The sequence below is a fragment of the Spongiimicrobium sp. 3-5 genome (assembly GCF_046557915.1).
Taxonomy (GTDB): Bacteria; Bacteroidota; Bacteroidia; order Flavobacteriales; family Flavobacteriaceae; genus JBHEBG01.
The window spans coordinates 288,358-403,700 of record NZ_JBHEBG010000001.1; the positions used below are offsets into that span (position 1 = coordinate 288,358).

Genomic DNA, 115,343 nt, shown 5'->3' on the forward strand with positions numbered 1-115,343 from the left:
TGCAAGGTTTTGGCACTAGGTTTAGCTCCGACGAGATTATGAACGGAAAGGCACTGACCGAAGAAAAACAAAAATGGTTGGATGAAGAAGAGGTAAAGGTAAAGGCCTTGAGAGATCAAATCAATACTAGTATAAGTAAGGCCGAAAAACTTTTGGCACAGGATAAACAAAGTAAATAGGCTACCACCTCCGTGTTAAAGGCCTGTTCAAAACCAACCTCTTTGATGCCTTAAGGCTTGGTATTTTCTTTCCAGCGCAATGTTTCCATTATTCTTCGGATATCTCTCTGAAGATAAACCGCGGCCGGATAAATGGAATCATAATTTGGTTTGGCATAAAAATAAAGCGACCCGGTAACAAAATGGCTGATGCTATCGGTGAGGTAGAATTGAGATTGAGAAGCTGCATTGCCAGTAACCTCATAAAGCATACCGTATACTTTATCTTCCTCATTTACAAAAGGCTGTTCTAAAATACCATCGGCCTTTACCGCATGTTCGTAAGACAACCTTTGGGCATCGGATAATAATTTTTCCAGGTTGTTATTTACAGTTTTATACGTAATAAAAATAGACCCGTTCATCATTGGGTAATCTAAAGTAAGGGATTGACCGTTCTTGGATTTTAAACTAGACAATTGGTTCCGGACAAACCTGTAGTCTTCCATCTCCAACGGGCCTTCTTTAGGGTGCTCATATTCCAATCGTAATTGTGCTTTGGGCTTGGGCAAAGTTTCTTCCTTGCAACTCAATACTATCATGGTAAACGTAAGTACACTAAGAATAACTTTATTACGCATTGGGAAGAGTAACTTTTATCTGTTTTAGTCGTTTTTTATCCAGGCTTTCCACTATAAATCGGTAATCTTTAAATTCTACCTGTTCTCCCCTTTTAGGAAAACTACCGGCAATTTCCAAAACAAATCCGGCTATAGTCTCTGATTCTCCTTTGTTTTCCTCAAAATCTTCTTCATCTTCAATTTTGACCACGCGATAGAAATCTTTTAAGGCCGTTTTTCCATCAAAAACGTAGTTCTGATCATCCAGTTTGGAAAATATTAGATCTTCGTCATCAAACTCATCGCTGATATCACCTACTATTTCCTCTATGATATCCTCTAGGGTAACGATGCCCGAAGTACCCCCATACTCATCAACAACCACGGCAAGATGGTTCTTCTTTTCTTGAAATTCCAAGAGGAGATCATCCAATTTTTTATTCTCAGGGACAAAGTAGGGCTCCCGTATAAGCTTTGTCCAGGTAAACGTTTTCCTATCAATGTAAGGCAACAGATCCTTTACATAAAGTACTCCTAGCACATTGTCCTTATTATCGGAAAAAACAGGTATGCGCGAATATCCATTCCGTTTTATTTCTTCCAATACTTCAGGAAATTTCATTTCCTCGGACAGCGCAAAAATATCTATCCTCGGGCGCATTACTTGCTTGGTATCCGTATTACCAAACGATACAATACCCTCCAAGATTTTTTGCTCTTCCTTAGTAGTGTCTCCTTCAGAGGTCAATTCCAAGGCCTGGGATAAATGATCTACACTAAGATTGGATTTTTGTTTCCCCAATTTATCATATAGAAAAAGAGTGCCAGAACGCATGGGAGAACTCAATGGTGTAAAAATAAAATCCAATGCTTTAAGGGGGTAGGCCATAAAATGCGCAAAGCTTATTCTGTTTCTGTTTGCATATATCTTTGGTAAGATCTCCCCAAACATTAGGATCAAAAAAGTAGCAACAATTACTTCCAACAAAAAACGTACAGAAACAATCTCTAAAAACACATAATTGATATTGGTGAATACGGTATCCCCAATGGCACTGAAAAGTAGCACTATACCAATGTTAATTGCGTTGTTGGCAATTAATATTGTGGCAAGGAGTTTTTTCGGTTTGCTGAGCAAATCACCTACAATCTTCCCTTTGGATGTCTTTTCTTCTTCAATTTGATTGACATCCGTAGGCGAGAGACCAAAAAAAGCCACTTCTGCCCCAGAGATAAGGGCAGAACACCCAAGTAGTACAAGCATTATGGCAACCTTCAAAGCAAAGGTACTATCAACAGCCATTAAACTTGGAATTAAACTAAGGCGTTCAGGATCCAATAGTTAGAATTTAATTTAGGTTTGTTTAGAATGGCAAATCATCATCCTGTCCGGGTTCCTCTGCTGCCGGGGCAGCCTCCTTTGGTACGTTGCTAGCGGTTGTGGGTGTATTCTGCTGAGCCGCTGGTGCACTTGTTTGGGCATTGGCCATACTTTCTTTTTTGGTGGAAAGAAAAGTAAATTCTTGCACATGTACTTCGGTGGTATAACGGGTATTGCCGTCTTCCCCTTGCCATTGCCTGTTTTTCAAACGTCCTTCCACGTAAATCTTATCCCCTTTACTTAGGTATTTTTCGCAAATTTCAGCGGCTTTGTTTCTAACTACTATATTGTGCCAATCCGTATTGCTAACCTTTTCCCCTGTTTGCTTATTGGTATAGGTTTCGTTGGTGGCCAATGGAAAGCGTGCTATACAGTTACCTCCTTCAAAATAGTGTATTTTAACCTCATCACCCAGATGCCCTATCAGCATCACTTTGTTCAATGTACCGCTCATATCTTTAATATTACATCAAAAGTACTAAATTTTAAATGTATTTATAAAATCTGCTATTAAAACAGGTACTGGATATTTGTTGATTTCCTTCAAAGCGACCCCAGCTTCAAAAACCGTGTTGGTTTTAACGATCCAAAACTTAGTATAAAGATGTTGATGAGATAATTTATGAACAATTTGTTCATCTTTATATTGATAGACCAGCGGCTTGTCAGTGAGTTTAAGTGTGTTTTTTAGATTGGCTTCCACTTCTTCCAGACCAATCTCGGTATCGGATTCCATAAGTGGAAATTCGAAAAGGTTTTCCCAGATACCCTTTCCCTTTCTTTGGATCATCAAGGTGGTTGGGGCAGTGTTCGGTTCCGTACTGATTGGCACCAAGTAATTGAAAAAGCGCTTTTTTACCTTGGTCTTACCAAGTTTAATAGGAAGTTCTTGTATACGGCCTTGTTGTAATGCCTTGCAACTATCACTTAAAGGACAATCTCCACATTTGGGTTTCTTTGGGGTACATTGTATGGCCCCAAATTCCATGATTCCCTGATTGTAATCGCGGATATGTTCTTCATTCATAACCTCCCTGGCCAAGGATTTAAAATATTTGATCCCTTTACCGCTGTTAATAGGTAGGGATACCTCAAAATATCTTGCCAACACCCTATAGACATTACCATCTACCACGGGATGAGGTTCGTTAAAACAAATAGAGGCAATAGCACTTGCGGTATAGTCCCCTATCCCTTTTAGCTTAATAAGCTCGCTATAATTATTTGGAAATTGACCTTCGTATTGATCTACAACTGTCTTGGCAGTAGCATGTAAATTTCTTGCTCTGGAATAATATCCAAGTCCTTGCCATAGCTTTAAAACTTTTTCCTCCCTGGCCTGGGCCAAGTGGTTTACCGTAGGAAAGTTTTCTACAAACCGCAAATAGTAAGGAATGCCTTGGGCCACCCTAGTCTGCTGCAACATTATTTCCGAAAGCCAAATCTTGTAGGGGTCTTTGGTTCCCCGCCATGGTAAATTTCTTTTGTTTTCGGAATACCAAAGAAGAATTTTTTTAGAAAAGGACATCACAGGTATACAAAAGACCAAAAGTAGTAGTTTATATACTTAAAATTAGTTCTTTAGATAGAAAGATTGAATTAAATTTATATATTTGCAAGCCAAAAAAACAAACTGAAAATATATATTTTAAAATGACGAAAGCAGATATTGTAACGAGAATTTCGGAAAAATTAGGAATTGAAAAAGGAGATGTACAAGCCACTGTTGAATCCTTTATGGAGGAAGTAAAGTCCTCATTGGAAAACGGAGATAACGTTTATTTAAGGGGCTTTGGTAGCTTCATTATTAAAACCAGAGCGGAGAAAACGGGAAGAAATATCTCGAAAAACACTACAATAAAAATACCTGCACACAACATTCCGGCATTTAAACCCGCCAAAGTTTTTGTAGAAGGCGTAAAAAGCAACGTACAAGTAAAGTAAAAATATTAATATATAAAGTAAAGTTTTATGCCGAGTGGTAAAAAAAGAAAAAGACATAAGGTAGCTACCCACAAAAGAAAGAAAAGACGGAGAGCTAACCGACACAAGAAAAAGTAGTTTTAAAACTACTTTTTCATTTTAAACGTTCATTGACATAGAAATTCCAAAAAAGGATTTCGACGGGTTTATACAACCTGTTATACATATTGTTTAATCAGTTCGTGCCAGTATTGGCTACGAACTTAAATTGATTCAGGTGAATAAAGAATTAATCGTAAGATCTAGTTCCGATGCCGTCGATTTTGCCTTACTTAAAGATGGAAAACTTATAGAATTACATAAGGAAGAAGACAATAATGACTTCTCCGTAGGCGATATTTTAATTGCCAAAGTACGGAAACCAGTTACCGGTCTTAACGCGGCCTTTGTAAACGTAGGTTATGAGAAAGATGCTTTTCTGCATTATCATGATCTTGGTCCGCAACTGTCCTCAATGTTAAAATTCATAAAAAGAGTCAGTACAGGAAAATTAAAGGATTATTCCTTAAAAGACTTCCCATTTGAAAAAGATATTGATAAGCATGGTAGCATAAATGATGTTATCAAAGCCAATCAATCTTTATTAGTGCAAATTGTTAAAGAACCCATATCCACAAAGGGGCCCCGAATTAGTTCGGAGCTTTCCATAGCCGGGCGTTATCTGGTAATGGTACCTTTTTCCGATCGCGTTTCAGTTTCTCAAAAAATTGAGAGCAAAGAAGAAAAAGACCGGTTAAAAAGACTTGTAAAGAGTATAAAACCTAAAGGATTTGGTGTTATCATAAGAACAGTTGCCGAAGGCAAAAAAGTAGCAGAGCTGGACAAAGATTTAGAAAACTTACTGGACAAGTGGTCCGTAATGTGTAAAAAATTGTATAAAGCGCCGCATCCATCCAAAGTTTTGGTGGAGCTCAATAGAGCCTCCTCCATTTTAAGAGATGTTTTTAATGATACTTTTACCGGTATCCATGTAGATGACGCAACGCTTTTTAACCAGATAAAAGATTATGTGCAAGAAATTGCACCAGCTAAAGAATCGATTGTAAAATTGTATAATTCTTCGGTCCCAATTTTTGAAAAGTTCGGGATCGAAAGGCAAATTAAAACTTCTTTTGGCCGTACGGCTTCCATGAGCAAGGGAGCGTACCTTATTATTGAACATACCGAGGCGTTGCATGTAGTAGATGTAAACAGCGGTAACCGTTCTAACAAGGCCAAGAATCAGGAAGACACAGCCTTGGAAGTAAATTTATTGGCTGCCTCCGAAATCGCAAGACAATTACGTTTGCGCGATATGGGAGGTATTATCGTCATTGATTTTATTGACATGGGCAGGGCCGAACACAGAAGAAAACTGTTTGATCATCTTAGAAACGAGATGAAAGAAGATAGGGCCAAGCACAAAATTCTGCCTCCAAGCAAATTTGGACTTATACAAATTACAAGACAAAGGGTAAGACCGGAGATGAATATCAAAACAACAGAGGAAAATCCTACTGGCAATGGCCAAGAGGTAGAAGCCCCAATTGTTCTGGTAGACAAGATCAATTCAGATCTTGAAAAATTATTAAAAGGTCCGGCAGCCGACAATGGCATAATTCTAAACATACATCCGTTCATTGCGGCATACCTTACAAAAGGTTTTCCATCCATGCGTTCCAAATGGTTTTTGGAACACAAAAAATGGGTGAAAATACAACCAAGGGATGCGTATACGTATCTAGAGTACCGTTTTAAGAACAAAGACGGAAAAACAATTTATTAAGAAATTAAAGCGACTTCGGCAACGGGGTCGCTTTTTTGTTTTATTACCTTTGATCAATGCAAGGGACCACTTCTTATACACTTACCGAAGCGCAAAAAAAAATGGAGCGATACTGTTCTTACCAAGATCGTTGCCATATGGAAGTATTGACCAGGTTACGCCAAATGGGTATGATTCCTGAAGCCATCGCCCATATAGTGAACCATCTTATCCAAGAAAACTATTTAAACGAAGAGCGCTTTTCCAAAAGCTTTGCCAGAGGGAAATTCAAAATTAAAAAATGGGGTAAAATTAGGATTACCGCGGAATTGAAAAAGCGCAATATCTCCAGGTTTAATATTACAATTGGATTGAGCGAAATTGATGAAGCGGATTATCTCGATACCTTGGACGCCATTGCTAAAAAAAGATTGGCCAGCTTGTCTAAAATAGATGAACAGCTCAAAAGAAGAAAATTGGCCGATTATCTATTCTACCGAGGCTGGGAAAGTCACCTCGTATATGAAAAAATAGCGGAACTATTTCCTAGTTAAAGATGGCCTTATGGGTTCTACTTATGGCCTGTTCATTTTTCCAGTCGATCCATCGCTGACCTTTTAAAGAGCGCATAAGACTATCAAAATGCCGCATCACAAAAACATTGTAAAGGGCTTTCCCCAGATTTATGGGATTGCGGGCTATTGCCCTTAGACTCATTGCAAAACCAGGGGACATGTACTTCATGTGGTGCCAATAGCCTTCGGGTATATATAATACCTGCCCATGTTCTAAGTGAGTTTTATAACCATTAACCTTTTTTAAGGCAGGCCACTTTTCAAAATCTGGGTTGGAAAAATCAATACTTTCATGGGTAATTAAGGCATGGGGTACTTTGTACAAGTACCTATTTTCGGATTGTGAAAAAAGAATACATTCCTTTTTTCCATCAAACTGAAAATGAAAAATGTTGGCCAAATCAATGTCATAATGCATAAACGTATACGAATCCGTACCTCCAAAAAACAGCATTGGCAGCCCTTTCATCAATCTAAGGCCAAAATCCGGATAACTGAAATCTTCCTGTAACTGGGGTATTTCTTTAAGTATATTCCACAGAAAAATACGGTATTTGGTAGGCTCTGTTTTTAAAAGGTCTATATAATCTGCCATTTTCATTTTGGCATGCGGTTGGTTAAACCCGTCTTTGTGATCTACATGTCTATCATCATATAGAGGTACGGTAATGTTACCTGCAACATTACGAATGTAATCTAGGTTCCATTTGTTGTAGGCGGGCCAATCTTCAATAAAATTTTCAATTACCACAGGCTTTTGAGGTCTAAAATAGTTCTTAAGGAACTCCTCTTTGCCAATGGTTTTAACCCTAGGAATATCTTTTAAATTCAAGCTAAATCGGTTTACTTAGACCTCAAATTTAAAAAAAACCTGATAAAAACTAGCTCTAAAATTTATATAGGGAAAATACTACTTCGTAAGTTTTGCTTGTTGTTTGGCCTGCTCATTGCGATCTATGGTATGCCCAGGTCTGCTCCATTTGGGCTTTTCTCCCAATGCTTTATATTGGGATTCGTCTGCTTCTACTGTTTTTGGTTGAGCCTCCTTTACAAAGGGTTTTTGTGGAGACAACCCTAATAACTTAAACATTTCCATGTCTTCATTAACATCGGGATTGGGAGTTGTCAATAATTTATCCCCGGCAAAAATAGAATTGGCCCCGGCAAAGAAGCACATGGCCTGCCCTTCTCTGCTCATTTCCGTGCGTCCGGCTGATAATCTTACTTGGGTCTTCGGCATCACAATACGGGTAGTAGCTACCATACGTATCATTTCCCAGATAGAAACGGGTTTAATATCTTCCATGGGTGTACCGGTAACGGCAACCAAAGCGTTTATAGGTACGGATTCTGGTTGGGGGTCCAAGGTAGAAAGCGCTACCAACATCCCCGCACGATCCTCCTCTTTCTCGCCCATACCGATAATCCCACCACTACAAACCGTAACATTGCTTTTACGAACGTTGTCTATAGTATCCAAACGGTCTTTAAAGGCCCTTGTAGAAATTACATCTTTATAGTAGTCCTCAGAGGTGTCTAAATTATGATTATACGCATATAGTCCGGCTTCTGCCAAACGTTTCGCTTGGTTTTCTGTAAGCATCCCCAATGTACAGCATACTTCCATATCCAATTTATTGATGGTTCGTACCATTTCAAGCACTTGGTCAAATTCCTCCCCATCTTTTACATTCCGCCATGCTGCACCCATACATACCCTAGAGCTACCAGAGGCCTTTGCTCTAAGTGCCTGGGCCTTAACGTGGGATACTGTCATTAGATCATTTCCTTCAATATCCGTATGGTATCTGGCCGCTTGTGGGCAATATCCGCAGTCTTCTGGGCACCCGCCTGTTTTTATGGACAATAAGGTAGACACCTGTACTGTATTTGGATCGTGATGCAACCTGTGAATGGTAGCCGCATCATAAAGTAGTTCCATTAGGGGCCTGTTATATATATCGAGAATTTCTTGTTTGGTCCAGTCGTGTCTTGCTGTGCTCATCAGAATGGGTTATTTCAGGGTCAAAAGTAGCTTATTTAAATCTCAAATCCCAATAAAGAAAACTTCAAGTTTTCAATAAGATCCGAGTAAAATTGGCATATAAATCTCAATCGGGCCTTTTTAATAGTATGCTTACGGCATTACCACCAAAACCCACCGCATTCACCATCACCTTATTTATTTTTTTTGGAGTATTCGTATATTCAATAAAAGGAACAGGTATAAAGCGTTGCTGTTGTAACATTAATATCGCCATTTCAACGCTGAACATTCCCGAAGCTCCAAAGGTATGGCCTATCTTCCATTTGTTGGTGGTTAAGGCAGGGGCTTGGGCACCAAAGATCTTTTTTATAGCTTCCATTTCTGACATATCGCCTTTAATGGTCCCAGGTGCATGCATTACAATGACATCTACCTCATTTGGTTCAGTGCTACCAAGTGCCATTTTCATGGAACGTTGAAAGCATTGTGCATCGGTAGAAATAGAAATGCTATGTTCCAATGGCTCTGTTGCATAGCCACTACCCGCTATTATAGCCATTGCATTTTTTTTAGTACCCTGTTCCAAACAAGCTATAGCGGCTCCTTCTCCCAAAACCATGGTATTTTCCTTTTTTTCCAAATCCATGGCCCTGCAAGGGTATTCTCCTTGTTCTCTGGAGTATATTTTTAAGGCCTGCATTTGGGCAATGGTAAAAGGGGTCAATGAGGCTTCGCTTCCACCCACCAAAAATTTATCTGCCATACCACTATTTATCCATGCTACTCCATTGAGTAGGGCGTGCAGCGCTGTAGAGCAGGTAATGGAATGCGATATTTCCGGGCCTTTGGTCTGCAAATCATGGGCCACCCACGACGCTATGTTTCCAAGGGTTGTTGTTGGGGAAGCCAAGGTATGGGTGGTTTGCTTGGCCAAAAACTCTTTGTGGTACTTCTCAAATAGCAGGGTAGCTCCCCTAGAGGAACCAATGTTTATTCCAAAATTGTCTTTTGCCTGCCATTCAGCACTGGCCACGGCTTTCCTAGATGCCAACATAGCGTAAAGCACGGTATGGTCTAATTGGCGATATTTAGGTTCCGAGCTTCTAAGTAAATCTATTTCTGTTTTTGCAGTTTTGGCAAGTACTGAAATCCATATCTCACCGTTTTCTATATCCATTTTACTAAAATGGTGCTTTGGATCACAATAGTTCTCCCAGGTATCGTTTAATGTTGATCCTAGAGGGGAAATAGAGGAAATTGATGTTATGGAAATGGGTAAATTCAAAATAAAATACCTTTAAACGATTTCGAGAGAGGCATAAATGCTATTATAAATCTTTTGCAATTGGTCCTCAGAAATTATATAAGGGGCTAAGATATAAATTGTATTCCCTAAAGGGCGTAAAAACACCCCGTCATTCATAAAATGTTGAAAAAGTTTATCCCTTAGGTTTCCATACCGCTCCATTTTAACATTAAGATCTAACGCATAAATTATCCCCAACTGCCTTGTAGCTGCCACTTTGGGGTGGCCCTTGATCTGGCTGTCGAACGCTTGATGAGACTCTATGATTTTGTTTATACTTTCTTGTATTGTGTTTGATTGCAGTAATTCTATCCCTGCTAAGGCAGCAGCACAGGCCAAAGGGTTTGCCGTATATGTGTGGCCATGAAACAGGCCTTTGGAAATTTCATCACTATAGAAAGCTTCATAGATGTGCTGCGTACAACTTGTTATTGCCATAGGTATTAGACCCGCTGTAAGTGCTTTTGAAAAACACATAATGTCCGGTTTGGTAGGTATATGGTCCGATGCAAATAACTTTCCGGTTTTGCCAAAACCTGTCATAACCTCATCGGCTATAGTAAGTACCCCATCTTTCCTTAGTCTTTTTAAAATCTTATCCAAGCTTTGCGCATCGTACATTTTCATGGCGGCCGCTCCTTGTACCAAAGGTTCGTAAATAAAACCTGCAATATTGTTTTCTGATAGTATGTCCTCTAAATCTATAAGTAGTTGATCGATGTTATCTTTGGTAGGTACAGGAATACGTTTCACATCAATAAAAAAATCTTCAAACGGCCCGTTGTATACCGAAAGGCCAGAAACGGACATTGCCCCAAAAGTATCTCCATGAAAGCCATCCTCAAATGCCAAAAGCACATTTCGCTTTTCGCCCTTGTTAAAATGAAACTGCAGCGCCATCTTAATTCCAATTTCCGTGGCGGTTGATCCATTATCCGAGAAAAATAATTTTTTCTGATTCTCCGGTATTATTCTTATCAGCGCTTCGGACAGGTCCACAGCCGGTTCATGGGTAAATCCGCTGAAAACTATCTGATCTAGCTTTTGCATTTGTTCTTGGACCCTATCCAATATAAATGCGTTGCAATGCCCATAAACACTGGTGTACCAAGAAGAAATACCGTCAATGTATTCCTTGCCATGTTCATCATAGAGCACCGCCCCCTTAGCCCTCACTATGCCCAACATTTCCGGATGTAACTTGTGTTGGGTTAAGGGGTGCCATAGATATTGTTTATCCCTTTCGGAAAGATTTTTCAATGCGTTTGAATTTAAAAAACAAGGTTTTTATCTATCTTGCAAAGATGGGGATTAATCCCCAAAAACAGAACCTCACCAATGCTTAAAAAGCTAACCGACCACCTTACCCCTAAATATGGGGTACTAAGAAGCAGTACCATTCTTACAATACTTTTTTTGGTGGCTTTTCTTCTTCGGTTTCCTTTTTTCTTTCGCGATTATATTGATCGGGACGAAAGTACTTTTATTCTTATGGGGCAATCTTGGATAGATGGCCATTTACCTTATACAGAACTTTGGGATCTTAAACCCCCAATTGTCTTTCTTTTTTTTGCCGGTATCATTTATACTTTCGGGAAGAGTTTTTTTGCCATAAGGCTTGTTGGCACTTTAATAGTAGCCATTACCGCTTTTTTTACCTACAAGGTTGGCGAGCAGGTTGGTTCAAAAAAGATTGGATTTTGGGCAGGTATTTGTTGTGTTATGCTCCTTAGTATGTTCGGTAGTTTACAAGGGGTAATGTCCGAGCACATCTGTATGGTTTTCTTTATGCCCGGATTATACTTGATCTTAAAACACGGATCCTGGTATTGGTATTTATTGGCAGGTATCTTAATGGGATTGTCCTTAATGACCAAACTAAACATGGCATACCCCGTACTCTTTTTGGGTCTTTTTATTATTTATATCTGGTACATGAAAAGAACCTTGCCCAAGGGTATTCTAAATTTCCTCTTATATGGAACCGGAGTCTTATTGGTCATTGCACTAACCATTATCCCATACTATTTAAATGACCAAACGTCCTTATGGTGGAAATCTGTTATCCTCGCCCCAATAGAATATACGGGGGCCCGTAGATATTCCGTTTTAGGCCTAGCACCAATTTGCATACTGCTTATAGGCGCTTTCCTTTTTGCATGGAAAAAAAAGTTGTTGGATTTTGGCAATATTGATATTCAACTCCTTACCGCGACTGCCATAGAAGTTGTTTTTTCTTTTTTAAAAGGAGGTAGGGTCAATGGTCATTACCTAATACAACTGTTTCCTGTCTTAATTGTGTTGGTAGTTCTTGCCGTTTCTAGGTCAGCATTTTTTAAACGGATAAATTATAGGCCGTATATTATGATTGTACTACTGCTGCTTCCTATGGAAAGTTATTTAGAGTTTGGGGCCATTGCAAAGAACAAGATTCAGAAAGGTCGTTTTTATAATGGTGAAGGAATAGATGTTCCTTTATATATAGCCGAAAATAGGATCGACACAAAAAATATACTTTTCCTGGAATACCATATTGGGTATTGGCTTTTAGACAAATTGCCCCCCACTAAAGCTGCTACACATCCAAGCAACATATTTAGGGACGAACTATTTCCTTTCTACAATAATCCAAGAAATACCGGTATGGAAGAACTTAGGTTTATTATGGAAGTTATAAAACCCAAAACTGTAGTGGTGCGAAAAAACAAACGAGTATTCGATAAAAAGGTTGAAGAGGGCAATGCGTACATTGACAGTTATCTAGAGCAACACTATAAATTGCATGCAACCGTAGGTCGTGCTGAAGTTCTACAACGTTTAGAGTGATTGCAAAGCAGACCTAAATTGATTTGCATACTTTTTAATGACCGATTTATCAAATAACTTTTCTTCATTGATTCTTCCAATAACTGGAACAGCAGTTTTATGAACAATGATCTGTTCTGTAGTAGGATGCTCGTCCCCACTAAAAATTAAGGATACATCATACCCTTTCTGCTGTAACCAATTAATGGTCAGTAAGGAATGGTTGATACTTCCAAGATAATGACGTGAAACTACTACTACCTTATAATTGGGCATTATTAAGTCCAAGATTGTATCATCATCGTTAAGTGGTACCAACAATCCACCTGCCCCTTCTATTACCAAATGATTCTCCGTTTCTGGCTCGGTAACGGTGTTGACATCAATATAAATCCCATCAATATCTGCAGCGGCATGCGGGCTCATTGGCGTCTTCAATGCGTAGCTATTGCCATGTACAACGGTTCTTTCGTTAGAAATTAAATTGGTAATCTTATGGCTATCGGAGTTGTCTAAATCCCCGGCCTGTATAGGTTTCCAATAATCCGCCGTTAAAGCTTCCACAATAATGGCGGAAGCAATCGTTTTTCCTACTTCAGTAGATATTCCTGTAACAAAAATTCTTTGCATTGCGGTTAAGGTCTGGTGATCATATTACATTTTAGGCACTTGTATTTGCGCTTTTCAAAAAACGGAAAAAGTTTATAAAATATCCCCTTACGATCATAATACACTTCTGATTGCTGCGCTTTGCAATTAGGACAAACTATGGGGTTTCCATCATCATCAATGGCATAGCTCCTCACTTCATTATACACCTTTAGGGCCTTTTCTTTATCTATCGTATAAACCTGCAATTTTACTCCTCCAATGGCACTACTTATCAGCGGGTCTGAATTTAGGGTGTTCTCGTCCCTAAGAAATACCGGTATCCCTTCGGATTCCAATTTGCCTTTAATAATCTGTACATCCGCTACAAATTCAAAAGTGGCAAGGGTATAAAATTCTTGCTTCATTTTTTTTTGTTAAAATTAGCCAATAATTGCACAACCTCTTTAATTTCTTTCTCAGTGTTGTAACTATGTAGGCAAAATCGTAGTCGTTCTTCTCCTATTGGTACCGTTGGAGATAAAATTGGTCTTACATCAAAACCATTTCCCTGTATTCTTAGGGCAACGGCCTTTGTTTTTTCATTTCCCGATAGTATACAGCATTGGATAGCTGAATTACTCCCAACAAAAAGTTCTTGGAGATTATGAAATTGAAGTTGTTGATTGAAAATAGCGATATTCTCGTGAAGTTTCTGTTTACTATCTATTCCCTCCTTTGTTTGCAGATATTCATAGGCCGCTATAATGGAAGCCACGGAATGCGGCGGCATTGCCGTAGTATATATTAAGCTTCGGGCAAAATTTACCAGATAGCTTTTTAATGGCTTACATCCAAGAACAGCTGCGCCATGAACTCCCAAGGCCTTTCCAAAAGTAACAATGCTTGCAAACACTCGGCGATGCAACCCCAATTGTTGAAGCATGCCCGACCCATTTGCACCGAAAACCCCAACCGAGTGCGCCTCGTCTACCACTAAATTATGATTGTTCTCTTCACAAAATTCTACAAAAGAAAGTAACTCCGGACTGTCCCCATCCATGGAAAAGACAGCTTCCGTTACAACATAAATCTCCATACTGTCATCAGGAAGTTGGGTTGTACCCAGAGACGAAATTTTGGCCTTTAAATCTGCTAAATCATTATGCTTAAATTTATACTTTTTGGCATTGCCCATATTTAGGCCGTCTCGGATGCTGGCATGTATGTATTCATCGTAGAAAACCACATCGCCCCTTTGGGGTATGGCCGAAAAAAAGCCGAGGTTGGCATCATAGCCAGAATTAAACACCAAAGCTGCCTCTGTTTTATGAAAACTGCACAAGCTGGTTTCCAACGCTTCATATACCGCATGATTCCCAGAAAGAAGTCGGGAACCCGTTGCCCCGTTCCTTAAAATTTGTCTCTGCGCAAGCCATTGGCCGGCACGGTCCAAAATTTCGTTGTTCTTGGCAAAGCCCAAATAATCGTTAGACGAGAAATCTACCAACCCTTGCTCTTTTTGCAAGGTTCTGAGCGCATTTTTAGCCTCCCTATCCGTTAGTTTTGCCTTAAGTTTTTTTGGTAATTTGCGCATATCACAAATGTAACATATCCTATTTTAAATAGTATATTCGTTAGTGGAAACCCTTTGATTATGAAAAATTATATTTCGCTTTCAGTGGCACTGATAATAGCGTTAAACCTAATGTCACAGACCAACACCTATGAGATTTCCTTTGGGAATGCCGTGCATCATGAGGCCGAGGTACAAGGTGTATTCCCTGAACTAACGGTAGATACGGTTTCTTTTAGAATGAGCCGTACTTCTCCGGGGCGTTATGCCTTGCACGAGTTTGCTAAAAACGTTTATAATTTTACCGCAACGGATAGTAAAGGAAAAACTTTAGAGGTGTTACGCCCAGATCCGTATCAGTGGCAGGTGGTTGGACACGATGAAACTATAAAAATAAGCTACACCCTATTTGCCAATAGAGGTGATGGTACTTATTCCCAAGTAGATGAAACCCATGCCCATCTAAACATTCCGGCCACCTTCATGTTCTCTCCGGAAACAAGCGCACGCCCTATCCATGTTACTTTTAATGTTCGGGAAGATCTTAATTGGAAAGTGGCGACACAGCTAAAACAGGTATCTGGAAACACCTACATGGCCCCAAACCTTCAGTATTTTATGGATAGCCCCACGGAAATAAGCGATTATGGTTTTCGTGAGTTTAAGGTAGACTCCGAAGGCAATACCCAGACCGTACAATTGGTACTTCATCATAATGGAACGGAAGAGGAATTAGATACCTATTTTGATAAGGTTAAGAAAGTGGTCTTGCAACAAAAAGAGGTTTTTGGAGTATTGCCCAATTTTGATTATAACAGATATACCTTCTTAGCATGCTATGTCCCCAACGCCTCTGGTGATGGTATGGAACACAGAAATTCTACTGTGCTTACCAGTACAAGAAGCCTAGGCAATGGAGGCATGGAAAACAATATAGGCACGGTCTCCCATGAGTTCTTCCATGCATGGAACGTGGAACGCATACGCCCGGCATCTCTAGAACCTTTTGACTTTACTTCTACCAATATGAGCGGGGAATTATGGTTTGCCGAAGGTTTCACTAGCTACTATACCAACCTAATTCTTTGCAGAGCAGGTATAATTACCGCGGATAACTATATAGAAGGGCTCGCCGGTAATTTTAATTACGTTTGGAATTCGCCCGGAAGGCAATTTTTTAATCCTATTGAAATGAGTTACCAAGCACCGTTTGTAGATGCCGCAACATCCGTAGATCCTGTAAATAGGGATAATACTTTTATCTCTTATTATTCTTATGGCAGTGTTTTGGGGCTTGCCTTGGATCTGTCCTTAAGGCAACAAAACTTAAATCTTGATGATTACATGAAGTTGCTTTGGCAACGCTACGGAGAAAAAGAAATACCGTACACTATAAAAAATTTACAGGAAGTACTGGTGCAATATGCAGGCAAGGAGTTTGGAAATGCCTTTTTTGAGCGGTACATCCACGATAGTGAAATGCCAGATTATAAGTCCTTGTTTGCTTCGGTAGGAGTAGTTTTGAGCACTGCCGACAATGCCCCTTATTTTGGGGCCAACGTACGAATAAGTGAGGGTGGTACTATAGAAATACTAAGAAGTACGAGAATTGGGAGCCCTGCTTACCAAGCAGGTTTGGACAAGGGCGACAGCATTATGAGTATCAATGATACCCTTTTTAAGGAGGGGCAGTCGTTTGGAGGTATAATAAATCAGTACAAGATTGGAGACACGCTGTCCGTTAAGTACAAGCGTTATGGGGTTGAAAAGACCACCACTGTTATTCTGGGTGCTAACCCAAACTATACTATTCGTCTTATGGAGAAAGAGGAAGGTTCTCCCAGCATACAGGCCTTGGAAAAGCGGAAAATCTGGTTAAAATTGAAATAAATGCAGCTTACCTATGGCATAGCACAGACTACGGAAGAACTAGCGGGTATTCTCTCACTACAAAAAAAGAATCTTAGGGCTGTGGTATCTAATGAGGATCGTGAAAAAGAAGGATTTTTAACGGTTTCTCACAACTTGCAAATTTTAACGGAAATGAATAATAGTTGTCCGCATGTTATTGCCAAACATGCAAACCAAGTTGTGGGGTATACCCTTTGTATGCATCCTAAATTTGGCGATAAGATCCCAGTGTTACGACCCATGTTTCGGGAAATTGAAGCCTTAGACAAGAAAGTGGAAAAGTATATTGTTATGGGCCAAGTATGTATTGATAAAGATTATAGAGGTTTGGGAGTTTTCAGAAAATTATATGAAACCATGAGACAACAGGTTTCCTCAAGTTTTACAACTATTATTACCGAGGTGGATGCCACCAACACCCGTTCCTTGAATGCTCATTATGCCGTGGGCTTTAGTCTTTTAACCACACATAGATCCCATGGACAAGATTGGCATTTAGTAGCGCTTCCTACTACTTAAAATATAATTTGAAAAAGCATTTCACAATCAAAACATTTTTTCGTACTTCGTGGAAATTTGAAAATTATGACTTTATTCGTGGATATGGACGAGGTAATGGCAGATACGTACGGGGCACATATTGAACGCTATAACCAAGACTATAATGAGGTACTTACCGTTGAGGCCTGCTTGGGCGGGGAAGTTTGGCAGCGAGTGCCCGAAGACCGTCAGCATAGCGTACGGAAACATGCTTGGACCGAAGGGTTCTTTCGCACCTTAAAACCAATTAAGGACAGTAAAAGTGTTTTGAAGGCGCTCACGGAAAAATATGAGGTCTATATTGCCTCGGCGGCCATGCAGTTCCCCAATTCACTGATAGAGAAATCCGACTGGTTGGATGAACATTTTGGTTTTATCCCGTGGGAAAGACGTATCCTTTGCGGAGACAAACACATTCTTAAAGGTGATATCCTAATTGATGATCGAAGTTTTAACCTTCAACACTTTACGGGAAGGTCCATTATGTTTACCTCGCCCCACAATGTTAATACCAACGGTTTTGAACGTGCCAACAATTGGCAAGAAGTGGCAGATTTATTGCTTTAAATGTTTTCAAAATAGAGTGTTTAAAGTGTAAGTCTAAACCCAAATACGGGAAGTTCTCCTTGTACAAAATCTAGGTCTTCCGATCTTTGAAACCCAAGTCTTTCGTACATTTTCCAGGCGGTTTGCATTACTTCGGTAGTGTGGATCACCACTTGTGATTGCTTAAATGATCTGGCTTTTGCAATACATTCCAAAGTTAGTAGTTTACCTATCCCCTTGCCTCTCGCCATTGGGTCCACAGCCAATAACCTAAAGCCCGAAACATTTTTTTCTTTAGTGGCCGTACCACCAGAGCCATAATATCTCATATCACCAAAATAGACCACCCCACCGCTTATTTTTCCATTTGGAGAAACTGCTACCAATAATTCTGTTTTGGGTTTTTTTGTAAACGCACCTATATTGGCAAGCATCTCAAAATATTGAGGCTGTTCATTTTGTTTTGGAAAACCTTTAAGTTCCGAATACACCTTCACCATAAGTCTTCCCAACGCTTCAAACTCACTTGTCCGTGCATTTCTTACCACATATTCTTGCTTTTCCATGATCTCTTCTTAGGTAAATTTTCTCTGATATCGTTCTACAAAACTTATATCCTTTAAGTCCTTTTCCAAGCCGTTCAATTTGTATAGCATATCTAAGTCCACAAATTCCTTAATTATTAATTGAATATTGTTCCACTCTTTTTCAAACTTTGGCAACTCTTTAAGTGCTTTATCGGATAGTTGAATAAGTTGCTTTCTTGCATCTTGGGTATCCGTAATGCTGGTTAAATACCCCGCCTCTTTCATCTTATTGACAATTTTTATAACCCCAGGGTGCGAAAACTGCAGCTGTTCCGCAATAGCGGTGACGGTAAGCTTCCGTTCTTGTTTCAACAGCAAAAACACAAGGTGCCAATTGGGTTCAATTCCTATATCAATGTTCTTATAGTGCTCTATGGCACTGTACATTAAAGTATCGCTAATTCTCTTTATCCGGGCCGTAAAACCAATGAAGCCCAAACCGTTTAAAAAATCATTTTCCATTTTATACGTAACTAGTTACGTAAATATACATTTTTTTGTGTAACCAGTTACATTACTTGTCCTTTTTATATTGGATTCAAAAAAAATTAGATAAGCATGCGGTTAATCGCATAAAAAGCCAAAACCAAAATTGTAGTTAACCATCCAAAAATAGCCAAGGTATGGTGCATAACGACTTCATGTCCCGAGCCAATTATGATAGACCGTATTACCTTCATATAATCATACCATTTAAGGCTGGGAGACCATCTTAGGTGGTTAATGTAGTAAACCGGAAAAATGAGCATGGCAAACACAATCATTAAAAGCCATAGAAGCCCCAATAAGGTGAGACCGCCAAATGTTATCACTACAAACTTGCTATGCAGTGTTGGAAATCTTAACGGCTTTCCTTTTGTACTGATAGCGTTGGCCGCCTTAACGTAGATGGCCGTAGCAGTAAAGGCCAAGGTCTGCGCATCTTGCAACCATGGTGGGATGGACCATGAAAATCGTTCAAAAATCCAATGTACGGGAACATTCAATATATTGAATATGGGCCTCACAAGTTCTCGGTAGTAGTTGACAAAATCAGCAAAACTTAAGGCGAGGGGCACATGGTACCCACGTTGGATTAGACTAATTATGGAAGATGCCGTTACAAGTACCCCTAAAAATCTCCAAATACTGCTTATATGCGGTCTCATACTACAATTCTAAACTTTGCTCCATCCATTTAATAAATATATGTTTTGAGGTAATTGTATTGGCTAAATATAAGCAATCCTAAAAAGCTGGTTGATATTCAATCGCAGTTTCTTAAAACATGGAACAAAGTACAACGGGTACTTGTTACAAATCAAAAAAGCCATACAGGAGTATGGCTTTAGGTTCTTTTATGTAAAATTATTTTAATCCGCTAAAACAATGACTTTGTTATCTTTCATTTCAACGGTGCCACTGTTAATGGCCAAAACGGTCTTCCCTTTTGCATCTTGGGAAAATTTATTCTGATAATCTTCGTGTATGTCCACTTCTCCTTCAATCTTCACATCCCCAACCTGCAACAAAGAAACAATGGGTGCGTGATTGGCCAACATCTGGAATTCTCCATCAACACCTGGCACGGTAACCGAAGTAACTTCTCCGGCAAAAAGTGTTGCCTCTGGTGATACAATTTCTAAGTACATATTTTCAATCTTAACAAAACAACCCTAATACTTCATTAGAAAGCCATTTCTAATTAATTATACTTCGGCCAACATTTTTTCACCGGCTTCTATAGCTTCTTCAATGGTTCCTTTAAGGTTAAAGGCAGATTCTGGCAAACGATCCAATTCTCCATCCATAATCATGTTGAACCCTTTTATGGTATCCTTAATATCTACCAAAACCCCAGGTATACCAGTAAATTGTTCTGCTACGTGGAAAGGCTGTGAAAGGAAACGTTGTACACGTCTTGCCCTACCTACGGCAAGTTTATCTTCTTCGGATAGTTCCTCCATCCCAAGAATGGCAATAATATCTTGTAGTTCTTTATAGCGTTGCAATAACTCTTTAACACGTTGTGCACAGTCGTAATGTTCGTCTCCTAAAATATCTGCGGTAAGAATTCTTGAGGTAGAATCCAATGGATCCACAGCTGGGTAAATCCCTAATTCCGCAATTTTACGAGATAATACGGTTGTTGCGTCCAAGTGGGCAAATGTAGTTGCCGGAGCCGGATCCGTTAAATCATCAGCAGGTACATAAACTGCCTGTACCGATGTAATGGATCCTCTTTTGGTTGAGGTAATACGTTCTTGCATCACACCCATTTCCGTTGCTAAGGTTGGTTGGTAACCCACGGCCGAGGGCATCCTTCCCAAAAGGGCCGAAACCTCTGATCCTGCTTGTGTAAAACGGAATATATTATCCACAAAGAACAATACATCCTTACCTTGTCCTTCTCCTGCTCCATCACGGAAGTATTCGGCTATTGTTAGTCCAGAAAGTGCAACACGTGCTCTTGCTCCTGGAGGTTCGTTCATTTGTCCGAAAACGAAGGTTGCTTTGGACTCTTTCATTGCCTTTTTGTCTACTTTGGACAAATCCCATCCACCTTCTTCCATGGAATGTAAAAAGTCGTCACCATATTTGATGATCCCAGACTCTAACATCTCTCTCAGCAAATCGTTTCCTTCACGTGTACGTTCCCCAACACCTGCAAAAACTGACAGTCCTCCATGTCCTTTCGCAATGTTATTAATCAGTTCTTGTATCAAAACCGTTTTCCCAACACCGGCACCTCCAAAAAGACCGATCTTACCTCCTTTTGCATAGGGTTCAATCAAATCAATCACCTTGATACCTGTAAAAAGCACTTCTGTAGATGTGGAAAGGTCTTCAAATTTAGGAGCTTCACGGTGAATTGGAAGGCCTTCATTACCTGCTTTTGGTAAATTTCCCAATCCATCAATGGCATCTCCAATCACATTAAACAAACGTCCGTAAACATCATCTCCTACCGGCATTTGAATAGCGCTCCCGGTTGCACGTACTTCAATCCCCCTGCTCATTCCATCCGTGGAATCCATAGAAATGGTTCTAACGGTGTTTTCACCTACATGTGATTGCACTTCCAACACCAAAATGGAACCATCCTCTTTGACAATCTCCAAAGAATCGTAGATTTTGGGAAGGTCTGCTTCCGATTGAAATTCAACATCGATTACCGGGCCGATAATTTGAGAAACTTTGCCTGTAACTTTAGCCATTGATCGTATATTTTTTAAGGATTATAGCGTTTTTAAGAATCAACCGTTGGAATATATGCGCTAACGGTCGTTTTTCCGGCTGCAAAGATATGTTTTTACATTTTAAATAGAAATTGTTTTTTTCTTTTTTTTCCAATAAAAAAGGCGCCTCGTTCGGCGCCCATTTTATCATAAAATTCTTTGGTTGTTAAGGATTTATGGTCCAAGATACATAGTATATAGATCCTATAAGTCCGGTACCAATGGCAGTGAAGTACTCATCCCCCAGTAGGTTGGAACCTCCTACTTTGAAGACCGACTTAATACTAGGTACCGTGTAGTTAATCTGTGCATCTAGCACGGTATAGGCAGGAATATCCCCATCTTGAAAAGTGGCTTGCCAGAAATAAGAATCGCTCCATCTATAATTTACGTTGAACCCAAAATTTTCGAAGAGAGCCGTGTTACCAAAAGATGCTTTTACCTTATGTTTTGGTGTATTAAAAAGAGTTCTGAAATCTGGAAACGCTGCCTGATTAAAATCCAAATCCGTAAAGGTGTAGTTAACCCCCAGGTCAAAATTGCCCAAAACTTTAGTGTCTACGCCAATGCTACCACCGTAAGACTCTATATCTGCTTCAGAATTGGTATAAGTTTGATAGGCCTGACGATCCCCGTTCTGCAAAGCTAATAAGGAAAGGGAATTGTCCCCTGCAGTACCGTACAACGGTACCAATACCGTGGTATTGGAAATAAAATTCTTGTACTTGTTATAATACCCGCTTAAATCTATGGTTACCTTCCCAAATTGGGCCCTATAACCAGCTTCGTAAGCCGTAATTTCCTCAGGTTTAATGACATCGGTATTTGCCACTGTAGGATTACCGGCCAACACGGAGCTTAAGGAATATGCATTTTCGTATGCTGCCCTCCCTACAATGGAAACTGAAGTTTGCCCGGTAGCTGTAGCTCCATCACTGCTTAATTCGAAGGTTCTAACATCCCTATCCAAATTATCGGGTGCCGAGCCAACCAATACTGCTCTTCCGGTATTTAACCCTATGAACAAGTCTTGTGTGGTAGGGTTTCTAAATCCTTGTTGCACGGAAACCCTGAAGTTTTGATTTCTATTCTCCCCTGCCGTATATGCAAAGGATATCCTAGGTGATAGAAAGCCATCAAAAAACTCGTTCTTGTCGTAACGAACAGATCCGGTAAATTTTAGACGTTCGTCCAATAGTTTCTTTTGGACTTGTAGATAAGCCCCATATTCGTTATAGGTAATAGGGCCGTCAGTATCGGTAAATATCGTTCCACTAGAGTTTAACTCATATTCTCTAAAAGAACCTCCAATCTGGATATCCGCAAAGTCTTTTGTAATATGACTAAAATTATAATTGGCATCTACATGACGTAATTTGGTGTTATCTATAAATTTAGAACCGGTAGACAAATCGCCATCAGCGGTAATTCTGTTAAAGGCAGCTTCAAATTCTGGTGTGCCAGGTAAAAACCTGCCTGTATCGGCTGCTTGCCGGGCTGTGGCATGTGCTGCGGTAGAAGCTGCTTCGCGAGACAACCCGCTTTGAAATCCTCCTAGAAATGTGGGTATATATGCTTGGGCATATTCCGTAAACCATTGCGTATTGGATTTCCAAGCATTATTTATATTTATCCCTGTAAATCTTGTATCGTAAGAATCCCCAGATCCCTCGCTGGTTATATAACCTCTCAGAAAAAAGTTGTCGTTCCTAATTTCCAACTTATGCTGTTGTAAAATAAAATTCTTAATGGAATACCTATTTGCGCCTTGGTAAATTGTATTTCCCCTTCCTACTCTACCATTATATATAATTTCAAAATCGTCAGCAAAAGGTCTGTAATGTACGGAGTAATCTGTTTTTATACTCTCGGCTTCGTAATTGGCCAAGTCCCTTTCTTCATAACCCGTTCTAGATACTTGCGCACTGCCCACGGTACCTGTTGGGAATCCGGCTGCCGAGTCAAAATTAAGCAGGGTAGAAACCTCATCACCATATACGTTTAATCCGTTGTAGTTAGGGTCCGCCCTTGTTGCTCCCGGATTGTTAAAATCCTCAAAATTATTGGCATGCCAGTCCTCTCCTCTAAGAATTGATAAATTGGCCTTCACTGCCAATTTATCGCTAAAAGCATGAGAAACCCTAACACCAAAATCATAATAATTATTATCCCCAGCAGCTTCCTGGGAAGTAATACCTACTTTTCCATACGCACTTATTCCTTGAAAATCAAAGGGGTTCTTACTGGTCATGAATAAGATTCCATTAAAGGCACCCGCTCCATACAATGCAGAAGAAGCACCTGGCAATATTTCTACGCTTTGTACTTCCAGTTCTGACATTCCCACAAGATTTCCCAACACAAAATTGAGTCCTGGTGCAGAGTTGTCCATACCGTCTACCAGTTGTAAAAATCGATTGTTGGCAAAATCGGCAAAACCTCTTGTATTTATAGACTGAAAGGTTAAACTGTTTGTATTTACATCTACTCCTTTAAGGTTTTCCAAGCCTCCATAAAAAGAAGGGGCAGTGGTGTTCCTTATTTTCTTAAGGCCGAAACGCTCCACAGAAACCGGTGATTCAAATATCCGTTCCGGAGTACGGGATGCGGAGACCACAATCTCGTCTAAAAGCGTCTGTGCTTCTGAAATGGTAATGGACAAGGTTTGATTATTGGAAGTAACGCTTTCCGTAGCATCCGAATATCCCAGACTGGTAATTCGTAATTCAAAAGGGGGTGTTTCAGAAGTTTGAAGACTAAAGTTCCCGTCAAAATCTGTCACGGTGCCTACGGCCTTTCCTACAATCACTACATTGGCACCCGGAACCGGTGAACTATTCTGATCTACTACCTTTCCTGTCACCGTGGTTTGCGAATACACGGCAGCACCGAACATTAGAAAGCCAAATAATAATAGTGTTCTCATCTTAAATTTGAGTTTGAATTAGTTTGTCGGACAAGTTACATTTTTTTTTATTTCAACAATGCCAAAAAGAAAAAAATTATGCATGCATAGTATTATTTTGATAAAAAATACCTGTTCCCGCTGTGTTTTTCCTAAAAATACGAAAAAAGCCATGAAATTATTCATGGCTCTTATATATTTCAATTGAAGAAATTTCTTACTACTCCACAGTAACCGATTTTGCCAAATTCCGAGGTTGATCTACATTACATCCTCTCATTACGGCAATATGGTACGATAATAGCTGAAGCGGTATCGTAGTCAATAAGGGTGTAAGGCTTTCCATGGTCTCTGGAACCTCTATCACATGATCGGCCAAATCCTTCACGGTTTCGTCACCTTCGGTAACTATGGCGATAATTTTCCCTTTTCTCGATTTTATTTCCTGAATATTGCTTACAACCTTCTCATAATGGCCTTTTTTTGTAGCGATGACAAATACAGGCATTTGGTCATCTATTAGGGCTATTGGGCCGTGTTTCATTTCTGCGGCCGGATAACCTTCCGCATGTATATAGCTGATCTCCTTTAATTTTAAGGCACCTTCCAAAGCTACCGGAAAGTTATAGCCCCGCCCCAAGTACAAACAATTGGTAGCATCTTTATAAACATCGGAAATATATTCTACCAAGGCATTGGACTGCAATGCTTTTTCTACTTTTTTGGGAATGTTTTCCAATTCTGTCAAAAATTCATGGTACTTGGATTCTGAAAAAACTCCTTTTTCCTTGGCCAACTTTAAAGCCAACAAAGTAAGTACCGTAATTTGCGTGGTAAAGGCCTTGGTGGAAGCTACCCCAATTTCTGGGCCAGCATGGGTATAGGCTCCTGCATTTGTCTCACGGGCAATGGAAGAACCTACTACATTACAAACCCCAAAAACAAAAGCTCCTTTTTCCTTAGCAAGTTTTATGGCTGCCAAGGTATCTGCGGTTTCTCCAGATTGCGATATGGCTATCAATACATCTTTATCGGTAACTACCGGGTTTCTATATCTAAATTCCGAGGCGTATTCTACCTCAACAGGTATTCTGGCTAAATCCTCAAAAATATACTCGGCTACCAATCCGGCATGCCAAGACGTTCCGCAGGCAACAATAATGATTCTGTTGGCGTTAAGGAATTTTTCTAGATTTTGGTCAATTCCGGCCATTTTAATCAGTCCCTGATCCGCTAGTAACCTACCTCTATAGGTATCCAAAATAGCCCTGGGTTGTTCATAGATTTCTTTGAGCATAAAATGATCGTACCCCCCCTTTTCAATTTCTTCCAGGTTTAGCTGTAACTCCAATATATTGGGATATGCAATGGCATCGTCCTTAATTTTTCTGAGTTTTATTTCCTTGCCCAACCTTACTATGGCCATTTCCTCATCTTCCAAATAAACGGCATTGTTGGTAAATTCTATAAAGGGCGAAGCATCGGAGGCTATGAAATATTCATTTTCCCCAATTCCTATAGCCAAAGGGCTACCTAATTTTGCAACTACAATTTCATCGGGTTTTTGTTTGTCAAAGACAACGATGGCATAGGCCCCTATAACTTGGTTAAGTGCAATTTGAACTGCCTTTCCAAGTTTTACTCCTTCGGTTTTCTTAATTTCTTCGATTAGGTTTACCAGTACCTCCGTATCTGTATCCGATTCAAAGGCATACCCCCTTTTCGTTAACTCTTTTTTTATGGATTCGTAATTTTCGATAATTCCATTATGGATTATCACCAAATCTCCAGAATTGGAATAGTGTGGGTGAGAATTTATATCGTTTGGGACTCCATGGGTGGCCCATCTGGTATGGCCCATTCCCAAGGTTCCATTGGTAGATAAACTTTCCTTCACTTTATTCCGTAAATCCTCAACCTTTCCTTTGGTTTTAGATAAATTGATCTGGTTTCCATCATACAGGGCTACGCCAGCGCTATCATAACCTCGGTATTCTAAGCGCTGTAATCCTTTTATAATGATTGGGAAAGCCTCTCTATGACCTATGTAACCTACTATTCCACACATTGTCTAAGTTGTTTTTATTGGGGGGAGATTCTGTTTTGATGCAAATTTAAGGGTTGTAGACAAAAAAACATCAAGTTACGGGTATATTACAAGAATTTCCTTTGAGTGGCATTTAAAAAGGCATACTAGTTGGTCTCTGTATAGAATATTTCCAACTTCAACTTCATATCCTCATCCTCCGGACCTGGATTGCTACCAATAAGAACTGTGCCTAAAGGTGTTAGGGTAGAAGCTACGGGTATTTCTCTTTCATTATCCCCGTCGTTGTCCCCATCATCTATTAATAAGGCATTCTGCGCTTGTACAAGTCTAATATCTGGGGTAATAGTTAATCCTAGAGTGGCGTTTGTGGAATCTCTTATAATAATATTGTTGATGTGTTCCGTAATCCGGACCGTGTACTTAATTCCTTTGTCATCTTCCGATTCTTCTAAAATACCATCATAATTTAAGAACAATCCCAAAGGGGACTCCGATTCCGAATTTTCGGTAAGTAAGTTGTATAATATCCCGTTTGTTTCTGCATTATAGAGGTATAACCTTGGAGGTTCAATAATGCCCCCTGCGGCATCCAGGGCCGTTCTATCCACATAGAATACAAGATTGGCTTCATTTATTATCCAATTGTTGGCCTTAATTTCGTTAATGGTCTCCTCACCGTTAAGTTCATCAAATAGTTTTATTTCGGTGAAAATGCCCGCACCTCCCTTGAGGTAAATCCGAGAAGCATCTTGCCCATTGTCCAAACTTGCAGCTATCTCTGCCGGGTAGGCATCATTCGTAAATGAATTTACAGCATTCCCTGTAACGGCTCCTGTTTGGGGGTTCCGTGTGATAAGGTTTAACTCAAACGTTTTTTCGAGCTTCACTACTTCATCATCCGATGTATCGTCCGTGGTACCATTGATATCCAAACTATTGTGCTCGTATACTATGCCAATGGAAACATTGGTATTGGCCAAATCCAGGGCTATCATTAAATCGTCGGATTCCATGGTAATTCGCAATCCTCTTATAAATTCTACAAAATTGGAGAAGCTCAGCAATTCCGATGAACCTTCTTTATCCAAAATATTTTCTTGAAAGAATGCCGGATCTAAAGGAACCCTAATCCCTGGATCCAAAAAACGGGAAGTTTCCGATTCGTCCACATCATCAGTATCTGGGTCATCGTCATTTGGCAACTCTATCTGCAAATCGCTTATGGTTACGGGCCCTTCGAACAAAACATCAGAGACAAAAGCCGAAAAGTCTTGCGAAGAATAATACTCTTGCGCCTCCTGAAAATTGGTGTCCGGATCCAATTCCCTTAGAAAAAAGGTAGACCTTTCAACTTTTAGTTGAAAGGGTAACTCACGATTTCCGTAAATACTATCGAGAACCAATCTCCTGGCAAACTGATTGGCCACCGTTTCCCCATCTTCGCCATCATTTATCCCATCGCCGTCCGTATCAACATCAAGCGGATTGGTTCCTTGGGTTCTTTCCAAGTTGTCTACCACACCATCTCCATCGCTATCGCTATTGGGATCGTCCGGATCTGCATCCAACTCGTTATCAACACCATCCAAATCCCTATCTCCCCGTGGGTTTCGCAAGTAAGGAATATACAGGAATACCTCTTTTACCGTTTCGTTCTCTTCAATAGTGGAGATGCTTTCATCATCAGCTGAATTATCTTCCACCTCTTGACTAAAACTTCCAAAGACCGGGTTGTTCGTAGATAGTTGTATCTGGGTTGTAATGGAGGCCACGGTTTTTCCGTATACGCCATCATTAAAAGTACCTATATGGTAAATCGGTAATTGATTTGTCTGTATCGCTTCTATTTGCTTGTTTAAGGCAAATACGGGATAAACCGCTTTGTCCGTAACAAAAGGATCTCCTCCAATTACTCCACTCCCTAAAGTTGTCAATTCCTCCTCGCAAGACGACAGGGCCGTCACTATTAGCATTACTGCGACCGCAGCTATTCTAAAATTGTTCAAAAATCTCATGAAATCTATTTTAAAACTTCGGTGTTATAAAAATCGGCATACGCGTCCTCAAACTCTTGTAAGGAAACATATGGCAACACAGGTTTTTGAAGGTTGGTAATATATTGTTGCAAATCTTCTGGAATATCTTCCGCGGCTAAAATAACCGCATCGGAAAAATCTACCGCAACTTTTAACAAATTATTATAGTTAGGTTGGGCAAGGGCCGCTATTTTGTCTTGGGCCACCCCATCAAAAGTAATTTTCTTCTGTATCTCCACATCTAGCTCGCCTTCAAATCCTTTTCCGTATACCGATGTTACAATCTTACTGTCCGCAAACAGGGGTTCGTCCGCATAATATTGTTTTAGGTATAAAGGTAGTAAGGAGGCCATCCATCCATGAACATGGATAATATCTGGGGACCAATTTAATTTCTTTACCGTTTCAACTACGCCTTTTGCAAAAAAAATGGCTCGCTCATCATTGTCCCCAAATAAATTTCCTTCCTCATCGGCAAATGTGGCCTTTCTTTTGAAATACTCTTCGTTATCTATGAAATAAACTTGGATCCGCTCTCTGGGTATGGATGCAACCTTAATGATAAGGGGCATATCCATGTCATTAATAACCAGGTTCATTCCGGATAAACGGATAACTTCATGAAGCTGATGCCTACGTTCGTTTATATTTCCGAACCTGGGCATAAATATCCTTATTTGGCCTCCATTGCTGTTAACCATTCGTGGTGCTTCGTAAGACATTAAGGAAACTTCGTTCTCTGGGAGGTAAGGCACTAATTCTGAAGATACAAATAATATCTTTTTACCATTCATAAAGGCTGTATTTTATTTATCGCGGAAACTAAGCTGCAAAATTACAAAAATTATGCAGATTAGCCTTATTTATAGTAAGTTTGCTCGCTTTTAAAGTTTATAATGCGGGTATTCAACACTAAAAAAGAACTAAAGACCCTTCTTAACACGGTATACACCAAAAATTGTACCGTAGGCATGGTTCCTACCATGGGAGCTTTACATGTGGGTCATGTTTCGTTGGTAAACAGGGCGATTAAAGAAAACAACTTGGTGGTTGTCAGTATTTTTGTAAACCCTACCCAGTTCAATAATTCCGATGATCTAAAAAAATATCCCAAAACATTTAAGGAAGACATTGCCCTTTTAAAAGAACTATCGGAGGACATTTTGGTTTATGCCCCATCCGTTAATGAAATATATCCGGACACCGTTGAGCCAAATAATTATGATTTTGATGGGTTGGACGAAGTAATGGAAGGGGAGTTCCGTGAAGATCACTTTAACGGAGTAGGTACGGTTGTAGAAGAGCTATTGCAAACCGTCTTACCGCAAAAAGCCTATTTTGGCGAAAAAGATTTTCAGCAGTTGCAAATCATTAAAAAACTGGTGGCCATTAAACACTTACCCATAGACATTATTGGGTGCCCCATTGTACGGGAAGCCAGTGGTTTGGCCATGAGCTCTAGAAATGAAAGGTTAAGTAAAGAACTTCGCAATGAAGCTGCATTCATCTATAAGACCTTATTGGAGGTAAAGAAAAAGTTTTCCAAAAACAGTATAAATTCCCTGATTAAATGGGCCGAAAAAGAATTTGATGGGCAGTCAAAATTGACTTTGGAATACCTGCAAATAGCATCCGAAGATACGTTAAGACCCGCCTTCCGAAAACAAAAGGATAAAAAGTACAGGGCCTTTGTTGCTGTATATGCAGACGGCATAAGACTCATAGATAATATAGCGCTGAATTAATTAACTTTGTCCCATGTTAATAGAAGTAGTAAAATCCAAGATACACCGTGTAAAAGTTACAGGTGCAGATCTAAATTATATAGGAAGCATAACCATTGATGAAGATCTTATGGATGCAGCCAACATTATACGTGGCGAAAAGGTTCAGATCGTAAATAACAACAATGGCGAACGTTTGGAAACCTATGCCATCCCAGGGCCTAGAAACAGTGGCGAAATTACCTTAAATGGCGCAGCTGCCAGAAAAGTGGCGGTTGGAGATGTTTTAATATTGATTTGCTATGGGCAACTGCCCATCGAAGAGGCTAAAAAATTTAATCCTGCCTTGGTATTCCCAAACGAGGAGAACAATTTGCTGAACTAATTTTGAAAACTTCCCTAAAAAAAGCCTTAAAAACATTTCTGCCCATTGGGTTGGGGGTTTTCTTGGTTTGGTATTCCTATCACAATACCTCACCGGCAGATAGGGAGCAAATTCTTAAATACATTAGGGAGGCAGATCTCTTCTGGGTGGCAATATCGGTAGCCATCGGGATTCTAAGCCATATATCGCGAGCAATACGATGGAATTATTTATTGGAGCCCCTTGGGTATAGGCCTAAAATAGTGAACAACGTTTTAATGATCTTACTGGCTTATTTTGCCAACCTTGGTATTCCCAGATCGGGCGAAATTCTTAGGGCAACGGCTCTGGCCACTTACGAAAATGTTCCTTTTGAAAAGGGTTTTGGCACCATTGTAACTGAACGTGTTATAGATCTAATTATGCTATTGCTGATTATTGGCATTACACTCTTTTTACAGACCGATATAATACTGGGGTTTTTGCAAGATAAAGGCTTCAATTTTACTGGAATTCTTGTGCTATTGGGTATAGGCATCATTTTTTTGGTGCTCTTCGTCATTTTTATAAAAAGGTCGCCTTCAACTTTCGCCCATAAACTCAAAAACTTTATCCTTGGTTTGTTAGATGGCCTTTTTAGCATATTTAAAATGAGGTACAAGTGGTTTTTTCTCTTCCACACACTTTTTATTTGGGGGGCCTATATTCTAATGTTTTGGGTCATTAAATACACTGTTTTGGAAACCGTAGGGCTTTCCCTAGGAGAGATTCTGGTAGCCTTTGTAGGTGGTGCCTTTGCCATGTCTACCACTAACGGCGGCATAGGCCTCTACCCTATTGCCGTAAGCAAATCCCTGGCCATTTTTGGCATCAGTGCTGTTTCGGGCGATGCTTTTGGCTGGATCATGTGGATAGCACAAACTTTAATGGTAGTGCTTTTTGGTGCAATATCTTTTCTGGTCTTACCGTTATTGAACAGAAACCGATAGTATTCTATTGTCTAAAAAGACATCTTTATGACACGCATCATTACAGTTTTGGCATTGTTGATATGCTCAGGACTAAGCTCACAGGTAACCCAAGAGATTTTTGAATCCTTTAAACTACAGGAACGACGGGATGTTAAATATTACATTCCCGAGGATTATTCTCCGGAAAAAAAATACCCGCTTGTCCTTGTACTCGATGCAGAATATCTTTTTGAAAATGTAGTGGCTACGGCCAAATTCTACAGCAGTTTTCACGGTATGCCCCAAGCCATTATAGTAGGGGTAGACCAAGGCAATAATGATATACGTTGGGACGATTGTGATTATGACCAAGTTTCTGGATTGCCTACTGAAAAAGGTAAAAAGTTCTTTGAGTTTTTGGGCATGGAACTTATTCCCTATTTAGAAACCAGTTATAATACCGCTCCTTTTAAAATGTTCATCGGTTATGATATTACGGCCAATTTTGGCAATTTCTATCTTTTTAAGGAAAAATCATTGTTCAATTCCTATGTAAGCATCTCCCCTATCCTTGCCCCTGAAATGGAAAGCAGAATTCCGGCACGGTTGGGAGCCATGGACAAGAAAATTTTCTATCATCTTATCGTTGAAGGAGAAAAGAGCAAAGACCAAAAACGGATCTTGGACCTGGACAAGGCTATCAAAGTGGTAGATAACGAATCGCTCCACTACTTTTTTGACCAATATAACGATGCCGATCATATTTCGGTAGCAACCTACGGAATAGGAAAAGCTTTTGACAATGTCTTCAAAATGTTTAAACCTATTAGCCCAAAAGAATATAAAACGGAAATGTTAACCTCTGAGGAACCTGTATATCAATATTTGGAAGACAAGTATAGGGAGATCGAAGAAATGTTTGGCTTTAAAAAGGCGGTAGAACTCAACGATATTATGGCAGTATATGCGGGATGCAGGAAAAAGGACGATTTTGAATCGTTAAAACCTCTTTCTGACCTATGTAAGGAAGAATTTCCGAATACCATGCTGGGTTTTTACTTTGAGGCGGAATATTACGAAGAAATTGGTGATACAAAAAAAGCATTACGCACCTTCGAAAAGGCCTTTGGAATGGAAGAAATAGATTTCCTAACCAAGGAAATGGCCCTAGAAAAAATAGATGCCCTTAAGGCCGATTTTGGTTATTGATTTAACGTCATTGCCTAACTTCCAAAAATAAAAGAGCCGTCTTATTAATTCGAGATTGCTTTCCTTTGTTTTCTACGCGATCAATGATATCTTTAACCCAAACCAATTGGGTTAATGGCCAAAACAAAAACTGCATTTTTTTGCCAAAATTGTGGCACGCAATACGCTAAATGGGTGGGGCAATGCACTGCTTGTAAACAGTGGAACACCGTAGTTGAGGAGGTTATACAGAAAGAGGAAAAAACCAATTGGAAAACTCCCGAGACTTCAGCAAAAAGAGTTGCCAAACCTTTACGGCTTAGGGATATCAGTATAGAGAAAGAACTTCGCTTAAACACGGACGATTTAGAGTTCAACCGGGTGTTGGGCGGTGGATTGGTCCCCGGATCACTTATACTCTTGGGAGGTGAGCCAGGAATTGGCAAAAGCACCCTTTTATTACAGATTGCCTTAAAACTTCCTTATAAGACCCTATATGTTTCTGGCGAGGAAAGCCAAAAGCAGATTAAAATGAGGGCCGACAGAATACACCCCGGTAGCGAAACCTGTTTTATTCTCACCGAAACCAAGACCCAAAACATTTTTAGACAAATAGCATCGATAACCCCAGATATTGTCATAATCGATTCTATACAGACCTTACATTCCGATTATATAGAATCCGCGGCAGGCAGCATTTCTCAGATTCGGGAATCTACGGCAGAGCTAATTAAATTTGCCAAGGAAACCAATACTCCCGTCATATTAATTGGTCATATCACTAAAGACGGAACCATTGCCGGACCAAAGATTTTGGAACATATGGTAGATACGGTGCTTCAATTCGAAGGAGACAGAAATTATGTATATCGTATTTTGAGAGCCTTAAAAAATCGTTTTGGCTCTACGGCAGAACTTGGTATTTATGAAATGCAAGGCAGTGGGCTCCGAGAAGTAAACAATCCTTCGGAAATTTTGATCTCCAAAAATGAAGGCGTCCTTAGCGGTACGGCCATTTCTGCTACCGTTGAAGGTCTGCGTCCTTTAATGATAGAAATTCAGGCCTTGGTAAGCACCGCGGTTTATGGCACACCACAACGTTCTACAACGGGTTACAATGCCAAAAGATTGAATATGCTCTTGGCAGTGCTGGAAAAGCGCGCCGGTTTTAAATTGGGCGCCAAAGATGTATTTCTAAATATTACAGGGGGCATCTCTGTGGATGACCCTGCCATAGATTTGGCGGTAATTGCCGCTATACTTTCTAGCAATTCCGATATCCCAATCGAGAAAGGCGTTTGTTTTGCCGCCGAGGTAGGATTAGCAGGGGAAATAAGGCCCGTACAACGTATAGATCAACGCATCTTGGAAGCCGAAAAATTGGGTTTTAAAACCATTTTTGTGTCGAGGAGCAATAAAATCACCCTAAAAAAACCCACCATAAATATCCAACTGGCATCTAAAATAGAGGATGTCGTAGAGGAACTATTTGGCTAATAAACCATCTTCTTAAGGAGCCGGATTCGGAATCTCATCGTGGATGGCCTCAATACCCAATAACACCTCTTCGTTAAGTTTTACATCTATGCTAGCAATGTTTTCCTTTAGTTGTTTCATGTTTGTAGCCCCAATAATATTGCTAGTTACAAAAGGTCTAGAATTTACAAAGGCCAGGGACATCTGTGCCAAGGACAATTCATGAGCTTGTGCCAGATCAAAATATTTTTGCGTTGCCTTTGTTGCATTTTCACCGCTGTAACGATTGTAATTGGGAAATAACGTTACTCTGGCATTGGCAGGTTTCATACCTCCCAAATATTTGCCGCTAAGCACTCCAAAACCCATGGGTGAATAGGGTATAAGCCCAATATTCTCGCGCATGGAGATTTCTGCCAACCCGGTTTCGAACAATCTGTTCAGCAAACTGTACGGGTTCTGAATGGTGATCATTCTAGGAAGGCTGGCATGCACCTTACTTTCTTCTAAAAACCGCATGGTGCCCCATGGTGTCTCATTGGACAACCCCACATGTCTTATCTTTCCTTCCTTCATTAAATCGCGAAGTGTTTCCAAGACCTGATGGATGTTATCTTGCCAATGGTCGGAAATATCGTGTTTGTACCCGCGCTCCCCAAAATAGTTGGTAGTACGCTCTGGCCAATGTAGCTGGTACAAATCAATATAATCTGTTTGTAAACGCCTAAGACTCCCTTCTACCGCTTCAATGATTGAATCCTTACTAAAACCGGTGTTTCGGATAAATTTGGTGAATTCTGCCCTGCCCGCTATTTTGGAGGCTAGGATTACCTTGTCCCGATTGCCCGTTTTTGCAAACCACTTTCCAATGATCTCCTCGGTGGCGGCATAGCTTTCTTTTTGAGCCGGTACCGGATACAACTCGGCCGTATCAAAAAAATTAATCCCTTGATCAAAGGCATAATCCATTTGCTCATGCCCTTCTTCCAAACTGTTCTGCCTGCCCCATGTCATGGTTCCGAGACATATTTTACTAACTTCAATATCTGTTTGCGGTAGTGTAGTGTATTTCATTTAGGTTCTAAAATTTAAAAAATAGATCTGGGGTAATTTATTTATGGTTAATAATCATTTAAAAAAAGAATGGAAATTAAGATTCTAACTCAATCAGAATAGGACAATGATCGCTATGCCTAGCTTCTGATAAGATTACAGAACGCTTTAACCTCTGTTCTAAGGGCTTGCTTACCATGCCATAATCCAAACGCCAGCCTTTATTGTTGTTACGGGCATTGGCTCTATAACTCCACCAGGTGTAGTTGTCCGGTTCGGAATTAAAATGCCTAAAACTATCAATAAAACCACTCTCCATAAAACCTCCGATCCACTCCCTTTCCACCGGTAAAAATCCCGAAACATTTTTATTCCTTACCGGGTCATGGATATCTATGGCTTGGTGACAAATGTTGTAGTCCCCACAGATTATCAAATTGGGGTAGTCCTTTTTAAGCTGATTTACATACTTCTGAAAATCTGCCATATATTGCAACTTAAGCTCCAACCTATCCAAATTGGTTCCTGATGGCAAATAAAGACTCATTACGGAAACTCCATTGAAATCTGCACGTAAATTTCTGCCTTCAAAATCCATGTACTCTATTCCAGTGCCATATTCCAAATGGTCCGGTTGTTTTTTAGACAAAATTGCCACACCACTATATCCTTTTTTCTGGGCACTGTACCAGTAGTTAAAGCCGTAGCCGGCCTTTTTAAAAACTTCCAGGTCTAATTGATCGGCATTCGCTTTTATTTCTTGAAGACATACTACGTCCGGATCCACACTTTGCAGCCATTCCAAAAACCCTTTATTAAGGGCAGCCCTTATGCCATTTACGTTATATGAGACTATTTTCATGCGTTGGTACTTGGTTTAAACAGATGCTAAAATTAACAAAATTGACCTTACCAACTATGCTCCTTAAAGAAAAGAAAACAAATTTTGTATTTTGGAACGGGGTTTGCAATTGCATAGTAAATACAAAAAGAAGCATAATGAAAAAATTATACCTGTCCTTTATATTCTTGTTGGCGGTAATTTTGGCCAACGCCCAAGCCTATCCCAGGTTTAATACAAGCCAAGAGGTAAAATTTAACATTGGACTCTTTTTGGCTACCACTACCGTAGAAGGATCTTATGAGTATTTTTAAGTGAGGATGCCAGTATTGGCGGTACCGTGTATTTTGACAACGATGCCGAAGACTATAATGGTAATTTCGGAATTGGCCCCAATTTTAGGGCCTATTTCGGTTACGGCCCTAGAAGTGGTTTTTTTGCGGAAGCTTTTGGACTTTACTATACCGGAGAGGATGAAATATCCAATACCGGCTCCCCGGCCATACAGGACAACGAGTATAGCACCGTGGCACTCGGAATTGGATTGGGAAATAAATGGGTTACCCGAAGCGAAAAATTTACATTGGAGGTAAATGGTGGCATTGGTAGAAATATAAACCCAGAAAGCTTTCAGGACGACTTTATGTATCGGGTTGGATTCTCTGTTGGGTTCCGATTTTGATATCGCATTTTACAAAACAATATTCCCTTTAAAACTCAGAACATTTATAACGCGCTACTTATAAAAAATCTATCTGGGTAATTGCCAATTTAGAAAACTGATATGTTGGTACTCGGAAATTGCAACAATTCTTGAAGTTGTTTTCAATCTTAAGTTTTAACTTTAATGCTTATGAAAACACCTAAACCAAAAATCTTTGCAATATCCTTCTCTGTCTTTCTTTGTTTGATAGCCTGCCATACCAAGGAGACAGATGAAAGAACAGAGCTTGCAAAAGCGTACTATACCACTTGGCAACATTATTTGGGAGACCCTGGGCGTTCCCATTTTTCCTTTCTTAAGCAAATAGACACTTCCAATGTAAAAGAGCTAAAAATTGCTTGGAGTTATAATAGCGGGGGTACTGTGGCAGACAGAACTACACAAATGCAGACCAATCCGCTAATTGTGGGAGACAAACTTTTTGGAGTAAACGCATCCATGATTCTTTTTGCACTAGATGCTACAACAGGAAAAAAACTATGGGAGTTTAAACCTCCAATGGCAGACAAATCTGGCCTGGGGTACAATAGAGGTCTAAGCTATTGGTCTTCTGAAAACGATGGTAGTGGACGCATATTTTTTTCTTCCGGACCAAATTTGTACGCTATAGCCATTAAAAGTGGAGAGGTGATCTCTTCCTTTGGCGACCAAGGAAAAATAGATTTAAGAAAAGGCCTGGGTAGGGATCCAGAAAAATTATCGGTGTTTGGGAATACTCCAGGCGCCATATACAAAGACTTGCTTATCATGGGCACTCGGGTACAAGAGTCACATGGGGCTGCTCCTGGGCACATAAGGGCCTACAACGTTGTTACGGGTGAAATTGAATGGACCTTTCATACCATACCTCAACCAGAAGAATTCGGTTACGATACTTGGCCCAAGGAAGCCTATAAAACAGTAGGTGGTGCCAATAATTGGGCAGGCATGTCTTTAGATAAAGACAGGGGAATGGTTTTCATCCCTACCGGATCGGCGGCCTTCGACTGGTATGGCGGAGATCGTATTGGCGCCAATTTGTTTTCCAATACCTTATTGGCACTGAACGCCGAAACAGGAGAAAGAATTTGGCATTATCAGGTAGTTCATCACGATCTATGGGATAGGGACCTACCTGCTCCCCCCAATCTAATAGAGGTAGAACACGATGGCAAAAAATTGGCTGCAGTAGCCCAAGTCACCAAAAGCGGTCATGTTTTTGTTTTTGACAGACTTACTGGGGAACCCCTTTTTCCAATAGAGGAAAAAGAATATCCAAATACCCCACTTGAAGGAGATAAGGCATACAGAACACAACCTTTACCGTTAAAACCAGAACCCTTTGCTAGACAGCAACTTACTATCGACGATTTGTACGACCCGGACAGGGCGGCCCTCATAGAAGACCTGGTAGATAAAAGTAAAAACAACAAGCCGTTGTCCGTAAAGGAAAAGCTTCAACAGGTTACCTCCAAAGGGCAGTTTATCCCTATAGACACCAATGGGGTTATCTTATACCCCGGCGCGGATGGGGGCGCCGAATGGGGAGGTGCGGCAGTAGACCCTCGAAAGGGAATACTATACGTAAACTCCAACGAAATGGCTTGGATAGTTAAAATGGTCAAAGCCGGGGAAAAGGATGGTAAAAAGATAAGTAGGGGAAACACCTTAACACAAATTCATTGTGCCAGATGCCATGGTGGGGAATTACAAGGATTGGGTGCAATTCCAGAATTGCAACAAGTAAAATCTAGATTATCCAAAAATAACATTTCGGACATTATTAAAAACGGAAAAGGGGCAATGGCCGCAATGGCCAATTTGTCGGATGATGAAGTAAACGGTATTGCTAACTACCTAATGGGTCTCGAGGAACAAACCGATCATAGGGCCGAGGTTTCCTATGACGTACCATACGCAATGGCCGGCTTTGGACGCTTTAAAGACGATCGTGGTTATCCTGTTGTTAAGCCTCCGTGGGGAACCTTAAACGCTATTGATCTTAATTCTGGCGAATATATTTGGCGTATTCCTCTGGGAAACGAGGAGGGTGTCAACGATCCTGAATATCCTATTACAGGAACCGAAAATTATGGTGGTCCGGTTATTACGGAAGGAGGGGTATTGTTCATAGCCGCTACTAAAGATGAAAAAATCAGAGCTTTCAATATGACTTCCGGGGCATTATTATGGCAGGCAAACTTGCCGGCAGGGGGGTACGCCACCCCTGCAACTTACGAGGTAAATGGTAAGCAATTTGTGGTCATTGCCTGTGGCGGCGGTAAAATGGGAACCAAATCCGGTGATATCTATATGGCTTTTGCCCTTCCTTAAAATAGCATTTGTAATTCCGTTTTTTAAGTTAGACCTTGCAGTCGCAAAAGCACCCTCACATTGTATAACATAATTTTATAAACTTCTGATACTTTAGTTCCAAACCCCCGTTTAATGAGAAAAATATTATTTCCTTTTGTTGCCCTTCTAATACAGCTTCAGTCAGTGCAAAGTCAGGTTACCCCTAAGGATTCACTAACCAATCTTGAAGAGGTAATTCTTGTAGACGAGCTAAACCAAAAACAAGCTACAGGAATTACAGTTTCCAGCATCATTGGCAGCCAAACGTTCGAAAATTTTGGCCCCTTGGATCTTACCACAGCTATAAATCAGGTAGCTGGGGTCTACATTCTATCGGGCGCGTTGAACACCAACCGGATTACCATAAGGGGAGTAGGTGCCAGAACTCCTTTCGGCACGGATAAACTAAGGCTTTATTACAACAATATCCCAGTTACCAACGGTACGGGGTTTTCTACCATTGAAAGTTTTGATTTGGAAAATCTTGGTGGTGTAGAAGTTATAAAAGGACCTAAAGGAACCGCATTTGGGGCCAATTTAGGGGGTGCCATTTTACTAAGGTCCAAAAGCTCCTCTTTAGAATCTACGCAACTATCAAATAGCTTCACCGTGGGTTCCTACAACCTCATTAAAGACAATCTTGCTTTTGAACATCAAGAAGAAAATTTCTCTTTTCAAATGCGTTATAACTTCTTGGAAACAGATGGCTATAGACAGAACAATAGATTTCAACGAAACGGTGTGCTCTTAAATTCGGCCTATGAATTCAATGATAACAACAAAATAAGCCTCTTGTTGAATTACATAGACTACGAAGCTGAAATACCTAGTTCGCTTAGCAGAACAGCAATTGACGAAGACCCAACCCAGGCCGCCGCCAATTGGTTGGCCGCTCAAGGTTTTGAGGCCAATAAGTATACATTGTTAGGTTTGTCATATCATCATCGGTTCAGTTCCAGATTGGAAAATACCACGGGGATATTCTATACGTATTTAGATCACTACGAGCCTCGCCCTTTTAATATTTTAGATGAATTTACCAATGGATACGGGTTTAGGAGTGTATTCTCCGGAAACTTTGGGGCTAAAGAAAAAGACATAACCTATACGCTTGGTGCGGAATTGTATAAGGACGAATACAATTGGGGTACTTTTGAAAATTTATTTAGGGAAAACGATGGCAATGGTAGTCTGTTGGGAGATCAAATTAGCGATAACCGCGAATTCCGAAGACAGTTTAGTGCCTTTGGATCAATTTCGTTCCCGTTTACGGATAAATTTATTGTTCAGGCAGGTCTTAACCTCAACAAAACACATTACGATTTTAGGGACCTTTTCAATACCGGAAGTCTTAACCGTAATGCCAAACGAAATTTTGATGCCATATTTTTGCCCAGTTTGGACCTTACCTATGACCTTGCCGGCGGCCATACCATTTTCGCAAATATTAGTAGAGGTTTCTCCAATCCAAGTTTAGAAGAAACCCTAACCCCGGATGGGGTTATAAATCCGGATATAGAACAAGAGACCGGTACCAACTACGAATTGGGTACCAACCTGCTGCTTGCCAAAGGAAAACTGATCTTAAATCTAAGCATCTATCGCATGGATGTTAAAAACCTCTTGGTAGCCCAGCGCACTGGTGAGGACGAATTCTTGGGTAAAAATGCAGGGAAAACAAAGCATCAGGGGGTAGAGTTTTATGGGGAACATACTATAAATCTTAGTACAAAACTCAAAGCCAGGCCTTTTGCTAGCTATACATATAACGATCATAGTTTTGTGGATTTTGTAGATGGGGACAACGACTTCTCTGGCAACCCGCTCACCGGAGTGCCTATGCATCAGGTAAACGCTGGCGTGCAAATAAACCATGTAGGCGGTATTTTTTGGAATACCACCTATCAGTATATCGATAGAATTCCACTTACCGACAGCAATACCCTGTACAGTAATGCCTTTAGACTTTTCAACACAAAGTTGGGCTATAATAAGAAGATATCGGAAAGCTTTTCGGTAGCGCTTCATTTAGGTATAAACAACCTTTTCAATACTTCGTACACACGATCTGTATTGATCAATGCCGTAGGTTTTGGTGGTTCCGAACCTCGTTATTTTTATCCGGGCGATGCCAGAAATTACTATACCAGTGTTCAGTTTAGATATTTCCTCTAGATCTTATCCAGCTTTTGCAACCAATTTTTAACCTCTACCTCTTTGGCAATCTGGTCTTTTAACTCCGTTATGGCAATACGTTGTTGTTCCATGGTATCTCGATGCCTTATCGTTACCGTGCGGTCTTCCAGGGTTTGGTGATCTACGGTAATACAGAATGGGGTCCCTACGGCATCTTGTCTTCTATAACGCCTTCCTACAGCATCTTTCTCATCATAAATAACGTTAAAATCCCATTTTAGGGTTTCTACGATTTCATGAGCTACTTCTGGCAAACCGTCCTTTTTTACCAAAGGTAAAATGGCAGCTTTGGTAGGTGCAAGTACTGCGGGTAACTTAAGTACGGTACGCACAGTATCGTTTTCTAGTTCCTCTTCTTGCAATGCATTGGAAAATACTGCCAGAAACATGCGGTCCAAACCAATGGAAGTTTCTACCACGTAGGGCGTGTAGCTCTCATTAAGTACCGGATCAAAATACTGTAACTTTTTGCCAGAAAACTTTTCGTGGCTTCCCAAATCAAAATCTGTACGCGAGTGTATCCCTTCCAATTCCTTAAACCCAAACGGAAATTTAAACTCAATATCTGCTGCCGCATCGGCATAATGGGCCAATTTCTCGTGGTCATGAAAGCGATAATTCTCTTCTCCCATACCTAGGGACAAATGCCATTTTAAACGGTTCTCTTTCCACTTCTCGTACCATTCTTTCTGCGACCCCGGTCTTATGAAAAATTGCATCTCCATTTGCTCAAATTCGCGTTGGCGAAAAATGAACTGTCTGGCCACAATCTCATTTCGAAAAGCCTTTCCCACTTGGGCAATCCCAAAGGGAATTTTCATACGTCCGGTTTTCTGTACATTCAGAAAGTTTACGAAGATACCCTGCGCAGTCTCTGGCCTTAGGTAAAGATCCATGGCACTATCCGCAGAGGCACCTAGCTTGGTACCGAACATTAGGTTAAATTGTTTTACATCGGTCCAATTTTTAGAACCCGAAACAGGGCATACGATGCCGAGCTCTTCAATCAACAATTTTACATCTGCCAAATCTTCTTTTTCCAGGGACTTCCCCATTCGGCTCAAGATCGTGGCTGCTTTTTCTTTATAGCCCAGTACACGGGGATTGGTACTTAGAAATTGATCTTTGTCAAAAGCATCTCCAAAACGTTTTCCTGCTTTGGTAACTTCTTTATCGATCTTGGCCTCAATTTTGGCCACATAATCTTCTATGAGAACATCGGCGCGGTATCTCTTTTTTGAATCCTTATTGTCAATCAAAGGGTCGTTGAAGGCATCTACATGCCCAGATGCCTTCCAGGTGGTAGGGTGCATAAAAATGGCGGCATCGATACCTACAATATTTTCGTTCATCTGAACCATGGCCTTCCACCAATAGTCCCTGATGTTTTTCTTTAATTCCGCACCGTTCTGCGCATAGTCATATACCGCACTAAGGCCATCGTAAATTTCGCTGGATTGGAATACATAACCGTATTCCTTAGCATGCGATATTACTTTCTTAAATTTATCTTCCTGATTTGACATTTGGCAAAAATAGAATTTTTTGCCCTAGAAATTGAAAATTATTTCAACCGAAATTCTGAAGATGCAAGTAATTTTTCATCTTCAAAAACATTAAGGGTATACGTACCCTCTGCCAAGGATCCCGATGGGATGGTAATTACATCACAAACACTTACTTCTTCTCCCATGAAAATAAGCTCTACGCGTTTGCTATAGATATTTCCATTTACTGAAATGGTATTGGCGTTATCCTCAATAATTTCTTTGTTTGGTCCTAAGAATTGGAAATACAAAACTTTCTCTTCACTATTGGCATTTGGGTTTCCTACAACGGTAACACACCCTCTAAGTTTTTCAATAGTAGAGGCTTTGTTGGTTTTAATTGGCCTACCAGCTCTTAATCTAAACCCACTGCCTTCTGAATTCTGTAGTTTTAAGTAGCTTTTTGTCCTAAGTTCGTTGCTTAATTCCCTATTCTTTCTTCTTAATAAGGCTTCGGCTTCTGCCAATGTGCTGCTTTTACCCCTTAGTTCTTCTATCTTTTTATTGGTCTCCTCAAATTTATCGGCAAGGAGCATATTGTTATATTTAAGGAAATTGTTTTTAAGCTTCAGGCTATCGTGCCTAGCTTCCAATTTCCGAAGTTCTTTTTTGTACTCCCTTAATTTAACTACGGTAAAATTGAGCCTTCCTACTGAATCCAATAATTGTTGTACGCGATATCTAGAATCTTGTAATTCAATTTCGTTTACCTCGTTAAGGGCCGAAAGCCGATCTACCTCCGTTTTCATTAAAGTAAGGTCTTTTACCAATAATCCTTTTTCCTCCTCCAAAAAGCTAATTTGGGTCTTGGATTGGGCGTAACTGTAATAAAAGGCAATTAATATACCTAATATCACGGCCACCAAGGCGGTCAGGATTATTTTATAATTGAATTTACTATCTTGAAGGTCCATCAATAAGTAGGTAATTAAATTAGGTTTTAGAATTTAAGATTTGGTCTTATCTAAGCTTTCAAATATACTAAATGATATCAACACAATCCTACTGCCACAGGTATGTTTTGGATGTAATGCACACTTGCGTAGAGGTGAACGATTATTATGTACACTTTGTCGGAATCAGCTACCACTCACCGAGTACAATTTTATCGATGAAAACCCAATTGATCGCATTTTTTACGGAAGAATTAACATAAAAAAGGCAAATTCCTTCCTGTTTTACTCCGAAAAAGGGATAGTAAAAACGTTAATTCACTACTTAAAGTATAAAAATCAGCCACAAATTGGGTCTTTTTTAGGCAACTGGTATGGTCAAATTTTAGCAGAGACCGGTACCCTTAACCAAATAGACTTAGTAGTACCGGTACCCTTGCATTGGAAAAAACTAAGAAAAAGGGGGTATAATCAGGTAAGTCACTTTGCAGAGCTCTTGGCTCATTATATCAATGCCCGGTATATTGATGATTTATTGATAAAAACGGCAAATACCAAGACCCAAACTGGTAAGGGTCGTACATTTAGATGGCAAAACGACAGGGATCTCTATATACTATCCGATCCTCAGCTTTTAAAAGGCAAGAACGTACTTTTAGTTGATGATGTTATTACTACCGGCGCTACTATAGAGGCTTGCGGTAGAGCATTGAAAAGCGCCGATGATGTTAATATTTATGTTGTTTCCATGGCCGTTGTACCCTAATTTTACAATTCTGTAAAATAGTCGTTTCTTTGCTCTCATACTTTAGGTTTACCATGGTTCAACGCATTCTAGGATATCTTTTTTTAGTGTTTATGGTACTGGCTTTTCTTCAATGTGCCAGACGTGGCAATCCTACTGGTGGCCCCAAGGATGTTACTCCTCCGCAGCTGGTAAGGGCCGACCCGGAAAACATGACAATCAACTTTAAAGAAAAGAAGATAAAACTGTATTTTGATGAATATGTAAAGCTAGAGGACGTTCAAAACCAGCTTATAGTATCTCCCCCCTTAAAATATACCCCAATAATTACGCCTCAGGGGTCTGCCAATAAATATGTGGAAATTACCCTGAAAGACACTTTAAAAGAAAATACCACATACACCCTTAATTTTGGGCAAAGCATCGTAGATAACAATGAAGGAAATCCTAACAGTTATTTAACCTATGTTTTTTCTACCGGTGATTATATCGATTCCCTTTCGCTTACCGGGGTGGTAAAAGATGCTTTTAATAAGTCTGCCGATACCTTTATCAGTGTAATGTTATACGAAATTGATAGTGCCTACACGGATTCTACCGTTTATACAAATCCTCCCAATTACATTACGAACACTTTGGATAGTACCACTATTTTTCAGTTAAATAACCTTAAAGCTGGCAAATATGCTATGCTAGCCGTGAAAGACGAGGCCAAAAATAACGTCTTTGATCAAAAAACGGATAAAATTGCCTTTCTTAGGGACACGGTATTCTTACCCACGGATTCTATTTTTCTTTTGACCTTGTTTAAAGAAATACCAGACTTTAGTTTTTCGGTTCCCACATTTGCAGCCAAGAACAAGATAATTTTTGGATATCAGGGTGATGGGGCGGATATTGAGATAGCGCCTTTGACCACCATTCCGGATACTGTGCGTACCCTTATTGCCAAAGAGCAAGATAAAGATTCCCTAAACTTTTGGTTTACCCCTTTTAAGGCAGATTCCATTGTTTTTAGATTAAGTAGTAATCGTCATCAGGTAGTAGATACTTTTACGGTAAAAAGCAGAAAATTGGGTATAGACTCGCTAAATGTCAACGCCAGTCAACGTGGTTCCGTAGGTTTTGAAGAACCTTTTTATTTAAGTGCCAACATTCCTATACAGAAAATAGATACTTCCCAGATAAAAATCATCAACAGGGATTCTACCAATATAAGTGCCACTTCGATTTTGGACACAATAAAGAATAGGATTAATATCGATTTTGAGGTAACTCCTAACGAGAGCTATGGGGTAACGATCTTACCGGGAGCTTTGGAAGACTTCTTCGGAACGGAAAATGATACACTATCTTATCGCCTAGCTACAAAAAGTTTTGCTGATTTTGGCAATTTAAGATTAACGTTGGGCGGAAATGTTACATACCCTTTGATTGTGCAGCTTACCACAGAATCTGGTGAGGTTGTTAGGGAAATCTATGCAGATATCCCCAGAACGTTCGAATTTAATAATCTTGACCCCCTAAAATATTTGGCCCGAGTTATTTTTGATACCAATGGTAACGGAAAATGGGATACGGGCAACTACCTTAAAAAAATACAACCAGAACGCGTAAGTTATTATCCCCAAGTAATAGAAGTACGGGCCAATTGGGAATTGGAACAGTCGTTTATACTTTCAAATTAAATTGGTCCCTATCTGCCAAAAAGTTTAATTTTTTGCGTGTTTCGATCAGTTTGGTTTTGTCTAGAGTGGCATAAATTATGGTTTCTTTTGTTGCATACCCCAATTGTTCGCCCAGCATATCATAAACTGCCGAATGTCCTGGATAACGGTGTCCTAAAGCATCACTACCTATTCTATTTACACCAATGCAATAAGCCATATTCTCTATAGCGCGGGCCTTCAACAAAGTGTCCCAAGCGCTTATTCTGGGTTCGGGCCAATTGGCTACATAGAGCACTACATCATATAATTCAGTATTTCTTGCCCATACTGGAAAACGAAGATCGTAGCAGATTAATGGACATATCTTAAAGCCTCTGTAATTCACAATCAACCTTTGTTTACCTGCCCGGTATACCTTGTCTTCGCCCGCTAAAGTAAAGGTATGTCGTTTGTCATAGAAATGGTATTCCCCATTGGGCTCAACAAAAAAAAGTCTATTGGAATAGGTTCCATTTTCTGCGAATGACAAACTGCCCACTAACGCACAACCCTTTTGGCCGGCCATTTTAATCATCCACTCAAGGGTGTTTTTTCCCTCGTTGCTTTCAACATGTTGGGGTGTCATTGTAAACCCGGTAGAAAACATCTCTGGCAAAACCACCAAGTCTACCTCTGGTGGTAGCCCCTCTAGTTTCCTAGAAAAGGCATCCCTGTTTTCCTGTGGAGCTTCCCAGGCCAAGGAAGACTGTATTAAGGCTACATTTAGTTTAGTTGTCATTTTAGATACATGTTCTAATCAAAATACACTACCTTGTTTTTGTCCATCGCCATTTTAAACAATTGTTGCAACTGAGGTTTAAGTATTCTATCTTCGGATAACTCCGGTAAATTGTCCATCCCAAAAAACGCAGTATCTAAAATATCGAAGCTAGGCTTTAGTTCACCGTCGTTGATAATACAGAGAAATACCAATTTATATATGTAAAAAGGTTGTGGGGGATGGGGATGACATTTTTTATCATATACCGCCAACAATCTGTCTACAGATACATTTAAGCCTGTTTCTTCCTCTATTTCCTTAACAATTACTTCAGATGCGGTAAACCCCACATCTGCCCAACCACCTGGGATGGTCCATTTGCCATCTTCGCTTTCACGGGCCATCAATATTTCGTTTTCGGAGTTTAGAACCAATCCCCTTACATCAACTTTGGGTGTTGGGTAGTCCTCTACCGGCATATAAAAATCCTTTAGCTTTCCTAAGGGTTGATCGGTGATATCGGCCAACATATGAAGTCCTATTTCTTTTATTTCTTCATATCGCTCACGGTCATAACCCTGATCCGAATAAACCAACCCCGTATCTGCCAAAGCATTTATCCTCTTTATTCGTTCTAACTGTTCTCTTAGATTCATGTGCAATTAAGTTAAGCTTCAAACAAAGCTATCAATGCCGGTATACCCTGCATCTTTGCATGGTCCAAAGCCGTGTTTCCCCTGGCATCCTTTGCTTGGGTATCAGCGCCATTAGCTATTAACAGTTTTGCTATTTCTTCGCGATTGAATGTAGCGGCATAGATAAGACAGGTTGCTCCCATGGAATTACTCTCATTAACATTGGCCCCTTTTTCTATTAGGCTTTTGGCAATTTCTGTAAACCCTTTAAAACATACACCCATGAGTGCGGTATTCCCGGAAGCGTCCTTTTCATCTATTTTGGCTCCCTGGTCCAATAAAAAATTGGCAATATCCTTATGGTCATAATAGGTTGCCAAAATTAGCGGTGTAGACCCACGAGAATCCTTGGTATCCACTATCTGAGGAGTATCTTTAACAATTTCTTCCACGGCTTCCAAATTACCGTTCCGGATTTCATTAAAAAACAGTTCCTTGCTCTTTTCCATTTGGATAAATGTATAAAAAAACTGCCACTTCCAAAGGTATTTTTGAAGTGACAGTCTTTGATTAATATGTGTTATTATGTTTTCTTAATAATCGGCCATCTGCGAAATACCCAAGGCTTTGCGCACACCATCACCATATTCCTGATCGGCCTTGTCAAAATGTACAAGTTGCCTTTCTATGATGTCCATGGACACGCCGTCCATTGCAGCCGCTATATTGCTATACAGGCGCGCTTTTTGTTCAGCATTGAACATTCTGAATAGGTCTCCGGGTTGTTTGTAATCCCCGAAGGTATCATTCTCTTCATATCGCATAATATCTCCATTTATTTTCATTGGTGGTTCTTCCACACTTTGGTCCTCAAAGGCACCATCTTTAGTATTAGGTTCGTAATAAGCATCAGGATTTCCAAAATCATTGGTAAAAAAGCGCATAGCACCATCTTTATGATAATGATTTACTTCGTTTAAGGGCATATTTGCAGGCAATGCCTCGTAGTGGGTTCCCAATCTATATCTATGAGCATCTGCATAGGAGAATATTCTTGCCTGTAAAACTTTGTCTGGAGAAAAACCGATTCCCGGAACCACATTGGAGGGTGAATAAGCGGCATTCTCAATATACTGCCAATAGTTTTCTGGGTTTTGGTTGAGTTCTATTTCTCCTACTTCAATCAAAGGATAATCTGCATGAGGCCATACCTTGGTAAGGTCAAAAGGATTATAGGGTGTTTTTTCCGCATCGGCCTCTGGCATAATCTGTACTTTCATCGTCCATTTTGGAAATTTCCCTTGTTCTATGGCACCGTATAGCTCTTCTTGATATTTTTCTCGTGTTTGCCCTATAACTTCTGCGGTTTCTTCGTTTGTATAATGCTTATGACCTTGTTGTGTCTTAAAGTGGAATTTTACCCAAAAACGTTCGCCGTCATTATTCCAAAAACTAAAAGTATGTGATCCGTACCCGTTCATATGCATAGGAGAAATAGGAATGCCCCTATCGGACATAAGAATGGTTACCTGATGCAAGCTTTCCGGAGATAATGACCAGTAATCCCACATAGCCTCTGGTGAACGTAAATTAGTCTTAGGATGCCTTTTCTGTGTATGTATAAAATCGGGGAATTTGTAACCATCCCTAAGAAAAAAAACAGGGGTATTATTACCAACCAAATCCCAGTTTCCTTCTTCGGTATAGAATTTTAATGAAAATCCACGTACATCCCTTTCGGTATCTGCCGCTCCCATTTCCCCTGCAACAGTTGAAAACCGGGATAGGATGGGCGTTTGCTTTCCTACTTCAGAAAATAACTTTGCACGCGTATATTTGGAAATGTCCTTAGTTACGGTAAAAGTTCCCATAGCACCCCAACCTTTTGCATGCACTACACGTTCTGGGATACGCTCTCTGTTTTGATGTGCCAACTTTTCAAATAATTTGTAGTCTTGCATTAAGACCGGACCTCTTTTTCCTGCAGTTTGAGAACGCTGGTTATTGGTTACCGGAGCCCCTGCAGAGGTAGTCAATTTTTTCTTCATGATGTTATGTATTTAGGCCGTCGTTTTATAACCTTTTCAACGGGTAGATTAGCATGTTTAAAAATACAAAAATTAACCCCTAAAGAATAGGCAGACAATATTAAAATATTATTAAATAATAGTTTTTATCTATTTCAAGATGTTTTCCCGCCATGCTCTTTTACTTAAGTAACCAACATACTGTTCTTCAAAATATCCGAGTAATTTCTTACGTTATAAAAATTAAGTATTATCTTTATTTAAACCCACCACATTGGAAACCCTGTCGATAAACTTTCTCATAAAGGATTCGCCCACGGCAGTCTGTATTTTAGATACCACGCTGTGTTTTATTGGTCATTCTAAAATTTGGTCGCAACAGTTTGGGCTTACCGATCAAAATATTTTAGGTAAGTCTTTCTATGATATCATTCTGTATACTCCCAAAGAACTAAAGACAATCCATAAAAAGTGCTTAAAGGGGAACACCAATATGGAGGAAGACCAAAAACTTGTTCATCCAAATGGTGGTCTTCAATGGCTTAGGTGGAAAATAAATTCTTGGAAAAAAGACAGCGGGGAAGTAGGAGGACTGATCATCATTGCCGAAGACATTACAGAAAGTAAACGAAAAGAAGAGCTTTTACTAAAAGCGAAAAGGGTAGCCCGAATCGGAGGCTGGGAAATGGACCTAATAACCAATAAACTGTATTGGACGGAAATAACAAAGGAGATCCATGAAGTTTCTCCTGATTATATTCCCAATTTGGAGGAAGGCATCAATTTTTATAAGGAAGGCGAACATAGGGAAAAAATAGCAGCTTTGGTAAGTGAGGCCATCAGTTCTGGAAAGCCATGGGATACGGAGTTGCAAATTGTAACCGCAACCGGAAAATGTCTTTGGGTAGAGGCTAAAGGAGAGGCCGAAATTGTAAACAATAAATGTGTGAGACTTTTTGGCACGTTTCGGGACATTGACGAAAAAAAGAAAGCGGCCCTAAAATACCAGGAAGTATCCGATAGATTTGCCATAGCCTCCCAAGCCACCAATATAGGTGTCTGGGAATACATAATTCCCGAAAATACATTAATCTGGGATGACAATATGTACAGCCTTTACGGTATTAAAAAAGGTGATTTTATTGGTGAAGTAGAAGCCTGGGAGACCAGCGTGCACCATGAGGATAAGGAAAGGTGTCAAAAAGAGGTGGAACTGGCCATAGCCGGTAAAAAGGAATTTAACACAGAATTCCGTGTAGTATGGCCCAGTGAAGAAATACGTTACATTAAAGCAGAATCTACCGTTCGGCGAGATGCTGATGGAAACCCCATTAGAATGATCGGGGTAAACTGGGATATTACCGAAATAAAAAGGGCCGAGGAAAAACAAAGAAAACTAATGAAGGTCACCAATGAGCAAAACAATAATCTGCTGAACTTTGCCCATATTGTAAGCCATAACCTTAGATCGCATGCCAGTAACCTTTCCATGCTTACAGGATTTCTATCGCAGGAGATGGCCCCTGAAGAAGAAAAAGACCTTACAAAAATGCTCTTGGCCGCTTCCGAAAGTCTTAACGAAACAGTTGCCAATTTAAATGAAGTGGTGCAGGTAAAAATTGGAGCCCTGGAAAAAGTTAAAAATGTAAATCTGTATAAAACCCTTAAACAAGTACAAAAAAATGTTAGTGTGCTACTAAAAGATAAGGATGCCAAATTAATAACCGATGTTAAAAAAGAAATGAATATCTCCGCGGTTCCTGCCTATTTGGATAGTATTCTCCTTAACCTCTTTACCAATAGCTTAAAGTACAGTTCTCCCGACAGAAGGTTAATAATAAAAATCAGTACAGAAGAAAAAGACGATAAAATAATCGTTAATTTTAGTGATAATGGTTTAGGGATAGATCTTAAAAGACATGGTCAAAAACTATTTGGCATGTACAAGACCTTTCATAAACACAAGGACGCCAAGGGCATTGGTCTGTTCATTACAAAAAATCAAATGGAGGCCATGAACGGAAAGATCGTTGCTGAAAGTACCGTGAATGCTGGTTCTACCTTTAAATTGTATTTTGACCGCCCAGAAACAAAAACAAGGAGTTAATAATGAATAAAATAAAGATATCCTGTATCATAGATGACGATCCTATTTTTGTGTACGGCACAAAACGTATGATGAAACAAATAGATTTCTGCGAGGATATTATGGTGTATGTAAATGGACAAGAAGCCTTGGACGGACTTACCAATCTAAAGAAGAAAGGAGGCAATTTGCCGTCCGTAATATTCCTAGATCTAAATATGCCCATAATGAACGGTTGGGAGTTTTTGGACGACTTTTTACAGATTCTTGATAACGGTCAGGATAAGGTAACCATCTATATAATAAGTTCTTCCGTAGATCCGTTAGAATTAGATCAGGTTAAAAACTATAGCATAGTCCGTAATTATATATTAAAACCTCTTACCCCGCAGGATTTGAAAAACGTACTTAAGGAAGTAGCGTAATCCTAATGCTTACCAGTATATGAAGGAAATTATTTTTAAAAGCGAACATCGTAAAAAGCATTTTAAGTTTTTTAATTCGATGAGCAAGCCGTATTTTAATATTACGGCCAATGTGGATGTAACATCACTCTTATCCCATATTAAAAAAGAAAAACTCCCGGTTACCCCTAGTATCGTTTATCTCATAGCCAAGACCGCTAATGCCATTCCGGAACTCCGTTGGCGCATACGCGAGGGTAAGGTTGTGGAACACCGTATTGTACATCCTTCGTTTACCGTATTTACCGAAGTTGCAGATGTTTTCAGCTTTTGTACGGTGGCCTACCAAAAGAATGCCAAAGAGTTTATCAGAACCGCAGAAGAACAAAGCAAACGCATGCGCAACGAACCCAGCTTGGAAGATGAGAAGGACAGGGACGACTATCTCTTTTTATCGGCCATCCCTTGGGTTAGTTTTACAGGCTTTGAACATGCCATGCACCAGAATCCTTCAGACAGCGTTCCTCGCATTACCTGGGGTAAGTTCTTTGAGTTAAACGGAAAGACCCTTATGCCGCTTTCCTTGCAATTGCACCATGCCGTTGCAGATGGGAGACACGCAGGGAAGTATTTTGAACAGTTGGAAAATCTGTCCAAAAACCCCAGCCTCCTTTTTGAGTAATACCCTTTTAACAAACGTAATTTCTAAAGTTTTACTCCCACCTCTATTTTTCTTTTTAAAAAAACTTTAATTAATGTCCAATTATCAATTAACTTATTCGTCCTACGTGTTAAAGGAAACAATTGAAATTAGTAACAACCGAAAAATTTATTGAAAATGAAAAAAGTTATCTTACCGATCGTGTTATTGGCGTTCGTTGGTTTTGGGGTTTTAGAAACGGGACTAACAGATATGGAACGGGAATTCGCCATCAAGGAAATGAGCAAGACACAAGACCATTTGCTAAGTACTGTAGCAGGACTTAGTGAGGTCCAACTTTCTTTTAAGCCAGATTCTACGGCCTGGTCCATCTCAGAATGCGTGGAGCATTTGGCCATTTCTGAAAATGCCTTTGATCAAATGCTGCAAGGTTCTTTGCAGGCCCCTGCAGATCCTGCCAAACGCAATGAAGTAAAAATGACCGATGAGCAATTATTGGGTATTATTACCGACAGAAGCAAGAAGGTAAAAACCCGTGAATCTTTTGAACCCACAGGAAAATTTGGCAGTCATGAAGAAACCCTAAAAGCCTTTACGGCCAAACGGGCAGAACACATTGAATACGTAAAAAGTACCGAAGATGAGTTACGCTACCACTATGGCCAATTACCATTTGGTACTATAGATGCTTACCAGGTGTTACTTTTTATGTCTGGCCATACGGAACGCCATATAAAGCAGATGGAAGAAGTTAAAGCCCATGAAAATTTTCCTTCTGAATAAGCATTATAGCTTACAATTAAAATATAAACCACCTTTCTAAAACAGAGAGGTGGTTTTTTTGTTGATAACATTTTTTCCCTCTTAAACTCTTTTTTTGAAAACGTAAGTTTTTTAGTACATTTGAATTCCGCCCAATAAGTATCCCCTATAATATTTTATTGATTTGAATTGTGCCGACCATTGGGGTCGTTCACCATTCGATAGACTTTTTAGATCCCTTGGACGGAACGGCATTGCAGTGCCCACCTGCATTTGATGCCATTGTCCAGTTTTACTCCCCTATGACATGGTATCTTTTTTTCGATACCACAATGTTGAACGTGAATTTATTTATTGGACCAGATCCTAAATCTTATGCGATTACATTTTTACCTACACCTTTGGAAACCTATTGTTTTTATTAAAAAGGGTCTGCTACCACTCTTGTTATTTTTTACAATTATGGCCGTTGCCCAAGTGTTCCCGGTACAGGTAAGCCATAATCTGGTGCCGCCCTACAGCAGCAAGATCGGGGACTATGCCACGGGCCTCGGCACCAAGTTACAGCTCAGGCTCCTGCTCACCGATATCGGGGAGAGCAACCGGCAGGTGGGCCTACGGCTCAATATCAACGGCAACGGCATCAACGTGCGCTCGGCCCAGGTGGTAGTGGGCGCCCCCGCCATCTTCCTCAACGGGGGCGTGCTGCAACAGTTTACCAATGTGGAACTGGCGCCCTATTTTGAGCTGGCCAACCTTGAGGGGATAGGGCCTCGGGAATATGCCCGCCCCCTGCCCGACGGGGTGTACCGGATCTGCTGGGAGGTGTACGACCATTTCACGGGCAGGCCCATATCGCGCAACAGCTGTACTACGGCCTACCTGCTGCTCAACGATCCCCCGCTGCCCAATATCCCGGTACGGGGAGAACGGGTAGCGGACCGGGGCATCCCCAACATCATCTTCCAATGGACGCCCCGCCATGTGAACGCCATCAACGTCTCCTACGAGTTCGAGCTGCGCGAACTGTGGGACGATGGGATGGACCCCCAAGCGGCCTTTCTGGCCTCGCCCAACTACCATAGCGAGACCACCTTCGCCACCACGCTGCACTATGCCATCGGCAGGCCCGTACTATATCCCGGGCGTACCTATGGCTGGCGGGTAAGGGCGGTATCCACCACGGGGCTTGCGGAGAACGCCGTCTTCAAGAACAACGGCCATAGCGAGATCTACCACTTTACCATGGCGCGCGACTGCGACCCGCCCCTTTTTCCGCTCTCGGAGGCCCGGGGCCCCAAGAGCGTAAAGATCACCTGGCAGGACTCCCCCGATCACGGTGCCTACCACCTGCAGTACCGTAGGACAGGTGTGGAGGGCGCCCATTGGTTCGAGGTACATACAAAGAACGACCGGGCCACCCTTCAGGGCCTTTCCCCGGGGGCGGAATACGAGTTCCGAATAGGGGGCAGTTGCGACCCGCCCACGGAGCTGGCACCGGCGTACACCTATGGATCCATAACCCGTTTTACCATGCCCACCGAAGAGGGGTCCACGGGCTACAACTGCGGCTTTGTGCCCAGGGTGGAGATCACCGATACGGAGCCTCTGGACCATATCGGCATCAACGAGGTCTTTACCGCCGGGGACTTCCCGGTAACGGTAAAGGAGGTGGTCATGAACGATGGCAGGTTCACCGGCTGGGGCTACATTATAGTACCCTACCTGGCCGACACCCGCCTACGGGTAAGTTTTAAGAACATCCGCATAAACACCGAGGGACAGCTGATCGCAGGGAAGGTAACCACCGACTATGACCCCCAATGGGCAAACGTGGAGAGTGTGGAGGGGTTTGTGGACGGACTGGGAGAGGTGATCGATACATTGTCCGACCAACTGGAGGCCATCGTATCGCTCCTCAAAGAGAAAATGGAACTTGACCAACAAGTGGATGCCTCGATAAGGATCTTACAAGATAATCTTGAAGATCCGGATAACGGCCTAACGGAAGAACAGGAGAACAATATCCGACAGTTCATATCCGATAGAAAAAAAGTGGAAGAGGCCATTATCCGCGAGAAGGAAAAGATTGCCAATGGCGAAAGGGACGAACTTATAAAACAAAACCTTGCCTCCCAACTGGTGGACGAGGTACAGAACCCCTCCGAGGAGGAAATCAGTGACGTGGTGGATATCGATGGCCTGATCGCATTTATCAAGAAGAATGTTGAGGCGGGCAACGACAGGGCGGACTACAACAAGGGGGATTTCCACAAACGCACCGTTCTCCTTGAAGATCATAGAATGGATTACACCGCCCGGGATGGCACGAAAATAGGGTTGTACGTCAACCTCAATGGCAGTGGGACGATAGACCTGGCCCTCGGTCCCAACGGCACCTATAACGGGGTAAACCTTAAGATAGACACGGACGATCTTTTCCACACCGGGTTCTACCTGAACTTTGACTATGGGAACGAAGAAGGAACGGCAATCGAGATTTGGACCAAATCCTTTGAGGGGTACAGTGCCCTGCTACAGACTTTCGGTTTTAAGTTTGACGACACCTATGCGCTTTCCGTTTATGAACGGGCAATAGCCGGGGCGGGGAACGACTGTGACGACCTCGATGTCATCTATGAGACCATACCGCCCAAGGTGGCCAAAAAGTTGGGGGACAGGCAATTGTACAAAGACCTGAAACTATTGGTGGAGTGTAATATTTCCTCCCTGCCGAGGCTCTATGACGGTACGGACGAAAATCTGGCGGTCATCAACATCATGAACGCTTTTGATGAAAAGTACATATACGGTAAGATCGTTTCCGACCCAAGCATGTACATAGGCCTTTTTGATAGAATAGACCCCAAATACATTGCAGGCTATATAAGGTCCTTGACCAAAATAGGGCTGGCCAATTGGACAAGGCCGGAAATTGACCAAAGCCTTCCTTTCCCCTTGGTCCCTATCCATCACTATAGCGTGCTCGACCCACAGCGGCTCGATGTCAAGATCGTCGGCCTTTGCGGCCATAACAAAACCGAAAACAACTATGAGGTGGGCTACACCGCACATAGGTATGGCCCCGGTCCGTCAACGGAGCCGGTCAGCTCCAGATACAAAAAATTGGGGACCGTACGGCCCTTTGCCCCGGTGCATGCCAAATGGGAGGGGGACGATATTTTGTTGCCCGCAATGGCGGCGGGCCATTTCACCGATGAGGCGGTTGCGGAAACGACCGGTATCGTCCTAAACAATATTGCCGAGGTTCTTTTGCCCGAGTTTACCCGTTTAGGACTTAAATCCTTATCTTGGTTGGATGATTTGGGGAGGGCAGGAGATGAATTTTTAGAAGAGATTATATCGAGTATTCCAGCAAGCCAAAGAAACCTATATCATACAAATGCAGGGAGATTTGCTCCCTATAATGAAACTTTTAATGTTTTTTTAGTTAAACTAAACCCTATAGAAGATTATGTCAGAGTATATAAAAAATCAGTAGATGAAAATGGAGTTATTCTATCCAACAAAGTCAGTTATTGGTTTATGAGAAAAAAAGATATTACCAAAGCGGATGGCAGTATAATGACTCCTTTAGAAATAAAAAATAAATATGCACTTCCTGAAGCCCCAAGCCATTATACCAATGTTAATTTACCATCAGACAAACGGGTCTATAGAGGTGTCGTAAAAGAACAAACCCAACATGGTTGGGGTAATGGTGGTGGAATTCAATTTGAACTAAATGAAACACCTCAAAGCTTTTGGTTTTCTGGAGAAATTGGTCTTTAATGAAAATTAATTATAACGAAAATACACTGGTTTTTAAATCTGATACAGATGCAGATTTTATTGTTATAAATACAGAATGGCGAATTGTGTCATTTTCTATTAGTGAAAGTTATGTTGCTGTTTGTGAGGATTGGAAACATCTTGAATCGGATGAGAATACGACAATATATGACTCCAAAGGAAATTTTTTATTTAAATTGGACAGAGCTCCAAAATCCTTATATGAATTATCGGGTTACTATTCTGTAGTTAGTTTTAAATCTGAAAATATTTTAATAGCTCAAAGTGCTGATTATCGTTACGAAATTGATTTAGATACAAGAAGCTTTATAAAAGAAACTTTCACAAAATAGATTGAATTCCCGCTGCTCAAAGTCTCGTGACTTAGCAGAACTACCTCATACCCCTTCCAAACCTAGCCTCACCCATAACGATTCTTTTGGGTCGCTTGCTTTCCCAAAGTGACTTTTTTAAAAGAACTGTGTCTTAATCGGTATACCTTAAATCTAAATTATATGAAACTGATTGCCGAAATAAGTATTATGCTTTTCACGCTAACTATATGTGGCCAAAATATCAAAATTAAAAAAGGATTATTATCCATTGATAAAAAAGAAGTCTGCAAAGTTCAAAAAATAACAAAGACCCAATACAATATTACAGACTTTGAAGGCAATAAAATATTAAATGTTCAATTGGCTTTTGAAGATGTTGAAACCCTACAAGGCAACAAACAATTTAGTTATCTAGAATTTATGAAACCTGATGATAACGAAATTTACTATTGTGATTATGACATTACAGGTCTAAAGTTATCGTTCAGTATGGAAAAAACACTTGTAAGGCATTTGATTAAAAAAAATGAATTTTTAACCAAAAACGGCATTAATCACGAAGAAATAAAAAAGTTCTTCTCCAAGTCAAGGCCACGTAGCACAACAGCAGAAGAAAAACGTGAAGAATATATTGAGGCGTATAAAGCCGTTGAGAATTTTAATCTAAAAATCAAAGGTAATGAAATAGTAAAAGGAGGTGAGAAAGATACTATTGTGGGGAGCTACAAAACTCTTACTATAGAAAACCCTAGTAGAACGGTAATCGAAGTCTATGATGCTACAGGTTTTCTAACAGCAACGCATGATTTAGGTTATATTATTCTTTTTGATGGTAATAAAATTGAATTTAACGCATTTGCAAAGGACCCTGCTTCTAGTGCAAAAAAAGTAATAGAGCGTATTATAATAGCCGGTTATACTCTTGGAGATATGCAGACCAAAAAATACGATATCGCAATGGAAAAGAAACAGGAGGAAGTTAAACTGGAAAAACGCAATTCTCCTAATATTTATGACACCCTTGCTACTGTTTTTGATATTGAAAACAAAGAAATTAAAGGAGACATTACCCTTGAATTTCATGAGCTGGAAAGTCTAAAATCCAATGTCACCAGTCTTAAAAACTATGGTGGGGTTGCCACCCTAAAAACCATAAAGGAAAATGGTAGGGACAAATATACTGATTACAAAGCTCGGGATGGTGTCAGAATCTGTATTGATGGAACTGAGAAATGCTACAAAGGGATTAAAACAAAAGGGCTTATGGCGCCAAAATTTAATTTGGAAATTACCCGATTCGAAAATCTAAACCTCTACAAATCAATAACTTTTAGCTATTATATTATTAAGAAAGAAAATGCCAAAAATGGGTTGGTCATATCTACTTCCACCCTATTAAAGAAAGATAATTCAAAAAAAATGTTTGAGGAACTCTTTGAATACCTAGGGGATTGCCCAAAATTAAAGGATGAAATAAACGTACTTGAAATAGATTTGAATAACGAAAATCATCTACTAAAGATTGTGAACTCATATAACTCTTGTAAATAAAATTAAGTGCCAGCATGTTGTTTAAAACATAACAAGGGAGAATCCTCCCCGAGCCTACAATTTTAATCACCTCTCCCCAGGACCAAAATCCTCCGGGGCATTTTGCGGACTGTTAATGGTACCCGCATTTCCCGAATCGTTATAAATAGTCCATTCACTAAATGTATAGACAGCACTTCCCTCGGTAACCTCCGCCTTTCTAACCGCTCTGCCATCTTCAAATTCGTGATTTGTACCTGTCCCATCTTCGCCAACAATCCCGTAGGCATCGATTACGGTTCCAAAGGGATCTACCAGTTCCAAATTATCATCACCATTGGAATCTGCCGGACTGTTTGTGGTAACTCCTACATCCGGACCAAAACCATATACCGTTTCAAACTCGCTCTCATTAGGAGATATTACCAGGGTACTTGCCACACCTATGACAAATTGGGACAAATCAATAGTAGAGCTTACTTCGGTACTGGCGTTGGTATACCTGCGCAGTGTCCATCCATTTAAACTAAGCGACTCTTCCCCGGCATTATAAAGTTCCACAAACCGGGCTCCCGTATTGTTATTGGGGTCTGCCAATTCTGAAATAAAAATGGAGTTGGAGGTAAACTCCGTGACCAATTCTGCACATCGCTCATTAGAAAAATCAATATCTCCCAAATCTCGAACGATAAGTTTAGGCGTAGTGTTCTCTTTTATCAAAACCGCTGTAATATTTCCACTTCCACTGGGCAACAAGGCATCTCGAAAATCTGCAAACCCACTGTTTACAAGTTTTACGGTATTGTCCGCACAATCGATTAGGGTACGTTCCGTTTCCTCCTCAACATACGCAAATGGAAGGCCTACCTCTTCCTCTAAAACCTCTATGTCATTGACCACCACCAGTGTGTTGTTCATACCACCTTGCAACTGTTCAACGCTCATTGGCAAGGGTTCCATAGCAACCGGCTCATCGCAACTCTTAAAGATATGTTCCACAACCTTTGATCCTGGCAAACGCCCCACGGCAGGGTTTCCAAAAGCAGCAAAAACACCACCAAGCTTAAACACTCCCTTACTTTTTCCCAAATAGAGACCTTGCAATCTTATCAATATCTTGCTTCCAATTGGATATAGCACATGCGATTCCCTAACATCGACCTCCATTTGAAATCCTGCTGTTGGAGCTACCGGATTATCCTGTAAATACAAGGTCCCAAAAAAGTTTCCTGCCCTATCCGAAGAGATTACATAACCTTCAATAACCAAATCTTCTTGGATCTGTATCAGCTCATCAACATACATATTCTTAACGGTATCAAAAGAGGTATTTGCTGTTATTTCTGAGACGCAACCACTTTTAGGGGTATCAAAATCCGGGTTTTTAACACATCCCATACCAAGAAAAATAAAAAAGATAATTATTTGTTTCGATTTCATAGAACTCCCTTAAAAACTAATTGCAACATTTAAAAAGTAGGTACGCCCAAAGCCATACCAGTATTTGGTGCCAAATGAAGGTTGGCCACTTAATACATCTTGGGACAGCTCCCCAAAATTGCCATTTCTACTTTGCTCATACCCGCCAGTTTTAAAAACGGTATCGAATACATTGTTGACACTTGCAAAAACACTTATGTATTTATCTTTTATCAACCAAGATTTCCCACCAATCACATTCAATAGATAAAAATCTTCCATGGGTTTTTGGGCCAGTAATCGATTTACATTTTCTTCCGTGGCGTTGGGAAAGAACTCGCCGGTGTCTGGGTCTAGAAGAAAACTATCGGTTCTGGTTATGGTAGCAATATTGGCATAATTGTCCGTAAGATAGTTGGCCGTTGCCGCAACCCACCAATATTTAGGGTCTCTATAGGATACCCCAAGGGCATAAGCTTGTTGTGGTCCTTGTGCTAGTTTGTAATTCTTTATTTTTGCGGTTCCCAGGTTAAGGGTCCCTTCAACATTAATTAAATCTTCCTCACTCCCGGCGGTATCAAAATTTATACTTATATCAGGGTTGTTGGCATAAGTATATTTCCCTACGGCCGCCACGGCCGAAAGTTTCACCGAAGAAGACAATTGGTACTCTAGACCCACCTCCGAACCCCAATGAAGGGTCTTCAAATTGGTAATCACCTCCTGCACAAAATCGGACCCTACTCCCGATTCTACAAAGAAAAAATTAACATCCGTAAGATCTTGGAATTGAGTATAAAACCCTGTTATCCTACCTCTAAGTTTGGGTAAACGGATAAAATAATTGATATCGGCGCTGGTGATGGTCTCGCTACGCACCTCCGGAACTATCTGCCCATTTTCTCTAGGGTTTATGTAGGTATGCTGCATCACCGGGGGCTTTGTAAGATATGCAGCTTCAACACCTACCCAATGCCTGCCGTTGAACTTATAAGTACCCCCAGTTTTTAATCCATAGTTTGAAAAGCTTATCGCTTCACCCTTTCCTAAAGAATCTTCCAAAAACCGCTCGTTCTGAAAAAGTCCTTCGCGTTGGTAGCTGGCCTGATTATAAACGCCGGAAAGGAAACCGCTCCATTTTTTATGTTTTATATCGATTTGGGTAAAAATGCCCATTTCGTTTGCATTCATGGTATAGTTATATCCAAAAATGGCATCGTCACTCTTTAAAACATCCCCATTGACATCATTTCTGGTATTTGAAAATGGATCGATGTCCTCATGAAATTCTGCTCCCAATAAATCATTTATTTTGGCATAATTTTCGGAAGTAAGGGCCCTGTAGTTTACCCCAAAATCTATTTTTAGCATATTGCCAATTGTTAGATTGGCAGTACTATTAAGGCTTAGTTGACTATCCTTGGTGGTGTCGGCATATAGTATATAAGCAGCTTTCTTATCCTGTGCCAACAAGTTAGCATCGTAAACATTGGTCCAATTTATCTGTGGATTACCTAGGAAACCTTCCCGGGACAAATTAGCACTCACAAAATTGGCTCCAATAGGGCTATTGACATAGAAGCTTGGTAAGTTTCTATAATATGTTGGGTCTGGGTTAGGGGCATTGAAATAGCCAAGCCTACTTCTGGCGTTTATTCCCGTTTGATATGCGACCCCCGTATTTAACCTAAATTTTTTGGACTTGTAATAATAGTTGAGCATGGCCATAGGTTCTTGGATCTTGCGCTCCCGAGAATTACGCGCATCGCCATTTTGAAGCCCCCAATAGGGGTTATATTTTCTACCCACAAGATCAAAAACCTCTTCGGTAATAGCAGAAGACCTTCCACGCCTATTGGAAGCAAAAATAGTTGTAAGTGCTATACTATTTTTTGCATTAAACCGATATTCTGCTGCTCCAAAAAAGGAATAAGCGTCGTACAAGGTACCTTCCATATAACCCTGTTTGGCCCATCGTCTAGAGCCCGAAAAACTATAGGAAAAACCATTTTGGTCCACTCCCGAATTATATGTTGCCATTAGCCTGCCAGCATATGATCTGTTAGCTGCTGAGGCAGAAAAGCGAAATCCTGGCCTAAACCCGGACGGTCTTGTATCTATATTTGTAGTCCCTAAGATACCTCCAAAACCAAAATCAGAAACTCCCAAGCCATGACTAAATTCTTGGTTGCGCGTTACATCATTAAGTCCACCCCAGTTGTTCCACTGCGGGCGTCCGTTCAAAAATTTGTTCATTGGAATTCCGTTTATAAACACCTTGCCACGCTCGGAACCATAACCCCGTACCCTAAAAAATGCCTGTCCAAAATCAAAAGCCGCCCTATTTAGAAATACGTCCTTGGTTGCCTGTAAAAGTCCAAGAACATATGCGGGGTTTTCGTCCTCCGAAAAATCGGCCTCTGTTAAACTGATGAGGTTTTCAGTTTTTTCCAAAGTAATATCACGAGATAAATAAATGGTTCCCAAATCCAAGGTTTTACCTTCAAGAAAGATTGGGATTCTATTTTCTAGATAATCAGGAGCGGAAATATGCAAAACCCGTTCACCTGTCATATTCACAACAAGTTCCGCCACACCATTTGATGCGCTAATTGTGCTGCCCGAAATTCCCTCAATAGATAGGGTAGCATTCAGAACAGCCTTCTTGGTGAAATCATCAAGAATAAGCATGCTGATCGTAGTGGTATTCTGGGCATTTAGATACGGCAACAAAAATAGCCCCAGTAAAAAGAGACAAACGTATTTCATTGTAGGTCGGTAAGATTGGTGACAATTCAATTTTAAATTTGGCAAAAATATATATTTTATAAGAATAATCTTTTGTCATATTTATATTTTATATAATTTTATTATTAAGTATAAAATAGCGTACCTGGCCGATGCGTGGAAAAGTCAAAAAATCGATATACCAGATTCTTCTGTTTACATGCCTTTTGCCTATACACTCCCAAGCGCAAGAGCAAAAGCTTTATACTGTAAGGACCATAGCCTTTTACAATGTTGAAAATCTTTTTGACACAGTAAACGACTCATTAATTTTTGATGATGACCGCACACCCGAAGGAAAAGACAAATGGACCGCGGAACGATATGCAATTAAATTAGAAAACATCTCGCGAGTAATTTCAGAAATAGGCGCCGATATCACCGGGGCTTCCCCCTGTATTATAGGGTTATGTGAGGTTGAAAATAGAAGGGTTGTGGAAGATTTAATAGCTCATCCCAATCTAAGAAGTAAAAATTACGGCATAGTACACTTTGATTCACCCGATGAAAGGGGCATAGACGTATGTCTATTGTACAAAAAAGACGTCTTTTTACCCTCATCCTTTGCTAGTAGAAGATTGTTATTGTTTGATGAGGACGATTTCCGCAACTATACGAGAGACCAATTGGTAGTAGGAGGTTTACTAGACAACGAAAAAATTTATTGCATTGTTAATCATTGGCCCTCCAGAAGCGGAGGTGAAGCCAAGAGCAAGCCATACAGATTAGCAGCTGCCCGATTAAACAAAAGTATAATAGACTCTATACTCTATTTAGACCCTGGTGCCAAAATAATAAGTATGGGCGATTTAAATGACGACCCAAACAGTGATAGTCTTAAAAAGGTGCTGAAAACCTATGGAAAAAAAGACCAGTTAAAAGGAAAAAATCTTTACAATCCTATGGAATCGCTTCATAAGCAAGGTGTGGGTTCTTTGGCCTATAGGGACCTTTGGAACCTTTTTGATCAGATTTACTTCACGGAAAATTTAATTACAAAGAACGATACCTCGTATCGGTTTTGGAAAGCCGGTGTTTTTAGTCCCAATTACCTAAGCACGCAAAGTGGACGGTATAAGGGCTATCCTTTTAGAACATATGCCGGTGGGAGTTATACAGGAGGGTATAGCGATCATTTTCCTGTATACATTCATCTTGTCAAAGCCGCATCAAAGCCACGTTAAAGTTCCTTTATAGTAATATTCCGCCACTTTACCTTAATGCCACCACCATCATGTATTTGCAGTGCTATTGCGCCTTCCCCGGCGCCTATCTTATCATCTGCAATGGTAACCATTTCAACACCGTTTAACCAAGAGGTAAGCTGGTTGTTAATCACCTTAATGGTCATTTGATTCCATTCCCCCTCTTTTAGCACCTCCTCTTTTTCCAGATCTGGTTTAATGAGCCACCCTCTACCGTAAGATTCATAAACGCCGCCCGTATGATGGCCTTGGGGTGCTACCTCTACCTGCCATCCGCTTACCTTGGTCCCTTCCACAGTAGAGCGGATAAACACACCACTATTGCCATTGGATTCTTGTTTAAACTCCAAGCTCAGTTCAAAATTCTTATAGTACTTATCCGTGGCCAAATAGCCATATTGTTTGTCTGGTCCGCTCTCAGAAATAAGGAGGCCGTCTTCCACATACCATTTTTCGGTACCGTACGCCGTCCATCCTTCCAAATTGGATCCATTAAAAAGTGGTGTTGTCTGTGCATTGCAAAATGAAGCACAAAATAATAACGCTATTATCTGTAATTGGGAAATGTATTTCATAGTGTTTAAAAAAATTTAGTTAAACCATGGTCCCCAAGGGATCCTACTTAATATTAATAGCAGCCCCAAACCATAGAAGATGGCGATGCTCTTAAACTTTTTGCTGCCCTCCATAAATTTCTTATGCCTAGACCAACCAATGGTTATAAGAACCACCGCTATTATGTTAACGAACGGATGTTCCACTGCCAATAGTCTTGCCGCAGAATTCATACCTCCCATCCCTAATTCCTGAATGGCTTTTAGCCCATTGGTAGAAACAAAATATAAAATTAACCCCACCAGTAGCTGCAGGTGAATTATTATTAGGGTGAAAAGGGAAATGCGAAAGTCTTTCTCCAGGGTAAACATTTTGTTGCCGGCCAGGCCAAGAATGGCATTGGCTACGGCGATAAATAGTATGGCTAGGGCCACATAGGCCAAATAAGAGTGCAATGTTTGAATGGTTTCGTACATAATATTGATTTTAGTACCCTAAAAGTAATGATTTTTGGGTACAAAAAAACCCCGCCAAAGGCGGGGTCCTTCAATTGTACTTTTGGTTATTTAAAAAGTGTAACGTGCACTAACGTTGAACGTTCTTCCGAAACCGAAGAATACCCTGTTGCTTACATCAATACCTTCATAAGTGGCATTGGAACCATCGGCAAAATTATTGGTCAATGATTCTGCTATGTATTCTGTATCGAAAAGGTTGTTTACGTTTACGGCCAAACTTACCGCACTCTCTCCAAACTTAAATTTGTAATAAGCGCCCACATCTACCAAACTATAGCTTGGTAAACGAAGTGAACCCTGATTATCAGGAAAATCAAAATCTTCCGCTGCAATTTGTGCAAATAGCCTAGATGCGTTATAGAGGCTTGTACTCAGTTTTAAATTGTCTATAGGTCTTATAATCATCTCCAAATTGGTGGTGAACTGTGCGGCATCGCCAACCTTTATATCATCCAAGTATAAGGTAACATCGTCATCAATGAGGTTTCGATCATCATCGAAGGCAGATCCGTTTGCGTTACCTCCATATTCCCAGTTCCCCATGGATAACATGGCCCTAAAACTTAAAACGTCATTGGCCCTATAATCCGCTTCTATCTCTATTCCGGTATGTATTTGTTCTATACCTGTAATATTAGCGGTTCCTTCATCCCCTTGAGGTGTAGTGATGTCCAAATCTTGAAATCTGTCTTTCCAGGAAGTCCTATAGATATTTATTTTGGCTCTAAAGTCATCCAAGTTTAGACCATATCCCAATTCTAATCCTAAAATTTTCTCATTTTGAAGATCAGGGTTAAGATCATTATCAAAATTAAGGTACACTGCGTCAAAAAGAGGTTGCTTGGAATAGTAACCTGCGTTTACAAATACGTTGTTCCTGGCATCGATGTTTACGTTGAGGCCACCTTTAATATTACCTCCCAAAATGTTTTCCCAATCGGTTTCTTGTAAAGGATCGGAGTCCAAGTAATTAAAGTAATCCACTCGTTTAAATCCTTGCTGTGAAACACCTCCTTGAAGAAAGGTAGAAACTGTACCGTTGGAATATTCTATTTGGCCAAATGCTCCGGCCCATCTTACCAAGCCATCGTTGTAATAGTCGATTTTCTCATCGTCGTCAATACTTCTAAACACATTCCAAAGTCCGGAAACATCTGAAGTTACTTCTTGTGTTATCACGTTGAACGGATTGTTTACATCATCATTATCTCTGTAACCATCTGCTCCAAGTAAGTTATCCACTCTTCTATAGTGGATACCCTTATAGCTTCTAAGATCTAAACCTACGTCCCAGCTTAAGTGTTCCGTTGCCTCGGTATGGAAATTGGCAATAACCCCAAACCAGTTGTGCGAGTTAACCGAGCCTCTTCTTATAAAACCGTTCCTTCTAATTGCTCCAGGTAAGTTGTTAGGATCGGTAGGGTCCCCAAAATCGCCAATACTATCATCGTTTACAACAAAGGTACCGGTAATGGGATCTACTGTATTGCCAAATACAAAACCGTCGTTGAATGTAGTTTCAACACCAGAATTGGATGCTACGATCTGGTCCCATAATACGGCACCATTATCATCGCGAAATCTACTAGAGCTGGCAAAATTACCTCCCAATCTTCCAATATCGCCAGTTCCGCCACCTCTACCATAAGAGGCATAACCAGAAGCGGATAAGGTAGATTTGTCATTAACCTTCATTTCCCAGTTAATGGACAGCACTGGTTTATGGTAAAAGTTTCTTCTCCAGTTAAACTCCTGTCCGTTTAAGTTACCGTGGTTAAAGTTGTACTTGGTCCCAAATTCCAAAAATTGTTCTAGGGTTGCTGTGCTAAAAAAGCTCGAGGTTCTTTGGTTATGCACTTGCGGAGCTCCAGTAAGTATAAACTGGAAGTTGTGTTTATCGTTTGGTTCGTACCCAAATCCTATGAAATAATTATATCCTTCAAATTCAGTTCCTTGCACATAACCATTTCCCGATGTTCTACCCAATAAGACAGAAGCGGCAAAACCATTTTCCAGCTTACCTGTATTGTATGAAACATTGGTCTTTATATAACCATCGTTACCCGCACTTACAGTAACGTTACCGCCTTCTTCTTTTTCGGTAGACTTGGTAATGATGTTAATTGTTCCTCCTACGGATGAGATGGCCAATTTGGAAGAGCCCAAGCCCCTTTGTACTTGCATGGCCGTGGTTACATCACTTAGACCTGCCCAGTTACTCCAGAAGACACGCCCGTTTTCCATATCGTTGATTGGAATACCGTTGATCATAACCGCTGTGTTCTGGGAATCAAAACCTCTAATGTTTATTCTACCATCACCAAATCCGCCACCGGTTTTAGTGGTATACACGGAAGGGGTAGTTCTAAGAATTTCCGGAAATTCCTGTGATCCCAATTTTTCTTGGATCTGTGCTGCTCGAATTGTAGAGACAGCCACGGGCGTTTCTCGCTCCTTGGCAATATCCAATATTCCGGTCACAACAACACCTTCCAATTCCTCGGCATCAGGTTGTAAGGTAATGGTCCCAACATTTCCTTCTCCTGAATAATTAACTTGCTTGGCAATGAATCCCAAATAGGAAACAACCAAGACCCCCGAGTTTTCAGAAACTTCTAAAGTGAAATTTCCATCAAAATCGGTCGATGCCCCATTATCCGTTCCTTGGACAAGAACACTTGCTCCTGGCAAGGGTCCACCCAAATCACTGTCAATAACAGAACCTGTAATCGTTACTTGTGAAAATGCAACAGCGGACATTAATAACGCCGCAGTCACGATGTACATTTTTCTCATTTCTCTAGTGTTTAATTGTTTTAGTCGATGCTGCAAAAATGCGGAGTTTTTAGAAACGAGGCATTAAGGCAGTGTTAAATTAGTCAGTACAAATTTAACATAAATTTATCATAATTTACATTGAGAACGAGGAAGTTATAAACGTCTTAAAAAAATGGGAAAATCGATGTTCAACCCTTAAATGACTGAAGAAGTTGTAAGGTAGAAGCGTCATGATCGGCAATTTCTGAATTTTCTATATCCTTAAGAATAGTGCTTGCCAATTGCTTGCCCAATTCTACGCCCCATTGATCATAACTAAAGATGTTCCAGATAACCCCCTGAACGAATATTTTGTGTTCGTAAAGGGCAATTAAAGCTCCCAAACTTGCTGGGGTCAGCTGATCTATCAAAAAAGTATTTGTGGGCTTGTTGCCTTCAAAAATTTTAAACGGTAGTAAGGCCGCCAACTGTTGGTCCGTAAGATTGGTAGTTGCAAGTTCTTTAACTACTTCGTCGGAAGTCTTTCCATTCATCAAAGCTTCCGTTTGCGCAAAAAAATTGGCCATTAATTTATTATGATGATCCATTTCTCCATGCAAGGGCTTTTTGTAACCTATAAAATCGGTTGGAATCAATTTTGTACCCTGATGGATCAGTTGAAAAAAGGCATGTTGCGAATTGGTGCCTGGTTCTCCCCAAATAATCGTCCCGGTCTCATAGCCCGTCCTATTACCGTTACGGTCCATGCTCTTACCATTGCTTTCCATAATTCCTTGTTGCAAATAGGCCGAAAATCTGCTTAAGTATTGTGTATACGGAATAATAGCTTCTGTTTCTGCCCCGTGGAAATTGTTGTACCACACACTTAATAAGGCTAGGGTAACGGGGATGTTTTCTTCAAAACTGCTGTTCCTAAAGTGTTCGTCCATGGCATTGGCACCCATTAACAGGGAATCGTAATTTTCATACCCTACGGCTAGTGCTATGGATAAGCCAACCGCGCTCCACAAAGAAAAGCGGCCACCTACCCAATCCCACATCGGAAACACGTTCTCGGAAGAAATGCCAAATTCTTTTATTTTGGCCGTGTTTGTAGATACCGCGGCAAAGTGTTTGGCCACGTCTTCTTGTTTGGCATGTTTTAAAAACCATGTCTTAATTGTGGTGGCATTGCTCAGGGTTTCCTGGGTGGTAAATGTTTTGGATACTACCACAAAAAGTGTGGTCTCTGCATCTAATTCTTTCAGCACTTCCCTAACGTGATCTCCGTCTACGTTGCTTACAAAATGCATTTTTAGGTGATTGCCATAGAATTTTAAGGCTTCCACTACCATGGCTGGCCCTAAATCGGATCCGCCTATTCCAATATTTACAACATCCGTAAAGGCTTTTCCGGTGTGTCCTTTTTTCTTTCCTGTGATAATGGCATTGGTAAAATCTTTAATATGTTCCTTTACCGCATAAACTTCAGGAATTACATTTTCGCCCTCGGCCAATACAACATCTTCTTTTTTTGCCCTAAGTGCGGTATGTAGCACGGCCCTTCCTTCTGTTTGATTGATCTGGTCCCCTGAAAAGTAGTTCTGGATAGCCTTTTTCAAACCCACTTCTTCGGCAAGCTCGGTCAGTAGTGCCATGGTTTCCTCGGTAATCCTATTTTTTGAATAGTCTACCATGAAATCCTTCCATCTTATGGTAAATTTCTTGGCTCTATTGCTATCAGTTGTAAAAAGTTCCTTTAGATGGGTTTGTTTTTGTGCTTCAAAATGCTGTCCTAGTTTCTTCCAAGCTTTTGTAGTAGTTGGGTCAATGTTGGGTAGTGACATTTTATTGGTTGAGGGTTAGCAATTCTTCTTCCGGTTCAATCTCTGGGAAAGCTATACAATCTAACTGATCTTTAATCGGGCTAATAAAATCGTAATACTTGGGCCTTAAAGCTTGGGCCATTGGTTCGGCCGCAGGAAGTTTTTGCCTAAGTGGGTCTACTTGCCTGCCATTTTTCCAGAAACGATAGCAAACGTGTGGCCCTCCAGTATTTCCGGTCATACCTACCCAACCGATGATATCGCCCTGTTTTACAAAATCTCCCTTTCTTACATTTTGTTTTTTCATATGGAGGTATTGCGTGCTGTAAGTACCGTTATGGCGAATTTTTACATATTTTCCGTTGCCTCCCCTTCGCGTAGATTCGGTAACCGTGCCATTGGCGGTAGCCATAATAGGAGTGCCTACAGGTGCCGCGTAGTCCGTTCCTTTATGTGGTCTTACTTTATAGCCATAGTATCGGATTCTCCTTTTTAGGTTATATCTAGAGGATATTCTGCTAAATTTAACTGGGGCCCTTAAAAAAGTTCTTCTAAGATTATTGGCATTTTCGTCAAAATAGTCATCTAGATTTTTAAGCGAGTCCGCTTCAAAGTTAAAGGCATAGAAAGGTTTACCACTATGTTCAAAATAGGCAGCTTCTATAGGTTCGGCTCCCGCGTAAATAGAATCGTTGATAAACTTCTCCTTATAGATGACCCTAAATTTATCCCCTTTCTGGAGTCTAAAAAAATCGATGGTCCATGCGTAGATCTCAGACAGATTATTTGTTACATTGTAATCTATGCCTTGGTCTAAAATTGCTTCGGACAACGATGTTTCTATTATGCCCGATGCTTCGCGTTGCACGTACTTAACCTCTTTTTTGTTTTTATATGCAACTACGGAATCCCTCAGATCTACTACCGTATAATTTATTCTGTCATTTTCGTATATAAAGACTTGGGCGGTCTCGGAGGTATCCTTGGACTTTAGAATAACATAAGGCTTGCCCACCATAATTCTCCGTACATCAAAAGTATCTCTGTATTCTTCGGATACTTTGGCAATTTTGGGATAATCTACTTTGTTGCGTAGCATAAGCTCGCCAAAACTATCCCCATTCCTTACGGTATCTTGTTGAACGGTAAAGTTATTAAGATCAAAACCGTATTGCTTTACCACAACTGGTTCTTCCATTATCCTAACTTCGGATATTTCAGCACTAGGTTGTTTTTCCTCGTTACAAGATGTCAATATGCCAATTGCTAAAATTACGCCCCAATATTTTTGCATTATTATTTTTCTATTTTTTCTGGGTTAAATATATGATCTACCCATTGTTTTCCCCAATTGTCCAATTCTTCCAGCGAATAAAGTTCAGGAAAAAAAACTACTTTCTGAAAACTTGGCGGAAGAAAATCTTTCCAATTGGTACCCCCTGTAGCATCTACCGAGGCGTTATCTCGTTTGAGGTAGCGATATGCGGACCCCATGTGCATCAATGGCCAATTTACGTTTGCATTGATATCCATGGTCTTTAACGCGTCTATCAAGGTTTTATTATTCCTTATTTTCTCTGGTAGCTGCAGGTATTTATGATAGATGGTTTTGTCTTTTACCTGATTGGCGATCCTTATCAGCCTTGGGGTGTATCGGTACTCGAACTGCTTAAGTGTCAGTGTTTTATCGCCTGTTTCCGCATCTGTTGCCCCCTTTTTCCAATAAATATGTTCGTAGAGTTCCTCAATAGGGTTTTGCGAAGAAAACTGCCCACGTTCTGTATGGTGTACCAAATTTTCCAGAGGAGTAGCATATACTTCTATCATTCGGTACTGGGCGGACTGAAATCCACTGGCGGGAAGCAGTGCCATACGGTATTGCAAAAATTGTTGGCGCTCCATACCGTTGATCATAATACTGAAAGACGAAATCAATGCTTTATAATAACTGTTGATCCTTCTTACCTTTTCAACGAAAAAATCAAGTTCTTGAGAAACAACATCCACCAATTGTTTTTGCTCGTGCAATATCAGCTTAAAGTAAAGTTCTGTAATCTGGTGGTACATGATGAAAATTTCTTCATCCGGAAAATGGGTCCTAGGTACCTGAAGGCTCAACAAAGTGTCTAAATGGATGTAATCCCAGTAGGTAAGGTAACGCTGGTACAGGAGGCCGTCTAAATATGAGCTTAAATCCTGACCCGAGTCTTTATATTTTTCTTCAAGCTTTAAAATTTGGGATTCAATGCGTTCCTTGTTCTTCATGCGGAAATTTAATCCATTATAATCTTAAACTGATTTTTTAATCCGTTATAACCATCCAAATCAGCTTTTATGGCCCCTATGGTTAAATCGGCCTTTATACGAATGGGTATTTTGTTTTTGTCATTGGACACCCAGACAGAAAGGCTTTCTTGCTCCTTAAAAACACGACCGGATTGCACATAGGGCCTAAATTTTAAACATTCTACCTTACCGTATTTGGTTCTAAGTACCTCCTTGCCCAAAAATTTTAGTTTAAACTTAAAAACACCATCGTCATCGTACAGCATATCGAGGTAAATGGATTCCCCTTTGGTCAGATCCTTTAGCTCATAATTGTTCCTAAGATAGTAGAATGCGGACAATAGGTCCTGAATACTATCTTGAATGGCAAAATTAAACTTTTTCTTATTCTTCTTATCATTTAGAATGGCTTTGTCCTCTTTATGGTCAAAATTGATTTCCACATCTTTGGTATACCCACCTTCGTTTATCTTTCTAACAAACCGGTAGGGCTTGCCATCTCCTTGCCCAAAATAACTTTCATAGGTATCGTCCACTTTAAAAAATATACTTGCAAAACCGGTTGTTCTCCCCTTGCCCACTACGTGGTATACAGGGATGCTATCTATTTTTGTAGTATTCAGTTGAAGCGTAGCATAACTAGCATTTAAAAAGCCGTAATGAATACGAAACTTTAACCACTCTCCGGGCTTATATGCCGCTCTGTTTCCCTGGGCACTTAAAGAAACCGAAATAGATAAAAAAAGAAGAATAGAAAGCTTTTTCATGCCTATAAGTTATTTGTAAAATTAATAAAACGGTACCAAACCATTTATTTTTTACAATTACTTAAACAAAATTTATTCCAAAGTATTGTATAAAAAAAAGCCCAGCTTAAAAACTGGGCTTTTCCTAAATAACCAACCAAACTTTAAATTATGAAAAACCAATACTTAAAGTAATAAGGGAACCACCCCTTATGTGACACAAATTTAATGCATCATTCGTATTCTGTAAATGGTTTTAACGTACTTTAACTAAGCTCTTAACAGTAATTTATGATGCTGGCCAAAAATTTACAAATTATTAAGAATATTGAGCGCCTCTAGAGGGTTCCCCTAGATTCTTGTTCCCGTTCTATAGCTTCAAAAAGGGCTTTAAAATTTCCTTTTCCAAAGGATTTTGCCCCTTTGCGCTGAATAATTTCTATGAACATTGTAGGACGGTCCAAGATGGGTTTTGTAAATATCTGCAACAAGTAACCCTCGTCGTCCCTGTCTATTAAAATACCCAACTCCCTAAGGGGTTCTAAATCCTCATCTATTTCGCCTACCCTGTCTAATACATCTTCGTAATATGAGCTTGGAACCGTTAAAAAATCTATCCCACGATTGCGTAAAGCAGTTACCGTTTCTATAATATTATCCGTTGCTAAAGCCATGTGTTGAACTCCTGCACCATTATAGAATTCTATATATTCCTCTATTTGCGATTTTTTTCTGCCGTCCGCAGGTTCGTTGATAGGGAATTTTATCCTTCCGTTGCCGTTGCTCATTACCTTGCTCATAAGCGCGGTATATTCGGTGGAAATGTCTTTGTCATCAAAAGAGACCAGTTGTGCAAAGCCCATAACCTCAGCATAAAATTTGCACCATTTGTTCATTTCGTTCCAGCCCACATTGCCCACCATATGGTCTACATAATTTAAACCAACATCAGTAGGGTTATAAAACGGTTTCCATGCTGTATACCCGGGCATAAACACGCCGTTATAGTTTTTTCTTTCCACAAAGACATGAACGGTTTCGCCATAGGTATGTATCCCAGAAAGTATCACCTCACCATCTTTATCTTCCAATTTACGGGGTTCAAAATAGCTTTCCGCTCCCCTATCCGTGGTTTCCAAATAACTTTTGGAGGCATCGTCTACCCACAGGGCTATAGCCTTTACCCCATCGCCATGCTTATCTATATGCGCATTGATCTCCCCACCAGATTTTAAGGGTGATGTTAGCACCAACCTTATCTTATCTTGTTGCACAACATAAGATACTTTGTCCTTTAAGCCCGTTTCCAGACCAGCGTACGCCAAAGGTTGAAAGCCCCATGCCGACATATAATAGTGGGCCGCTTGTTTTGCATTGCCCACGTAAAGTTCTATGTAATCTGTTCCCAATAGGGGTAAAAAATCCTCTGCCTCTAAATTCTCTTTGGGAAGTTGTAATGAAGTCTTATCTGTTATTGCCATGATATTTTGAATTGATTTATAAAAATTGTAACCTGCCAAATACGGACAAATGTCCGTTTTGCTTTTACCACATTGCCCTAAGGTGGGCCGTAATATCAATTCTCGATCTTATCATAATCGCTACAATAGGAAATACAAATATCGGAAAAAACCATCAATTTGTAACGCAATAGCCCCTTAAAACCAAAACCCGATACTAAAGAAAATATTACTGCTATCAATTTCTGGCGACCAAGAATAAAATACCTGCATGGGGCCAATAAAAGATTCTAGCCCGTAACCTAAGGAATATCCCGAAAAGGTTGGTTCCGTGAACCATTCCCCCGTACGGAACAGATCATCGTCCACATTTGCAAAATTAGCCGCGAACATGATATGATTTTTAGGTATAAATTCAAAATCCAATCTGCCGTAGGCCTTTACATAACTGTTTCCCGGAAGGCTTAAAAAATCATATCCAAAAAATGGAACAAAGTTGTTAATTAGGTTATTGCCATAGCCCCCTAGGACAAAATCGAAAGATGTAACCCCAGAGGTGCCCAGTTTAAAACCTCCTCCGGATTCAATGTTAACGGACAACTTGTCCCCTATTGGAAACGCGGCTCCCAATCTGGCTTTTGCTATGGAAAACTCCTTGAAATTTTCCCGAAAGTCCGAGGACAATAAATAGAAATGAAAATCTCCATTGAAGTAAAGCCCTTGGCTAGGGAAATACCTATCGTTATAGGTATCCAGGACAAGTCCGCCATAGGTGCTGAAATATGTGCTTTTTTCGAAAAAGGTTCGGTCTTCCGAAGATCTTAATGTTAAGGCGTTTTCATTGGTTTGGGTTTGGCCCAAAGTCCTTGTGCTATATTTTAAAAACTTGTGCTCCGCCCCAAGGGTCACTGCAAATTCTTCGTTCAATACGGTTTGCAGGTAGATTTGGTTGGTAAAATCGGTTACATCCAGATTTATGGCCCCCACGTTGATATTATCCTCTACATCAAAATTGGAACGGATTAGCTCAAAATTTATCTCCTCTTCGAACTGATCGAACCTAGAACGCAGCCCAAAGCTCCAATACGACCCTTTATCCACATAATATTGCAAATTATATCGAATATTATCCCCCAAAATAAAATCTAGGGAAGCCACATCATCATTCAATAAAAAGTTCTTTCTTGTTAGATTAATGATCGCTGCGCTTTTGTATAGGTCATCGTAGTGTGCGCCCAACCTGATAAAGGTCTTGGTTGGGTTTTCCTTTAGGTTTAAAATTAAATCTACCCCCAATTCATTGGAGACCAATTCATATCTAATAGTCTGAAAGTTTCCGGTGGCCGACAAATTGCTGATTCCCTGTTGTAACTTTTTAAACGTTGTAGGTTCTCCAAGATTAAAGCGCAATTTACCTTTTACGTATCCTCGGGTGTAATTGTTATTACCCCTTAAAATAAGGCGGTTCACTACTATGGTGTCTCTAGGTTTTACAGATTCTTTTTGCGTAGCAGCACCGCCACGATCTATGGCAAGACTTGCAAGCTCTTCGTATTGATGCCTTGCCGCCACTTCACCGGCCCTAATAATATTTTCTGTTTGGTCAAAATCGATAACGGAATACTCACTGATATCGGGCTTTATATAGATATCGGTTTGCTTGGCTTTTTCTTCCATATCCTTAACCGTACGAAAATTGTTGATCTGCAACAAAATTTCGGTAGCCGACTGCAATGATTCCCGATTGGAAAGATCGTGTTGTACATCGACCCCTATTATAATGTCCGCGCCCATGTCCCTTACCTTTTGCACGGGATAATTATTTACCACGCCACCGTCTATCAGTATCTTTCCATCTAATTCGGCAGGTTCAAATAAGGAAGGAAAGGTTCCGCTTGCCATAATGGCTTCCGGAAGGTAGCCCTGTTCCAATACCACCTCTTTCCCGGTTTCTATATCTGTAGCTATACAAAAGAAAGGAATGGGCAATTGGTCAAAATCATTAATGTCCTTTACATGGTACAGTAACCAAACCAACTCATTGTATATGTTCTGGCCCCCAGAAATTGCTGAAGGTATCGTTATCTTAAAATTATTGAAGGGAAGGGTCAATGCATATCTTTCGGAATCTTCCTTTTCATAGAAGGCCTTGGCACTCCTAGGAAGGTTATCCTGAATTAGACCAATGAAATCGGTACTTTTAAAAATAGAATCGAGTTCTGTGGCCGAATATCCAGAAGCATAGAGCGCCCCTACTATTGCCCCCATACTGGTACCTCCAATATAATCTATTTCTACACCTGCTTCCTCCAACACTTTTAAGGCACCTATATGTGCCATGCCCTTAGCACCGCCACCACTAAGTACCAGCCCTACCTTTGGGTCATCTCCTCTTTGTGCCTCTTGCGAAAATGCTGAAAAGCCAAATATGAGTGCCAGTAATGTTGCCTGTATTTTTAGCATTTTGTTGTATTGGTGCTTAGTGAAAGGATTCATATATCTTCCTTGCTTTTACCATCCCCACAAGCTTGGCCAAATTTTCTATGGAAGCTTCCTTTATACGTTTCACCGATTTAAATTTTATTAGCAATTCTTGGGCGGTTTTTTCACCTATTCCTTCAATATTCTCCAACTCCGAGTTAATAGCGGCCTTACTTCTCTTATTTCTATGAAAGGTAATACCAAATCTGTGCGCTTCATTGCGTAATTGCTGAATTATTTTTAAACTCTCTGATTTCTTATCCAGATATAATGGAATGGGATCATCGGGAAAATAAATCTCTTCCAACCGCTTGGCAATGCCCACTATGGCAATTTTTCCTCTTAGGCCCAGGTTTTCAAGGCTTGTTATCGCCGAGGAGAGCTGCCCCTTACCTCCGTCTATCACAATAAGCTGGGGTAGGGATTCGTTTTCATTTAATAGCCGTTTGTACCTTCTAAAAACCACCTCTTCCATAGACGCAAAATCATCTGGTCCTTCTACGGTTTTGATGTTATAATGCCGATAATCTTTTTTAAACGGCTTTCCATTTCTAAAAACAACACAGGCGGCAACGGGGTTACTTCCCTGAATGTTAGAATTGTCGAAACATTCTATATGTCTTGGTTCTTCCGAAAGGCGCAGGTCTTTTTGCATTTGGGCCATTATCCTATTGGTATGCCTGTCCGGGTCAATAATTCTGATTTGCTTAAACCGTTCTTGTCTAAAAAATTTGGCATTGCGCTCGGACAGGTCCAGAATTTTCTTTTTATCCCCAAGTTTGGGAACTGTAATTTTTAAATTGGGTTCCGCGGTAATTCTAAAGGGAACATAAAGCTCTTTAGATTGTGAATTAAACCGTTGTCTTATTTCTACAACCGCAAGTTGTAATAGCTCTTCGTTGGTCTCGTTCAGTTTCTTTTTTATTTCCATGGTATGCGACCTAATTATTGCACCAAAAGAAAGTTGTAGAAAATTTACATACGCAAAGGTGTCATCCGAAATGATGCTAAAGACATCCACATTGTTGATTTTGTCGTTTACCACTGCGGATTTCACCTGGTAATTTTCCAATACCTCAATTTTTTCCTTTATGCGTTGAGCTTCTTCAAAATTCATCTCAGTCGCCAACGTTTTCATTTGTCTTCTAAAATATTGAAGCGAAGACTTAAAATTGCCCTTTACAATTTGCCTAATATCATTTATTTGCTGATCATAGTCCTCAACACTTTGTAATCCTTCGCAGGGTCCCTTACAGTTTCCCAAATGGTATTCCAAACAAACTTTATACTTGCCAGACGCTATTTTCTCTTCAGAAAGATCGTAATTGCATGTACGCAATGGGTAAACACTCTTAATCAAATCCAATAACGTCTTAATGGTTTTCATGCTGGTATATGGACCGTAATATTCGGATCCGTCCTTTATCATCTTTCTTGTGGGAAATATTCTGGGGAAACGTTCCTTTTTTATACATATCCAAGGATAGGTCTTATCGTCCTTTAACAGCACATTGTACTTGGGTTGATATTTTTTAATAAGGTTGTTCTCTAGCAATAGCGCGTCCGATTCCGTGGGAACCACAATATGTCTTATAAGACTTATCTTTTTGGCAAGTATGCGTGTTTTGCCATACTCGTGTTTTTTGGTAAAATAGGAAGAGACTCTTTTTTTTAGGTTTTTGGCCTTGCCAACATATAGAATTTTATCATTTACATCATAGAACTGATATACCCCAGGATTATTTGGCAGGGCGCTCAGCTGTACCTCAAGAGAAATATTGGACATTTACTCAAATGCAGTTTTACTTCATAACAATTACAAAGTTAAATTACTATGTTTTTACGAAAGCAGCACCAACAATGTCCTTTTTAACTTGTTTTTTACTAGCTTAATCAAAAACATTTACAGGTATTTTTGCTTCATTTGGGGTATGATAGTCTTCAATAATTCCTGCCGTCTGCCCTTTTGGTCTAATTTAGAGAGTTTTAGCAATGATTTTTGCATCCAATTCGGATAAAAAACGTTGAACGAACCAAACTCCAAAAAAACTTTCAAAGTTTTAATTTTATTTTAGCTACTGATTATCAGCGTATTAAATACTACTAGGTTTAAGGCAACGTAACTGAATAGTAAAAAAACGTTAAATTTTATATAAAAACGTGTATTTCATCGGGATAAACATGTCGTTTGTGGGATTTATGAAGTTTTTTCTTTACATTTAGAACATCAAAATCTGTAGTCGTATGGAAAATTACATTATCGTTGGAGGAACCTATATCATATTGATGTTATTTTTTAAAGTATACTATGCCGTTGCGGTTAAAGAATAACCTAATTACGCTCATCCTTCCCCCAAACACCTGCAAGTTTATTCCGCCAAGATGTTAAAAGAAAAGTTGCGGTTAAACTATTTAAATCTTAGAAAAACATTATCCCCTTCAGACGTAATATCCAAGAGCTTGGATATTTCCAACCAATTACTTCAGTTACCCATCTGGTCTTTCGATTATTTCCATTTATTTCTTTCTATTTCTGAAAAAAAGGAAGTGGACACCTCTTTTGTGCTATCTATCTTACAAGGAAAGGACAAAAATGTGGTTCTTCCAAAAATGGTCAAAAATCAACAGCTCATCAATTATCTGTTGACGGATAATACCATCATTAAAAAAAACAAATACGGGGTTCCAGAACCGCTTGATGGTATAGAAGTCCCCGCCAATAAAATACAGGTTGTCTTTATGCCTCTTTTGGCTTTTGACAAAAGGGGTAATAGAGTGGGTTATGGAAAGGGATATTATGACAACTTTTTAACGATGTGTGGATCCAATGTAGTTAAAATAGGACTTTCCTTTTATGAGGCCGAGGCCGAAATCTCCGATGTTAGCGAAATGGATGTCCCCATGGACTATTGCATTACGCCTAATAAAATTTATTCGTTCTAAGATTCTTTCTCCTTGGTTCCGAAGGCCTTTTTATTGAAGACCAATAAAATGCCTACCCCAGTGCTTATGGAGGTATCTGCAATATTGAACACCGGTTCAAAAAAACGGAAGCTTTTATTCCCAAAATACGGTACCCAATCTGGCCAAGTAGTATCTACCATTGGAAAGTAGAGCATATCTACCACTTTACCATAGAACAGCTGACCGTAGGGCTCATCTGAAAAAAGAGTGGCCACTTGCCCATAACTTTCGTTAAAGACGATTCCGTAAAATACCGAATCTATAATATTTCCCAATGCTCCAGCAAATATTAAGGACACCGCAAGAATAAGGGTGTTGGAGGCTTGCTTCTTTATAGTATCGTATAACCAGTACCCTATTCCAAAAATAGCAAACAACCTAAAAACAGTAAGAATCAGTTTCCCCAATCCTTCAGAAACCGGCAAAATATCACTTAACTTGGTACCCCATGCCGCACCTTCGTTTTCTATAAAGAGGATTTTAAACCATGCAAAGACAGTTTCTGACTCCCCCAATTCAAAATGGGTCTTTATATATATCTTGCTTATCTGGTCTATGAGCAAAATTATGGCAATAAGTATGAGGGACTTTTTTAGATTCATTTGTCAAAAAAAATAGGTTGGGCAAAAATAGACATATTATTTGGTTTTCTTCAGATAGATGTTGCCCGTGGTAGTGTTAAGGGTAAAACGGTCGTTTCCAACGGGAATGCGTTCTTTTTGAAGTTTCCCGTATTTGGTATCTGCCAAAATTTCGGCCTGGTCACAGTATAGCCATATATCGCCACTTTGTGTGGTAACATCAACATTGTGCCCAACTTGGTCCAAGATACATTTGCCATCGCCCAATACCACATGAAGATCTTCATATTCTCCGGAAACTTTAAAATTGCAACTGCTACCGTAAATGGCAACCTTTTTATTATGGGGAAGTTCAATATCTAGGGCAATAGAGATAACCTTGTGTGCGCTTAACTTATCATTCGGATCTACAAAATTGGGCTGAAAACCCGTGCTTACAAATACCGTTCCTCCCTCCTGTACTATGCTTACCAACAGGTCTTTTTGGTACTCGCCCTCAATATGCGCTTCCACGGTCATTTCTTCCGTATCGGAAGTTCCCAGTTCCAAACTAAAGCAATGGTCCGCGGCTATTGAAATTAGTTGGATATTGGGGTCAATAAAAGACTTCTCTACAATCTTTTGGGCAGTTAAAAAATTAATGGATAATACAATAAGAGTAGCTGTTATCCTTTTCATTTACGACACAAAAAAACGCCTTTGCAGGCGTTTTTGGTTATTTTTGCATATTCTTGGCCTCTATACTGAGCGTAGCATGGGGCACCAACTTTAAACGCTCTTTATTAATGAGTTTTCCGGTAACCCTGCAAATACCATAGGTTTTATTTTCTATCCTAAGCAAGGCATTCTTTAAATCTCTTATAAATTTTTCTTGTCGGATGGCCAACTGGGTGTTGGCTTCTTTGCTCATAGTTTCGGAGCCTTCCTCAAATGCTTTAAATGTAGGAGATGTATCGTCCGTACCGTTATTGCCATCGTTCATATACGAACTTTTGAGCAAGTCCAGGTGACTTTTTGCTTTTTCTATTTTTTCTTCTATGAGTGCCTTAAATTCTCCAAGGTCCTTATCCGAATATCTTACTTTTAAATCCTGTGCCATCGTGTTAATGTTTTTGGATAAACAATTTGGTATTTATTTCATCAAAGGCAATTGCCGTGCCTTTTTCTAGTTGTTCTTCAAAGAAAAGGTCTGCCGTTAAAGTTTCGGTCTTTATATAGCCTATATTACTGGCCACCGCTTTTTCCACAAATCCGTCCTTCAATATTTTAATATCTATTTTGTCCGTTACTTCCAAGCCAGATTCTTTTCTTAGGTTCTGAATCCTGTTTACAAGTTCACGTGCTATGCCTTCTTCTCTAAGGTCTTGGTTAATGGTAACGTCCAATGCCACTGTTAAGGCTCCCGAATTTGCCACTAGCCATCCCTCTATATCCTGGGAAGAAATCTCTACATCCAGTAACTGTAATTTAATAATTTTATTTTCTAAAACAAGGCTTATTTCGCCCTCTTGCTCAATTTTTTGGATATCTTCCTGATTTAGAGCGTTTATCTCATTTGCCACTTGTTTCATATCTTTTCCAAAACGAGGTCCTAAAACCTTAAAATTGGGTTTGATTTGTTTAACAAGAATTCCTGATGCATCGTCCAAAAGTTCGAGTTCTTTTACATTAACCTCCGATTTTATGAGGTCTGCCACGGCCTCTATTTCTTGTCGCTGCTTTTGGTTCAGCACAGGTATCATAATCTTCTGTAACGGTTGTCTTACTTTTATCTTTTCCTTTTGTCTAATAGATAATACCAAGGAGGAAATGGTTTGTGCCTTTTCCATTTTGCCTTCCAACTCTTTATTTACCAACGAAGCATCAAACTGCGGAAAGTTGGCCAGGTGTACACTCTCAAAGACTTCTTTTTTGGTTGCTTGTGCTAAATCTCTATACAACCTATCCATAAAAAATGGTGCCACAGGGGCAGATAGTTTGGCTACCGTAAGCAAACAGGTATACAAGGTTTGATAGGCCGATATCTTATCTTGCTGATAATCGCCTTTCCAAAAACGTCTTCTGCATAGGCGAACATACCAATTGCTTAGATTTTCCTGCACATAATCGGATATGGCACGGGTGGCCCTAGTAGGTTCATAATCCGCATAGGCTTCATCAACCGTTTTAACCAGTGTGTGTAGTTCCGATAAGATCCACTGGTCTATTTCGGGACGTTCATCCAAGGGTATTTCAGCTTCAGAATAATCAAACCCATCTATATTGGCATAGAGTGCAAAAAAGGAATATGTATTGTATAGTGTGCCAAAAAACTTGCGCTTTACTTCCTGTATCCCTTCAATATCAAACTTTAGATTATCCCAAGGATTAGCATTGGAGATCATATACCAGCGTGTGGCATCTGCACCATGTATCTTCATGGTCTCAAATGGGTCTACGGCATTTCCAAGGCGTTTGGACATTTTTTTTCCATTTTTATCCAATACCAAACCGTTGGAAACCACATTTTTATACGCTACCGAATCAAAGACCATAGTGGCTATGGCGTGCAAGGTATAGAACCAACCTCTTGTTTGATCTACGCCTTCGGCAATAAAATCTGCAGGGAAGGTCTCTCCCTTATCTATATACTCTTTATTTTCAAAAGGGTAGTGCCATTGTGCATAAGGCATGGAACCGCTATCGAACCAAACATCTATAAGATCACTTTCGCGCTTCATGGGTTTGCCCTGTGGCGACACCAGCACAATCTGATCTACGATATTCTTGTGTAAATCTACCTTATCGTAATTGCCCTCGCTCATATTGCCAACCTCAAAATCCTCAAAGACATCAGAGTCCAATAATCCTGCTGAAACTGCCTTGGTCATCTCCTCCTTTAATTGCGCTATGGAACCAATGATTATTTCTTCCTTTCCATCTTCAGTTCTCCAAATGGGTAAGGGTACGCCCCAATATCTAGAACGGGATAAGTTCCAATCGTTGGCATTGGCCAACCAATTTCCAAACCTGCCTTCTCCTGTTGCTTTTGGCTTCCAATTTATAGATTGGTTCAATGAAAACATTTTGTCTCGCACCTCGGTAACCTTTATAAACCAGGAGTCTAATGGGTAATAGAGAATGGGTTTGTCCGTACGCCAACAATTGGGATAACTGTGCACATATTTCTCTACTTTAAAGGCCTTGTTCTCTTCCTTTAATTTGATTGCTATTTCTACGTCTACAGACTTTTCGGGCGCCTTACCATCTTCGTAATATTCGTTCTTAACATACTTTCCGCCCAATTCTTGTAATTCTGGACGGAATCTCCCTTGTAGGTCTACTAAGGGTACCGGATTGCCGTTCTCATCCAGTACCAGCAATGGTGGCACCTCTGGTATGGCTTGTTTGGCTACAAAGGCGTCATCTGCCCCAAAGGTGGGTGCGGTATGTACAATACCAGTACCGTCCTCGGTCGTAACGAAATCCCCAGAAATAACCCTAAAGGCATTTTCGGGGTTTTCATAGGGTAAGGCATAATCCAAAAGTTGTTCATAGCCAATTCCAACCAAGTCCTTTCCAAGAAAAGTATTGGTAACCAGATAAGGAATTTTTTTGTCTCCGGGCTTGTAATCTGCCAAGGCTTCTTGGGTATCCACGCTATAGAATTTCCCTGTAAACTGCTTACTTACCAAGGCTTCTGCCAGGACCAGTTTTGTTGGGGCAAAGGTATATTGGTTAAAAGTACTTACCAGCACATATTTGATTTTTGCCCCTACCGTAAGGGCCGTATTGCTGGGCAGTGTCCATGGCGTGGTGGTCCAGGCCAGAAAATAGACATCCCCATCAACTCCTTTAAAGACATCTGGCAAGGTATCTGCCTTTGTCTTAAATTGAGCTGTTACGGTAGTATCCGTAATATCTTGGTAGGTTCCGGGTTGGTTAAGTTCGTGAGAACTAAGACCGGTACCCGCTTTGGGAGAATACGGCTGTATGGTGTATCCTTTATAAATAAGCCCTTTGTCGTATATCTGTTTCAATAACCACCAAACAGACTCCATATATTTGGACTTATAAGTAATATAAGGGTCTTCCATATCTACCCAATAGCCCACCTTCTCCGTCATATCATTCCACACATCGGTATAACGCATTACGGCCTTCTTACAGGCGGCGTTGTATTCTTCTACCGATATTTTCTTCCCTATATCCTCTTTGGTAATCCCAAGCTCCTTTTCTACCCCAAGTTCTATGGGTAGACCGTGGGTATCCCAGCCCGCCTTACGTTTTACCTGAAAACCTTTCATGGTTTTATAGCGCGGAAAAATATCTTTAATGGTACGGGCCATTACATGATGTATCCCTGGCATTCCATTGGCGGAAGGGGGACCTTCATAAAAAACAAAACTTTCTTTACCCGCTCTGCTCGTAACACTTTTTTCAAAAATGTTGTTCGCTTTCCATTGGTGCAGCATGTCTTCTGCAACCTTGGGCAAATTCAATCCTTTGTATTCGGCAAACTTCATCGTACCTGTTTCAGTTACTCAAAATTAAGGTTGCAAAATTATAAATTTAGATTGAATTTACGGGCTTTCTGGGCAAATGAAATGCGTTAAAAGGATTATGATAACCGATGCGCCCAAAAGACGGCTTCCCCTTCTTATTCTTTTTTGTTTATTTTTGGTTCTAACTATAATTAAAAACACTAGACATGAAAAAAGTAATTTTGAGTATTGTATTGATTTTTGCATCGTGCATTATGTTTGTATCGTGCAGGGAAACTGCCGACAAAGCAAAAGAAGCCAGTGAACAGGCTGCAGAGGCAGCCGAAGAAGTAAGTGGTGATATCATAGAGGTAAGTGAAGATGCCATCAACAAAGCCAAGGAGGTAGGAGAGGATATGAAAGAAGCAGGTGAAGGTGCTATGGACAAGGCCAAGGAAATTGGGGATGATATGAAGGAAGCTGGTGAAGATGCCATGGATAAAACCAAGGAAATTGGTGAAGACCTAAAAGATGCCGTAAAGGACGATTCAAAATAATTTAAAATTTTTAGGACTTTGGAGACCCCGCAAATGCGGGGTCTTTTGTTAAAAAGTGTAGCCCAACCCTAAAATTAGGTTGGTGCCAGCAGCAGAAATTCCGGAAGAATATGTCCTATACCGCTGATCCGTAATGTTCTCCATACTTAAAGTGGCTTTTAAGGCATTGGAGATACTGTATTGCGAGCGAAAATTGAGCGTATACCACGACGGCGAAAAGGGATCCCCATTACCATCAACATCGTACAAATATGCTTTGCTCCTTTCGGATAGGGCCAAATCCTCAAAAGCGATTTCCCCACTGTAATTAAAAAAAAGATCCGTTCTTAGTTTTTGATTTTTCCATATCAGGTGAAAATCCCCAAAAGTAGGAGCTGCATGTCTGGCCGCACTGTCCGTGCCATCGGCATCCTCTTCTATACCATTTGTAATGGTGAGATTGGAAGAGAGTGATAAATTTTCGGACAAAAACGCTTCCATGCCAAACTCAAACCCATATACATAGGCCTTGGCGGCATTTTGTATGGCCTGTACATTGCTAAGTTCCCCATTATAAACAATCTGCGTTTCCCCGTTAAACTGAAAATCCCTGCGCACTAAAGCGTCCACAAGGTAGGTATAGAAGGTAGCTCCTTTTAACACCAACTTATCCTTAAAATTTTTACGTACCCCAAGTTCGGCATTGTATGCATATTCTGGTTCCAGGTCGGGGTTCGGAACTACGACAGAACCGGGCTCGGAATCGAATATTTTACCAACATCATCAATATTTGGTGATCTAAAACCGGTAGAACCATTAAGGGTAATTTGTAAATCAGCTTTTGGAAACCAACTAAATCCAATACTACCGGTTAGGGCTCCGGTGCTAAGGTCTGCGTTGTCAAAAGGAAAAGGAAAAAAAGTAGTATCAAAAACCGCATCTATCCAAACATGGCTGTACCGCAACCCGGAAAGTAGGCTAAAATTTGGCTTTGCCTTGTATTCCCCATTTATGTAACCTGCAATAGTTTGCCATGTAGACCCATCAGGATATCTAGAAGCTGCGGCCGAGACCACATCTGTTTCGATATCTGTTTGGCTTCCCACCGAGGATACTTTGTTAAAAATATATTCGCCTCCATAATAAAGTCGAAAATTTCCGATTCGTTTGTTTTCAAAATCAATGTTCATGGAGATCGCATCTACCTTTTCTTGGGTGGAAAAACGTATTGGGTCTTGGAAACCACGATCGTTTCTACTTTCTTCAAACCTCTGATAAGCAGCGGTTATTTGCAGTCCGTCATAGAATTTCCCTTTACCAATTTGCGAGGTCTTTAAATTTCCCATAAACCATTTCTGCGGCCCGTAGAACCATTCCGCAGAACGCAAGCCATCTCCTGTATTATTAGGTCTAATAAGCCTATCATATCTTGGGAAATCCGAGGTTTCGGAATAATGCAACCCCAAATCAAAATTCCAATTGCTATCTGGCTTAAAGGCTATTTTTTGCATCAGATTGATTTGATTATAGCCCGAGGAAACCTGTTTTCTAGGGTTGTTATTTTGAAGTAGAAAATCTGAACCTCCGCTAGTCGCCACATAATTATTTCTAAGATAGGCCAATGGACCGTGCCTCCCCATAGTAAGGTCATCGAAATCGCTATAGGACACGCTGGTTAAGGATGCCCATTTCTTATTTCCAAGGCCAATATCGGCATGTAAGGTATTTTCGTTGTTCGCCGATGCATACCTATAATTATAACTTCCTGTAGTTACAAGACTGTCCGTATCCGAAAGTTGAGGTTCTTTGGTATAAAAATTCATTACTCCTCCAATAGCATCACTCCCATAAATTACAGAGCCCGGACCAAAAATTACCTCGGTGTTTTTTATGGTAAAAGGATCTATGGAAATTACATTCTGAAGGTTACCTCCCCTAAAAATGGCATTGTTCATACGTACCCCATCAACCGAAAGCAGCAGTCTATTGGTGGCAAAACCCCTAATTAATGGACTGCCCCCACCCAACTGACTTTTCTGAACAAAGACTTTACCACTACTTTGAAGTAAATCTGCCGAAGTCTGTGGATTTGTAAATGCTATTGATCTGGCATCCAGGGATACAATTTTTTGGGGAATATCTTTCTTTTGCTGCTCCCATTTGGAAATGGACATTACAACCTCGTCCAACTGTTCGGTACGTACAATCAGATATACCTTTCTCCCCCGTTTTAAAAGTTGCGATTTGGTGGCTCTTCTAGTTTGATAACTAAGGTGCCTTATGGTAATTCTCTCATTTTTATCAAAAACTTCCAGATCGCATTTACCATTGGTATCGGACAAAGCTGTTTTGCTCTTGTCTAAATTATATAGGGCAACGTTATGGATAGGAGTCTGGGTATCTACATCCAAAATTGTTATTTTTTGTGCTGTAACCCCCTGAAATATGAGCAAAATAACGATGATACCTATCCTATGCATACTAGTTAAAAACTTCGTTCAAAATAGCAAGTGACTTGGGTTTTCTAAATCCCTGCAAATGTAGTTCAAAATAAAGAACAAGGGATTGCAATAGTTCTTGTCTGTTGTTCTTGTTGATCTTGATGCTATGCATTACATCAAAATTTGTGCCCAAAAAGCTTTTAAAGATTTTTAAGTTTTCTCCCGAGATCGATGGATTGGAGATAGTGGCATCGGTAAAACTTCCTTCCAACAGATCAAAACTTTGTCCGTCCATATTGGAAGTGTCCGGGTAGAAACCAAAGTATTTGGTCAGGGTCAATAGAAAAAACAAATGAAAGTTAGCCGCATTGTCATGGGTATCCAACCATTGAAGGGAAGCTTCTATAAAACCAAAAAGTCTTGGATTGGCCTCTTCTTCAAAAATACTGTTCCCCAACATCTCTCCCAAAAACAAGGTTATGGCATTCTTGGCAATGTCCGTATGTAAGGTAAGGTAGTGATAGTTGACCTTGGCATCTTGTATACGTTCTAGGGTTCCCTTGTCTTTGTGATTTGCTACAAGCTCCAACTGCATCAAAGGCTGAAAATATGCGGTTTTCAACTTCCCCTTTTTAGCGGTCAATATTCCTTTTATCAAATAGGATTTTAGCCCTCCAGATTCGGTGAAAGCTTTTACAATTAGGCTGGTATCCCCATATTTTAAGGCAGATAAAACAATAGCTTTGGTGGTAACCCGCATTCTTGGTGGTACTTATGGTTTTCCAAAGATAAAAGTATTCGGAGGAAAATTTGGACAAAAAAGGCCTTCCATACAAAATGGAAGGCCTTATATTTTTCAAGGGTATATTTAGATAACGCCTTGTGCCAGCATGGCATCGGCAACCTTAACAAAGCCGGCTATATTTGCACCTTTAACGTAATTGCAATACCCATCCTCTTCTTTTCCGTATTCTATACAAGAATCGTGAATCTCTTTCATAATGCCCTTGAGCCTTTCATCCACTTCTTCTCGCGTCCAACTTATACGTAAGGAGTTTTGGGACATTTCCAAGCCCGATGTTGCCACGCCACCTGCATTGGAAGCCTTTCCTGGGGCGAACAAAATTTTGGCCTCATGAAACTCATGTATCGCTTCGGGTGTTGAAGGCATGTTTGCACCTTCCGCCACGCAGATACATCCGTGCTTAACCAAAGCTTTGGCGCTTGCACCATCCAATTCGTTTTGTGTGGCACATGGTAAAGCAATATCGCAAGGTACTTCCCAAGGTGTTTTTCCTTTATGGAATTCTGCCGATGCATATTTTTCGGCATATTCCGTTATACGGCCCCTACGCTCATTTTTAAGCTCCATTACAAACGCCAGTTTCTCCATATCTATACCGTCTGCATCGTAAATATATCCGGATGAATCTGAAAGGGTAACTACCTTTCCGCCCAACTGTAATACTTTTTCTGCCGCATATTGGGCCACATTTCCAGAACCTGAAATTACCACGGTTTTAGCGCTTATATCTTCATTTCGGGTGTTCAACATGCTCTGCGCAAAATAAACAGTTCCATATCCGGTAGCTTCGGGTCTAATTTTGGATCCTCCCCAAGAAAGACCTTTACCGGTTAACACACCCGTAAATTCGTTTCGTAATTTCTTGTACATACCAAATAAGAAGCCTATTTCTCTTGCTCCAACACCAATATCCCCCGCGGGTACATCCGTGTTTGGGCCTATATGCCTGCAAAGTTCTGTCATAAAAGAATGGCAAAAACGCATAACTTCATCATCTGATTTTCCTTTGGGATCAAAATCGGAGCCACCTTTACCACCTCCCATGGGAAGTGTTGTTAGGCTGTTCTTAAAGACCTGTTCAAAAGCCAAAAATTTAAGAATACTTGCATTTACGGAAGAATGAAAGCGCAATCCTCCCTTATACGGACCAATGGCAGAGTTCATTTGAACCCTATAACCTCTGTTAACATGGATCTCTCCTTCATCATCTACCCAGGCTACCCTAAAGGACAGTAACCGTTCTGGTTCTACCATCCTTAGCAAAATATTTTTGCCGTTGTAAATTTCGTTTGCTGCAATATAGGGAATTACAGTTTCGGCAACTTCTTGTACAGCTTGGATAAACTCTGGTTCATGACCGTTTCGGCCCTTTACCTCATCCATGAACGCTTTGATTTTTGCTTCCATATAGATAACTTATATCAATTGATTTTTGTTGAATTAAAAATATAGGGGCAAAATTATATTATTTCTATAATTTAACCCCACTTTTTTTAAAAATTCGATAAATAATTATCCTATGGCCTGTTCCAGGTCTGCGATCAAATCCTCCACATCCTCAATTCCTACACTTAAACGTATAAGGGCATCTACCACCCCGCTCTTTTCGCGCTCTTCTTTTGGAATACTGGCATGGGTCATACTTGCCGGATGCCCGGCCAAACTCTCTACCCCGCCTAGGGATTCTGCCAATGTAAAAACTTGGAGTCGTTCTACAATTTTTATTGCCTCATCATAGTTACTTCCTTTAGTGATGAAAGAAACCATTCCGCCAAAATCTTTCATTTGCTCTTTTGCAACATCATGATTGGGGTGATCTTCAAAACCTGGCCAATACACTTTTTCAATTTTTGGATGTTTCACCAAGAAATTGGCGATAGCCTTCCCATTCTCGCAATGGCGTTGCATCCTAACATGCAAGGTTTTTATACCCCGTAGCACAAGAAAACTGTCCATGGGCCCGCATACCGCACCACTGGCATTCTGATAAAAATAAAGCTTGTCCGCAAGTTCCTTGTCCTTTACAACCAAGGCTCCTACAACCACATCGCTATGCCCACCAAGGTATTTGGTTGCGGAATGCATAACAATATCTGCACCCAGATCCAGGGGTTTTTGCAGATATGGCGTGGCAAAAGTATTGTCCACTGCCAATAGCACATTGCGTTTTTTGGCTATTTCAGAGACTTTCTTTATGTCTATTATGTTCATCATAGGATTGGTAGGAGTCTCCAACCATATCAACTTAGTATTGTCATTGATGTATTCCTCGATCTTGGTGGCTTTTTGCATCCCTATAAAATGGAATTTGATTCCGAATTTCTCATACACCAATCTAAAAAGCCTATAACTGCCTCCATAGAGATCGTTGGTAGAAACCACTTCATCACCTGGTTGCAACAGTTTAACAACAGCATCCATAGCCGCAAGGCCACTGGCAAAAGCAAGGCCAAACTCGCCATTTTCTATACTTGCCAACGAATTCTCCAAGGCCGTACGGGTAGGGTTCCCACTTCTGGAATATTCGTAACCCTGATGCCCGCCCGGGGTGCTCTGAGCGTAGGTGGATGTTTGATAAATTGGAGGCATAACGGCACCATAAGCCTTATCGGGTTGTTGTCCTCCGTGAATTGTCTTACTGTTGAATTTTAAGTTTTTTTTGCTCATCGGATGTAATTATCTGCACAAATGTATCGTTATCTTTTGGAGAATACAATCTAGCTGTATTTTTGTCCTACTTAAACCAAGTTTATGAAGACATATTTTGCGTTGTTCACTGCCTTTTTGATGCTCTTTAGTTGTACCGACACTAACAAACTTACATTGGAACAGGTTAATTATACCTTGGATTCTTGTACAAACTGCCCCAATGTTTCCATAAACGTACCCGCTGCAGCTGAGGATTCCAAAATTGGTGCTTCAATAAATCGTGCGTTACGCGAAGAGATTATTTCTTTGCTGACCTTTGAGGATGAAAACGAAGCTGTGGATATAGATGGTGCCATTGCATCTTTCAAAAATGGATTTTTGGAATTGAAAAATAAATATCCGGAGGAAGCCATTGGATGGGAAGCTAAAATTGATGGAAAAGTAGTTTATGAAGATACCTTTATGTTGACACTTAAATTGGATTCTTATTTGTTTACGGGTGGGGCGCATGGCTATAGTGCTGTTCGATTTCTCAACTTTAACAAAAAGAAAGGCAACCAATTAGAAGTCTGGGAACTTTTTGAGAACACTAAGGATTTTAAGCGCTTTGCCGAAAGAAAATTTCGGATTCAGGAAGATATCCCTCAGGACGATCCTATTAACAGTACCGGGTTTATGTTCGAAAAAAATGAGTTTTATCTTCCAGAGAATATTGGTTTTACCGAAGAAGGTATGCAACTGCTCTACAACCAATATGAGGTTGCCTCTTATGCCGACGGCCCTATTGCGCTTACCCTGCCCTATAACGAAATAAAGAATTATCTGTCTAGAAAAATAAAGTCTTAAGCCGTTTTGGCCAAAGCTTTTCGCAAGGAGAGTATTACCCCCAAATGTAATCCTTCGTGATAGAGGTTAAAGGCCATGGCATCGGCAACGTTCCTTAGTGTTACCTTGGTACTGGTGGTATATTCATTGTACGTATTAAAAACACCCTGTTCATAATCCTTTGCCGTCTGTTCCACAGTAGTCAGCAAAAGATCTTTAACCTGTTGAATCTCTGAATCTGAAATACTACCGTCTGGCACGGTCCCTTTCCTAAACCTATTTATTAATCCGTCGTCCACCAACATAGGCAACGAGCTGCACTTATATACCAAAAGTTGCTGGGTAACCACCACATGTGCTATGTTCCACCATAAGTTGTTTCGATATCCTTCCGGTACTTTTGCCAAAACCTCCAATGGAGTCTTTAAAAGTATCCCATGGAGGAGTTTTCTGTTTTGCAGGGTAATTTCTAAAAGATTTTGGACCATGATTGTTTTTTATAGGAGCATAAAAATAGTACAATTCACACGAATTGGGTTTCTTTGTATTAGAATATTTTGGGTACAGGAAACCGCTTAAATTCTTTACACAATGAAGGCTATTAACTTTAAGGGTAAAACATTTTCCCTGTTGGATAATTCAAAAAACGGTACCGCCAGTGAGCATACCGTGTTTAAATATGACCAGGAGGGCGATCTGGTAACGGCGGACTACTTTGGCGGATCGGTAAGGTATGGTAAGATCATAGCCAAATTGGAAGACAATACGCTACAAATGTTATATCAATGTATTACTGTGGAGAACGAATTAAAAGCAGGCAAAGCGTCTGCCAAAATAAGTGTGGTGGAGAACAACAAATTACTTTTAAAGCTTAACTGGGCGTGGTTGAACGGAAAAAAGGAAAAAGGAACATCGCACTACATCGAAAACTGAAATTTACGAACCAAAGTTGGCCACTAAAATGAAAAAAATATATTATCTAAGTACTTGTGACACCTGCAAACGAATTTTGAACGCTCTACAGCCTCTTGATGGGTTTGAACTTCAAGACATTAAAGCGCAAGCTATTTCTACAGAACAACTGGCAGAAATGAAGAAACTCGCAGGCAGTTACGAGGCACTTTTTAGTAAACGGGCCAGATTGTATAAGGAAAGATCCCTAGCTTCGCAAAAGCTAACTGAGGACGATTATAAAAACTTGTTATTAGAGCATTATACTTTTCTTAAACGCCCGGTTATTTTAATAAACGATACCATTTTTATAGGAAATAGTAAACAGGTGGTAGCCGCCGCCAGAGAAACCATACATTCTTGAGCAAACGAACCTTAGCCATTATGGCAGCCATAGGTGCCACCACCATATATGGGTTAAACCATACCATAGCAAAGGGTGTAATGCCCATGTATGTAAAGCCTTATGGTTTTATCTTACTAAGGGTAACCGGTGCTGCAATTCTTTTTTGGGGTATTTCTTTTTTTGGGCCGAAGGAGGTTATAGAAAGAAAGGATTGGGGAAGGGTATTGGTTTGTTCAATCCTGGGAATGGCGATAAATATGCTGGCCTTTTTTAAAGGACTGGAACTTTCTACGCCAATTAATAGTGCTGTTTTAATTACGATAAGCCCCATAATTGTGGTAGTCCTCTCTGCGCTCTTCATTAAAGAGAAAATTACGCTGCAAAAGGCTTCCGGGGTATTATTGGGCTTTATCGGAGCCCTAGTACTGGTCCTTTTTGGAGCAGAGGCAAGAATAGATGCCCCTAATATACCTCTGGGCAATGCCTTGTTTATTGTGAACGCAGCTTCTTATGGAGCCTATTTGATCTTGGTTAAAAAATTAATCGAAAAATATCATCCATTTACCCTTATGAAGTGGATGTTTACCTTGGGAATTTTAATCAATCTTCCCGTAGCCTTTTCCGAATTCTCGGAAATTGTTTGGCAAGATCTTCCCAATGAGATCATTTTTGCTATTTTGTTCGTAATCATCGGAACTACATTTTTCACCTACCTCTTCAACATTTTTGCCCTTACACAATTAAAGGCATCTTCCTTAAGTGCCTTTATCTATTTACAACCCCTCTTGGGTATTATTTTTGCGCTGGCCACTGGTAAGGACAGTCTAAGTATGGTAAAAATACTTGCGGCTTTGTTGGTTTTGTTTGGTGTGTATTTAGCAAGCAAAAGACCTAAACCGGCACCATAGGTGCTAAATATTTATTAGCTCTTCTTTAAAAGACCCCCGTTTTAAATACGCTGGATAAATGTGAAGTATTATTCCTATTTTTAAATGCATTAAAAATTTAGAGCATGAGTAAAAAACCCGAGTTTATAAAAAACCTTTCATTACCGGCAATTGCCGCCCCTATGTTTCTTATTTCTGGGCCAAACTTGGTCATAGAATGTTGCAAAAATGGTATTGTGGGCACATTCCCCGCCCTAAACCAACGGACAAGTGAAGGTTTTGAAGCATGGCTGATCGAAATAAAGGAAGCCCTGGCCAAATTTGAATCGGAAACAGGTAAAAAAGCTGCTCCTTTCGGAGTAAACCTTATTGTACATCCTACCAACCCTAGATTGGAAAGCGATCTAAAGCTTTGCATAAAACACAAAGTCCCCATTATTATTACTTCTTTAGGAGCGGTTTCACAGGTAGTGGATGCTGTCCATAGTTACGGTGGGCTGGTGTTCCACGATGTTATAAAAAAACGACATGCCCAAAAAGCCGCAGGTGCTGGAGTTGACGGGTTAATTCTTGTAGCTGCCGGTGCGGGGGGACACGCAGGGACAATAAACCCTATGACCTTGGTTGCCGAGATAAAAAAGTTCTACGACAAAACCATCATCCTTTCCGGTTGCATAAGTACGGGCAGGGATATTGCTTCGGCTTTACAAATGGACGCCGATCTTGCGTATATGGGCACCCGTTTTATAAACACCCAAGAAAGCAAGGCCCCGGAGGAATATCGTAAAATGATAGTTGATGCAGGAGCAAGCGATGTAGTGTATACAGCCGCCATTTCTGGTGTGCACGCCAACTTTCTGGGCGCAAGCCTGCAAGCCGCAGGCATTAGTGCCGAAGACCTTAAAAAGGATGTGAAGATAGATTTTGGCAAGGAGTTGGATACAGAGGCCAAGGCTTGGAAAACAATATGGTCTGCCGGGCAGGGTTCTGCAACAATAGATTCCTTGGCCCCTACCGTATCCGAGCTGGTGTCTACCCTGAAATCGGAATTTAAGACATCCATCGAGGAACAAGCAAAGCTCTTGGAAATCTATCCAAAATAATGACAATCCCATATTTCCCATTGGTAATTATCAATTGATCATTGTTATAAAACGGTGCTTGGCCGTACAATCGAAATTAATATTCGGGACATGTTGAAAGAGAAAAATGTGCTAGAGCCAATTAGATCAAAAGACCATATGCTACATTAATGCCCTTAGTAACTACAAACTACAATCCTCCACTAGTATTTAAGAACGGGCATATAGCTACCATATATGCCGGTATTTTTAGAACGATATCACCTATTGGACAGCAGCGAGAGCGTATTGATCTGCCCGACGGTGATTTTCTTGATCTGGACTGGAGTTTTGCTCCTAGGGAAACTGATAGGGTAGTGATCCTTTTACATGGCCTGGAAGGCAATGCCCAACGCCCGTATATTACCGGAAGTGCCAAAATATTCAACGCTTTTGGCATAGATGCCTGTGCCGTTAACCATAGGAGTTGCAGCGGGGAGGTCAATAAACTGTTCCGTTCGTATCATTCAGGTGCCACAGAAGATCTGGAAGCCACCATACAGTATATTTTAAACACAAAAAAGTATTCCGAAATCTATATCAAAGGTTTTAGCCTAGGGGCAAACCTTACGCTAAAATACCTTGGGGAAGGGCGCAATGTCCCCAAGCAGATCAAGGCGGCAATCGCCGTATCTGTTCCCTGCAGCCTGCACAGTTCGTTAGTAGAACTCCTAAAGCCAAAGAACATGGCATATGCAAAGCGTTTTAAAAATCACCTTCTAGCAAAGTTACGTGAAAAACAACGTCTGTTTCCAAACCTTATATCAGACATGGACATAAAAAATGTGAAAACCTTAAAGGACTTTGATGATATCTATACCAGCAGGGCACATGGTTTTAAGAACGCTATGGATTATTACAAGAAATGTAGCTGTTTGCAATTTCTTCCCCATGTTAAAGTGCCGAGCCTAATCATAAATGCACAAAACGATTCCTTTCTGGGCCCCGCTTGTTATCCTTGGGCCTATGCTGAAAATAATGAGTATCTATATATGGAAGTTCCCAAATATGGAGGTCATGTAGGTTTTTATGATAAGCATAACACCACTTACACGGAGAAAAGGGCATTAAAGTTTTTGGAAGAACTCTTTTGAGTTATGATATTTCTTATATTAGTGGCTCTAAACATTTTAAATCGATGAAAAAAGTATTAGTTGTTTTAACCCTTGGAATGCTTGTGGTTAGTTGTGGTGAAAAAAAGGAAGAAAAGAAAGAAGGGTTTGAAATGAACCGTGCCAAGAAGGAAGTAAAGGCCGCCCAATCTGAAGGGGTACCTGTTGATCTAAACAATAAAGGTATCGGACCTATAACCTCGGTAACGTTCGCTGATGAAGTAGATGCAGAACTTGCAGCAGCCGGTGAAGCAAAATTTAATACCATTTGTACTGCCTGTCATATGGTAGATCAAAGAATGATAGGGCCCGCAATGCAAGGAGTATACGAGCGCAGAAGTCCGGAATGGGTAATGAACATGATATTGAACCCAACAGGTATGCTAAAGGAAGATCCTATAGCTAAGGCGTTATTGAAAGAGTATAACAATGCCATAATGCTAGATCAAAAACTTTCCGAAACCGATGCACGGGCATTGGCAGAATATCTTAGGACGTTATAGCAAGATAAAGGCAAAAATACATAGGCGCTTGCTTGACCCTCAGGGCAAGTAAGCGTTTTTTTATGCGATGATAACCCGCAAACAAGGTCTTAATGAAAAAAATTAAGGACAAGTTTTCTCAGCAAGCCAAACACTATCAAAAATTTAGGCCCACCTATCCTACTTCTCTTTACAAGGAAATTTTAGGACTTACGGAAACGCGGGACCGTGCTTGGGATTGTGGTACTGGGAACGGACAGGTAGCCATAGAGCTGGCCCATCATTTTGTAGCAGTTGATGCTACGGATATCAGTGCTAAACAATTGCAATACGCCAAGAGGGCAAACAATATAAACTACTCCCAACAACGGGCAGAGGAAACTAAGTTCAATGACAACATATTCGATCTAATTACAGTTGCGCAGGCCGCGCATTGGTTTGACATGGAAGGTTATAACAGAGAGTTTTTAAGGGTAGCCAAAAATGGAGCCTTGATCGCTCTATGGGGTTATGGCCTCTTACGGATAAATGCGGAGATAGATTTCTTTATTGATCAATTTTATTCAGAAATCGTTGGACCCTATTGGAACATGGAGCGCAAACACGTGGATAATGCCTATAGATCGATACCATTCCACTTTCAAGAAATTCAGCTAAACGAGGAACATTCCATTACTGCCGTATGGACGATTTCCCAACTACAGGGTTATCTCAATTCATGGTCTAGCGTACAGAATTACAGGAACGACAAAGGGGTGAACCCCGTTGATGCCTTCATGGATAAACTAGTCCCCCATTGGAAAAATAACGAAACCAAGGGAGTTCGTTTTCCCATATTTACCCGTGTTGGCAGGGTCCGAAAATAATTATTGCTTAAACTTCCAGTTTTTTTACTTTGTCCGCCACTACTTTATAGGTAGGATCTTCCAAAACGTTTACCTCTATAATTTTATCGGCATTCGCTAAAAGTCTCCTACAATCCCGGCTCAAATGCTTTAGATGCACCTTTTTGCCTACCTTTTGATATCGTTCGGTAATCTTGTTCAATGCTTCGATTCCCGACATATCGGCTACCCTACTTTCCTTAAAATCGATAATCACTTCGGCGGGATCGTTTTGAACATCAAATTTTTCGGCAAAGGCGGTTGTCGATCCAAAAAACAATGGGCCATAAATTTCATAATGCTTTACACCGTTTTCATCAATGGTCTTGCGAGCCCTGATACGTTTTGCGTTTTCCCAGGAATAGGCCAAAGCAGAGATAATGACTCCGAATAAAACCGCAACGGCCAAATTGTGTGTAATAGCCGTAATCAGGGTAACCAATACCATCACCACTACATCGGAAGTTGGCATTTTTCTAAAAGTCTTAAAACTTGCCCATTCAAAAGTGCCAATGGCAACCATAAACATTAACCCTACCAGGGCAGCCATGGGCAATTGTTCTATAAGACTAGACCCGAACATAATAAATACCAACAACATAATTGCTGCTGTAATACCAGACAATCTGGCCCTTGCACCGGCGGAGGTATTGATTAAGCTTTGCCCAATCATTGCGCAGCCTCCCATTCCGGACAAAAAGCCAGAAAATATATTGGCGGTTCCTTGTGCTATACATTCTTTGTTGCCACTACCTCTGGTCTCTGTAATCTCATCGATGATATTGAGGGTCAATAAACTTTCTATCAATCCTACCCCGGCCACAATGGCGGCATAAGGGAAAATAAGTCGCAATGATTCTAACGTAAGTGGTATGTTTGGAATAGATAGGGGCGGAAACCCTCCTTTAATACTTTCCCCTTCCTTTATGGTATCCGCAACGGTAAGGGTATCAATGCCAAATCCAATAACCAGAGCGGAAACCACTATTATGGCCAATAAAGACGAGGGTATTGCTTTTGTGAGTTTTGGAAAGCCCCAAATGATAATCATGGTTAAAAGCGTAAGACCCAACATGGTCCAAAACGCCGACCCCGATAAAAGTTCCGTACTTCCTTTTTGATAAAAATTAGGAAATTGGGCCATAAAGATTATTATGGCCAAGCCGTTTACAAACCCGAACATTACCGGATGAGGCACCAATCTTATGAACTTTCCCAACCGTAATAGACCGGCACCAATCTGCAAAAGCCCTGCAATGATAACAGTGGCGAAAACATAATTCAGTATGGTATCGGGTGTTATTCCGGGAAAAGTATTTTTAAGTTCTAAGATAAGGCCAATGAAAATGACGGCAACGGCACCTGTTGCACCCGAAATCATTCCGGGCCTACCACCCAAAATAGCGGTTATCAGAGCCAATACAAAGGCAGCATATAAACCGGTCAATGGCGAAAATCCAGGGATTAGGGCAAAGGCAATGGCCTCTGGCACCAAAGCCAGGGCCACGGTAAGACCAGATAGTACCTCTGTTCTATAATTTACCTTCTGGGAAAAATCGAATAGGTTTAAATACTTCTTCATGCCTTTCGCATTTAAGGGCGCAAAAGTAGTGTTAAATGGTTTTACCTCAACTATATCACCTAAAAAATTAACCTATTCTCAATCTACCAGTCTTTTAGACCTAACAATCGTTCTCCAAGAGCCGATAATTTAGCGGTTTCATATTTGGTCTGTTCCCAATTTCTGGGATCGCCGGGAAAAGCATATCCTTTGGGAGCAATTCTATTCTTCCAGGAATTGATGCGCCATTGCCTCATTTCTTCATTGTCTTCCTCTGCAGGCATCATGGATATGTACTGGGCAATCCGCACCTTGTCCTTAGACCTATTTGGTCTAATGCCATGTGGTTGGCAACTATTAAAGATCAGTAGGTCGCCAGCATTCATCTTTACCTTTACCAAATCGTTTTCAAAACCCGTGGTATCTGGTTTAAAGCGGTCCCTGTCCTCGGGCTGGGTAAGTTTCCAGGTATCATAGGTTCTAAAAAGTTCTGGGATGCACTGAAAACCGCCCATATTGGGATCTGTCTGATCTGCCAACGCCAATACGCCTTGCACGTTCTGCGGTTTGGTTTCGGGGTCATAATCCCAATGAATAAACCCTTTATACTCAAAACCTTCTCGAAGCGGAAAATTTAGATTGGCCCGATCAATGGTTACCCAAAGTTTTTCGGTGCCCCACACATCTACAAATGCATCGTACACCCTTTGCATCTGCCGGTTGTTCCAAAGATGTTGATGATTATATACCTCTACCATGCCCGTACCTGTAAGTTCCTTCATTTGCATTTCTGCCCGTGGTGGAGCATACCATGTCTCTTGATCATTTGGATCTTTTTCATCAAACTCCCAAAGAAAATTAGCAGTGGTCAAGGCCTGTTCCCTTGGCACGGCCGCTTTAACGACAACATATCCATTATGTTTCCAAAAAGCCCAATCTTCCTCACTTAAAACACGTAAGGTTTCCCCTTTTTCCCTGCTGTTCAATTTTATTCTACTGCTTGTGGCCGTTGAAGGGTTTCCGGGAATGTCTTCATGGGCAGTATTGGCCATTTTAATATGATCTGTTTTGTTCTCTGAAGCTTTCATACTTGGAGTTTTTACTATTTGACATGATAAATTTAGGAAAACAGGCTAATGCATTTCAACCATGATATTAACCATAATTTGAACTATATTGACTTTTTTATACGTTTTGAAGCCATTTAGACATAATTTAGTTATATTATTGATGTGAAAATTCAATTAGAAACCATAAACCCCAATACCAAGAGTCCGTTCCGTCTTCTGCACAATCCCAGATTGAACGACCTTTTCTACTGGCACTTTCATCCGGAATATGAGTTGGTATATATTGAAGGTGCAAGTGCTACCCGGCATGTGGGGGACCATATAACTTCATATGAGCAAAGTGATCTGGTCTTTATTGGTTCCAATATTCCACATCTTAATTTTGATTATGGGGTACAGACAGATTATAAGAAGGAGGTGGTGCATATAAAACCGACATTTAAAAAACAGGTGATTGATGAAACTCCCGAGCTCGTGGCCATATATCATCTCTTTGAACTTTCTCAATACGGTATTGCATTTAACGGGGAAACAAAAAAAATTGTTGGGGAAAGACTTAAGCGGCTGCACCAATTATCGCCTTTTGAAACTTATATAGAAATAATACATATTCTAAGGACCCTGGCATTGAGCAAGGAATTTAGTTTATTGCACAACAAACCGTTTGTAAACAAGTACAACAAAAAGGAGCAACAACGTCTTAGGCAGATCTACGCATTTATTGATGAGCATTACCAAAGAAAAATTGGATTGGCTGAAGTAGCATCACTTTCCAATTTAGGCAAGGAAGCATTTTGTCGTTACTTTAAGAAGGCCACGGGGAATACGTTTACCGCCTTCCTAAATCAATATAGGGTAAGCCAGGCCAAAAGGCTACTGTTAAGTGGTAAAAATGTAAGCGAAGCCTGCTACGATTCGGGTTTTGAAAGTCTGTCTTATTTTAATCGCATCTTTAAGAAAGTAGTACGCCAAAATCCGTCAACGTTTAAGAAGAGCCACTTTGTTCAAAACCAAGGGTAATAAAAAAAGCCCTCGTATTACTACTCGGGCTGTTTTTTACCAGACACGCTAAAACTTGGTTTCGGGGCATTTCATATAACTAACTCGTACTTCTTTTTCGTTTTACCTTCATCATAGGGTTAGTCTCTTTCTTTCTTTTCTTATCAATGGCTGCTTTGCTCTGCTTTAAGTATTGTTGGTATCCCCTTCCCCTAAATTCATAGACCGTTTCGCTACTGGGGTGGAACAACTCTATAGTACTATCATTGATAACGTATAGTTCAAAGTAATCATTGCCCAAGAAATCATAATCGAGCGTTAAAGTTTTTAGCGTTTCATCATTTTCCACATCGTAGACCTGATAACCTCCTTCGTAATCCCAAACCAGTTCTTGTATCGGTGTACCATTAGTGTCTATGGAGGATCTGAAAAAGTCTCCGTCACCGCCTGAAAGGAACTGTAAAAAAATCTCATCATCAAACTCGTTGATGGCCCCTTCTTCGCTTGTAAATACTTTTTCCCAAGCATCGTATTCCTGCAGAAAGTAGGTGATGTTATCGTAGAAGACAAAGTCGTAATCGAAATTTCCGAGCTGATATCCTTTCAAATAATATGAAGTATCGGATCCGGAGTCATATAATTCCAGAGTATTGTTATTAACTACAAAAACACTGAGTATCCATCGTCCATCAACATCATGATCTATCTCCACAGCATCTACCAAAGGATCATAATAGCCTACATCTATTCCCAATCCGTCCCCAGTTTTACCAATACCCACAATGTTATTGTTGGCATACATGGCCCCATTAACGAAAGAAACTGTAAAAGCGCGTTGTAAAAAGGGAACCTCTCCGTTTCCACGCGTTGCATTGATATCTACGTACCATAAATCATAGGATTGCAGCACATTGTTGGTATTGATTACCGGAACAACAACAATATCGTCTTCAATGTACACTTCAGAATAGCATGAGCTTGCGAGTGTACCTATCAATAAAAATCCAAGTAGTAGTTTTATAGCCCTCATAGTTTAACTTTTTAATGGTTAAACTACCTAAGCCAATCATCGTGCCAAAATTATTAAACTTCTGATAATCAATGCTTTAAACTATACTTCTTTTTTTAATTACATTTGGGTGCTTAAAAACACATCATGAAAGAAGGGTTACGCTTTGCCGTATTGGGCGGGGGTAGTTGGGCCACGGCCATCGTTAAAATGTTGACGGAAAATTTGGATAACATTGGCTGGTACATGCGCAGTACGGATGCCATAACACACATAAAAACAAAAAGGCACAATAGAAAATACTTAAGTTCTGTAGAGTTTAATATTGCACAGCTTCGTTTATCGGATCGTATAGATGATGCCATTGAAAATGCAGATATACTAATATTTGCCATTCCTTCGGTTCATTTGGAACAAGAATTAAAAAAGGCCACTCTTTCATTAAAAAATAAAATTGTGTTTTCGGCCATTAAAGGAATTGTTCCGGAAACCGGTCTAATCGTTGGGGAGCATTTTCATGAACAATACGGGGTACCCTTTAAAAACATAGGTGTTATAACCGGTCCTTGCCATGCGGAGGAAGTGGCTTTGGAGCGGTTATCCTATCTAACCATCGCATGTGTGGACGAGCACAAGGCAAAATACGTGGCAAACAGTTTAGGGAGCCATTACATACGTACTAAAATTTCTGACGATATCATAGGAACGGAATACGCGGCAATGCTTAAGAACATTTACGCCCTTGCCGCCGGAATTGCACATGGTCTTGGTTATGGCGACAATTTTCAGAGTGTACTGATGAGCAACTCTATCCGCGAGATGGAGCGGTTTATTAAACGAGTGCATAAGATGAAGCGCAATATTAATAATTCTGCCTATTTGGGCGATCTACTGGTAACGGGCTACTCTACGTTTAGTCGTAACCGCATGTTTGGAAATATGATAGGCAAAGGTTATACCGTAAGAAGCGCCATGATGGAAATGAACATGGTTGCGGAAGGTTATTATGCCACCAAAAGCGCCCATATCCTTAAGCAAAGCTTTAAAAAGAAATGTAATGCACCCATTATAGATGCGGTTTACAAAATTCTTTACGAAGATAAAAGTGCAAAGAAAACCTTCCGTGCTTTAACGCATAACTTGGATTAAAAGCATTTTTTTGGATTTAATTTGATTATATTTAAAGGCATATTTTTATTTATAATCAATTGATTTTCAATCTGCTTTTGTTCGTCCCATGAAGCATAATTTATTTCGTGCCCTTACGTTTGCAGGGATACTGCTCTTATTTACCGCATTTGATGGTTCCTATACAAGCCAAGACCGGTACTCAATACAGACGTTTCAGGATTTCTTGTCCTATGACCAGTTGATCCCAGGAAGCAATGAAAAAATTGTTATGAAACCTATCAGCGGGGGTGAATTTGATATGGGCAGCGATACTGGCGAGGCTTTGGAATCCCCAAAACATACGGTAATTGTAGATGCCTTTTGGATGGGAGCCCATGAGATTACCTGGGACCAGTACGAACTGTTTTCGCAAAGGAAAATAGATGCTTTTATAGATCAAGGCCCAGATAATGAAGTAGTTGTTCCCATAGATGCCATAGCGTCTGCAAGCACACCCTACGTAGACATGAGCCATGGTATGGGCAAAGAAGATTCACCTGTAGTAAACATAACCCAACATGCGGCCATTACCTTCTGCAAATGGTTAAGCGCCAAGACCGGAAAGTTTTATAGGCTCCCTACAGAAGCGGAATGGGAGTATGCTTGTAGAGCAGGCAGTGATACAGAATATGGGTTTGGAAAAGACTCCATAGCCTTACAAGATTATGCTTGGTACCGGAGTAATAGCAACGGAAAATACCATAGGGTTGGGCAAAAAAAACCCAATGCTTTTGGGCTCTATGACATGCACGGTAATGTTGCGGAATGGACCCTGGACCAATTTAAAGAAGATGCATATATACAGTATGCCGGAGAAACTGCCAATAACCCTTGGGAAAAACCGGTTACGTTATATCCACGTACGGTAAGAGGCGGATCTTGGAACGATAACGCATATGAACTGCGTTCTTCCGCAAGAAAAGGTTCCTTGGCCAGATGGAAAAGAATAGATCCCCAAATTCCCAAAAGTCGCTGGTGGTTTACCAATGCCCCTTTTGTTGGTTTCAGAATTGTCCGGCCAAAAATAACCCCTTCCAAAGAAGAAATAGACCAATATTGGTTGCAAGTAATAGAAGATTTTTAAAAACACCATCATGAGAAAAGAAAGAAAAAATACAGTCTCTCGTAGAAGCTTTTGCAAGAATTCTGCCATCGTTACCGGAGGCTTGCTTACGGTTCCGTTAAATGTGGCGGCTAGCGCCAATGTCATAGGCGATGATGCCATAAAAATAGCACTGGTAGGTTGTGGCGGAAGAGGTACCGGAGCCATTGTGCAGGCACTGAGCACTAAGGAAAATGTTAAGTTGGTGGCCATGGCGGATGCTTTTCAGGATCGGTTGGATGGTTGCCTTGGAATTGTTTCCCAAAAATTTGCCGACACAGAAAAGATTGCGGTAAAGGATGAAAACAAATATGTTGGTTTTGAGGCGTATAAAAACGCCATAGATTTGGCCGATGTTGTTATTCTTACCACACCACCTGGGTTTAGACCCCTTCATTTTGAATATGCCGTTAACCAGGGCAAACATATTTTTATGGAAAAACCCGTAGCGACCGATGCAGCAGGTATTCGGAAAGTCCTAGAGGCTGCGGAGATAGCAAAACAAAAACAATTAAACGTCGTTGTTGGGCTACAAAGGCATTACCAAAAGAGTTATTTGGCCTGCTTGGATAAAATTAGGGAAGGGAGTATAGGACAAATTGTTTCTGGCCAAGTGTATTGGAACAGCGAAGGGGTATGGGTAAAGGAAAGACAGGAGGCACAGACCGAAATGGAGTACCAAATGCGGAATTGGTATTACTTTAATTGGTTGTGTGGAGATCATATCGTTGAGCAACATATCCATAATATTGACGTAGCCAATTGGTTTATTGGCGAGTTTCCTATTCATGCCCAAGGTATGGGAGGAAGGGAAGTTCGTAAGGGTAATCGGTATGGAGAGATTTTTGATCATCATTTTGTGGAATTTACCTATCCTTCCGGAGCGGTTATTTCTAGTCAGTGCAGACATCAGCCCGGCTGTATAACCAACGTTTCGGAAAGCTTTATGGGTACCAAGGGCACTATATATACCGATTCTCAGAACAAAGGAATAATTAAGGATTACAGTGGCAATCTTATTTACGAGCATCAAGGTTTGGAAGATCCAAATCCATATCAAACAGAGCACGATAAACTCTTTGCTTCCATTAAAGCGGGGACGGTGATCAATGACGTGGAACATGCTGCCAAAACTACAATGACCGCAATTTTGGGTAGAATGGCAACCTACTCTGGTCAGTTAATTACTTTTGACGATGCGCTAAACTGGGGACGGCGCATAGTTCCGGACACTTTTAGCTGGGATACTAGTCCTAAGGTACTCCCCGATGCAGATGGTAATTACCCCGTTCCCGTTCCCGGAGTGACCCAAGTGCTAGAACCGGTATCAACGTAGGTCGTTAATTTTTGTCTTAGATTGGACGGTGTAAATACGATTACTATTTTCCAGATTAGGTCAACAATACCTCATCGGTAACACTTTTACCTCTGGGCACCATTTGGTTTTCAACATCTATGGTGTTGGCATCATATGATTTGATATGGTCTTTGTTTACTATATAGGAACGATGCACCCTAATAAAATTTTCTGGCAATAAAACAAGGGTATCCTTTATGGTGGCATAGGCCGTAACTTTGGATTTATCCCTAAGGTGATAGTTTACGTAATTTCCCAGTCCTTCCACAAACAAAATGTTGTCCGTAGCAATTCTATGAATTCTACGGTTAGATCGTATTTCTAGATACTCTTGACGTACCTCTCGGTTCTTCTCGTGTTCTATAAGCCAAAGTTGAAAGAGTTTAGCTCCCAAAACCAACAGCACCGTGGTATTGATCAACACTACCGCGCGTACAAGCATGTTAATACTGAAGAGCCCTTTTTCCACATTGTTCAACAACAGGTTTTCGTAAAACAGATGAATAAAAACACGTTGTAGTACCCCTGCCAGCAGAAGAACGATAACATAACCTAAGAAAAAGTTGGTATATTTTCTTTTCAACAAAAATCTTGGAAGTAAAAAATAAATGACAACGTAGACTGCCAAAATTCTAGTGGGCAGCAATATAAACTCTAAATAGAAAGAAGCCAGATATCCGTCCTCAGCAACCCATACAAAACCAAAAAGAATATAATAGGCTACCCAAAAAATTACATGGGTGGCAATTCTTGAATTGAATAGATAAAAGTCTTTTATGAATTTCATGACCTCTAAAACTATATCATGCGGCGGGCAGGTTTCACATAAAAAATAGCGCTGCTGGTATAAATAACCTTTTTGATAAATATAGACAATCTAATTTTAAAGAAAACTTAAAATATTGGTTATGATTGGCATCAAAAAAACACGTTATATATGTATCCTTATAGCAGCGTTTATCGGAAATTTCATTTCTGCCCAAACACTTCAGAGAAGGGCTTCATGGGAGGCCCAGATTTCGGGACCATCTTCTGGACAAACAGGGGCGGTTATACGAGCTATCGAAAAAAACAGTCCGTTGGAAAAGGCTGGTTTTAGGCCAGAGGATATTATACTAAAGGTGAACGGACAACTTATTGCCTCGGATGAGATTTGGACTTCGGTTACCTACGCACTTAGGGCAAATAATGCTTTAACTATTGAAGCATTGCGCTCTAACCAACTTGTAACTTCTTCTGTGCGTTTAAATGCCATCGAAAAAGAATCACATCCCCAATTAGAAACCTTTTATGAAGAAGTAACCAGCAGCTTTGGGGTTACCCAAAGGACTATTGTGACCAAACCAAAACGCGCTGGCAAATTACCGGCCATAATGCTAATCGGGGGCTTAAGCTGTTCTTCTATAGAGATCTATCCCGGCCGAAGCAGCAACTGGGCTCGGGTAATACGAGATCTCGTTGAACAATCGGATATGGTAGTGATGCGTGTTGAAAAACCTGGAGTGGGCGATAGTGAAGGAAACTGTGCGGAATCCGATTTTCTTACCGATATAGCCGGCTTTAAGGCAGCGATAAAAGCTCTAAAATCTAAACCTTATGTAGATCCAGATAAAATAATTGTCTACGGCTCTAGTATGGGAAGTGCTTTGGCCCCAATGTTCGCCAATGAACTTAACTTGGCCGGGGTAATTTCTGATGGAGTCTTTTTTAAAACATGGTACGAACATATGTTGGAAATTGAGCGAAGAATACTTGGGTTTAAGGGTAATTCCGAGGCCGAAATCGTAAAGAAAATGAACGCGTATTACATTCCCTTATATTACGGTATGTTGATACAAAAGAAGACGTACGCCCAAGTAATTAACCAATACCCTGCCTTGGCAGAACATAACTACCATCCTTCTCGCCATATGTACGGAAGGCCACTTTCCTATTACCATCAGTTACAGGAGTACAACTTGGCTGGTGAGTGGGAAAAGATAAAAGTCCCCGTTAGAATTATGCGCGGCACAAATGATTGGATTATGTCTGCCCATGATAACCAAATGATCGTGGATGTGCTTAAGAGAAATGGACATAACGATCATCTGTTATACGAATATCCTGGATTAGACCATTGGAATACCATCCATGTTAAAGCCCAAGATTCCTTTGAAGGTAAAGAAGGGCGATGGGAAAACAACATTAGCATGCAGATTGTTAATTGGGCTCGGGAAATGGCAGGATTAGCCCCTAAAACCGGTCTAAACTAAAATCGGAGTGTTCGGTAATCAACGTTTTCAATTTATCTCTGTACCCGGCAATCGTTGCATCATCAGTTTTAAAAATAACCTTGAACTCTGCCAAAATAGGATCCATGAGATTGCGAACGCTATCGATATCGAAATATAACCTCCCGGTTCTTCTAACGAAGAAATCCATAGGGTTTTGTACCATTTCATAGTCAATTCCAAAATGTAGTTCGGCCTTGGCCATTCGCAAATAAGCGTCCTTGTCCTTTAACTTGGCATAGTTTTCAAGAATAAGTTCTGTCTGTTTTCCATAATTGGTTACCAGAAACCACGCGTCGTGCTGGGTAAACCCATCGGAGCTTATCTTTTCATAAACCTCATTAATATATCTTGTAACGTGTTTAAACTTTTTAAAATCGCTGCCACAAAGTGGGATTTTGTCAGATTCCGAGGGGTTTATTTCGCGCTCATAATCTTCCTCCATTTTTTTGGCAATTCTATTTACCACTCGTTCGGCCATTTTTCTATAGCCAGTAAGTTTTCCTCCGGCAATGCTTACCAGCCCTGTTTCTGAGGTAAATATTTCGTCTTTTCTTGAAAGTTCGGAGGCCGATTTTCCTTCTTCATGGATCAACGGACGCAATCCTGCCCAGGAAGACATAATATCTTCCATTTCCAAATTTATTTTGGGAAACATATGGTTTACCGCGGATAATAGATACATAGCATCTGCCAGGTCTACCTGTACGTTGTCCTTATCATTATTAAAATTGGTATCTGTGGTGCCTACATAAGTGACCTTCCCCCTAGGAATGGCAAACATCATTCTACCATCTGGCACATCAAAATAAACGGACTGTTTTACTGGTAATTTTTCATACGGAAAAACCAAATGCACACCTTTGGTAAGGTGCAGTCGTTTTCCTTTTTTTGAATTGTTTATACTCCGTAATTCATCTACCCAAGGCCCTGCGGCACTAATTACGTACTTTGTCTTAATGGTGAAATCTTTTTCGCTAATCCCATCTTTGATCTTTACCCCAGAAATTCTTCCGTCTTTATAGACAAAATCGTTTACCGCAGCATAGTTTAAGGCCAAGGCCCCATAGATAAGACTGGTCTTAATATTTTCTATGGTGAGTCTTGCGTCATCGGTTCTATATTCGGCATAGTACCCTGCACCTTTTAGTATTTTTTTGGGCAAAAGAGGTTCCAATTTTAGGGCCTCTTTCTTTTCCAACATCTTACGCTTGTCATCTCCTGTAACCTGGGCAAGAATATCATATACCTTAAGGCCAATAGAGGTGAGCCATTTGCCATAAGACCCGTTTTCGATTAGTGGCAACAGCATTTTTTCGGGTAAAACAAGATGGGGAGCCAGCTTATGAACAATGGCTCGTTCCGAGCCAACTTCTTTTACGAGCCAAAAATCGAATTGTTTCAAATAACGCAGTCCACCGTGTATAAGCTTGGTAGATTTGCTACTGGTTCCGGAGGCAAAATCGCCTTTTTCCACTAGCGCCACTTTCATGCCTCTAGAAGCAGCGTCCAGAGCAATACCGCCTCCTGTTATTCCGCCACCTATCACCACTAGGTCAAAAGTTTCTTTGGACAGTTTTTTAACCGTACTTTCCCTATCCAAGTTTGAAAATCTGATGTTTTCTTTCACAATATTTTATTGAAATTTATTTTCCGAGCAAGTGTCCTCCCCAACGCAATATACCTAGTACTGTGGGGTATATGGTAAAGATAGTTGTTTAAATCCCTATTTCAAAGTTGCCGGTTTACTCTATCGTTATCGTAATGATAACTTCATTACCAAGGGCATCAATTGCCGTAATTCTGTGAGGGCCAACCGATGAAACTACGCCAATTTCATGAAAGTTGGTTGTTTGTTGCAAAAACCTTTCGTCCATATACCAAAACACCTTTGTTGCGGGTTTTATATGTGCCAGTTTTAATATCAATTCATTTGTTTGTCCCTCAAAATTTTTAGCAAGGGTTATACGACTTCCATTTTTTGGATAAATAAATTCCATTGCAGGCAGATTTGTACCTCGGCAGTCGTTTCTAAGGGGTGGAAGTGTTTGGTATGCAGCATTGTTTCTCTTGTAATAGTATGCCATTAAAGGTGGTAGTAAAAACCACGTTTCTTCCTTTGCCATTGACAGATCGGTACAGGAAGAATTTACCAGAAACCGCCTGTGGTGATCCAAATGAACCTTGCGATGAAAACTACAGGCGTTTACAGAGTTTTGTTTTCTAGGAATGGAAATGTATAAGTTGGGACAAATTTCAGTGGCCAAATACCCACTTTCCGCACATACCAGAACATCTTCAAACTCATCTAGGGGCTTTGAAAACCAGTGGGCTCTTGGCAAAACATCAAAAACATCGAATAAAATTGGAGCTGCACTTGTAACCCCACTAACATTAGGCCTGCCTTCTCCGTCGGCATTGCCTACCCAAACACCCACTACATGGTTTTGGGTAACCCCAATAGCCCAGGCATCCTTATTGCCAAAACTTGTGCCTGTTTTCCAGGCAATCTCTTTTGAAGAATCGAAGAACTCCCAAGATTCGTTTCCCTCTGGCCTATTCACATCTTTCATGGCCTCAAAAGTGAGGTATATGCTAGCGGCATCAAAAATGGTTTTTTCTTTGGATTTTTCACCAAAATGAACCTTTTCCCCTTGTATTAAAACTGGGTTTGTGAATTCGTTGGTATAATACTCACTTGAAGTTGTACTAAAATGATTCACCGTAGATGCCAAGGAGGCATATGTTTTGCAAAGATCCCAAAGGTTGCTCTCCGCTCCTCCTAAAATAAGAGTAAGCCCATAGTGATCTGCCGGTTTACTAACACCACCAAGGTTAAAGAGATTAAGTTGATCTCTAAATTTGTGTAGCCCATAGGACTGTAAGAGCCTTACCGCCGGAATGTTCAGTGACCGGGCCAAAGCCATTTTTGCCTTTACAGCACCACTGTAATTCTCATTAAAATTTTCGGGGGTATAGCCCGCAATTTGTGTAGGCACATCGGCAACCAACATCTCTGGTAACAGCTCTCCGGCATCTAACATGGCCGCGTATAAAAAAGGTTTCATTATACTTCCCGTGCTGCGGATAGCGTGCACCATATCCACGTCTTTTTCATGTGCCTTATCTGTATTTGTATTACCTAAATAGGCCAATACTTCCCGGGTATTTACATCCATGACCAAAACAGCGGCATTATGCACCTGATTCTGTTTTAGAAGCATATGGTGCTTTTGTACAATGGCATTTACACTATTTTGCAATTCCTTGTCCAGGGTAACGGCCAAACGTTTTCCCTTGTGCTTTTTAGAAATGTTTTCTACCAGATGAGGTGCTATTTGAGGAAGTGGGTAGGGTTTTTTGGGCAGGGCTTCCAAAAGTGCCAATTGGTAGGTAGTGCTATCTATAGCTTTCTTATCCAATATCTTTTTAAGCAGTCTGTTTCTTTTTTTTAGCAACAATTCTTTGTTCTTGCCGGGATAAATTAGAGCCGGGGCGTTGGGAAGTACTGCCAAGGTAGCCGCTTCTGCCCAAGATAGTTGGTATGGAGGCAACCCAAAGTATCGCCATGATGCCATTCCGAGGCCAACCACATTTCCTCCAAAAGGGGCATGGCTGGCATAAAGGTTCAAAATTTCTTCTTTGGAATACCTTACTTCTAGCCTAGTGGCCAAAATTAGCTCTATGGTCTTCTCCAAATAGGTGCGCTTCTGTTTTCTAGACATCCGAATCACCTGTTGGGTTATTGTGCTCCCTCCTCTAACATGTTTGCCGGCAGAGATATTGGCTTTTATGGCTTTTGCTATGGAAATTGGATTAAACCCTGGATGCTGGTAGAAGTGGCTATCTTCAAATTGTAAAATGCAGGTTTTAAACTTTTTGGGTACACTGTCCAAGCCGGGAAACCGCCATTGCCCGTCACTTGCAATTTTAGCCCCTAACAACTCACCCTGTCTACTTTCCACCACCGTTGCCGTAGGATCGTTAAAAAGCTGCTTTGGCAAACAGAAGTAATATCCAATCAATACCAAAAGAAAAAGAAGCAACTTTTTGGAATGTTTTCTAACAAACAGCAATATGTTGCCATTTATATATGGGTGCATAGAGATACCTCGCAATAAATACAAAAGGTTCTTTTGACGCAAAATCTACATTTACATTACCTTAAATACTCTTTTTCGATGAAATAACCCACCAACGCTTCCTTCATGAGTACCGCTTGTTCTCCTGCCTTTAGCGGAGGCAGTTCTTCTTTTACCTTGTAATGTGGCCAGCCATCTTCATCAAAAAAATCGAACTCATAATAACCATAGGGTTCCAAGAGTCTACAGATGGCAATATGCATAAGGTTCAGTTTTTCATCCTTTTTATATTTCTTATGGTACTGGCCCAACTCTTGCACGCCCACCAAATAAATAATGGCATCCAATTCCAAGGGATCACCATCAGAAAATTGATTGGATAATTTACTTACCAGTTCTTCCCAACGCTCTTTTAATACGGTATCTCTTGCCACACAAATTAGGTTAAAGGAGACCTTAAATTGTATATTAATACGGTTCCTGTTTCTAATCCAAAGGTACAAATCAAAGTTCTATATTTGTGAAAACAATTTAGGATGGGATTTTTGGATATAGCAATTGGATTACTCCTTGTCTGGGGCCTTTATAAAGGACTCAAAAACGGTCTTTTTGTAGAAATTGCTTCAATAATTGCCTTAATTGCCGGACTCTACGGAGCAATTCACTTTTCATATATTGCAGGGGAATATCTTTCCAAAAATATGGATTGGAATGAACGCTATATTAATCTTACCGCTTTTATCGTTACGTTTATCATCATTGTAGTAGTGGTTCATTTGGCAGGAAAACTGTTAACAAAAATTGCCGATTTTGCCCTTTTGGGACTGTTGAATAAAATTGCAGGAGGTGTTTTTGGTGCTTTAAAAATTGCTGTAATTCTTGGGGCGCTACTTGTTTTTTTCCACAGGGTCAATGACAATTTGAACCTGATAAATGAAGAAACACTTAATGATTCTATCCTATACAATCCTGTTAAGGATATAGGGGCCTTTGTTTTTAGTAAAGTACTGAAAGACCCTGAGTAAATATGTTTTCTTTTTTGCCCTAATTACGCAATACACAGACTATTAATGTCTTTAATCGACAAGTGATAATTGTATCCTAAAGGTTCCACTATCTTGCAACGGAGAACTTGGAAATGATTTTGGGTGTGAAAAAATTAAAAGAAACCGTCTTCTACAAGAAGGCGATACATGAATTGAATTACCCTTTCGGAAACTATTTTTTATTTGATTCCTTTATTATAGCGGAAATAAACGAAGACGTCTTATTTACATGGGAAAATCATGGAAAAAAGGTTACCGAAGATCTTACCAATCTTTATGATAACGATGGGCGCGACTTTGTACTCATCACACATAGGATTAACTCCTATTCCGTAATGCCTACGGACTGGATTAAGTTCTTTAAAAGCAGTTATAAGTTAAAAGGGTATGCCATTGTTAGCTATACCCGTGCAGGGTTCCTTAATGCCGGGTTAGAGAAATTGTTTCTAAAATCCAAGGTTAAAAGGTTCAGGGTTTTGGAAGAAGCCATTGCATGGGCACAGGAAATTTCCAATAGTGAAACCATTACTTCTTAAGAACTACAAGAGAGATCGGCTATTATCTTCCATTCGCCATTTATCTTCTTAAAAATTACCATAAATATACCGTCTGCATCTCCAATTTTTCTTGCTAGGTGGTAGTCACCCATAACAAAATAGGCTTCCCCATCAATTGGGGAGATATCCTTGAGTGTAAAACTTAAGGTACCCACATGGTCTTTGGATGGATATCGCTTATGATAATTGGCCAAGGTTTGATCCCAGCCCGAGGTTACTCCCCCACTACTAAAAAATTTTAACGCATTGCTCTTCCAATAGGTTTGCATAAAACCTTCTAGGTCATAATTGTTCCAGGCTTTCTCCTGATCTTCAAGCACTTTCACAATTGCCTCTTTATCTTTTTCAGGATTAGCTTTTTCTGTAAATCCACAAGAAGTGTATGTTAGGGCTATTAGAATTCCAACAATTATTTTTTTCATGTCAAGTTATTTTTTAAATCGATTCGTTTTTCATTTAACCACTTCTACCCAGCGCCCTTTGGTACGCAGCATATAATCATTATTGTACATGGCCTCTATCTGTATTCCGGGTAAATAGTAGGTTCCCAAATAGGACGCATTCAATAAAATTCTAAAAGTAGTGGACTTGTTCTTGCCAAGATCAAAATAAAAATTGGCTCTATCGTCCCTTAAATCCGTATAAGTGGCTTTGTTGCCTTCAAATTCTCCAAAATCGGTGAAACGGGTATTCACAATTTCCCAGCCACTGGGAAATATTTCTGTAAGGGCTAAATTCTTGATTTCATTGGCAGTGGTGTTGGTTACGGTTACTTCCGCAATAAAATCTGTACCCTGGCTTATTTTGGATATGTCCAAG

Annotated in this window: 102 protein-coding genes (2 of these 102 only partly in view); 44 read left to right on the forward strand and 58 right to left on the reverse strand. The window is 40.4% G+C overall.

What is annotated here, in order from left to right:
• Positions 1-179 carry the end of a hypothetical protein gene (locus ACEQ81_RS01390; RefSeq protein ID WP_411029053.1) on the forward strand. Its footprint begins 250 nt before the window's first position, so only the last 179 of its 429 coding nucleotides appear in the window; its start codon lies off the left edge, out of view; it ends in the stop codon at positions 177-179.
• A 50-nt stretch (positions 180-229) separates the two neighbouring features.
• Here ACEQ81_RS01390 and gldD read toward each other — a convergent pair whose 3' ends face one another.
• The 4 genes from gldD to mutY all read right to left on the reverse strand — a co-directional run bounded on the left by gldD (position 230) and on the right by mutY (position 3,687).
• Positions 230-799, reverse strand: coding sequence for a gliding motility lipoprotein GldD (gene gldD / locus ACEQ81_RS01395; RefSeq protein ID WP_411029054.1), 570 nt, complete (start codon positions 797-799; stop codon positions 230-232).
• Entirely contained in the window at positions 792-2,081 is a 1,290-nt protein-coding gene (locus ACEQ81_RS01400; RefSeq protein ID WP_411029055.1) for a gliding motility-associated protein GldE, read from the reverse strand. The genes gldD and ACEQ81_RS01400 overlap by 8 nt, the downstream gene beginning before the upstream one ends.
• A gap of 61 nt (positions 2,082-2,142) precedes the next feature.
• Positions 2,143-2,613 (reverse strand): single-stranded DNA-binding protein, encoded by a 471-nt coding sequence (locus ACEQ81_RS01405; RefSeq protein WP_411029056.1) that lies wholly within the window; start codon positions 2,611-2,613, stop codon positions 2,143-2,145.
• A 24-nt stretch (positions 2,614-2,637) separates the two neighbouring features.
• The gene (gene mutY, locus ACEQ81_RS01410) at positions 2,638-3,687 is read right to left on the reverse strand and encodes an A/G-specific adenine glycosylase (protein ID WP_411029057.1); all 1,050 of its coding nucleotides are present in this window, start codon (positions 3,685-3,687) and stop codon (positions 2,638-2,640) included.
• Between the two features lie 125 nt (positions 3,688-3,812).
• On the opposite strand from mutY, the gene ACEQ81_RS01415 reads away from it, so the two are divergent.
• The 3 genes from ACEQ81_RS01415 to ACEQ81_RS01425 all read left to right on the forward strand — a co-directional run bounded on the left by ACEQ81_RS01415 (position 3,813) and on the right by ACEQ81_RS01425 (position 6,440).
• Positions 3,813-4,103, forward strand: coding sequence for an HU family DNA-binding protein (locus tag ACEQ81_RS01415; RefSeq protein WP_036380395.1), 291 nt, complete (start codon positions 3,813-3,815; stop codon positions 4,101-4,103).
• Positions 4,104-4,359: 256 nt separating this feature from the next.
• Entirely contained in the window at positions 4,360-5,907 is a 1,548-nt protein-coding gene (locus ACEQ81_RS01420; RefSeq protein ID WP_411029058.1) for an Rne/Rng family ribonuclease, read from the forward strand.
• A gap of 56 nt (positions 5,908-5,963) precedes the next feature.
• Positions 5,964-6,440, forward strand: coding sequence for a regulatory protein RecX (locus ACEQ81_RS01425; RefSeq protein ID WP_411029059.1), 477 nt, complete (start codon positions 5,964-5,966; stop codon positions 6,438-6,440).
• Here the strand turns inward: ACEQ81_RS01425 and ACEQ81_RS01430 are convergent.
• From ACEQ81_RS01430 to bioA, 4 genes are all read right to left on the reverse strand, one after another.
• Positions 6,433-7,293: a cupin-like domain-containing protein gene (locus ACEQ81_RS01430; RefSeq protein ID WP_411029060.1), complete on the reverse strand. Its 861-nt coding sequence runs from the start codon at positions 7,291-7,293 to the stop codon at positions 6,433-6,435. The two genes, ACEQ81_RS01425 and ACEQ81_RS01430, sit on opposite strands and share 8 nt — an antisense overlap.
• Positions 7,294-7,371: 78 nt before the next feature.
• The gene (bioB, locus tag ACEQ81_RS01435; RefSeq protein ID WP_411029061.1) at positions 7,372-8,466 is read right to left on the reverse strand and encodes a biotin synthase BioB; all 1,095 of its coding nucleotides are present in this window, start codon (positions 8,464-8,466) and stop codon (positions 7,372-7,374) included.
• 106 nt (positions 8,467-8,572) lie between these two features.
• On the reverse strand, positions 8,573-9,733 hold the full coding sequence (locus ACEQ81_RS01440) for a beta-ketoacyl synthase N-terminal-like domain-containing protein (RefSeq protein WP_411029062.1): 1,161 nt from the start codon (positions 9,731-9,733) through the stop codon (positions 8,573-8,575).
• Positions 9,734-9,745: 12 nt separating this feature from the next.
• Positions 9,746-11,014 (reverse strand): adenosylmethionine--8-amino-7-oxononanoate transaminase, encoded by a 1,269-nt coding sequence (gene bioA, locus ACEQ81_RS01445; protein WP_411029063.1) that lies wholly within the window; start codon positions 11,012-11,014, stop codon positions 9,746-9,748.
• A gap of 78 nt (positions 11,015-11,092) precedes the next feature.
• Between bioA and ACEQ81_RS01450 the strand changes: the two genes are divergently transcribed.
• Positions 11,093-12,580, forward strand: coding sequence for an ArnT family glycosyltransferase (locus tag ACEQ81_RS01450; RefSeq protein WP_411029064.1), 1,488 nt, complete (start codon positions 11,093-11,095; stop codon positions 12,578-12,580).
• Here ACEQ81_RS01450 and bioD read toward each other — a convergent pair.
• From bioD to ACEQ81_RS01465, 3 genes are read right to left on the reverse strand one after another with little or no spacing between them, the layout of a single operon-like run.
• Entirely contained in the window at positions 12,572-13,189 is a 618-nt protein-coding gene (gene bioD, locus ACEQ81_RS01455; RefSeq protein WP_411029065.1) for a dethiobiotin synthase, read from the reverse strand. The two genes, ACEQ81_RS01450 and bioD, sit on opposite strands and share 9 nt — an antisense overlap.
• 5 nt (positions 13,190-13,194) lie before the next feature.
• Positions 13,195-13,575: a DUF2007 domain-containing protein gene (locus ACEQ81_RS01460; RefSeq protein WP_411029066.1), complete on the reverse strand. Its 381-nt coding sequence runs from the start codon at positions 13,573-13,575 to the stop codon at positions 13,195-13,197.
• Positions 13,572-14,744 carry an aminotransferase class I/II-fold pyridoxal phosphate-dependent enzyme gene (locus ACEQ81_RS01465; RefSeq protein WP_411029067.1) on the reverse strand — a complete coding sequence of 391 codons (1,173 nt, stop codon included), beginning with the start codon at positions 14,742-14,744 and terminating at the stop codon, positions 13,572-13,574. The genes ACEQ81_RS01460 and ACEQ81_RS01465 overlap by 4 nt, the downstream gene beginning before the upstream one ends.
• Before the next feature lie 60 nt (positions 14,745-14,804).
• On the opposite strand from ACEQ81_RS01465, the gene ACEQ81_RS01470 reads away from it, so the two are divergent.
• From ACEQ81_RS01470 to ACEQ81_RS01480, 3 genes are all read left to right on the forward strand, one after another.
• Entirely contained in the window at positions 14,805-16,613 is a 1,809-nt protein-coding gene (locus tag ACEQ81_RS01470; RefSeq protein ID WP_411029068.1) for a M61 family metallopeptidase, read from the forward strand.
• Positions 16,614-17,153 carry a GNAT family N-acetyltransferase gene (locus ACEQ81_RS01475; RefSeq protein WP_411029069.1) on the forward strand — a complete coding sequence of 180 codons (540 nt, stop codon included), beginning with the start codon at positions 16,614-16,616 and terminating at the stop codon, positions 17,151-17,153.
• 66 nt (positions 17,154-17,219) lie between these two features.
• Positions 17,220-17,741, forward strand: a complete 522-nt coding sequence (locus ACEQ81_RS01480; protein WP_411029070.1) for a 5' nucleotidase, NT5C type — start codon at positions 17,220-17,222, stop codon at positions 17,739-17,741.
• A 20-nt stretch (positions 17,742-17,761) separates the two neighbouring features.
• On the opposite strand, the gene ACEQ81_RS01485 is transcribed toward ACEQ81_RS01480, so the two are convergent.
• The 9 genes from ACEQ81_RS01485 to ACEQ81_RS01525 all read right to left on the reverse strand — a co-directional run bounded on the left by ACEQ81_RS01485 (position 17,762) and on the right by ACEQ81_RS01525 (position 29,310).
• Complete coding sequence (locus tag ACEQ81_RS01485; RefSeq protein ID WP_411029071.1) at positions 17,762-18,286, reverse strand: GNAT family N-acetyltransferase; 525 nt, start codon at positions 18,284-18,286, stop codon at positions 17,762-17,764.
• Positions 18,287-18,295: 9 nt separating this feature from the next.
• Entirely contained in the window at positions 18,296-18,769 is a 474-nt protein-coding gene (locus ACEQ81_RS01490) for a MarR family winged helix-turn-helix transcriptional regulator (protein ID WP_411029072.1), read from the reverse strand.
• Positions 18,770-18,855: 86 nt separating this feature from the next.
• Positions 18,856-19,455 carry a hypothetical protein gene (locus tag ACEQ81_RS01495; RefSeq protein WP_411029073.1) on the reverse strand — a complete coding sequence of 200 codons (600 nt, stop codon included), beginning with the start codon at positions 19,453-19,455 and terminating at the stop codon, positions 18,856-18,858.
• A gap of 204 nt (positions 19,456-19,659) precedes the next feature.
• Positions 19,660-19,938, reverse strand: coding sequence for a F0F1 ATP synthase subunit epsilon (locus tag ACEQ81_RS01500; protein WP_411029074.1), 279 nt, complete (start codon positions 19,936-19,938; stop codon positions 19,660-19,662).
• A gap of 57 nt (positions 19,939-19,995) precedes the next feature.
• Positions 19,996-21,504: a F0F1 ATP synthase subunit beta gene (gene atpD, locus ACEQ81_RS01505; protein ID WP_411029075.1), complete on the reverse strand. Its 1,509-nt coding sequence runs from the start codon at positions 21,502-21,504 to the stop codon at positions 19,996-19,998.
• 187 nt (positions 21,505-21,691) lie between these two features.
• The gene (locus tag ACEQ81_RS01510) at positions 21,692-24,451 is read right to left on the reverse strand and encodes a TonB-dependent receptor (protein ID WP_411029076.1); all 2,760 of its coding nucleotides are present in this window, start codon (positions 24,449-24,451) and stop codon (positions 21,692-21,694) included.
• 199 nt (positions 24,452-24,650) lie between these two features.
• Positions 24,651-26,498 (reverse strand): glutamine--fructose-6-phosphate transaminase (isomerizing), encoded by a 1,848-nt coding sequence (gene glmS, locus ACEQ81_RS01515; protein WP_411029077.1) that lies wholly within the window; start codon positions 26,496-26,498, stop codon positions 24,651-24,653.
• 125 nt (positions 26,499-26,623) lie between these two features.
• The gene (locus ACEQ81_RS01520; RefSeq protein WP_411029078.1) at positions 26,624-28,495 is read right to left on the reverse strand and encodes a DUF4270 family protein; all 1,872 of its coding nucleotides are present in this window, start codon (positions 28,493-28,495) and stop codon (positions 26,624-26,626) included.
• A 5-nt stretch (positions 28,496-28,500) separates the two neighbouring features.
• Complete coding sequence (locus tag ACEQ81_RS01525; protein ID WP_411029079.1) at positions 28,501-29,310, reverse strand: glycogen/starch synthase; 810 nt, start codon at positions 29,308-29,310, stop codon at positions 28,501-28,503.
• Between the two features lie 102 nt (positions 29,311-29,412).
• Between ACEQ81_RS01525 and panC the strand changes: the two genes are divergently transcribed.
• The 5 genes from panC (at position 29,413) to radA (ending at position 34,239) form a co-directional block, all read left to right on the forward strand.
• Complete coding sequence (panC, locus tag ACEQ81_RS01530; protein ID WP_411029080.1) at positions 29,413-30,261, forward strand: pantoate--beta-alanine ligase; 849 nt, start codon at positions 29,413-29,415, stop codon at positions 30,259-30,261.
• 13 nt (positions 30,262-30,274) lie between these two features.
• A complete protein-coding gene (panD, locus tag ACEQ81_RS01535; RefSeq protein ID WP_411029081.1) occupies positions 30,275-30,625 on the forward strand; it encodes an aspartate 1-decarboxylase in 351 nt (116 codons plus the stop codon).
• Between the two features lie 2 nt (positions 30,626-30,627).
• Positions 30,628-31,593 carry a lysylphosphatidylglycerol synthase transmembrane domain-containing protein gene (locus ACEQ81_RS01540; RefSeq protein ID WP_411029082.1) on the forward strand — a complete coding sequence of 322 codons (966 nt, stop codon included), beginning with the start codon at positions 30,628-30,630 and terminating at the stop codon, positions 31,591-31,593.
• A gap of 27 nt (positions 31,594-31,620) precedes the next feature.
• A complete protein-coding gene (locus tag ACEQ81_RS01545; RefSeq protein ID WP_411029083.1) occupies positions 31,621-32,763 on the forward strand; it encodes an alpha/beta hydrolase in 1,143 nt (380 codons plus the stop codon).
• 114 nt (positions 32,764-32,877) lie between these two features.
• Positions 32,878-34,239 carry a DNA repair protein RadA gene (gene radA, locus ACEQ81_RS01550; protein WP_411029084.1) on the forward strand — a complete coding sequence of 454 codons (1,362 nt, stop codon included), beginning with the start codon at positions 32,878-32,880 and terminating at the stop codon, positions 34,237-34,239.
• Positions 34,240-34,251: 12 nt separating this feature from the next.
• Here radA and ACEQ81_RS01555 read toward each other — a convergent pair whose 3' ends face one another.
• On the reverse strand, positions 34,252-35,292 hold the full coding sequence (locus tag ACEQ81_RS01555; protein WP_411029085.1) for an aldo/keto reductase: 1,041 nt from the start codon (positions 35,290-35,292) through the stop codon (positions 34,252-34,254).
• A 76-nt stretch (positions 35,293-35,368) separates the two neighbouring features.
• A complete protein-coding gene (locus ACEQ81_RS01560; protein ID WP_411029086.1) occupies positions 35,369-36,133 on the reverse strand; it encodes an exodeoxyribonuclease III in 765 nt (254 codons plus the stop codon).
• Positions 36,134-36,270: 137 nt separating this feature from the next.
• Between ACEQ81_RS01560 and ACEQ81_RS01565 the strand changes: the two genes are divergently transcribed.
• The 4 genes from ACEQ81_RS01565 (at position 36,271) to ACEQ81_RS01580 (ending at position 41,345) form a co-directional block, all read left to right on the forward strand.
• On the forward strand, positions 36,271-36,426 hold the full coding sequence (locus ACEQ81_RS01565) for a hypothetical protein (protein WP_411029087.1): 156 nt from the start codon (positions 36,271-36,273) through the stop codon (positions 36,424-36,426).
• A 26-nt stretch (positions 36,427-36,452) separates the two neighbouring features.
• Positions 36,453-36,794: a hypothetical protein gene (locus tag ACEQ81_RS01570; RefSeq protein WP_411029088.1), complete on the forward strand. Its 342-nt coding sequence runs from the start codon at positions 36,453-36,455 to the stop codon at positions 36,792-36,794.
• A 171-nt stretch (positions 36,795-36,965) separates the two neighbouring features.
• A complete protein-coding gene (locus ACEQ81_RS01575) occupies positions 36,966-39,149 on the forward strand; it encodes a PQQ-binding-like beta-propeller repeat protein (protein ID WP_411029089.1) in 2,184 nt (727 codons plus the stop codon).
• A 114-nt stretch (positions 39,150-39,263) separates the two neighbouring features.
• Positions 39,264-41,345, forward strand: a complete 2,082-nt coding sequence (locus tag ACEQ81_RS01580; protein WP_411029090.1) for a TonB-dependent receptor family protein — start codon at positions 39,264-39,266, stop codon at positions 41,343-41,345.
• Here the strand turns inward: ACEQ81_RS01580 and ACEQ81_RS01585 are convergent.
• Positions 41,342-42,892, reverse strand: coding sequence for a glycine--tRNA ligase (locus ACEQ81_RS01585; RefSeq protein WP_411029091.1), 1,551 nt, complete (start codon positions 42,890-42,892; stop codon positions 41,342-41,344). The genes ACEQ81_RS01580 and ACEQ81_RS01585 overlap by 4 nt on opposite strands.
• A 38-nt stretch (positions 42,893-42,930) precedes the next feature.
• Positions 42,931-43,827: a hypothetical protein gene (locus tag ACEQ81_RS01590; RefSeq protein ID WP_411029092.1), complete on the reverse strand. Its 897-nt coding sequence runs from the start codon at positions 43,825-43,827 to the stop codon at positions 42,931-42,933.
• A 124-nt stretch (positions 43,828-43,951) separates the two neighbouring features.
• Between ACEQ81_RS01590 and ACEQ81_RS01595 the strand changes: the two genes are divergently transcribed.
• Both ACEQ81_RS01595 and ACEQ81_RS01600 read left to right on the forward strand, forming a co-directional pair.
• Positions 43,952-44,572, forward strand: a complete 621-nt coding sequence (locus ACEQ81_RS01595; protein ID WP_411029093.1) for a ComF family protein — start codon at positions 43,952-43,954, stop codon at positions 44,570-44,572.
• Between the two features lie 29 nt (positions 44,573-44,601).
• Positions 44,602-46,239 carry an Ig-like domain-containing protein gene (locus ACEQ81_RS01600; RefSeq protein ID WP_411029094.1) on the forward strand — a complete coding sequence of 546 codons (1,638 nt, stop codon included), beginning with the start codon at positions 44,602-44,604 and terminating at the stop codon, positions 46,237-46,239.
• Here the strand turns inward: ACEQ81_RS01600 and ACEQ81_RS01605 are convergent.
• From ACEQ81_RS01605 to ACEQ81_RS01620, 4 genes are all read right to left on the reverse strand, one after another.
• Complete coding sequence (locus ACEQ81_RS01605; protein ID WP_411029095.1) at positions 46,223-46,999, reverse strand: amidohydrolase; 777 nt, start codon at positions 46,997-46,999, stop codon at positions 46,223-46,225. The genes ACEQ81_RS01600 and ACEQ81_RS01605 overlap by 17 nt on opposite strands.
• Positions 47,000-47,013: 14 nt before the next feature.
• On the reverse strand, positions 47,014-47,637 hold the full coding sequence (locus tag ACEQ81_RS01610; protein ID WP_411029096.1) for an NUDIX hydrolase: 624 nt from the start codon (positions 47,635-47,637) through the stop codon (positions 47,014-47,016).
• An 11-nt stretch (positions 47,638-47,648) separates the two neighbouring features.
• Positions 47,649-48,125 carry an ankyrin repeat domain-containing protein gene (locus ACEQ81_RS01615; RefSeq protein WP_411029097.1) on the reverse strand — a complete coding sequence of 159 codons (477 nt, stop codon included), beginning with the start codon at positions 48,123-48,125 and terminating at the stop codon, positions 47,649-47,651.
• Between the two features lie 84 nt (positions 48,126-48,209).
• Complete coding sequence (locus ACEQ81_RS01620; RefSeq protein ID WP_411030356.1) at positions 48,210-49,667, reverse strand: catalase; 1,458 nt, start codon at positions 49,665-49,667, stop codon at positions 48,210-48,212.
• A 250-nt stretch (positions 49,668-49,917) separates the two neighbouring features.
• Between ACEQ81_RS01620 and ACEQ81_RS01625 the strand changes: the two genes are divergently transcribed.
• From ACEQ81_RS01625 to ACEQ81_RS01655, 7 genes are all read left to right on the forward strand, one after another.
• The gene (locus ACEQ81_RS01625; protein ID WP_411029098.1) at positions 49,918-51,750 is read left to right on the forward strand and encodes a PAS domain-containing protein; all 1,833 of its coding nucleotides are present in this window, start codon (positions 49,918-49,920) and stop codon (positions 51,748-51,750) included.
• Positions 51,751-51,752: 2 nt separating this feature from the next.
• Positions 51,753-52,154 carry a response regulator gene (locus ACEQ81_RS01630; RefSeq protein ID WP_411029099.1) on the forward strand — a complete coding sequence of 134 codons (402 nt, stop codon included), beginning with the start codon at positions 51,753-51,755 and terminating at the stop codon, positions 52,152-52,154.
• 19 nt (positions 52,155-52,173) lie between these two features.
• A complete protein-coding gene (locus ACEQ81_RS01635; RefSeq protein WP_411029100.1) occupies positions 52,174-52,815 on the forward strand; it encodes a CatA-like O-acetyltransferase in 642 nt (213 codons plus the stop codon).
• 156 nt (positions 52,816-52,971) lie between these two features.
• Entirely contained in the window at positions 52,972-53,577 is a 606-nt protein-coding gene (locus ACEQ81_RS01640) for a DinB family protein (RefSeq protein ID WP_411029101.1), read from the forward strand.
• Between the two features lie 354 nt (positions 53,578-53,931).
• Entirely contained in the window at positions 53,932-57,348 is a 3,417-nt protein-coding gene (locus tag ACEQ81_RS01645; protein ID WP_411029102.1) for a fibronectin type III domain-containing protein, read from the forward strand.
• Positions 57,348-57,701 (forward strand): hypothetical protein, encoded by a 354-nt coding sequence (locus tag ACEQ81_RS01650; protein ID WP_411029103.1) that lies wholly within the window; start codon positions 57,348-57,350, stop codon positions 57,699-57,701. The genes ACEQ81_RS01645 and ACEQ81_RS01650 overlap by 1 nt, the downstream gene beginning before the upstream one ends.
• Before the next feature lie 162 nt (positions 57,702-57,863).
• Positions 57,864-59,234, forward strand: a complete 1,371-nt coding sequence (locus tag ACEQ81_RS01655) for a hypothetical protein (protein WP_411029104.1) — start codon at positions 57,864-57,866, stop codon at positions 59,232-59,234.
• Positions 59,235-59,300: 66 nt separating this feature from the next.
• Here the strand turns inward: ACEQ81_RS01655 and ACEQ81_RS01660 are convergent, their stop codons facing one another.
• Both ACEQ81_RS01660 and ACEQ81_RS01665 read right to left on the reverse strand, forming a co-directional pair.
• Positions 59,301-60,653, reverse strand: a complete 1,353-nt coding sequence (locus tag ACEQ81_RS01660) for a DUF5689 domain-containing protein (RefSeq protein WP_411029105.1) — start codon at positions 60,651-60,653, stop codon at positions 59,301-59,303.
• Between the two features lie 9 nt (positions 60,654-60,662).
• A complete protein-coding gene (locus ACEQ81_RS01665) occupies positions 60,663-63,401 on the reverse strand; it encodes a TonB-dependent receptor (protein ID WP_411029106.1) in 2,739 nt (912 codons plus the stop codon).
• A 131-nt stretch (positions 63,402-63,532) separates the two neighbouring features.
• Here ACEQ81_RS01665 and ACEQ81_RS01670 point away from each other — a divergent pair, with 131 nt between their 5' ends.
• A complete protein-coding gene (locus ACEQ81_RS01670) occupies positions 63,533-64,603 on the forward strand; it encodes an endonuclease/exonuclease/phosphatase family protein (protein WP_411029107.1) in 1,071 nt (356 codons plus the stop codon).
• Here the strand turns inward: ACEQ81_RS01670 and ACEQ81_RS01675 are convergent.
• The 10 genes from ACEQ81_RS01675 to uvrC form a co-directional block, all read right to left on the reverse strand.
• On the reverse strand, positions 64,600-65,199 hold the full coding sequence (locus ACEQ81_RS01675) for a DUF1080 domain-containing protein (RefSeq protein WP_411029108.1): 600 nt from the start codon (positions 65,197-65,199) through the stop codon (positions 64,600-64,602). The two genes, ACEQ81_RS01670 and ACEQ81_RS01675, sit on opposite strands and share 4 nt — an antisense overlap.
• A gap of 15 nt (positions 65,200-65,214) precedes the next feature.
• On the reverse strand, positions 65,215-65,655 hold the full coding sequence (locus ACEQ81_RS01680; RefSeq protein ID WP_411029109.1) for a hypothetical protein: 441 nt from the start codon (positions 65,653-65,655) through the stop codon (positions 65,215-65,217).
• Positions 65,656-65,745: 90 nt separating this feature from the next.
• Positions 65,746-68,493 (reverse strand): TonB-dependent receptor, encoded by a 2,748-nt coding sequence (locus ACEQ81_RS01685; protein WP_411029110.1) that lies wholly within the window; start codon positions 68,491-68,493, stop codon positions 65,746-65,748.
• A gap of 170 nt (positions 68,494-68,663) precedes the next feature.
• Positions 68,664-70,301, reverse strand: coding sequence for a glucose-6-phosphate isomerase (gene pgi, locus ACEQ81_RS01690; protein WP_411029111.1), 1,638 nt, complete (start codon positions 70,299-70,301; stop codon positions 68,664-68,666).
• Position 70,302: 1 nt separating this feature from the next.
• Positions 70,303-71,574, reverse strand: a complete 1,272-nt coding sequence (locus tag ACEQ81_RS01695) for a peptidoglycan DD-metalloendopeptidase family protein (RefSeq protein ID WP_411029112.1) — start codon at positions 71,572-71,574, stop codon at positions 70,303-70,305.
• Between the two features lie 2 nt (positions 71,575-71,576).
• A complete protein-coding gene (locus ACEQ81_RS01700) occupies positions 71,577-72,545 on the reverse strand; it encodes a tryptophan 2,3-dioxygenase family protein (protein ID WP_411029113.1) in 969 nt (322 codons plus the stop codon).
• A gap of 8 nt (positions 72,546-72,553) precedes the next feature.
• Positions 72,554-73,333 (reverse strand): DUF3108 domain-containing protein, encoded by a 780-nt coding sequence (locus tag ACEQ81_RS01705; protein ID WP_411029114.1) that lies wholly within the window; start codon positions 73,331-73,333, stop codon positions 72,554-72,556.
• A 317-nt stretch (positions 73,334-73,650) separates the two neighbouring features.
• Entirely contained in the window at positions 73,651-74,793 is a 1,143-nt protein-coding gene (hppD, locus tag ACEQ81_RS01710) for a 4-hydroxyphenylpyruvate dioxygenase (protein ID WP_411029115.1), read from the reverse strand.
• Positions 74,794-74,970: 177 nt separating this feature from the next.
• Positions 74,971-77,268, reverse strand: a complete 2,298-nt coding sequence (locus tag ACEQ81_RS01715) for a patatin-like phospholipase family protein (protein ID WP_411029116.1) — start codon at positions 77,266-77,268, stop codon at positions 74,971-74,973.
• On the reverse strand, positions 77,252-79,039 hold the full coding sequence (gene uvrC / locus ACEQ81_RS01720; RefSeq protein WP_411029117.1) for an excinuclease ABC subunit UvrC: 1,788 nt from the start codon (positions 79,037-79,039) through the stop codon (positions 77,252-77,254). The genes ACEQ81_RS01715 and uvrC overlap by 17 nt, the downstream gene beginning before the upstream one ends.
• 596 nt (positions 79,040-79,635) lie before the next feature.
• On the opposite strand from uvrC, the gene ACEQ81_RS01725 reads away from it, so the two are divergent.
• Positions 79,636-80,196 (forward strand): 5-formyltetrahydrofolate cyclo-ligase, encoded by a 561-nt coding sequence (locus ACEQ81_RS01725; RefSeq protein ID WP_411029118.1) that lies wholly within the window; start codon positions 79,636-79,638, stop codon positions 80,194-80,196.
• Here ACEQ81_RS01725 and ACEQ81_RS01730 read toward each other — a convergent pair.
• Genes ACEQ81_RS01730 through ileS form a run of 4 tightly spaced genes read right to left on the reverse strand, consistent with a single transcriptional unit; the run spans position 80,193 to position 85,303 of the window.
• Entirely contained in the window at positions 80,193-80,819 is a 627-nt protein-coding gene (locus ACEQ81_RS01730) for a lipoprotein signal peptidase (RefSeq protein ID WP_411029119.1), read from the reverse strand. The two genes, ACEQ81_RS01725 and ACEQ81_RS01730, sit on opposite strands and share 4 nt — an antisense overlap.
• Before the next feature lie 36 nt (positions 80,820-80,855).
• On the reverse strand, positions 80,856-81,476 hold the full coding sequence (locus ACEQ81_RS01735) for a hypothetical protein (protein ID WP_411029120.1): 621 nt from the start codon (positions 81,474-81,476) through the stop codon (positions 80,856-80,858).
• A 37-nt stretch (positions 81,477-81,513) separates the two neighbouring features.
• Positions 81,514-81,897 (reverse strand): TraR/DksA family transcriptional regulator, encoded by a 384-nt coding sequence (locus tag ACEQ81_RS01740; RefSeq protein ID WP_411029121.1) that lies wholly within the window; start codon positions 81,895-81,897, stop codon positions 81,514-81,516.
• Between the two features lie 4 nt (positions 81,898-81,901).
• On the reverse strand, positions 81,902-85,303 hold the full coding sequence (gene ileS / locus ACEQ81_RS01745; protein WP_411029122.1) for an isoleucine--tRNA ligase: 3,402 nt from the start codon (positions 85,301-85,303) through the stop codon (positions 81,902-81,904).
• Between the two features lie 185 nt (positions 85,304-85,488).
• Between ileS and ACEQ81_RS01750 the strand changes: the two genes are divergently transcribed.
• Positions 85,489-85,818, forward strand: a complete 330-nt coding sequence (locus ACEQ81_RS01750; protein ID WP_411029123.1) for a hypothetical protein — start codon at positions 85,489-85,491, stop codon at positions 85,816-85,818.
• Positions 85,819-85,866: 48 nt separating this feature from the next.
• Here ACEQ81_RS01750 and ACEQ81_RS01755 read toward each other — a convergent pair whose 3' ends face one another.
• The 4 genes from ACEQ81_RS01755 to ACEQ81_RS01770 form a co-directional block, all read right to left on the reverse strand.
• Complete coding sequence (locus tag ACEQ81_RS01755) at positions 85,867-88,278, reverse strand: TonB-dependent receptor (RefSeq protein WP_411029124.1); 2,412 nt, start codon at positions 88,276-88,278, stop codon at positions 85,867-85,869.
• A gap of 1 nt (position 88,279) precedes the next feature.
• On the reverse strand, positions 88,280-88,999 hold the full coding sequence (gene recO, locus ACEQ81_RS01760; RefSeq protein WP_411029125.1) for a DNA repair protein RecO: 720 nt from the start codon (positions 88,997-88,999) through the stop codon (positions 88,280-88,282).
• A 108-nt stretch (positions 89,000-89,107) separates the two neighbouring features.
• Entirely contained in the window at positions 89,108-90,451 is a 1,344-nt protein-coding gene (gene gdhA / locus ACEQ81_RS01765; protein ID WP_411029126.1) for an NADP-specific glutamate dehydrogenase, read from the reverse strand.
• 105 nt (positions 90,452-90,556) lie between these two features.
• Positions 90,557-91,711, reverse strand: a complete 1,155-nt coding sequence (locus tag ACEQ81_RS01770; RefSeq protein WP_411029127.1) for a cystathionine gamma-synthase — start codon at positions 91,709-91,711, stop codon at positions 90,557-90,559.
• Between the two features lie 84 nt (positions 91,712-91,795).
• On the opposite strand from ACEQ81_RS01770, the gene ACEQ81_RS01775 reads away from it, so the two are divergent.
• Positions 91,796-92,539 carry a DUF3298 domain-containing protein gene (locus ACEQ81_RS01775; RefSeq protein ID WP_411029128.1) on the forward strand — a complete coding sequence of 248 codons (744 nt, stop codon included), beginning with the start codon at positions 91,796-91,798 and terminating at the stop codon, positions 92,537-92,539.
• On the opposite strand, the gene ACEQ81_RS01780 is transcribed toward ACEQ81_RS01775, so the two are convergent.
• Positions 92,536-93,006 (reverse strand): DinB family protein, encoded by a 471-nt coding sequence (locus ACEQ81_RS01780; protein ID WP_411029129.1) that lies wholly within the window; start codon positions 93,004-93,006, stop codon positions 92,536-92,538. The genes ACEQ81_RS01775 and ACEQ81_RS01780 overlap by 4 nt on opposite strands.
• Positions 93,007-93,109: 103 nt before the next feature.
• Here ACEQ81_RS01780 and ACEQ81_RS01785 point away from each other — a divergent pair, with 103 nt between their 5' ends.
• The 7 genes from ACEQ81_RS01785 (at position 93,110) to ACEQ81_RS01815 (ending at position 98,283) form a co-directional block, all read left to right on the forward strand.
• Positions 93,110-93,451: a hypothetical protein gene (locus ACEQ81_RS01785; RefSeq protein ID WP_411029130.1), complete on the forward strand. Its 342-nt coding sequence runs from the start codon at positions 93,110-93,112 to the stop codon at positions 93,449-93,451.
• Between the two features lie 28 nt (positions 93,452-93,479).
• Positions 93,480-93,833, forward strand: a complete 354-nt coding sequence (locus ACEQ81_RS01790) for an arsenate reductase family protein (RefSeq protein WP_411029131.1) — start codon at positions 93,480-93,482, stop codon at positions 93,831-93,833.
• Complete coding sequence (locus ACEQ81_RS01795) at positions 93,830-94,723, forward strand: DMT family transporter (RefSeq protein ID WP_411029132.1); 894 nt, start codon at positions 93,830-93,832, stop codon at positions 94,721-94,723. The genes ACEQ81_RS01790 and ACEQ81_RS01795 overlap by 4 nt, the downstream gene beginning before the upstream one ends.
• Before the next feature lie 104 nt (positions 94,724-94,827).
• Positions 94,828-95,805, forward strand: a complete 978-nt coding sequence (locus ACEQ81_RS01800; protein WP_411029133.1) for an NAD(P)H-dependent flavin oxidoreductase — start codon at positions 94,828-94,830, stop codon at positions 95,803-95,805.
• A 149-nt stretch (positions 95,806-95,954) separates the two neighbouring features.
• Entirely contained in the window at positions 95,955-96,917 is a 963-nt protein-coding gene (locus ACEQ81_RS01805; RefSeq protein WP_411029134.1) for a YheT family hydrolase, read from the forward strand.
• 44 nt (positions 96,918-96,961) lie between these two features.
• Positions 96,962-97,438, forward strand: coding sequence for a c-type cytochrome (locus ACEQ81_RS01810; RefSeq protein WP_411029135.1), 477 nt, complete (start codon positions 96,962-96,964; stop codon positions 97,436-97,438).
• Positions 97,439-97,530: 92 nt separating this feature from the next.
• Positions 97,531-98,283 (forward strand): class I SAM-dependent methyltransferase, encoded by a 753-nt coding sequence (locus ACEQ81_RS01815; protein WP_411029136.1) that lies wholly within the window; start codon positions 97,531-97,533, stop codon positions 98,281-98,283.
• 7 nt (positions 98,284-98,290) lie between these two features.
• On the opposite strand, the gene ACEQ81_RS01820 is transcribed toward ACEQ81_RS01815, so the two are convergent.
• Both ACEQ81_RS01820 and ACEQ81_RS01825 read right to left on the reverse strand, forming a co-directional pair.
• The gene (locus ACEQ81_RS01820; protein ID WP_411029137.1) at positions 98,291-99,883 is read right to left on the reverse strand and encodes a SulP family inorganic anion transporter; all 1,593 of its coding nucleotides are present in this window, start codon (positions 99,881-99,883) and stop codon (positions 98,291-98,293) included.
• A gap of 83 nt (positions 99,884-99,966) precedes the next feature.
• Positions 99,967-100,950, reverse strand: coding sequence for a phytanoyl-CoA dioxygenase family protein (locus ACEQ81_RS01825; protein WP_411029138.1), 984 nt, complete (start codon positions 100,948-100,950; stop codon positions 99,967-99,969).
• A gap of 144 nt (positions 100,951-101,094) precedes the next feature.
• On the opposite strand from ACEQ81_RS01825, the gene ACEQ81_RS01830 reads away from it, so the two are divergent.
• A complete protein-coding gene (locus ACEQ81_RS01830; protein ID WP_411029139.1) occupies positions 101,095-101,952 on the forward strand; it encodes a helix-turn-helix domain-containing protein in 858 nt (285 codons plus the stop codon).
• A 79-nt stretch (positions 101,953-102,031) separates the two neighbouring features.
• Here the strand turns inward: ACEQ81_RS01830 and ACEQ81_RS01835 are convergent, their stop codons facing one another.
• Positions 102,032-102,961 (reverse strand): nicotinic acid mononucleotide adenyltransferase, encoded by a 930-nt coding sequence (locus ACEQ81_RS01835; protein WP_411029140.1) that lies wholly within the window; start codon positions 102,959-102,961, stop codon positions 102,032-102,034.
• Between the two features lie 126 nt (positions 102,962-103,087).
• On the opposite strand from ACEQ81_RS01835, the gene ACEQ81_RS01840 reads away from it, so the two are divergent.
• The 3 genes from ACEQ81_RS01840 (at position 103,088) to ACEQ81_RS01850 (ending at position 106,548) form a co-directional block, all read left to right on the forward strand.
• Entirely contained in the window at positions 103,088-104,089 is a 1,002-nt protein-coding gene (locus tag ACEQ81_RS01840) for an NAD(P)H-dependent glycerol-3-phosphate dehydrogenase (protein ID WP_411029141.1), read from the forward strand.
• Positions 104,090-104,177: 88 nt separating this feature from the next.
• A complete protein-coding gene (locus ACEQ81_RS01845) occupies positions 104,178-105,194 on the forward strand; it encodes a formylglycine-generating enzyme family protein (RefSeq protein WP_411029142.1) in 1,017 nt (338 codons plus the stop codon).
• Between the two features lie 10 nt (positions 105,195-105,204).
• Positions 105,205-106,548 carry a Gfo/Idh/MocA family protein gene (locus ACEQ81_RS01850; RefSeq protein WP_411029143.1) on the forward strand — a complete coding sequence of 448 codons (1,344 nt, stop codon included), beginning with the start codon at positions 105,205-105,207 and terminating at the stop codon, positions 106,546-106,548.
• A gap of 55 nt (positions 106,549-106,603) precedes the next feature.
• On the opposite strand, the gene ACEQ81_RS01855 is transcribed toward ACEQ81_RS01850, so the two are convergent.
• Positions 106,604-107,356 carry a LytR/AlgR family response regulator transcription factor gene (locus ACEQ81_RS01855; RefSeq protein WP_411029144.1) on the reverse strand — a complete coding sequence of 251 codons (753 nt, stop codon included), beginning with the start codon at positions 107,354-107,356 and terminating at the stop codon, positions 106,604-106,606.
• 121 nt (positions 107,357-107,477) lie between these two features.
• Here ACEQ81_RS01855 and ACEQ81_RS01860 point away from each other — a divergent pair, with 121 nt between their 5' ends.
• Positions 107,478-108,821, forward strand: coding sequence for an alpha/beta fold hydrolase (locus ACEQ81_RS01860; protein WP_411029145.1), 1,344 nt, complete (start codon positions 107,478-107,480; stop codon positions 108,819-108,821).
• Here the strand turns inward: ACEQ81_RS01860 and ACEQ81_RS01865 are convergent.
• The 3 genes from ACEQ81_RS01865 to ACEQ81_RS01875 form a co-directional block, all read right to left on the reverse strand.
• Entirely contained in the window at positions 108,802-110,469 is a 1,668-nt protein-coding gene (locus tag ACEQ81_RS01865) for a glycerol-3-phosphate dehydrogenase/oxidase (RefSeq protein WP_411029146.1), read from the reverse strand. The genes ACEQ81_RS01860 and ACEQ81_RS01865 overlap by 20 nt on opposite strands.
• Before the next feature lie 115 nt (positions 110,470-110,584).
• On the reverse strand, positions 110,585-112,942 hold the full coding sequence (gene pbpC / locus ACEQ81_RS01870; RefSeq protein ID WP_411030357.1) for a penicillin-binding protein 1C: 2,358 nt from the start codon (positions 112,940-112,942) through the stop codon (positions 110,585-110,587).
• A gap of 56 nt (positions 112,943-112,998) precedes the next feature.
• Positions 112,999-113,355: a hypothetical protein gene (locus ACEQ81_RS01875; protein WP_411029147.1), complete on the reverse strand. Its 357-nt coding sequence runs from the start codon at positions 113,353-113,355 to the stop codon at positions 112,999-113,001.
• 102 nt (positions 113,356-113,457) lie between these two features.
• Here ACEQ81_RS01875 and ACEQ81_RS01880 point away from each other — a divergent pair, with 102 nt between their 5' ends.
• Together ACEQ81_RS01880 and ACEQ81_RS01885 are read left to right on the forward strand one after the other, a co-directional pair.
• Complete coding sequence (locus ACEQ81_RS01880; RefSeq protein ID WP_411029148.1) at positions 113,458-113,946, forward strand: CvpA family protein; 489 nt, start codon at positions 113,458-113,460, stop codon at positions 113,944-113,946.
• 125 nt (positions 113,947-114,071) lie between these two features.
• A complete protein-coding gene (locus tag ACEQ81_RS01885; protein WP_411029149.1) occupies positions 114,072-114,503 on the forward strand; it encodes a hypothetical protein in 432 nt (143 codons plus the stop codon).
• Here the strand turns inward: ACEQ81_RS01885 and ACEQ81_RS01890 are convergent.
• Positions 114,500-114,946 (reverse strand): YybH family protein, encoded by a 447-nt coding sequence (locus tag ACEQ81_RS01890; protein WP_411029150.1) that lies wholly within the window; start codon positions 114,944-114,946, stop codon positions 114,500-114,502. The two genes, ACEQ81_RS01885 and ACEQ81_RS01890, sit on opposite strands and share 4 nt — an antisense overlap.
• Before the next feature lie 30 nt (positions 114,947-114,976).
• Positions 114,977-115,343, reverse strand: the final stretch of a protein-coding gene (locus ACEQ81_RS01895; protein WP_411029151.1) for an alpha-2-macroglobulin family protein. Its footprint extends 5,141 nt past the window's final position; 367 of the gene's 5,508 nt are visible here — the last part of the coding sequence; its start codon lies beyond the right edge, outside the window — the gene reads right to left on this strand; the stop codon is at positions 114,977-114,979.

Excerpts from the sequence above, each read along its gene's own strand:
- gldD (WP_411029054.1), bottom strand. The coding sequence starts at position 799 with ATGCGTAATAAAGTTATTCTTAGTGTACTTACGTTTACCATGATAGTA.
- ACEQ81_RS01400 (WP_411029055.1), bottom strand. The coding sequence starts at position 2,081 with ATGGCTGTTGATAGTACCTTTGCTTTGAAGGTTGCCATAATGCTTGTA.
- ACEQ81_RS01405 (WP_411029056.1), bottom strand. The coding sequence starts at position 2,613 with ATGAGCGGTACATTGAACAAAGTGATGCTGATAGGGCATCTGGGTGAT.
- mutY (WP_411029057.1), bottom strand. The coding sequence starts at position 3,687 with ATGTCCTTTTCTAAAAAAATTCTTCTTTGGTATTCCGAAAACAAAAGA.
- ACEQ81_RS01415 (WP_036380395.1), top strand. The coding sequence starts at position 3,813 with ATGACGAAAGCAGATATTGTAACGAGAATTTCGGAAAAATTAGGAATT.
- ACEQ81_RS01425 (WP_411029059.1), top strand. The coding sequence starts at position 5,964 with ATGCAAGGGACCACTTCTTATACACTTACCGAAGCGCAAAAAAAAATG.
- bioB (WP_411029061.1), bottom strand. The coding sequence starts at position 8,466 with ATGAGCACAGCAAGACACGACTGGACCAAACAAGAAATTCTCGATATA.
- ACEQ81_RS01450 (WP_411029064.1), top strand. The coding sequence starts at position 11,093 with ATGCTTAAAAAGCTAACCGACCACCTTACCCCTAAATATGGGGTACTA.
- bioD (WP_411029065.1), bottom strand. The coding sequence starts at position 13,189 with ATGCAAAGAATTTTTGTTACAGGAATATCTACTGAAGTAGGAAAAACG.
- ACEQ81_RS01460 (WP_411029066.1), bottom strand. The coding sequence starts at position 13,575 with ATGAAGCAAGAATTTTATACCCTTGCCACTTTTGAATTTGTAGCGGAT.
- ACEQ81_RS01465 (WP_411029067.1), bottom strand. The coding sequence starts at position 14,744 with ATGCGCAAATTACCAAAAAAACTTAAGGCAAAACTAACGGATAGGGAG.
- ACEQ81_RS01470 (WP_411029068.1), top strand. The coding sequence starts at position 14,805 with ATGAAAAATTATATTTCGCTTTCAGTGGCACTGATAATAGCGTTAAAC.
- ACEQ81_RS01475 (WP_411029069.1), top strand. The coding sequence starts at position 16,614 with ATGCAGCTTACCTATGGCATAGCACAGACTACGGAAGAACTAGCGGGT.
- ACEQ81_RS01480 (WP_411029070.1), top strand. The coding sequence starts at position 17,220 with ATGACTTTATTCGTGGATATGGACGAGGTAATGGCAGATACGTACGGG.
- ACEQ81_RS01485 (WP_411029071.1), bottom strand. The coding sequence starts at position 18,286 with ATGGAAAAGCAAGAATATGTGGTAAGAAATGCACGGACAAGTGAGTTT.
- ACEQ81_RS01490 (WP_411029072.1), bottom strand. The coding sequence starts at position 18,769 with ATGGAAAATGATTTTTTAAACGGTTTGGGCTTCATTGGTTTTACGGCC.
- ACEQ81_RS01495 (WP_411029073.1), bottom strand. The coding sequence starts at position 19,455 with ATGAGACCGCATATAAGCAGTATTTGGAGATTTTTAGGGGTACTTGTA.
- ACEQ81_RS01500 (WP_411029074.1), bottom strand. The coding sequence starts at position 19,938 with ATGTACTTAGAAATTGTATCACCAGAGGCAACACTTTTTGCCGGAGAA.
- atpD (WP_411029075.1), bottom strand. The coding sequence starts at position 21,504 with ATGGCTAAAGTTACAGGCAAAGTTTCTCAAATTATCGGCCCGGTAATC.
- ACEQ81_RS01510 (WP_411029076.1), bottom strand. The coding sequence starts at position 24,451 with ATGAGAACACTATTATTATTTGGCTTTCTAATGTTCGGTGCTGCCGTG.
- glmS (WP_411029077.1), bottom strand. The coding sequence starts at position 26,498 with ATGTGTGGAATAGTAGGTTACATAGGTCATAGAGAGGCTTTCCCAATC.
- ACEQ81_RS01520 (WP_411029078.1), bottom strand. The coding sequence starts at position 28,495 with ATGAGATTTTTGAACAATTTTAGAATAGCTGCGGTCGCAGTAATGCTA.
- ACEQ81_RS01525 (WP_411029079.1), bottom strand. The coding sequence starts at position 29,310 with ATGAATGGTAAAAAGATATTATTTGTATCTTCAGAATTAGTGCCTTAC.
- panC (WP_411029080.1), top strand. The coding sequence starts at position 29,413 with ATGCGGGTATTCAACACTAAAAAAGAACTAAAGACCCTTCTTAACACG.
- panD (WP_411029081.1), top strand. The coding sequence starts at position 30,275 with ATGTTAATAGAAGTAGTAAAATCCAAGATACACCGTGTAAAAGTTACA.
- ACEQ81_RS01545 (WP_411029083.1), top strand. The coding sequence starts at position 31,621 with ATGACACGCATCATTACAGTTTTGGCATTGTTGATATGCTCAGGACTA.
- radA (WP_411029084.1), top strand. The coding sequence starts at position 32,878 with ATGGCCAAAACAAAAACTGCATTTTTTTGCCAAAATTGTGGCACGCAA.
- ACEQ81_RS01555 (WP_411029085.1), bottom strand. The coding sequence starts at position 35,292 with ATGAAATACACTACACTACCGCAAACAGATATTGAAGTTAGTAAAATA.
- ACEQ81_RS01560 (WP_411029086.1), bottom strand. The coding sequence starts at position 36,133 with ATGAAAATAGTCTCATATAACGTAAATGGCATAAGGGCTGCCCTTAAT.
- ACEQ81_RS01565 (WP_411029087.1), top strand. The coding sequence starts at position 36,271 with ATGAAAAAATTATACCTGTCCTTTATATTCTTGTTGGCGGTAATTTTG.
- ACEQ81_RS01575 (WP_411029089.1), top strand. The coding sequence starts at position 36,966 with ATGAAAACACCTAAACCAAAAATCTTTGCAATATCCTTCTCTGTCTTT.
- ACEQ81_RS01580 (WP_411029090.1), top strand. The coding sequence starts at position 39,264 with ATGAGAAAAATATTATTTCCTTTTGTTGCCCTTCTAATACAGCTTCAG.
- ACEQ81_RS01585 (WP_411029091.1), bottom strand. The coding sequence starts at position 42,892 with ATGTCAAATCAGGAAGATAAATTTAAGAAAGTAATATCGCATGCTAAG.
- ACEQ81_RS01590 (WP_411029092.1), bottom strand. The coding sequence starts at position 43,827 with ATGGACCTTCAAGATAGTAAATTCAATTATAAAATAATCCTGACCGCC.
- ACEQ81_RS01605 (WP_411029095.1), bottom strand. The coding sequence starts at position 46,999 with ATGACAACTAAACTAAATGTAGCCTTAATACAGTCTTCCTTGGCCTGG.
- ACEQ81_RS01610 (WP_411029096.1), bottom strand. The coding sequence starts at position 47,637 with ATGAATCTAAGAGAACAGTTAGAACGAATAAAGAGGATAAATGCTTTG.
- ACEQ81_RS01615 (WP_411029097.1), bottom strand. The coding sequence starts at position 48,125 with ATGGAAAAGAGCAAGGAACTGTTTTTTAATGAAATCCGGAACGGTAAT.
- ACEQ81_RS01630 (WP_411029099.1), top strand. The coding sequence starts at position 51,753 with ATGAATAAAATAAAGATATCCTGTATCATAGATGACGATCCTATTTTT.
- ACEQ81_RS01635 (WP_411029100.1), top strand. The coding sequence starts at position 52,174 with ATGAAGGAAATTATTTTTAAAAGCGAACATCGTAAAAAGCATTTTAAG.
- ACEQ81_RS01640 (WP_411029101.1), top strand. The coding sequence starts at position 52,972 with ATGAAAAAAGTTATCTTACCGATCGTGTTATTGGCGTTCGTTGGTTTT.
- ACEQ81_RS01645 (WP_411029102.1), top strand. The coding sequence starts at position 53,932 with ATGCGATTACATTTTTACCTACACCTTTGGAAACCTATTGTTTTTATT.
- ACEQ81_RS01650 (WP_411029103.1), top strand. The coding sequence starts at position 57,348 with ATGAAAATTAATTATAACGAAAATACACTGGTTTTTAAATCTGATACA.
- ACEQ81_RS01655 (WP_411029104.1), top strand. The coding sequence starts at position 57,864 with ATGAAACTGATTGCCGAAATAAGTATTATGCTTTTCACGCTAACTATA.
- ACEQ81_RS01660 (WP_411029105.1), bottom strand. The coding sequence starts at position 60,653 with ATGAAATCGAAACAAATAATTATCTTTTTTATTTTTCTTGGTATGGGA.
- ACEQ81_RS01665 (WP_411029106.1), bottom strand. The coding sequence starts at position 63,401 with ATGAAATACGTTTGTCTCTTTTTACTGGGGCTATTTTTGTTGCCGTAT.
- ACEQ81_RS01670 (WP_411029107.1), top strand. The coding sequence starts at position 63,533 with ATGCGTGGAAAAGTCAAAAAATCGATATACCAGATTCTTCTGTTTACA.
- ACEQ81_RS01675 (WP_411029108.1), bottom strand. The coding sequence starts at position 65,199 with ATGAAATACATTTCCCAATTACAGATAATAGCGTTATTATTTTGTGCT.
- ACEQ81_RS01680 (WP_411029109.1), bottom strand. The coding sequence starts at position 65,655 with ATGTACGAAACCATTCAAACATTGCACTCTTATTTGGCCTATGTGGCC.
- ACEQ81_RS01685 (WP_411029110.1), bottom strand. The coding sequence starts at position 68,493 with ATGAGAAAAATGTACATCGTGACTGCGGCGTTATTAATGTCCGCTGTT.
- pgi (WP_411029111.1), bottom strand. The coding sequence starts at position 70,301 with ATGTCACTACCCAACATTGACCCAACTACTACAAAAGCTTGGAAGAAA.
- ACEQ81_RS01695 (WP_411029112.1), bottom strand. The coding sequence starts at position 71,574 with ATGCAAAAATATTGGGGCGTAATTTTAGCAATTGGCATATTGACATCT.
- ACEQ81_RS01700 (WP_411029113.1), bottom strand. The coding sequence starts at position 72,545 with ATGAAGAACAAGGAACGCATTGAATCCCAAATTTTAAAGCTTGAAGAA.
- ACEQ81_RS01705 (WP_411029114.1), bottom strand. The coding sequence starts at position 73,333 with ATGAAAAAGCTTTCTATTCTTCTTTTTTTATCTATTTCGGTTTCTTTA.
- hppD (WP_411029115.1), bottom strand. The coding sequence starts at position 74,793 with ATGGCAATAACAGATAAGACTTCATTACAACTTCCCAAAGAGAATTTA.
- ACEQ81_RS01715 (WP_411029116.1), bottom strand. The coding sequence starts at position 77,268 with ATGAATCCTTTCACTAAGCACCAATACAACAAAATGCTAAAAATACAG.
- uvrC (WP_411029117.1), bottom strand. The coding sequence starts at position 79,039 with ATGTCCAATATTTCTCTTGAGGTACAGCTGAGCGCCCTGCCAAATAAT.
- ACEQ81_RS01725 (WP_411029118.1), top strand. The coding sequence starts at position 79,636 with ATGTTAAAAGAAAAGTTGCGGTTAAACTATTTAAATCTTAGAAAAACA.
- ACEQ81_RS01730 (WP_411029119.1), bottom strand. The coding sequence starts at position 80,819 with ATGAATCTAAAAAAGTCCCTCATACTTATTGCCATAATTTTGCTCATA.
- ACEQ81_RS01735 (WP_411029120.1), bottom strand. The coding sequence starts at position 81,476 with ATGAAAAGGATAACAGCTACTCTTATTGTATTATCCATTAATTTTTTA.
- ACEQ81_RS01740 (WP_411029121.1), bottom strand. The coding sequence starts at position 81,897 with ATGGCACAGGATTTAAAAGTAAGATATTCGGATAAGGACCTTGGAGAA.
- ileS (WP_411029122.1), bottom strand. The coding sequence starts at position 85,303 with ATGAAGTTTGCCGAATACAAAGGATTGAATTTGCCCAAGGTTGCAGAA.
- ACEQ81_RS01750 (WP_411029123.1), top strand. The coding sequence starts at position 85,489 with ATGAAAAAAGTAATTTTGAGTATTGTATTGATTTTTGCATCGTGCATT.
- ACEQ81_RS01755 (WP_411029124.1), bottom strand. The coding sequence starts at position 88,278 with ATGCATAGGATAGGTATCATCGTTATTTTGCTCATATTTCAGGGGGTT.
- recO (WP_411029125.1), bottom strand. The coding sequence starts at position 88,999 with ATGCGGGTTACCACCAAAGCTATTGTTTTATCTGCCTTAAAATATGGG.
- gdhA (WP_411029126.1), bottom strand. The coding sequence starts at position 90,451 with ATGGAAGCAAAAATCAAAGCGTTCATGGATGAGGTAAAGGGCCGAAAC.
- ACEQ81_RS01770 (WP_411029127.1), bottom strand. The coding sequence starts at position 91,711 with ATGAGCAAAAAAAACTTAAAATTCAACAGTAAGACAATTCACGGAGGA.
- ACEQ81_RS01775 (WP_411029128.1), top strand. The coding sequence starts at position 91,796 with ATGAAGACATATTTTGCGTTGTTCACTGCCTTTTTGATGCTCTTTAGT.
- ACEQ81_RS01780 (WP_411029129.1), bottom strand. The coding sequence starts at position 93,006 with ATGGTCCAAAATCTTTTAGAAATTACCCTGCAAAACAGAAAACTCCTC.
- ACEQ81_RS01785 (WP_411029130.1), top strand. The coding sequence starts at position 93,110 with ATGAAGGCTATTAACTTTAAGGGTAAAACATTTTCCCTGTTGGATAAT.
- ACEQ81_RS01790 (WP_411029131.1), top strand. The coding sequence starts at position 93,480 with ATGAAAAAAATATATTATCTAAGTACTTGTGACACCTGCAAACGAATT.
- ACEQ81_RS01800 (WP_411029133.1), top strand. The coding sequence starts at position 94,828 with ATGAGTAAAAAACCCGAGTTTATAAAAAACCTTTCATTACCGGCAATT.
- ACEQ81_RS01805 (WP_411029134.1), top strand. The coding sequence starts at position 95,955 with ATGCCCTTAGTAACTACAAACTACAATCCTCCACTAGTATTTAAGAAC.
- ACEQ81_RS01810 (WP_411029135.1), top strand. The coding sequence starts at position 96,962 with ATGAAAAAAGTATTAGTTGTTTTAACCCTTGGAATGCTTGTGGTTAGT.
- ACEQ81_RS01815 (WP_411029136.1), top strand. The coding sequence starts at position 97,531 with ATGAAAAAAATTAAGGACAAGTTTTCTCAGCAAGCCAAACACTATCAA.
- ACEQ81_RS01820 (WP_411029137.1), bottom strand. The coding sequence starts at position 99,883 with ATGAAGAAGTATTTAAACCTATTCGATTTTTCCCAGAAGGTAAATTAT.
- ACEQ81_RS01825 (WP_411029138.1), bottom strand. The coding sequence starts at position 100,950 with ATGAAAGCTTCAGAGAACAAAACAGATCATATTAAAATGGCCAATACT.
- ACEQ81_RS01835 (WP_411029140.1), bottom strand. The coding sequence starts at position 102,961 with ATGAGGGCTATAAAACTACTACTTGGATTTTTATTGATAGGTACACTC.
- ACEQ81_RS01840 (WP_411029141.1), top strand. The coding sequence starts at position 103,088 with ATGAAAGAAGGGTTACGCTTTGCCGTATTGGGCGGGGGTAGTTGGGCC.
- ACEQ81_RS01845 (WP_411029142.1), top strand. The coding sequence starts at position 104,178 with ATGAAGCATAATTTATTTCGTGCCCTTACGTTTGCAGGGATACTGCTC.
- ACEQ81_RS01850 (WP_411029143.1), top strand. The coding sequence starts at position 105,205 with ATGAGAAAAGAAAGAAAAAATACAGTCTCTCGTAGAAGCTTTTGCAAG.
- ACEQ81_RS01855 (WP_411029144.1), bottom strand. The coding sequence starts at position 107,356 with ATGAAATTCATAAAAGACTTTTATCTATTCAATTCAAGAATTGCCACC.
- ACEQ81_RS01860 (WP_411029145.1), top strand. The coding sequence starts at position 107,478 with ATGATTGGCATCAAAAAAACACGTTATATATGTATCCTTATAGCAGCG.
- pbpC (WP_411030357.1), bottom strand. The coding sequence starts at position 112,942 with ATGCACCCATATATAAATGGCAACATATTGCTGTTTGTTAGAAAACAT.
- ACEQ81_RS01880 (WP_411029148.1), top strand. The coding sequence starts at position 113,458 with ATGGGATTTTTGGATATAGCAATTGGATTACTCCTTGTCTGGGGCCTT.
- ACEQ81_RS01890 (WP_411029150.1), bottom strand. The coding sequence starts at position 114,946 with ATGAAAAAAATAATTGTTGGAATTCTAATAGCCCTAACATACACTTCT.